Origin of the sequence: Alteromonas sp. KUL150 (genome assembly GCF_009811475.1) — a bacterium.
Lineage (GTDB): Bacteria > Pseudomonadota > Gammaproteobacteria > Enterobacterales > Alteromonadaceae > Alteromonas > Alteromonas gracilis.
The window spans coordinates 1-89,122 of sequence record NZ_BLIJ01000041.1 but is presented as its reverse complement, the minus strand read 5'-3'; the positions used below and the strand labels follow the sequence as shown (position 1 = coordinate 89,122).

At 43.5% G+C, this 89,122-nt stretch carries 72 protein-coding genes and 2 tRNA genes; 21 read left to right on the top strand and 53 right to left on the bottom strand.

The window, feature by feature from the left end; all coding sequences use genetic code 11:
- Positions 1–40 precede the first annotated feature (40 nt).
- The 10 genes from GVO62_RS10175 to GVO62_RS10130 all read left to right on the top strand — a co-directional run bounded on the left by GVO62_RS10175 (position 41) and on the right by GVO62_RS10130 (position 6,412).
- Positions 41–114: transfer RNA gene (locus GVO62_RS10175), tRNA-Cys, on the top strand.
- Positions 115–173: 59 nt separating this feature from the next.
- Positions 174–260 (top strand) — tRNA-Leu (locus GVO62_RS10170).
- A gap of 210 nt (positions 261–470) precedes the next feature.
- The gene (locus tag GVO62_RS10165) at positions 471–1,163 is read left to right on the top strand and encodes a tRNA-uridine aminocarboxypropyltransferase (protein WP_159119050.1); all 693 of its coding nucleotides are present in this window, start codon (positions 471–473) and stop codon (positions 1,161–1,163) included.
- A 74-nt stretch (positions 1,164–1,237) separates the two neighbouring features.
- Positions 1,238–1,735, top strand: a complete 498-nt coding sequence (tpx, locus tag GVO62_RS10160) for a thiol peroxidase (RefSeq protein WP_159119042.1) — start codon at positions 1,238–1,240, stop codon at positions 1,733–1,735.
- Between the two features lie 150 nt (positions 1,736–1,885).
- The gene (locus GVO62_RS10155; protein ID WP_159119033.1) at positions 1,886–2,722 is read left to right on the top strand and encodes a sulfurtransferase; all 837 of its coding nucleotides are present in this window, start codon (positions 1,886–1,888) and stop codon (positions 2,720–2,722) included.
- Between the two features lie 87 nt (positions 2,723–2,809).
- Positions 2,810–3,535: a Sir2 family NAD+-dependent deacetylase gene (gene cobB, locus GVO62_RS10150; protein ID WP_159119031.1), complete on the top strand. Its 726-nt coding sequence runs from the start codon at positions 2,810–2,812 to the stop codon at positions 3,533–3,535.
- A 10-nt stretch (positions 3,536–3,545) separates the two neighbouring features.
- Positions 3,546–4,172 (top strand): LysE family translocator, encoded by a 627-nt coding sequence (locus GVO62_RS10145; RefSeq protein WP_159119029.1) that lies wholly within the window; start codon positions 3,546–3,548, stop codon positions 4,170–4,172.
- Between the two features lie 80 nt (positions 4,173–4,252).
- Positions 4,253–4,984, top strand: a complete 732-nt coding sequence (locus GVO62_RS10140) for a stress protein (protein WP_159119027.1) — start codon at positions 4,253–4,255, stop codon at positions 4,982–4,984.
- The gene (locus GVO62_RS10135; RefSeq protein WP_159119048.1) at positions 4,977–5,768 is read left to right on the top strand and encodes a glucosaminidase domain-containing protein; all 792 of its coding nucleotides are present in this window, start codon (positions 4,977–4,979) and stop codon (positions 5,766–5,768) included. The genes GVO62_RS10140 and GVO62_RS10135 overlap by 8 nt, the downstream gene beginning before the upstream one ends.
- Positions 5,765–6,412: a DUF2987 domain-containing protein gene (locus GVO62_RS10130; RefSeq protein ID WP_105931359.1), complete on the top strand. Its 648-nt coding sequence runs from the start codon at positions 5,765–5,767 to the stop codon at positions 6,410–6,412. Before GVO62_RS10135 ends, GVO62_RS10130 begins: the two co-directional genes overlap by 4 nt.
- A 17-nt stretch (positions 6,413–6,429) precedes the next feature.
- On the opposite strand, the gene GVO62_RS10125 is transcribed toward GVO62_RS10130, so the two are convergent.
- The 12 genes from GVO62_RS10125 to ccoN all read right to left on the bottom strand — a co-directional run bounded on the left by GVO62_RS10125 (position 6,430) and on the right by ccoN (position 17,627).
- The gene (locus GVO62_RS10125; RefSeq protein ID WP_159119018.1) at positions 6,430–7,455 is read right to left on the bottom strand and encodes a patatin-like phospholipase family protein; all 1,026 of its coding nucleotides are present in this window, start codon (positions 7,453–7,455) and stop codon (positions 6,430–6,432) included.
- Positions 7,456–8,409 carry a tRNA 2-thiocytidine(32) synthetase TtcA gene (ttcA, locus tag GVO62_RS10120; protein ID WP_159119017.1) on the bottom strand — a complete coding sequence of 318 codons (954 nt, stop codon included), beginning with the start codon at positions 8,407–8,409 and terminating at the stop codon, positions 7,456–7,458.
- A gap of 73 nt (positions 8,410–8,482) precedes the next feature.
- A complete protein-coding gene (gene uspE, locus GVO62_RS10115) occupies positions 8,483–9,412 on the bottom strand; it encodes a universal stress protein UspE (protein WP_159119015.1) in 930 nt (309 codons plus the stop codon).
- A gap of 237 nt (positions 9,413–9,649) precedes the next feature.
- Entirely contained in the window at positions 9,650–10,390 is a 741-nt protein-coding gene (gene fnr, locus GVO62_RS10110; protein WP_159119013.1) for a fumarate/nitrate reduction transcriptional regulator Fnr, read from the bottom strand.
- A gap of 46 nt (positions 10,391–10,436) precedes the next feature.
- Positions 10,437–11,096, bottom strand: a complete 660-nt coding sequence (locus GVO62_RS10105; RefSeq protein ID WP_159119011.1) for a sulfite exporter TauE/SafE family protein — start codon at positions 11,094–11,096, stop codon at positions 10,437–10,439.
- Positions 11,083–11,313 carry a cbb3-type cytochrome oxidase assembly protein CcoS gene (gene ccoS / locus GVO62_RS10100; RefSeq protein ID WP_159119009.1) on the bottom strand — a complete coding sequence of 77 codons (231 nt, stop codon included), beginning with the start codon at positions 11,311–11,313 and terminating at the stop codon, positions 11,083–11,085. The genes GVO62_RS10105 and ccoS overlap by 14 nt, the downstream gene beginning before the upstream one ends.
- Position 11,314: 1 nt before the next feature.
- On the bottom strand, positions 11,315–13,744 hold the full coding sequence (locus GVO62_RS10095; protein ID WP_159119007.1) for a heavy metal translocating P-type ATPase: 2,430 nt from the start codon (positions 13,742–13,744) through the stop codon (positions 11,315–11,317).
- Positions 13,744–14,223 carry a FixH family protein gene (locus tag GVO62_RS10090; protein ID WP_159119005.1) on the bottom strand — a complete coding sequence of 160 codons (480 nt, stop codon included), beginning with the start codon at positions 14,221–14,223 and terminating at the stop codon, positions 13,744–13,746. Before GVO62_RS10090 ends, GVO62_RS10095 begins: the two co-directional genes overlap by 1 nt.
- A gap of 216 nt (positions 14,224–14,439) precedes the next feature.
- Positions 14,440–15,393, bottom strand: a complete 954-nt coding sequence (gene ccoP, locus GVO62_RS10085; protein ID WP_159119003.1) for a cytochrome-c oxidase, cbb3-type subunit III — start codon at positions 15,391–15,393, stop codon at positions 14,440–14,442.
- A 16-nt stretch (positions 15,394–15,409) separates the two neighbouring features.
- Positions 15,410–15,571 carry a cbb3-type cytochrome oxidase subunit 3 gene (locus tag GVO62_RS10080; protein ID WP_012518547.1) on the bottom strand — a complete coding sequence of 54 codons (162 nt, stop codon included), beginning with the start codon at positions 15,569–15,571 and terminating at the stop codon, positions 15,410–15,412.
- A 1-nt stretch (position 15,572) separates the two neighbouring features.
- A complete protein-coding gene (gene ccoO, locus GVO62_RS10075; protein ID WP_159119002.1) occupies positions 15,573–16,178 on the bottom strand; it encodes a cytochrome-c oxidase, cbb3-type subunit II in 606 nt (201 codons plus the stop codon).
- A gap of 15 nt (positions 16,179–16,193) precedes the next feature.
- Positions 16,194–17,627: a cytochrome-c oxidase, cbb3-type subunit I gene (gene ccoN, locus GVO62_RS10070; protein WP_159119000.1), complete on the bottom strand. Its 1,434-nt coding sequence runs from the start codon at positions 17,625–17,627 to the stop codon at positions 16,194–16,196.
- Between the two features lie 228 nt (positions 17,628–17,855).
- Between ccoN and GVO62_RS10065 the strand changes: the two genes are divergently transcribed.
- The gene (locus tag GVO62_RS10065) at positions 17,856–18,335 is read left to right on the top strand and encodes a hypothetical protein (protein WP_159118998.1); all 480 of its coding nucleotides are present in this window, start codon (positions 17,856–17,858) and stop codon (positions 18,333–18,335) included.
- 221 nt (positions 18,336–18,556) lie between these two features.
- Here the strand turns inward: GVO62_RS10065 and bfr (GVO62_RS10060) are convergent, their stop codons facing one another.
- The 3 genes from bfr (GVO62_RS10060) to GVO62_RS10050 form a co-directional block, all read right to left on the bottom strand.
- Positions 18,557–19,024, bottom strand: coding sequence for a bacterioferritin (gene bfr, locus GVO62_RS10060; protein ID WP_120959188.1), 468 nt, complete (start codon positions 19,022–19,024; stop codon positions 18,557–18,559).
- Positions 19,024–19,500, bottom strand: a complete 477-nt coding sequence (gene bfr / locus GVO62_RS10055; RefSeq protein WP_159118996.1) for a bacterioferritin — start codon at positions 19,498–19,500, stop codon at positions 19,024–19,026. Before bfr (GVO62_RS10055) ends, bfr (GVO62_RS10060) begins: the two co-directional genes overlap by 1 nt.
- A 134-nt stretch (positions 19,501–19,634) precedes the next feature.
- A complete protein-coding gene (locus tag GVO62_RS10050; protein WP_159118994.1) occupies positions 19,635–21,206 on the bottom strand; it encodes a cation:proton antiporter family protein in 1,572 nt (523 codons plus the stop codon).
- 355 nt (positions 21,207–21,561) lie between these two features.
- Here GVO62_RS10050 and GVO62_RS10045 point away from each other — a divergent pair, with 355 nt between their 5' ends.
- The gene (locus GVO62_RS10045; protein ID WP_159118992.1) at positions 21,562–23,193 is read left to right on the top strand and encodes an FMN-binding glutamate synthase family protein; all 1,632 of its coding nucleotides are present in this window, start codon (positions 21,562–21,564) and stop codon (positions 23,191–23,193) included.
- 73 nt (positions 23,194–23,266) lie between these two features.
- Here GVO62_RS10045 and GVO62_RS10040 read toward each other — a convergent pair whose 3' ends face one another.
- Entirely contained in the window at positions 23,267–23,740 is a 474-nt protein-coding gene (locus tag GVO62_RS10040; RefSeq protein WP_373996019.1) for a c-type cytochrome, read from the bottom strand.
- 192 nt (positions 23,741–23,932) lie between these two features.
- Between GVO62_RS10040 and GVO62_RS10035 the strand changes: the two genes are divergently transcribed.
- Both GVO62_RS10035 and GVO62_RS10030 read left to right on the top strand, forming a co-directional pair.
- Positions 23,933–24,355 carry a universal stress protein gene (locus GVO62_RS10035; RefSeq protein ID WP_159118990.1) on the top strand — a complete coding sequence of 141 codons (423 nt, stop codon included), beginning with the start codon at positions 23,933–23,935 and terminating at the stop codon, positions 24,353–24,355.
- Positions 24,356–24,450: 95 nt separating this feature from the next.
- Positions 24,451–24,807 carry a diacylglycerol kinase gene (locus GVO62_RS10030; protein WP_159118988.1) on the top strand — a complete coding sequence of 119 codons (357 nt, stop codon included), beginning with the start codon at positions 24,451–24,453 and terminating at the stop codon, positions 24,805–24,807.
- Positions 24,808–24,837: 30 nt separating this feature from the next.
- Here the strand turns inward: GVO62_RS10030 and GVO62_RS10025 are convergent, their stop codons facing one another.
- The 6 genes from GVO62_RS10025 to GVO62_RS10000 form a co-directional block, all read right to left on the bottom strand.
- Complete coding sequence (locus GVO62_RS10025) at positions 24,838–25,188, bottom strand: hypothetical protein (protein WP_159118986.1); 351 nt, start codon at positions 25,186–25,188, stop codon at positions 24,838–24,840.
- 232 nt (positions 25,189–25,420) lie between these two features.
- Positions 25,421–26,623, bottom strand: coding sequence for a tyrosine-type recombinase/integrase (locus GVO62_RS10020; RefSeq protein ID WP_236547121.1), 1,203 nt, complete (start codon positions 26,621–26,623; stop codon positions 25,421–25,423).
- 1,855 nt (positions 26,624–28,478) lie between these two features.
- Positions 28,479–29,798 (bottom strand): DUF2254 domain-containing protein, encoded by a 1,320-nt coding sequence (locus GVO62_RS10015; protein WP_159118984.1) that lies wholly within the window; start codon positions 29,796–29,798, stop codon positions 28,479–28,481.
- Between the two features lie 129 nt (positions 29,799–29,927).
- Entirely contained in the window at positions 29,928–30,083 is a 156-nt protein-coding gene (locus GVO62_RS10010) for a DUF2256 domain-containing protein (protein WP_159118982.1), read from the bottom strand.
- Positions 30,070–31,608: a cryptochrome/photolyase family protein gene (locus tag GVO62_RS10005; RefSeq protein WP_159118980.1), complete on the bottom strand. Its 1,539-nt coding sequence runs from the start codon at positions 31,606–31,608 to the stop codon at positions 30,070–30,072. The genes GVO62_RS10010 and GVO62_RS10005 overlap by 14 nt, the downstream gene beginning before the upstream one ends.
- 3 nt (positions 31,609–31,611) lie before the next feature.
- The gene (locus tag GVO62_RS10000) at positions 31,612–33,036 is read right to left on the bottom strand and encodes a cryptochrome/photolyase family protein (protein ID WP_159118978.1); all 1,425 of its coding nucleotides are present in this window, start codon (positions 33,034–33,036) and stop codon (positions 31,612–31,614) included.
- Between the two features lie 110 nt (positions 33,037–33,146).
- On the opposite strand from GVO62_RS10000, the gene GVO62_RS09995 reads away from it, so the two are divergent.
- Complete coding sequence (locus GVO62_RS09995; RefSeq protein ID WP_159118976.1) at positions 33,147–34,454, top strand: DASH family cryptochrome; 1,308 nt, start codon at positions 33,147–33,149, stop codon at positions 34,452–34,454.
- Positions 34,455–34,465: 11 nt separating this feature from the next.
- Positions 34,466–36,097, top strand: coding sequence for a cryptochrome/deoxyribodipyrimidine photo-lyase family protein (locus GVO62_RS09990; protein WP_159118974.1), 1,632 nt, complete (start codon positions 34,466–34,468; stop codon positions 36,095–36,097).
- On the opposite strand, the gene GVO62_RS09985 is transcribed toward GVO62_RS09990, so the two are convergent.
- Entirely contained in the window at positions 36,094–36,381 is a 288-nt protein-coding gene (locus GVO62_RS09985) for a hypothetical protein (protein ID WP_105931335.1), read from the bottom strand. The two genes, GVO62_RS09990 and GVO62_RS09985, sit on opposite strands and share 4 nt — an antisense overlap.
- A gap of 206 nt (positions 36,382–36,587) precedes the next feature.
- On the opposite strand from GVO62_RS09985, the gene fabA reads away from it, so the two are divergent.
- On the top strand, positions 36,588–37,106 hold the full coding sequence (gene fabA, locus GVO62_RS09980; protein WP_120959213.1) for a bifunctional 3-hydroxydecanoyl-ACP dehydratase/trans-2-decenoyl-ACP isomerase: 519 nt from the start codon (positions 36,588–36,590) through the stop codon (positions 37,104–37,106).
- Between the two features lie 103 nt (positions 37,107–37,209).
- Here the strand turns inward: fabA and rmf are convergent, their stop codons facing one another.
- The 28 genes from rmf to GVO62_RS09840 all read right to left on the bottom strand — a co-directional run bounded on the left by rmf (position 37,210) and on the right by GVO62_RS09840 (position 77,502).
- Positions 37,210–37,386 (bottom strand): ribosome modulation factor, encoded by a 177-nt coding sequence (gene rmf / locus GVO62_RS09975; protein ID WP_105931333.1) that lies wholly within the window; start codon positions 37,384–37,386, stop codon positions 37,210–37,212.
- Positions 37,387–37,688: 302 nt separating this feature from the next.
- Entirely contained in the window at positions 37,689–39,446 is a 1,758-nt protein-coding gene (locus tag GVO62_RS09970; protein WP_159118972.1) for a DUF3466 family protein, read from the bottom strand.
- Positions 39,447–39,458: 12 nt separating this feature from the next.
- The gene (gene uup, locus GVO62_RS09965; RefSeq protein WP_159118970.1) at positions 39,459–41,399 is read right to left on the bottom strand and encodes an ATP-binding cassette ATPase Uup; all 1,941 of its coding nucleotides are present in this window, start codon (positions 41,397–41,399) and stop codon (positions 39,459–39,461) included.
- Positions 41,396–41,629 (bottom strand): glutaredoxin family protein, encoded by a 234-nt coding sequence (locus GVO62_RS09960; RefSeq protein ID WP_159118968.1) that lies wholly within the window; start codon positions 41,627–41,629, stop codon positions 41,396–41,398. The genes uup and GVO62_RS09960 overlap by 4 nt, the downstream gene beginning before the upstream one ends.
- Entirely contained in the window at positions 41,626–43,725 is a 2,100-nt protein-coding gene (gene rlmKL / locus GVO62_RS09955) for a bifunctional 23S rRNA (guanine(2069)-N(7))-methyltransferase RlmK/23S rRNA (guanine(2445)-N(2))-methyltransferase RlmL (RefSeq protein WP_159118966.1), read from the bottom strand. Before rlmKL ends, GVO62_RS09960 begins: the two co-directional genes overlap by 4 nt.
- Positions 43,726–43,798: 73 nt before the next feature.
- Positions 43,799–44,806, bottom strand: coding sequence for a quinone-dependent dihydroorotate dehydrogenase (pyrD, locus tag GVO62_RS09950; RefSeq protein ID WP_159118964.1), 1,008 nt, complete (start codon positions 44,804–44,806; stop codon positions 43,799–43,801).
- A gap of 165 nt (positions 44,807–44,971) precedes the next feature.
- The gene (locus GVO62_RS09945) at positions 44,972–49,810 is read right to left on the bottom strand and encodes an NAD-glutamate dehydrogenase (RefSeq protein ID WP_159118962.1); all 4,839 of its coding nucleotides are present in this window, start codon (positions 49,808–49,810) and stop codon (positions 44,972–44,974) included.
- A gap of 196 nt (positions 49,811–50,006) precedes the next feature.
- Positions 50,007–52,325 carry an efflux RND transporter permease subunit gene (locus tag GVO62_RS09940; RefSeq protein WP_159118960.1) on the bottom strand — a complete coding sequence of 773 codons (2,319 nt, stop codon included), beginning with the start codon at positions 52,323–52,325 and terminating at the stop codon, positions 50,007–50,009.
- Between the two features lie 15 nt (positions 52,326–52,340).
- The gene (locus tag GVO62_RS09935) at positions 52,341–53,387 is read right to left on the bottom strand and encodes a WD40/YVTN/BNR-like repeat-containing protein (RefSeq protein WP_159118958.1); all 1,047 of its coding nucleotides are present in this window, start codon (positions 53,385–53,387) and stop codon (positions 52,341–52,343) included.
- 79 nt (positions 53,388–53,466) lie between these two features.
- Positions 53,467–54,834, bottom strand: a complete 1,368-nt coding sequence (locus GVO62_RS09930) for a DUF1329 domain-containing protein (protein WP_159118956.1) — start codon at positions 54,832–54,834, stop codon at positions 53,467–53,469.
- 11 nt (positions 54,835–54,845) lie between these two features.
- Positions 54,846–56,906, bottom strand: a complete 2,061-nt coding sequence (locus GVO62_RS09925; protein WP_159118954.1) for a DUF1302 domain-containing protein — start codon at positions 56,904–56,906, stop codon at positions 54,846–54,848.
- A 333-nt stretch (positions 56,907–57,239) separates the two neighbouring features.
- On the bottom strand, positions 57,240–57,482 hold the full coding sequence (locus tag GVO62_RS09920) for a DUF2835 family protein (protein WP_105931322.1): 243 nt from the start codon (positions 57,480–57,482) through the stop codon (positions 57,240–57,242).
- Complete coding sequence (gene pepN / locus GVO62_RS09915) at positions 57,469–60,078, bottom strand: aminopeptidase N (RefSeq protein ID WP_159118952.1); 2,610 nt, start codon at positions 60,076–60,078, stop codon at positions 57,469–57,471. Before pepN ends, GVO62_RS09920 begins: the two co-directional genes overlap by 14 nt.
- Before the next feature lie 47 nt (positions 60,079–60,125).
- Positions 60,126–61,601 carry a Na+/H+ antiporter NhaC gene (nhaC, locus tag GVO62_RS09910; protein ID WP_159118950.1) on the bottom strand — a complete coding sequence of 492 codons (1,476 nt, stop codon included), beginning with the start codon at positions 61,599–61,601 and terminating at the stop codon, positions 60,126–60,128.
- A 71-nt stretch (positions 61,602–61,672) separates the two neighbouring features.
- On the bottom strand, positions 61,673–63,007 hold the full coding sequence (locus GVO62_RS09905; protein WP_159118947.1) for a sodium-dependent transporter: 1,335 nt from the start codon (positions 63,005–63,007) through the stop codon (positions 61,673–61,675).
- An 82-nt stretch (positions 63,008–63,089) separates the two neighbouring features.
- Positions 63,090–65,132 (bottom strand): carboxy terminal-processing peptidase, encoded by a 2,043-nt coding sequence (prc, locus tag GVO62_RS09900; protein ID WP_159118946.1) that lies wholly within the window; start codon positions 65,130–65,132, stop codon positions 63,090–63,092.
- Between the two features lie 3 nt (positions 65,133–65,135).
- A complete protein-coding gene (gene proQ, locus GVO62_RS09895; protein WP_105931317.1) occupies positions 65,136–65,804 on the bottom strand; it encodes an RNA chaperone ProQ in 669 nt (222 codons plus the stop codon).
- Positions 65,805–65,820: 16 nt separating this feature from the next.
- Entirely contained in the window at positions 65,821–66,111 is a 291-nt protein-coding gene (locus tag GVO62_RS09890) for a hypothetical protein (RefSeq protein WP_025255289.1), read from the bottom strand.
- Between the two features lie 2 nt (positions 66,112–66,113).
- The gene (locus tag GVO62_RS09885) at positions 66,114–66,569 is read right to left on the bottom strand and encodes a GAF domain-containing protein (RefSeq protein WP_120959238.1); all 456 of its coding nucleotides are present in this window, start codon (positions 66,567–66,569) and stop codon (positions 66,114–66,116) included.
- 12 nt (positions 66,570–66,581) lie between these two features.
- Positions 66,582–67,283 carry an SIMPL domain-containing protein gene (locus tag GVO62_RS09880; RefSeq protein ID WP_159118944.1) on the bottom strand — a complete coding sequence of 234 codons (702 nt, stop codon included), beginning with the start codon at positions 67,281–67,283 and terminating at the stop codon, positions 66,582–66,584.
- 288 nt (positions 67,284–67,571) lie between these two features.
- Positions 67,572–68,693 (bottom strand): pyridoxal-phosphate-dependent aminotransferase family protein, encoded by a 1,122-nt coding sequence (locus GVO62_RS09875; protein ID WP_236547120.1) that lies wholly within the window; start codon positions 68,691–68,693, stop codon positions 67,572–67,574.
- A gap of 499 nt (positions 68,694–69,192) precedes the next feature.
- Positions 69,193–69,717 (bottom strand): gamma carbonic anhydrase family protein, encoded by a 525-nt coding sequence (locus GVO62_RS09870; protein WP_159118934.1) that lies wholly within the window; start codon positions 69,715–69,717, stop codon positions 69,193–69,195.
- A gap of 10 nt (positions 69,718–69,727) precedes the next feature.
- Positions 69,728–70,588, bottom strand: coding sequence for an acyl-CoA thioesterase II (tesB, locus tag GVO62_RS09865; RefSeq protein WP_120959242.1), 861 nt, complete (start codon positions 70,586–70,588; stop codon positions 69,728–69,730).
- The gene (locus tag GVO62_RS09860; RefSeq protein ID WP_159118932.1) at positions 70,581–72,455 is read right to left on the bottom strand and encodes a protein kinase domain-containing protein; all 1,875 of its coding nucleotides are present in this window, start codon (positions 72,453–72,455) and stop codon (positions 70,581–70,583) included. The genes tesB and GVO62_RS09860 overlap by 8 nt, the downstream gene beginning before the upstream one ends.
- Before the next feature lie 83 nt (positions 72,456–72,538).
- A complete protein-coding gene (locus tag GVO62_RS09855; RefSeq protein WP_159118930.1) occupies positions 72,539–73,429 on the bottom strand; it encodes a 23S rRNA (adenine(2030)-N(6))-methyltransferase RlmJ in 891 nt (296 codons plus the stop codon).
- Between the two features lie 214 nt (positions 73,430–73,643).
- Positions 73,644–75,320, bottom strand: a complete 1,677-nt coding sequence (locus GVO62_RS09850) for a dihydrolipoyllysine-residue acetyltransferase (RefSeq protein WP_159118928.1) — start codon at positions 75,318–75,320, stop codon at positions 73,644–73,646.
- 17 nt (positions 75,321–75,337) lie between these two features.
- Entirely contained in the window at positions 75,338–76,315 is a 978-nt protein-coding gene (locus tag GVO62_RS09845) for an alpha-ketoacid dehydrogenase subunit beta (RefSeq protein ID WP_159118926.1), read from the bottom strand.
- A complete protein-coding gene (locus GVO62_RS09840) occupies positions 76,315–77,502 on the bottom strand; it encodes a thiamine pyrophosphate-dependent dehydrogenase E1 component subunit alpha (protein WP_159118924.1) in 1,188 nt (395 codons plus the stop codon). Before GVO62_RS09840 ends, GVO62_RS09845 begins: the two co-directional genes overlap by 1 nt.
- A gap of 523 nt (positions 77,503–78,025) precedes the next feature.
- Here GVO62_RS09840 and GVO62_RS19640 point away from each other — a divergent pair.
- The gene (locus tag GVO62_RS19640) at positions 78,026–81,994 is read left to right on the top strand and encodes a S8 family serine peptidase (protein WP_159118922.1); all 3,969 of its coding nucleotides are present in this window, start codon (positions 78,026–78,028) and stop codon (positions 81,992–81,994) included.
- A gap of 43 nt (positions 81,995–82,037) precedes the next feature.
- Here GVO62_RS19640 and rmuC read toward each other — a convergent pair whose 3' ends face one another.
- On the bottom strand, positions 82,038–83,327 hold the full coding sequence (gene rmuC / locus GVO62_RS09830; RefSeq protein ID WP_159118920.1) for a DNA recombination protein RmuC: 1,290 nt from the start codon (positions 83,325–83,327) through the stop codon (positions 82,038–82,040).
- 247 nt (positions 83,328–83,574) lie between these two features.
- Complete coding sequence (locus GVO62_RS09825) at positions 83,575–85,104, bottom strand: fumarate hydratase (protein WP_159118918.1); 1,530 nt, start codon at positions 85,102–85,104, stop codon at positions 83,575–83,577.
- A gap of 315 nt (positions 85,105–85,419) precedes the next feature.
- On the opposite strand from GVO62_RS09825, the gene pabB reads away from it, so the two are divergent.
- From pabB to GVO62_RS09810, 3 genes are all read left to right on the top strand, one after another.
- Positions 85,420–86,859 (top strand): aminodeoxychorismate synthase component I, encoded by a 1,440-nt coding sequence (pabB, locus tag GVO62_RS09820; RefSeq protein ID WP_159118916.1) that lies wholly within the window; start codon positions 85,420–85,422, stop codon positions 86,857–86,859.
- 45 nt (positions 86,860–86,904) lie between these two features.
- On the top strand, positions 86,905–87,477 hold the full coding sequence (locus tag GVO62_RS09815; RefSeq protein ID WP_159118914.1) for a CoA pyrophosphatase: 573 nt from the start codon (positions 86,905–86,907) through the stop codon (positions 87,475–87,477).
- 184 nt (positions 87,478–87,661) lie between these two features.
- The gene (locus GVO62_RS09810; protein WP_159118912.1) at positions 87,662–89,035 is read left to right on the top strand and encodes an L-serine ammonia-lyase; all 1,374 of its coding nucleotides are present in this window, start codon (positions 87,662–87,664) and stop codon (positions 89,033–89,035) included.
- Positions 89,036–89,122 lie beyond the last annotated feature (87 nt).

Here is an 89,122-nt window from a genome sequence, read left to right as displayed (position 1 = left end):
TCTCTCAAAGAGATGTTTTAATCACGCGCCAGACGCATCTGGCGGAATGGCAGAATGGCTATGCAGCGGATTGCAAATCCGTCTATCTCGGTTCGACTCCGGGTTCCGCCTCCATAAGCTGCAACGCAGCATCAGGTTCTACGCCTGACACCTTTGCTGAAAAGCAACCCGATGCCCGGGTGGTGAAATTGGTAGACACAAGGGATTTAAAATCCCTCGCTGGTAACAGCGTGCCGGTTCAAGTCCGGCCCCGGGCACCAATATTTTCCATTCTAAATCAATAGTATACGCTAATTTTGTTTTTGATGGGATCTCAGTGGGATCTTTTTGGAACATTTGCGATACCGTTTTTGCCATACCAGGCATTTCAGAATCCATTCATTTCTCGCTTTTTACGCTCTTTCACCGCGTATTACTATGGTAAAATCCGTAAAAAATTTTGGCAAAGACGCATTAACTTGAATTCCATTATGTCACTTCGTTTAGACGAACTTTCTCGTTCTGAACGTCCATTTCTCGCCCGTGGTAGCAAAGTAGTTCGATGTGATGCGTGCCTGCTACCAACGCAAAATTGTATTTGCACTTACAAGCCTGAAGCTGGCACTGACGTGGCAGTTTTATTTCTGATGTACAAAGGTGAATACTACAAGCCTACCAATACAGGGCGCTTAATTGCAGATGTAGTGAGAGATAATCACGCATTTTTATGGAAGCGCACTGACCCTGATGACGAGTTGATGCGCATCCTTGGTGACGAAAAATACTTCCCCATTGTGGTATTTCCACACGAATATGCGGCAATTGATCGCTGTATTCACACGCCGCCATTGAATACGGGCAAAACGTTACTATTTATCTTTTTGGATGGAACATGGCGTGAAGCAAAAAAAATGTTTGCTAAGAGCCCTTATTTACATAATTTTCCTGTGTTAGGCGTAAGCATGGATGCGGCTTCAGACTATCTGCTGCGAGAATCTACACATGATTTTCAACATTGTACCGCTGAGGTTGGTATAAGCGTTTTAGCACTAGCCGATCAAAAGCAAGGAGCACAAACGTTAGCGCATTATTTCAGCGTGTTTAGACGGGAATATTTAAAAGGTAAGCCACATTTGCAGCACAAGCTTGCGTTTGCCGAATCGCAGGTTAAAGATAGCGTATAAAAACCGTCACTTTAATTTGCGAAACTGTTGTTTTACATCCACTATTTTAATTCAATAAATCACGGAGAAAGCCAATGGCATCTGTTACTTTTCAAGGTAATGAAGTTAAAACAAAGGGTCAACTACCAGAAGTGGGTTCAAGTGCACCAGCATTTACCCTTGTCAAAACAGATTTGGGCGAAGTGACACTGTCTGAACTAGCAGGTAAAAACGTAGTACTCAATATCTTTCCGTCGATTGACACGGGTACCTGTGCAACGTCAGTACGTAAATTCAACGAGGAAGCGTCGAAGCTAGACAACACTACAGTAATTTGTGTTTCTGCTGACTTACCGTTTGCTGCTGGCCGTTTTTGTGGTGCAGAAGGTATCGAAAACGTACTTACCGGTTCTACGTTCCGTTCAAGCTTTGGCGACGATTACGGCGTGACCTTCGAATCTGCGCCTCTAACAGGCCTTCTTTCTCGCTCAGTAGTGGTTATCGATACAGAAGGCAAGGTGATTTACACAGAGCAGGTTGCAGAGACAACTGAAGAACCTAACTACGAAGCAGCCATTGCTGCATTGGGTTAACGTTTTTTAGCGATAATAGTTAAGTCAGTGCTTTTTGATATTAGATAATATCGCTAATAGTAGTCCGGTTTTTAGCGCTAGCTTTATTGCTTACTAAGGCCGGTATAGAAAGAGACACCCGCTTCGGTGGGTGTCATTAAGGAGAATGCTATGACGTCGGCGTTAATTTCAGTAGGTGATTTAGCCAACATAATGCAGCAAAAGCCTGTTACGCTTGTGCGGGCACTGATGGATGACCCCGTTTCTAAAACGCCTGACGCGCGAAACGCGATGGTGTTGCCAGCATCTGTCGACATTGATTTAGATGGAGACGGTAGCGATCACACCACAGGATTTCCTCATAGCATGCCTTCTGCAGATGCTCTTGCAATTTATTTGGGCAACCAAGGTATTACGGCTAACACACCAATAGCAGTTTATGATACTCGTGGCATGTACAGCGCGCCACGCGTATGGTGGATGTTAAAAGCTATTGGTCATCAAGACGTTTACATATTAGATGGTGGGCAACCGGCTTGGGAAAACGCAGGCCTTCCTATTTCTGAACAGCAGCAATATGGAAAATTAACCTATCAGGCCACGCCTTGCCCAGGCTGGTTTGCAAATTCCAGCGCTGTTCTTCAAGCATTAAACACCGAAGCGCAGTTAGTTGATGCTCGTAATGCGCTCCGTTTCAAAGGCGAGGTGCCAGAGCCTCGTCAAGGCGTGAGGTCGGGACACATGCCGGGCGCGTATAATGTTCCATTCGATACACTTCTAAAAAACGGCCATTTCCTTGCCAAGGAAGAACTGAACAAGGTTTTTGAGCAAGCAAATATCAATTTAGACAAGCCTATTATCTGTACCTGTGGTTCGGGTGTTACCGCGTGTATTATTGGCGTAGCTGCCTTGATGTGTGGAGCTACTCAAGTGTCAATTTACGATGGTTCATGGTCGGAGTGGGGCGCTGATACACAATTTCCTGTCATTAATGACCATACAAAATAAAGATGTGTGCGATGGCTGTTATTTGTTTTAACCTGGGGTAAGGTTATGACCAAATCTGCTCGCATATCTCACGTTTGAATCACGTTTATGAACACTAAAAACACGCTACCAAAAATAGTTGTACTTACGGGCGCAGGTATTTCCGCAGAGTCAGGGCTCAAAACCTTTAGAGACAATGATGGCCTTTGGGAAAACCATCGTGTAGAAGACGTTGCCACGCCAGAAGCTTTTGAGCGAAACCCCAGTTTGGTCTATCGTTTCTACAATGCTCGGCGCGCTCAGCTTCAGGAAGACGATGTTAAGCCGAATGCCGCTCATATGGCGCTTGCAAAGCTTGAAACCATATTCGGTGATAATGTAATGCTGGTTACGCAGAACGTAGACGATCTTCATGAGCGTGGCGGAAGCAAAAATGTTTATCACATGCACGGTGAACTGCTGTCAGCCCGATGCGCAATTTCTCAGGAAACGTTTGAATGGCGCGATAGTTTTGACCATACCTCGAAATGCCCATGCTGTAATCGGGTCACATTAAGGCCGGATATTGTGTGGTTTGGTGAAATGCCCATGTATATGGATGAAATATACAGTGCATTAGCAAACGCAGATTTATTTGTTGCTATTGGCACATCGGGCAATGTTTACCCGGCTGCGGGTTTTGTTCAGATTGCAAAAGAAAGCGGTGCACACACCATTGAAGCAAATTTAGCACCGGGCGCAACAAATGCCTTATTCGATGAATCGTTAACCGGTCCAGCGTCACATATCGTTCCCCGATGGGTAGACAACTTAATTTCAAAATACGCGCTGTAGGAGGCGCAAGATGCAGTATATGAACGAATTCCTTACCATTGCACTTGTACACCTTGTTGCAGTGGCAAGCCCAGGGCCTGATTTTGCTGTGGTGGTGCGAAATAGCGTAGCGTACGGAAGACGCATCGCGCTATATACTAGCGTGGGGATCGGTTTAGCGATATTGCTGCATGTTGCTTATTCGCTTGTGGGGCTGAGCGTAGTTATCGCCACGACACCTTGGTTATTTACCACCTTTAGCTATGCAGCTGCCGCATATTTGCTTTATCTGGCTTTTGGCGCGCTTAAAAGTGGGCCGGTCAAGCAGGATGAGACCCCTTCATTTGAAAAGAAGAGCACGCAAATTTCAGCTAAACGTGCGGTGTGGATGGGTTTTTTAACCAATGGTCTCAACCCAAAAGCAACACTTTTCTTTCTTTCTCTTTTTACAGCAATCATCAGTATCGATACCCCTTTTGCCGTAAAGTTAGGTTATGGTATTTATTTGGCTATAGCGACAGGGCTTTGGTTCTGCTTCCTCTCTTATCTTTTAAGCACGAGTAGAGTCGCTGAACTAATTGGTAAAAAAGGGTATTGGCTAGACCGCGCTATGGGCGTATTACTTGTCGGTTTAGCAGCAAAGCTGGTACTGGGTTAACTTTTGTTTAGCATACAGGCAGGCATTTGTTTACGCGAATTGATATAATCCCGTAGATTTCCAGAAATTAAGAGAGTTGTGTGAAAGACGTAAACACTGACCGATTAAACAATACGTTAGCAAAACAGTATCACTTCGATATCAAGGGCTTACTGCGCCGTGCTGCTGGGTTAACAAAAGCAAATTTTTCTTCGCTATTACAAGGTAGCGTGGTGTTGTTTTTAACGTTCGTTGTGTTGGGTGTATTTGCACAGCAATACATCACTATAAACGATGATGGTACTTACGTTTTTGAGCATCAGTCTATTATAGAAATTGTGGCGATTTTCATTGTTGCTCCGCTGCTAAGCGGTTTGTATATGATGGGCGTGTTCGTCGCGCGGGGCATTAAAACATCTGTTTTTACTGTTTTTCAGTTTTTTCCCCTCGTTTTGTTGTTAGCGTTAACGCAGTTAGTGAATAGCATTCTTTTTCAGTTAGGGATGATGCTACTCATTTTACCGGGCGTGTATTTTTATTTAGCCTCGTCGTTTTCGCTTATGTTAGTGGCCGATAGGAAACTAACGCCTATAAGCGCTATCATTTTATCTTGTCGCGTGTTTAATGCTTACTGGTCGCAAATTGCGAGTGTCTTCGGTGTGTTCTTTCTACTGTTCGCGTCGGTGCCGCTCACCTTTGGTCTGTCTTTAATTTGGGTGTTACCTTTCTATTTTAGTATGATGGGATTGCTCTATCAGGAATTGATTGGCGAGCAAGGAGTGGGCACGGAAGCATCTGTAAATGATGTGAATGAGTCAAGCTTTGATGCATAAGCGAGAAACGTTTAAAATTGTCCTTATTACGTTAGGGGTTTTGGCGGTAATTGTTATTAACGCTATTATCTTTACAAAAGACGAGCCGGATATTCTTGATGTTCCGCAAACGGTAAAAGACAACAAGCCAGTGCCTGATTTCTCTGTCTATACGGATGTAAAAGAGAAAAAGGAGGCGTTCTTCAATTACTTAAGGCCTGAGGTAGAAAAGCAAAATGCTTATCTTCTGACGCTTAGACATTATGTGCAGACCCTTTACAGGAAAGCATTGGTAGACGAGCCACTTTCAAAAGATGATGTAGAAAGATTGGCGTGGCTTGAGGAAGAGTATCGCGTTAAGTCAACGCAGCCTCTCAAAGTAAAACTACCCGCCTTGCTGCAAAAAATAGACGTGTTACCCGTCGAATTGGTTTTAGTTCAAGCTGCGAATGAGTCGGCATGGGGAACAAGTCGCTTCGCAAGAAAAGGCTATAACTTCTTTGGTTTGTGGTGCTTTTCAAAAGGGTGTGGTTTTGTTCCAAATCGCAGGAATGACGGCGCTTCTCATGAAGTCGCTAAGTTCAATAACTTATCTAGAGCAACATATACCTATATGCGCAACCTAAATCGTCACGATGCTTATGCTGATTTAAGAGAAATACGCAGTAGATTGCGCGCAAACCAAATACCTATCACGGGAGTGGCGTTGGCCGAGGGGCTGATGAATTACTCTGAGCGCGGAGCTGCTTATGTTGAAGAGCTTCAAACCATGATCCGATTTAACGAGGAGTTTTTATCCGAATGATACGCGCGGCACTATTTTTAGCATCATCTTTTGTCATTGGTTTTAGCAGTACACAGGTTGTTGCTGAAACGATTGACGTTGAGTACAGCCGTTTCTATAGCCATGTAAAAAAATTAGATAATGAAGACACGCAAGCGCTCCAGTTTGCTTTCGGTTTTGTCCGAGTTGGCGAAGGACGTTTATGTGGAGTTAATGCGGCTTCTATCGTCACGGACAAAAAAACCATGGAGTTAGAGGTCAGCGACGAAGGACGTTTTACTGTTCCGACGGAGAGAGCACTCAAACTAGCTAACGCCTTAGTGAGAATTGACTTAGTCGAGCGAGCAAATGTGTGCGATATGTCGGTTCAACTTGAGACTAAGCCCGAATACCTGAAGCAGTATTACAAAAAAGAAGAGCTTACTTTTTTATATGAGCAGTATGAAGCCTTCTTTAATGAAATGGGAAGTTTCCTATCTTTTATGATGCCTTCAGTCAAAGGCCTTATGATTCAGTTTGATGATAAGAATCTAGACTTTATAACGCCTCAGGGTGTGCAAATAAATAATGGTGTTCTGCAGATTGAGCAAGATTGGATAGATGACGCAAAAGGTTTAACGTTGCCTCATGCGCCACTTCGTATTACCGCAATGGCATCAAGCTAATTGTTGACGAGTTCTATCTACGTCAATAATTGATACCTAATTTGCTCGGCTAAACGCGCGATAGTCTCTTCGCCTTTCGCGCATAGCTCTTCGGCCCTGTGAAATTCCATGATGCCAACGTCAGTGAGCTGAGGTTCAATGAGGATGTCAGGCGGATCGCCTGCCAATCGAGAGCGAGTGACGCGGGCCTGGAGTATTTCAAGAGAACTGCTCATCACGCTCATAATACCTGGAGGATTTCGTTTATTTACCTTTGCTGGTACCTCAGTGAATTCCTCCTCAACTTTTTCAATGACTTCAGAAGCGACACCGTCTTCGCTTTCCACGTTATCAGTTGCGTTTACATCTAGTTCATCATTGTTGGTTTCCGACGCTTTTTCATCTTTGTTGTCTGGAGAAAACCACTGACGCAAAACATTTTGACTCTTAGTAAAGAAGTCCTCGGTTTTACGCTCATTCTCTTCGTGATCTTGTCTCAACTTTTCAAGACGAATAGGGCGAAAATCAGCATTAAGATTAACCGCAATCACAAAGTCTGCGCCTAATTGCCGACATAAGTTGACGGGCACCGGATTAACAACCGCCCCATCAACTAACCACCTATCGCCGTGGGCCACGGGCGAAAAAAGGGCAGGGATTGCACATGAGGCTTGAATGGTATCGCCGATAGGGCCTGAATTAAATACCACTTCACGGCCGGTATAAAGATCGGTAGCGACGGTAGCAAACGGCTTTTGCATTGCCTCGTATGAAGATTCACAAAACTCATTTGCTAGCTTATCAAACACCTTTTGACCGCTTGCAATACCGCCGCGTCTTAGGCCAACACCCATCAAGGCAAGTACTTGCCAATCGCTAAGAGAGCATGCCCATTCTTTAAGCCCTTCCAGCTTGCCACTTGCGTAGGCGGCGCCAACATACGCACCTATAGAGCATCCTGCTACCACGTCAATTTTAACGCCTAACTTTTCTAAAGCTTGAATAATACCTATGTGCGTCCAACCCCTGGCAGCACCGGCACCTAACGCAAGTCCAATTTTCATTTATCTGGGTTCCATAATATTTACCACTTCAATAGTGTGCTCATCATCACTTAACGAGGATGTATTTTCAGTGGAAAAAGAAGGTTGATCAAAGCCTATGTCGCCATCTTCAACGGGGCCGTCTTGGGTTGTAATAGATTTAAAGTCGTGAAGATTGCTGTCTATTAAATGAGAGGGGGCCACATTTTGAAGTGCCCTAAACATCGATTCGATACGACCAGGAAACCTGCGATTCCAGTCTTGAAGCATAGCTTTAATGTTTTGACGCTGCAGGTTTTCTTGAGAGCCGCAAAGGTTACAAGGAATAATAGGAAACGCTGCTGCCTGAGAATATTTTTCAATATCTTTTTCAGTGCAGTATGCTAAAGGGCGAATAACGATGTGCTCGCCGTTATCGCTGACCAATTTAGGGGGCATAGATTTAAGTTTGCCACCATGAAACATGTTGAGGAAAAAGGTTTCTAGCATGTCATCACGGTGGTGACCTAGCGCAATTTTAGTTGCGCCAAGTTCTTTAGCCGTTCTATATAAAATGCCCCGACGTAATCGTGAGCACAGCGAACAGGTTGTTTTTCCCTCGGGAATTTTATCTTTTACAATTGAGTAAGTGTCTTCTTCAACGATTTTATACTCAACACCAATTTCGTCTAGATAAGCCGGCAGGATGTGCTCTGGAAAACCTGGCTGTTTTTGGTCAAGATTTACCGCAACGATATCGAAGTGAATAGGCGCAATCTTCTTTAAAAACATCAAAATATCGAGCATGGTGTAGCTGTCTTTCCCACCAGATAGACACACCATCACCTTGTCATTATTCTCAATCATGCCAAAGTCGGCAATGGCTTTACCCACGTTGCGACGAAGACGTTTTTGAAGTTTGTTGAAGTTGTACTTTTGCTTACTTTGTGCAGCGTTCAATGCAGATGGCTCAACGCTGCTTGTGCCTAAACTCATAATTCACTAGCTTGGTTTGTGATAAAGCAAGCATTATACAATAAAGCGCCTTTTTTAAACCATGGTTGTGTCGTTAATTTTGTACCTTAAGCGGTGGAACAAAGCCATCTGGCTTAATAGCCAAAACGTCACAGTTAAGTTCGTCGATCACATGCTCTGCTGTATTTCCGATAAGCGCGGCTGAAATGCCCACGCGGCCTACAGTTCCGATGATAACAAGTTCAGCGTCGATGGTTTTGGCTACGTGGGGAATAACTTTTTCGGGCAAACCTTCTTTTACAATGCATTTCTCTTCGGAAATGCCATATTGTTGAGCATGGCGACGCATTTCGGATTGATGGTGATTTTTAACCGCATCATGATAGGTATCGGGGTCGAACTCCGGAACTTCTATCGCAATGTTTAGTGGAGTAGAAGGATAGCTGTTGACTAAATTCACATTTCCTTTCAATAAGGCCGCATAATCGTTTGCAATAATTGTAAGCTTGTCATTAAGCGCAGCATGTTCGTCGTCTTCACTTCCTACGTTTACGGCTGCGATGATCTCACCACCTTCTGGCCAATCATGCTCTTTAACCAATAACACTGGGCGAGGGCACTTACGCATTAAATGCCAGTCTGTTGGTGTGAAAATGACAGAGGCTAAATCATCGTGGTTCTTTGTCGCTTTTACCACTAGATCAATTTGGTTGTTAAGCGTGTAGTAAATAATTGACTCAAAAGCACGGTTGTTCCACTCAACTACAATATCGGTATCAGCAAAGCCTTGTTTCCTAAGTTGCTCAGAAAGCCACTTGCCTTGCTCTTTAGTTACTGCATCGCGCATGGCTTCGCGCTCATCTGGGCTTAGCATGGTGGTCATATCATAAGATAGATCGTAGACCACCATCATTGCGGTCACTGTTGCACCTGTTTTCGACGCGAGTTCATAGGCTCGACTTAAAGCAGGTTGGTTGTCCCGTTCAGCATCTACCACGGCAAGAATTCGTTTATATTCAATCATAACACCCTCCAGTAAGCACACAGCTTGATGTGACGATAAATAAAGCTATTTTTCTAGTCCATCTTCACTAACTATAAACGACATTTGAAAAAACGTGTTGTTTTGGGTCAAGAATTTACAACTCTCTTAGGCATTTTTAGTGTGACGATTTATGGGGGCTTGGGCGGGTAAGAAAAATGAAGGAAATGAAAAACGCGCATAACGCGCGTTCCTGAATGATTTAAACAAAGAGACAACTTAGCCGCTACATACAACACTTGGTCCGTTAAGGGCAGACAGTTTATTTTCTAACAGTGCAAAATCTAGAATGGTAATGAGTTTGCCATCTACCTTTATAATGTTTTCTTTTTGGAAACGACTTAACAGGCGGCTTATGGTTTCTATCGTTAAACCGAGGTAATTGCCAATCTCATTTCGTGTCATCGTTAAATGAAACTCACGATGAGAAAAGCCTCGCTCCTCAAATCTTTGCGATAGGTGGGAGATAAAATAGAGTAAGCGTTCTTCTGCTGTTCGTTTATTGAGAAGCATGATCATGTCGTGATCCTGCTTTATCTCTGCACTCATGAAGCTCATTATCTGATGGCGCAGTTTCGGAAACTGAACCGACATTTCATCTAATATTTCATAGGGAAGTTCACAGACCATCGCTGTTTCTAATGCAGAAGTGTAGCTCTGGTGCTTATTTTCGCGCAGCGCATCGAAGCCGATAATGTCGCCGGGAAAATGAAAACCTGTAATTTGCTCCTCACCTTCAGAGTTGGTAACGAACGACTTGAAAGAACCGGTTCTTACGGCAAAGAGCGAACGAAATGTATCGCCAGTTTGAATAAGCGTATCGCCTTTATGCAGCGGTTTTTTACGCTCAATGATGTCGTCTAAAGACTCAATTTCTGTCTTGTTTAATGCAACAGGCAGACAGAGATGGCTGAAACTACAGTTCTGACAGTGGATTGAAAATTGGCTTCCTTTGCTCATAAAACCTGCTCTTTATAATTTATACACGACAATAATACCTATTTTTTTATAGGATTGCGCCCTGAATAAGATAAATAGCATAGATAGCCATTATACTTGCAATAAGTTGTCTTACGCCGCTTTGCTGAAAAGTACTCACTAGATATTGACTACCTGCGCTGGCGGCAAGCAGGGTGGGTAAGGTTCCCAACCCAAAGAAAAACATAATACCCGCGCCTTGTAACGCGTTGCCTGCGGCCAATGACCAGGTTAGGGTTGAATACACAAGCCCGCAGGGTAACCAACCCCAAATAAAGCCATAAGGTATTGCGCTAAATGGGGTTTTGAACGGTAAAAACCGCTTAGAGAGAGGCTGAAGTTTGGAAAATAGACCTTTACCTGCGCTTTCCAAAAGGGTTAGGCCTGTCCACCATTTCCCTAAATAACAAGCGAGTAAAAGCAACATAACACCGCTAAAAAGAGATAGGACATAGCTGGCAAGGGGAACGAAATCTGACGCAATTTTTCCTAATGCGCCAGTGATTGCACCGGCAATCGTATAGCTGGCAATCCGGCCCATGTTGTAAGCGAGTGTATAGGGTACAGCGGATGAGCCTTTTGGCGAGACCATTCTGAGCGCCGCAACGATCCCTCCACACATTCCCACACAATGAACACCGCCCGCCAAGCCGATAAGAAAAGCAGAGAAGTAGTTAATCCCGTCCATTATCTTCTTTGTTCTTGATTGCCTTGCTCTCTTGAAGCTGCTTGCGCTGTTCTGCTAATTTTTTTTCTTCAGGTGACAAATCATCATCGAAAAGAATGCTGTAGCCTTGTCGGTCTAAATCATCAAACTGATTGGTCTTTACCGCCCAAAAGAAAATTACAATAGCGACAGCAACAATAATGATGGCGATTGGAATTAATACGTAAATAATGCTCATGCTATTTGCTCAAAAGTCGCGTTGAGTTTGTAACGACAATAATACTGCTTAACGACATACCTACAACAGCCATCCACGGAGAAAGTAGCCCAGACACGGCGAAGGGCAGAATCAAAACATTGTATCCTACAGACCAGCCTATGTTCTGTCTTATTTTCTTCTTCACTTGGTGAGAAGTGCTTATAAGCGTTGGAACAGATAAAAGTTGATCGCCAAGCAAAATAACATCTGCTGCTGTCTTAGCAACATCGGTAGCATTGCCAACCGCTATTGCCACGTCTGCACTGGCAAGAACAGGTGCATCGTTGATACCGTCCCCCATCATCATTACTTTGGCTCCCGCTTGCTGCATAGCTTGAACAGCTTCGTATTTAAGTTCTGGTGTAAGCCCACCTTTGGCTGTTTCGATTGGCAATGACGCAGTTAGTGAGTCCACGTTTTTTTGTGTATCGCCGCTTAAGACTGTAAGCCTATGGCTTTTTGCCAAGATATCGAGGGTTTCTTGCGTATCAGCACGAAGCGTATCTCGCACTTCAAACGCTGCCATAATACGGCCTTTAACAGTGAGATAGACGTTAGCTGAAGGGTAGTCTTCAATGAATTCTTGCTGTGACTCGTGAACGCAAAACGCAGCAGAGCCCATTGAAAACATGGTGTCATTGATTTCGCCACATATTCCGCCTCCGGGCGCTACAGTAAAATTGACTACCTTATAAACGGTGTAATCGGATGCGCTATCATCGCCAAGGGTATTATTCTCTGTGAATGCTTTCGCTATGGGATGCTCAGAGCGCGACTCGAGCGCGCGTGCGATAGAGAGTGCCGTGTCACTATCTACGCCGTCAGCATACCAAGCATTTGAAATGGTGAATTTGCCTTGCGTAAGTGTGCCTGTTTTATCTAGTGCAATGGTATCAATGCCCGTAATTTGCTCTAAGGCATCGGCGCGTTTAATCAAAATACCTTGCTTGTTCAGTTTTGCCATAGCACAGGTGAGTGCTGATGGTGTGGCTAAACCTAGTGCGCAAGGGCAGGTTGCAACGAGCACTGATATGGTTATCCAAAAGGCATCGTCGCTACCTTGGAACGACCAAAATCCATAGGTTAACGCTGAGATCATCAGCACGGCGGTAACGAAGTATCGAGAAAAATTATCCGCTATTTGCGCAGCTTTTGGCTTGCTAGCCATTGCACTTGCTTGGAGCCTGACGATTTGGTTTACCAGTGCGTTTTTGAGGGTTTGGGTTACGATAATAGTTAGGCTGCCGTCTTGACACACCGTACCCCCGTAAACAACGCTATTGTTCTCTTTGCGTACGGGGTTAAACTCGCCGGTAAGCATAGATTCGTCAACCGATGCATGACCTTCGGTTACTACGCCATCGATAGGAATTGTCTCTCCGGGTTTAACCAGTACTACGTCGTTTATTCGTAGTTGTTTTGCTAGACATTCGGTAACGCTGCCATCTGACATTAACTTCGTGGCTGAAACCGGGACATATTGCATCATGTTAGCGGAGATCTGCGCAGCGCGATGCCTGCTACGATGTTCCAAAAACCGGCTGAGTAACAGCAGGAAAATGAACATACAGATAGACTCAAAATACACTTCGCCTTGTTCAAGAACCGTAGAGCGTATTCCGGCAATGTAAGTACCGAAAATGGCGAGCGTAACCGGAACGTCCATATTAACCGTTTTTGCGCTTAACGCTTTGGCAGCTCCAATATAAAAAGTGCTGCCAGAATACAGTACAACAGGGGTTGTTAGCGTCAGCGCAACCCAGTAAAAATATTGTCTGGTTTCTAACTCAATGGCACCAAACCAGTCAAAGTAGAGACCTGTCATTAACATCATGACCTGCATGGTCATGATGCCCGCTAGCCCTAGCTTTTTCAGAAAGGTTTTTTGCTCACGTTTATAGCTGGCCTCGTGTTCATCAGGATGAAACGGCGAGCCTACATAGCCTATTCTTTTCAGCGTAGAAAGAATTTGGCTAAGCTTTATTTGCAGTGGCGACCAAGTAACTAGCGCGCGACGCTCTTGAACGTTGACCGCAACTTGCTTTATGCCTTCTACTTTCGAAAGTTGTTTTTCAATTAACCAACCACAGGCCGCACAAGTAATACCTTCAAGGGTCAACTGTATCTGCTTATCTTGACCTTCATCGAAAACAAATTCCTCCTGCAGGGAGGGGTCGTCATACACCTTAAGTTTATCGATGGTTTCTAAAATGCCGTCGTCAGACTTTTTAGCAGGTTCAGTTCTGAACTGATAATAGTCTTCAAGGCCATTCGATACGATAGCTTCGGCCACTGCTAAACAGCCCGGGCAACACATGTCGCGCTGCTGACCTAAAATAACCGTTTTAAACTTATCCTCGTCGTGGTTCGCTATGGGCAAGCCACAATGGTAACAATCGTGCTCTGCCATTACGGATTAAATTTTATTTTTCCCTCATGGGGAAGGTAGATCGTGTTTTGAATTTTCCAACTTTCGTCAATTGGCGTTAGCGACACTCGCCATTTACCATCTAAACTTTCTTCTACAAAACCGCGATAAATTCCGTTGGCATCACGGCTTAGCAATACGCTTACGTCACGATCTTCCAGCGTCACGTGATAAAAACTGAGTTTAACGGCGTTTCCGTCTTGTGGAATACCTGAGTGAAATTCAAGGGCAATGCTGCCATCTGTAATAGTTAAGTCCGACGTTATGTTTAAACGCTTTGCAACGGCTTCTTTGTCTAGACTTGCGTTGATTGCTTTACCTTCTTTGTAATAGTCGTCGATTACCAGACTATCTTCTGTAGATATTGCAAGATTGAGCAACACACCGCCCATGATCAGGGTAATAACTGGAACGGCAATTAAGAACCAAGGCCAGAACTCTTTATACCAGGGTCTATTCATTAGAATTTTTACTCTTGATTAATTCGCTAACAACATATTTATAAATACTGCCTAAAACGCTTCACTGTTAGGTAGTACCCACAAATAGAGTGTCAGTAATATTAGATAAAAGTGTCTGAATTTCACTCGCTACAGCACTTTGTATATCGCTGTATTTTCTCATAAAAAAAGCCTCGTAGTAACGAGGCTTTCTAAGATATTTAATGATTTAAATCATTAATCATTTGAAAGGCTATAAACGTACGCTGCAACAACGTGAATTTTGTCTTCACCCAAGGTTTTCTTGAATGAAGGCATTACACCGTTACGACCATAAGTAAGCGTTTCTGTAACTGCTCTGTGGCTGCCGCCGTAAAGCCAGATATTATCGGTAAGGTTTGGTGCCCCAAGCATTTGGTTACCTTTACCATCCATACCATGACATGCCGCACATGCTGCGAAACGCGCTTTACCCGCTTCTGCAAGCTGAGGGTCCACATCGCGACCGCTTAGGCTAAGTACGTAGTTAACCACTTCTTCGATACCGTCTTCACCCATCGCATCAAGCCATGCTGGCATTGCTGCCTTACGACCAAGCGTAAGGGTTTCAACGATTTTCGCACCTGAACCGCCGTATAACCAATCGTTATCGGTTAGGTTAGGGAAGCCGCCATTTTGACCACGTGCATCAGAACCGTGACACTGAGAGCAATTTTGTAGGAACAAACGCTGACCTACTTTATTTGCTTCTGGGTCTTTAGCCAGTTCTTCAACAGGAACTTGTGCATACGCTTCGAAGATCGGGTCGAACTTCTCGGCAGCGAAATCTAGTTCACGGTCATATTCTACTAGGTAGCCTTGCTCTTTAGCGTCGATACGCGCTTGAACAGACTCTTCTAGTGATTGAATATTTTGGTTAGAGCTCTTCCAGCCCAAAATACCTTCATACGCACCTAGGCCAGGATAAAGCGCTAGATATAAAAAGCCCCAAACGATGGTCATGTAGAACATAATTGTCCACCAGCGAGGAAGTTGGTTGTTCAACTCCTCAATACCATCAAATTCGTGCCCCATTGACTCGCCTTCAGCTACGCCGGTCTTGTTAGACAGGCACCAGCGCAGAAGGAAGTAGCAACCAATGATCAACCCTAGGGTTATCACTGAAATCCAAATTGTCCAAAACATACTCATGAGTTCGAGACTCCTGCTAATCTTCTTTTGATTTTTCTTTTTCTTCGTCTGCAAACGGTAAATTTGCAGCTTCATCGAATTTCTTCTTGTTGCGGCCGCTAAACGCCCACCACACAACACCGATGAAGCTTACAAAGACGATGACAGTAAAAATGCTGCCTACAATTCCTTGATCCATATTATTTCAAATGTGTGCCAAGAGACTGAAGGTAAGCAATAAGGGCCTGCATTTCCGTTTTACCCTGTACTGCCGCTTTCGCACCCGCGATATCTTCGTCGGTATACGGAACGCCAAAGCCACGGAATACTTCCATTTTTTTAGCTGTTAACTCGCCATTTAGCGTGTTTTCCGCAAGCCAAGGAAACCCTGGCATATTCGACTCTGGTACAACGTTACGAGGATTAAGCAGGTGAACTCGGTGCCATTCATCACTGTAACGACCACCAACACGTGCTAAGTCAGGCCCAGTACGCTTAGAACCCCAAAGGAAAGGGTGTTCCCATACTGACTCACCAGCAACGCTGTAGTGACCATAACGTTCAGTTTCTGCGCGGAATGGACGAATCATCTGGCTGTGACAACCTACACAACCTTCACGGATGTAAATGTCACGGCCTTCAAGCTCAAGCGCGGTATATGGACGTAAGCCTGTTACCGGTTCCATGGTTTGCTGTTGAAACATCAACGGCGTAATTTGCACCATGGCACCAAAGCTGATAGCGATAAGAATTAATACCGTTAACAGACCGACGTTCTTTTCAATTAACTCATGTGCGTTTTTCATTATTCGTCTCCTTTACTACGCTGGCTGAGTCGCTGGATCTGCAGCGATACTGCCTTTAGGTGCACGAACGGTTTTCCATGTGTTGTATGCCATAACAAGCATACCCGTTACCACGAAACAACCACCAATGAAACGAACCACGTAGAACGGCTTAGACGCTTCTAATGACTCAACAAAGCTATAGGTTAACGTACCGTCAGCATTTACTGCACGCCACATTAGACCCTGAAGTACACCAGACATCCACATTGCTACGATGTAAAGAACAACACCGATAGTTGCTAACCAGAAATGCACGTTAACTAGCTTGGTGCTGTACATTGCACGCTGACCGAATAGCACTGGAATTAAGTGGTAAATTGAACCAATTGAAACCATTGCAACCCAACCTAGTGCACCAGAGTGTACGTGACCAATTGTCCAGTCAGTGTAGTGAGATAAAGCGTTAACGGTTTTAATTGCCATCATTGGACCTTCGAAGGTAGACATACCGTAGAAAGACAATGAAACAATTAGGAAACGCAGTACTGGGTCAGTGCGAAGCTTATGCCACGCGCCGGATAGCGTCATGATACCGTTAATCATACCACCCCAAGATGGAACGAATAAGATAATAGACATCACCATACCGAGTGACTGAGTCCAGTCTGGTAGGGCAGTGTAGTGAAGGTGGTGTGGACCAGCCCAGATATACAGAGAAATAAGTGCCCAAAAGTGAACAATTGAAAGTCTGTATGAATACACCGGGCGACCAGCTTGCTTAGGCACGAAGTAATACATCATACCAAGGAAACCCGCAGTCAGGAAGAAACCTACCGCGTTATGGCCGTACCACCACTGCATCATCGCATCTACGGCGCCTGCATACAGTGAATACGATTTAGTGAAAGACACCGGAATAGCCATGCTGTTACCAATATGAAGAACTGCAACAGTTAGCATGAACGCACCTAAGAACCAGTTCGCTACATAAATGTGCGACACTTTACGGATTACTAGGGTTCCGAAGAAGTTGATGATATAAGCGACCCAAACCAGTGCCAATAGGATATCTATTGGCCATTCTAGTTCAGCGTATTCTTTTGTGCTAGTTAAACCCATAGGCAGAGTAATAACAGCTAAAACGATTACGGCCTGCCAACCCCAAAAGGTAAACGCGGCAAGCTTGTCACTGAACAGTCTTACCTGGCAGGTACGCTGAACGATGTAGTACGACGTTGCAAATAGCGCACAGCCGCCGAAGGCAAATATAACGGCATTAGTGTGCAACGGGCGCAAACGTGAGAATGTTAGCCATGGTGTATCGAAGTTAAGCATAGGTGCAAATAGTTGCGCGGCAATAAATACCCCTAGGCCCATACCTACAATACCCCAGACTATGGTCATGATGGTAAATTGCCTAACTACTTTATAATTGTAGTCAGGTTGTGCTTGGCTTATTTCACTCATTTTAATGAATCTTCCACTTCAAATGAACTATGGTCTCCAACTGCCGGAATAGTGCGGTCGAGACGTGTATCAGCAAGGAATAACGCTTCACACCGAGCTCGGAAAGAGTAATAATTATTGTCTCCAAGCCAGTTGGTACGCGGATGATAAGGTTTTTAATTACAAAAAGATACCATAAACTACCTAAGCTTGATCTCCGTCAATGAAGAAATATACAAAATTTAAGAAATGCTAAATAATCATAACAATAAACGATCAAAACATTTACATTCTCAACTGCCGTTGGTCGCCATCATCGTAGTAGCAGTGTGTGTTTATCTCGCGCATGAATTTCAATCATCAGCGTTGAACGAGAACGTCGTTATTAATGGAATAGGAAACAGCTGCAACTTTGTCAACGAAACTTGCGAATTCTTAATTGATGGCGAGTTGGCCATTGCCACATTTTCAACCATGCCTGAACCTGAAGAGTCGGTAACGTTAAAAATTTTAATTCCTGAAAATCAGGAAATCGAGAGTGCCTGGATTGAAGGGGTAAACATGTATATGGGTAAGATACCCGTATTACTAGATAATAATACTGATGGCGTGTGGTCTGGTTGGTTTATGTTGGGAGGGTGCAGCGAACCGATAATGAAATGGCAATTGCGGCTCAACATTAAAGATAAGGAAAGTCCAAACTACCTATACTTTGTTACGCAATATTAACGGTTATCAGACACATTTTTGAGAACCCGATATTGAGCAAGAATTTGGCAGAGATAACAAATGGCGAGCAAACCAGTTCTAGTGTAAGTCAATTCACATTAAACGCGTCAGCAGTTAAAGAAACAAAACAATAATACGCAGTAATGATGAGTGAATAGAATGGTAATAAAAACGGCCACCGATATGGCAGCCGTTATATTTTATTAATGCTAGCGCACTACCTACATTTGTGATTGCAAGTAGTTTGGTAAGCCCAAGCGTTTAATAAGACCCAATTGCTGCTCTAGCCAATGGGCATGATCCATTTCTGTATCGTCTAATAGCACGATAAGCATGTCGCGGGTTACATAGTCTTTCTCGGTTTCGCAAAGTGCAATTACTTCGCGCAACTTCGCATCTACTTCATATTCAACCCGTAAATCGCTTTCAAGCATCTCAGGTACATCTTTACCCACTTTGAAACCAGTACGCTTCGTCATGTCAGGCGTACCTTCTAAAAACAGCATACGCTCAATTAGCTTGGTTGCGTGCCCACGTTCATCGTCAAATTCGTGGTCGATACGCTCATAAAGCTTGTTTAAGCCCCAATCAAGATACATCTGAGAGTGAATGAAGTACTGATCCATGGCGGCTAACTCATAAGAGAGTAGTTCATTTAAGCCATCGATGATTGCTTGGTTACCTTTCATTAGTCATCTCCCATTACTTGCGCTTGTAGATAATTTTCAATACCCATCGCATCAATTTGGTATTCTTGAGTCTCAATCCAGTCTAAATGCTCTTCTTCGTATTCAAGCAGACCTTCAAGAAGATCCCGAGACACATAATCTTGTTTTTCCTCGCACAGCGCGATAGCGTCACGAAGGAGAGGAAGCTGCTCTTTTTGAAAACGTGCGTCGCAAGATAGCATTTCAGCGGTGTCTTCACCGATGTAAAGCTTGCCCAGTGCTTGTAGGTTAGGCAGACCTTCTAGAAAGAGAATACGTTCGATAAGATCGTCGGCCTGCTTCATATCCTTAATGGATTTCTTATAGTTCTTTTCGTTGAGTTCTGAAAAACCCCAATTTTTGAACATACGTGCGTGCAGAAAGTATTGATTTATCGAAGTAAGTTCGCTTGTTAGTACTTCGTTCAATTTTGCAACGACTTGTTTATCACCTTGCATTGTGAAAACCCTTTTAACCTATTTGCGTGAAGTGTAGTCTCATTTTAGCGCTTTGTCAAAAAAACCTATTTAAAACATATATTTACAAACGATAACGTTTCTCAATTCATCCATTGTTCGCATTTAGAACCGCATTACTGTTGCGTTTGGGCATAAGCTAAACTTTCTTCAGCAAAACCAAGTCCTGCTTCGGTAAAGAAATTAAACACTTTATCAACGCCGTTCTCTAGCAGGTGTGACACTTCATCTTCATAGCGGGCAATGGCCGCAACTTTACCGGTATACCCAGCATTTTTGAGCTGACGAGTAATGTTGATGGAGTCTTGGATAGAAGGCAGTGCCAGCAACACTAACTGAACGTACTTTAAATCTAGGTTGTCCCATAAGTCTACGTCTTCGCCATCACCACAAATTACATTATATCCTTCAGACGACATTTCTTTTATTTTCTGTCTGTCAGCATCCATCCCCCATACATTAACGTCGCTTAGTTTTGACAACGCATTAAACGCTCCTCGCCCAACTCGTCCCATGCCCAAAACTAAAAACTCTGCGTTATTTAATGTTGGATAGACGTCTTCTTTTAAACGCTCTTCCTTCTCAAAACGTTTTATCACGTGTTTGTAACTGTGGTATTGAGAATGGGAATTTCGATAGAGCACACTGGTAATAACGAACGAGATAGAAACAGCAAGAGCAATTACGACCAACCATGTATTTGCGATTAGCCCTAATGACACTGCTAAAGCACCCACAATAAGCCCAAACTCGCTGTAGTTAGATAGTACTAAACTGCTTAAATAGGCTGTTCTTCCGCGCAACCGTAATGACGTAAATAGGCCAAAAAAGAGCGCTGCTTTCAAAGGAATGAATAAACAGAAAATAAACGCAAGGGTAATCATGCCGAGATCAGGTAGCGCGGTGAGTCCGATGGTTAAGAAGAAACCAATTAATAAAAGGTCTTTAAAGCTTAGCAGCGACTTTGCAAGTTCTGATGCTTTTTCGTGTTGAGCCAGCATAATGCCAAAAATTAGCGCACCCAAATCACCCTTTATATTGACGAGTTCAAATACGTGGTAGCCACCTAGCGCCAAAATAAATCCAGTGAGTGGAAGTAACTCTCCGTGTCCAGACTTATTTAACATCTTTTTAATTAGGGGCATCGCTGGGAACAAAGCTAGCAAGGCTAACGACCATATAGAAGGAAGTTTGCCGGTTGCTACCACAAGAAAGACAACTGCGAACACATCCTGCATTACTAAAATACCAATGGCCAAACGACCATGGCGAGTTTTGCTTTCACCGCTTTCCTCTAAAACTTTGACAACGCATACTGTACTACTAAAACTCAACGCAAAGGCAATAAGTGCCGCGCTCTTCCAGCTAAGCCCATCGACGAAATTTGCTGCAATGGCGCCTAAGAGATAAACACAACACGTAATAATGCCAACCCAAACAAGTGTGTGGGTTACACTGCCACCCCAAACCTCCCGTCGGCTTAAATCTCTGATATTGAGTTTTAACCCAATAGTGAAAAGCATAATTGTAATGCCCAAATTAGCGATTTGGGTTAAATCTTCGGTTAACGAATAACCTGCAAAATTAAGCAAAAAACCGGCAACGAGATAGCCGACAAGAGGAGGAATGCCGATGAGTTTAACTGTTAAACCGCACACAAATGCGAAGAGAAGAAATGCATACTCCATGAATTACCTTTCAAAATGTTGAACGTAAAATCCGTTATTCTCAGATAAGGTTATAATATCTAGCACCAAACCATGTCTTGAGGGTTTTTAAAACCAGCTAAATAGCTTAATGTTTCTGTTTTAAATGCTGACCTTAGACTAGCACGTAATAATCTGTTTTCGCAGCTAAAAAAACAGAAAAAGCGACACTTCAAGGTTATGCGTAACCATGTTGGATTCGTCCTATGATAATAGATTGTCGCTATATTTCAGTGAATTAACGCAAATATGAAACTGGTTCGCTTATTTGGGTGTATTGATGATTGCAGTGAGCATAATATGTGCTGTGACATGCCGAATTAAAGAAGGAATTTGAATGCGATTTACTATATTAACGGTACTCTTACTACTTGTGGCTTTTAATGTGATTATTGGAGTACTGTGGGCACCAGTTTGGTGGTTCCTTCTGCTCTCCATTACTTTATTAATGTTTGGGTTACATGATGCGTTTCAGAATAAGCATGCAATCCTCAAAAACTTTCCACTAATCGGCCGAGTGAGATGGACTGTTGAGGGGCTGAGACCTTATATACAGCAATACATTATCGAAACAGACACCGGTGGTGCACCGATTTCAAGAATGTACCGATCAATTGTTTACCAGCGTGCGAAAAATAGTCGAGAAACCATACCTTTCGGTACACAACTCGACACTTATAAAGATGGATATGAGTGGATAGGTCACTCTTTGTCTGCACGAGAAGTAGAGGACATGGACGAAGACCCTCGAATAACGGTAGGGGGCCCGCATTGCAAGAAACCGTATAGTGCGAGTGTATTAAATATCAGCGCGATGAGTTTCGGGAGTTTATCAAAAAACGCCATTCTCGCGCTCAATAAAGGCGCGGCTAAAGGTGGGTTTTATCACAATACGGGTGAGGGAGGTTTAACGCCTTATCACTTAGAGAATGGCGGCGATATTGTCTGGCAAATAGGGACAGGTTATTTCGGTTGTAGAACTGAGGATGGCGGCTTTGATGCGGATTTATTTCAAGAAAAAGCCAATCTTGAAAGCGTTAAAATGATTGAAATTAAGCTTAGTCAAGGAGCAAAGCCTGGGCATGGTGGCATCTTGCCAGCCTATAAAAACACCCCGGAAATTGCAGAAATAAGGGGGGTTGAACCCGGCACGCAGGTTGATTCACCGCCCAGACACAAAGCTTTTTCAACGCCATTGGAAATGATTGATTTTATCACGCAGTTAAGAGAACTCAGTAACTTTAAACCCATAGGTATTAAGCTTGCCTTAGGAAGAAAAAGTGAATTTATAGCTATGTGTAAAGCCATGGTAGAGAAGGGGGTTACACCCGATTTCATTACCGTCGATGGTGGTGAAGGAGGCACTGGAGCGGCCCCTCTAGAGTATTCAAATTCTATCGGATTTCCCCTTCGTGAGGCGCTGGCATTTATTGATGACTGTCTAACGGGCTTTGGACTGCGAGATAAAATAAAGATCATTGCCTCGGGCAAGATTATTACCGCATTTCAGTTGGCTAAAAACCTTAGTCTAGGGGCTGACATATGCAATAGCGCCAGAGGCATGATGCTGGCACTGGGCTGTGTACAATCCCTGTCGTGCAATACAAACAGGTGCCCAACCGGTGTTGCGACTCAAGACCCCAAACTCGCCAAGGGGCTAAATGTCGAAGATAAATACGAAAGGGTTTATCGGTTTCACAACAAAACCGTTCTTGCGTTGATGGATATTCTTTCTTCTACTGGGCACATAAGCACAACTGAGTTAAACAGAACCCACATCTTTAGAAGGGTCGATCAATGCCACGTAGCGCGCTACGATGAAATTTTTCCGCTCGTCAAAGCGGGTAGTTTTTTAACTGAAGAGGTGCCTGACCGATTTAAACTCCATCTACAGGAAGCCAATGCTAAGAGTTTCATGCCCTGCAGTTTGTTGGCCGAGATTGAAAAAGAAACAAAGGCTGTTTCCTAGTTACATTAGCGATACCTAATGAATGTTATGAATTAAAGCCCCAACGGAAGTGGTGGGGCTTTTTTACTACAAATTATTCTGTCTTGTCAGGAATGCGTAATTGATAGAGACGGTAATCACTCGTTCTGTAGGGCGTAACTTTATATTTGGGTTGTAAATATGCAACTAAATCTATTAATTCTGATACCGTAAGTTCATCGTTCACTACTCGCATCAACGATACGCCGTCTTCGCTCGTAAAGCTTGCTGGTTGACGAGGTGTGAGCTTATGAGACGGATTAATAATACTGGTTACAAGTTCTCCATATGTCTTAATTCGACCACTGCTACCGCCCAACGGTATTGGTTTTGCCAATAGATACTGAGCGTTTTCCGGCTCTTCTTCTCCAGCTATTCGATGGCAATCTTGACACTGATACTTTTTGAAAACTTGATAGCCTTGTTCCATATTCCCTTCGGGAAGGCTAAATCCTCTTGGTGAATTTGCTCCTTGTTCGCAGGCAAAAAGCAAGAGCGTAGCTAGTAGTAATGCTGTAATTCTCATCATCAACTTCTCCGGTAAATGTTTGAATATTTCAATATGCCTAAATTGCTTTCTAATTAGTATGGCTTATGTAACAGAACAAACATTGACCTAGCGCAATGTTAAACTAGATTCATAGGATTATTATCGGGGTAATTATTGTGAAGGTATAACTTAATTTTCATGCTTTCTCATTAGAAACTAAGGAGAAACTCCATGCAAAGCTACGACACTATTCTAGTACCGATCGACGTTTACTCTGACTACGAGTTGGTCGTTGAAAAAGCTATTGCTGTAGCCGGTAATAGTCATAAGATTCATCTTCTTTATGTTGCTTACCCCCAAACAAATATGGAACCCTATGGATTGTTTTTAGAGCGAGATTTTTCAGAAGAAGTAAGGGAACAAGCATTAAGGCAGTTAAAAGATGTAGCGTCAAAGCACGATATTCCGTATAGCCACGTGAATGTGGAAATCGGTTCGCCCGCCGATGAAATTCACCATGTGGCAGAAAAAATAAATGCTGACCTTATCGTTGTGGGCACTCATGGGCAAAGTGGACTTCGCTTGTTATTAGGCTCCACGGCAAATGCAGTACTACACGGAGTGAAAACTGATGTGCTTGCAGTTAAGGTCTAAATAGAAAGGGAAGGTTGTTCGAACCCAAAAGATGCTTTCCGTCATGTAGTTGTAATGAACGTTCGATAGCTTAACTATTTTTGTGAGTTTGAACGATGATTGTAAAACGGAAGGGTCTATCACGGGTTCTTTACGCCACGTATTATTCGATAAAAGGTTTAAGATCAGCGTTTGCAAGTGAAGCCGCGGTAAGACAAGAAATTTTCGCGATGCTATTTCTTGTCCCGTTTGCAGTTTATGCTGATGTTACCAACGTAGAACGTATCCTCATGATAATGTCGCTATGTATCGTATTAATAACAGAGCTTCTCAATACCGCTGTTGAAAAGCTCTGTGATCATGTATCAACAGATATTCATCTACTCATAGGCCGAGCAAAGGACATTGGCTCTGCAGCAGTATTTGTCAGCCTGTTACTGGCCGCATTTGTTTGGCTAACTATTTTATTGTGAATGGTTAAACGAAAATTCATCAACGTAAACCTAAAGTGCCTTTATCTTTTTATCACAACACTCATCAACTAAAGTACGAATTGTACTGTCTAGATTTTTGATATGAGAATAGTGAAGTGAGGTCTCGCCGCCATTGCTAATGTCTTTTATAGTGAACACTACATCATCGTCACGAGACGTGACACATATTCGAACGAAATCTTCAGACTGTGCCAGTGGAACATGAAGATAAAAAGGTTCGTTATGTGAATTTAAATAGTCCACCGCAGCCTCTTTCGTTTTGAAAGGGTCTTGTTTTTCTGGTTGGACATGCCAAGAAGAAGATGGGACGACCAATTCTGCGAGTAATTTTCCGTGCTTGGTATCAATTCCACTGCTCATGTAAAACTCCTTTATTTAAAAGCATCAACGCATCACATTAGCGTGTAATCTCCCACACGCTGATGCGCATTAATATTATTATTTAGGTACGGTACTTATGCGTCTTTGGGTTCAATAACAGGATAATGAGTAAGAATAGGCCGGGGCGAGCCAGATATGTTCTAGCAGGGCGAGGTTACGCGTAACAAAATAACTTTAAGAGAGAAACGTAAGTCTTTGAATAAATGCGCTATCATCGTTTTCTTTTAGCTGACAGCTTCGCCATACCCCCGCGTTTTACGTTCGCTTGTCTAGTATAGTGCCCCGGCATTTCTGGCGATTGCCATCCGCCAGCAAGCTGAAGTTCCGGAAGAGATGCACCATCTTCCGCAAGTGAGACTGCACCGCCAACGCGCCCACTGTGAGGTGTAATATTTTCTGTTATTCCTGCACGAAGTGCTATTCGCTGCCAGATTCTATAAACACTGGAGTAATTTAATACGTTCGCCATGTGGCTAGGAACATTCTCATCAAACGGTAAAAGCGCCGTTTTGTGATTTGTAAGGCGTCGAAAAAGAATACCTTTATGTAAACCACGTAGGTCTGATAGCTCTCTAGGCATTTTTGTTTTAGGGTCAAGATTGGCTTCGTTAATATATTCTTGAATCATAGAAATGGTACTTGAAGAAACGAACCTATATTGGCCTTGACCTGATTGATCACTTTTAGAAGAGACAACAAGCAACGTATTATTACGAGCAGATATGTGATCGACACAAACCCGAACTAATTCATCAGCGCGCAACAATGCATCGAACATTAGATTAATGATAGCGATGTCTCTCAACTCTAAAAGAGAATAAGGAATGATGGCGTTATTAATCTGTTCTAGCATTTCAATGGTAAGCGGAACTGCTTGCTTGTGAGACAAACGATATTTTCGATTCTCTATAAGGGACAAGCGAATAAAGTCTCTTAGATACGCTGAGCGTATAATTGGATTTGGTAGTTTTGCCACCCCAAGAAACTTACTCAGAGCAGAAAGGCGACGCTTGATAGTTCTGTAGGCGAGGGGAGAGCGGCACAACTCACCGACGTACTGCTTAATACATGTTTCATTGTGAGCGAAGTCATTGGTAAAACCTTGCATACCAGATTGTTTGCAAAAAATAGCAAACTCATTGTAATCACTAATATATGCTCGTTGCGTGTTGTACGGCAGTTTAGTAAAAATATCATGGTAATAATGTCCAAAGTTATGCGCTGAGGACGCGTCACTAGGTGTGATTAATTGAGCATTTAAATTGAGGGTGCTATTGTTGCTCGAATAGCTAGATTCAAAAGTTTTTTCGTGCGGTGTATTGGTGCTATCTTTGTCATGTGGGTAAACATTACTACGGGGCGCACCCGTCGACTTTTGCGGTAAAAATCGTGACGTATTTTGTTTAGAGGACATTAATAAGCCTTTACTGACAATAATGATGGCAAAAAATAAGCTACAATAATTATTTAAAAAATTGTATAGTACTGATTTATATAGATATTCACGCATGATAACTGTAATTATCATGCGTGAAAAACTGTAAATATCTCTTAGATGCGACCTAGTGCTATCAACCTTCCTTGTGATGTTTCGCTACATGTCTTTGTTTATTGCCTGCACTTTACCACACCACTGTATAATTAAACAGTATTGGTGTTTTCGTTGTCGATAGTCGTTAAATAAACGCACCCTCTAGCTAGGTTTTCTCAGTTTTTGGCTATTTCACATCGTGCGCTATGTGAAATGTGCAAGGCAATACCTCTATTGTTTGTTCAGATTTCACGTAGCGTCGCCTGAAAAATGAGCGCTTATTATGACTTTCAAAACAATGCCTATTTTAAACGGCTAAGCACTAAGGCGTTTGTACGACTGTTTTCTGCATGTTAGTAGGCAATGTTCTTAATCGCCCTTTGTGCATAACTATAATAGCAAAGCCGTTAACGGAGAATCTGTGGGATAGGTGACAGATGCGGCATAAACAGTTCTTCATAGAAGTAAACACCAAGGCCGCTCTCGATATGGTAGTTTTTAATTATGCTAACAGTAACGTTTATCATCGACCGTGGACAAAAGTGAATTCTAATTAAGAAGCTATTTTAAATAACCCACGATTTTGAAATTTTACTTTTATAAATACAATGCCAGCTGAGTGCTGAGGAACATATTTTTTTCCTTAACTAGCTGACTGAACAAGTGCGGCCGCCTGTGACCAAGATTATTTATCTAGTTTTATGAATTCCGAACTTAAAAGTAAGTAGCTAATAAAGAACATGAAAGTTTGATAATGCTCGTATTTACAATAAACGAAGCTACATATTCTTCAGAGATTTTTGTTTTTCAGGAATGCTATAAGTATTTTATCAACGTCATATTAAGGTCCATAGAGTTGAAAAAATAAATAATTCAAATCGCTAAACAATCAATTACTAGTTACATCAATATAAAGCACAATTTAAAAAGAGAGTGCTGAAATTATCTAAACAACGATTGAAAAGAAGCTTATCTATTTGAGGCTTTAGGTTAAGAATAAAAAGAGCGTCACATATTTCTTTCTACTGAACTCGCTATATTTATCAATAAACAATCTCTAACCACTGGTTTCGTATAACACCTCAGTTCTATTGCTTAATCACATATTCTATTTAACATAATATACATTATGCGTAATTAGGTATATGGACGATTAGGGAGTTGATGTCGCTCTATTTGGTTGGTTTGATGGCTGTGATTACTCACAGACTTTTATGCGTGGCTGCTGTGTTGGCTCTGCGTTTTGTTTTGGGCTTGTGCGTGAACGTCTAACTTACGTCGGTGTTTTTAATTTAAAACTGCTCAGATGATTTGATTTAGGTGTAATAAACTTAATCGTACGCTACGTGAAATCAGCAGTATGATTACCCTGATTTTTTGATTTCATTCACGTAGCGTTACGTCGTTAAATTAGGACTGTTTGAGGGTTATTTTGGAAAGTAAGTTATTAGTAGTTGCCAGCAGACTATTTTGATAACGCCACTTAAAATGCCATGAAGTATTTCATTGAGTTGGTACTTTGAATAGCTTTAATGTTTGCAACGGTTTGTTTGCATGTTTTGCTTTATCGAGTTCGCGTATAATTGTGTTGAGCAAAACATATTGTTGTTCATTACTATATTGACTTACGGTGTCTTACTGATGAAAATTAAGTTACATATCTATTGAAAACTTATACTTATTTCAGTGTTACCGCGGCCACTAGTTCAGTATATAGCTTTTCTAGTAGTCATTTTATTTAAGAGTTATTTCCTTTATATATGCTGGTCAATCGTTTTTTATCTTGTTCATAATCAAGTGCCATCATGCTTCGTTCGTAGCTTTGTTTAGCCAATACGGATGCAGCCTCTACAAAGGTCTTATCAACATCGTTAAAACAAGCCTTAATAGTCTTGAGCGATTTTTGGATACGTAAAGCCACTTCGATGTTAGCAGCTCCGTCTCGCGCTATACTTGTATATGCATCATCAAACAGATCGTTAACATTAAGTGCCGGTATAGATACGCGGTCGTATTTGTATATGCTTTTTGTATCACCCTTTGTAGATGTTTTTTGTAAGCCTGTATTGTTATCTTCTTCATCTATTGTCTCGCTTTTGGCTCTCCACAATAAAATCAAGCGTGTAATACTTCCGACAGCGTTAATAGCGGTTCCGTGATCGTTAACTGACGGAGATAGCGCTCTCGACGCGATTTCTGCCAATACAATGAGTCCGAAGCGAGGGTCAGCTTCAAAAGAGCGCGCTTCATTAATTGAAAATGCGCTAGCAATCTCATTGGCGTCAGACTTTGATTCTATATAGGCTAGTGGACGCTCAGGTGTAGCAAATTCACCTGGCAATATAACAACATTAACGAAACTTTTGTTTGTCTCGGCCCAGCGCTGTAGCTTGGCAATGTCGATCATCTGAACATAGCCTACCTGCTGTGAAAAAATAGCGTGTGTCCCCTGCTCTTTCACAAGGTTTTCGGGCACAGCACCAAGGCAAGGAGTATCTATTCTGTTTTTAATAGCGCGTTCCGTTGCCTTTTCGACTTTAAGCAACGTTGACTCCACTCGACCTAGGCGTGCCACGCTGTCTACCCAACGGATAAAGGTTAAGATCACCATGCCAAAGGTTAGACACGTCAAGCCGAAAAGGATAAATATTCCGGCTTTTTCGAAAAATGTATGGCTTATTGCTGTAAGGGCAACTGCACTATAAATAAAGGCACCAATAAAAACAGAGAGCGCATTTTGTGACACGTCATCAGAAATAATTAAACTAAGTGAGCGAGGTGTGGAAGATTGACTCGCCGAGGCGTAAGCATTCACCATGGTTCCTGCAGAAAAGGTCGCGATAACCATCATGCTAGATGCCATTATAGACAGTAACGTTTCGACAGATTCTGCTTTAATTTCGGGTATATGCTCGGCAAGTGATGTGCCATCGGCAATCTTTGCCACAAATACAACCATTAGCGATAACATACAGAAGCCCAGTGGTTTAACCCAAAGCTTTTCTTTAAAGCTGTATATTAGGAAACGCAATCGATCAACGGTAATAGGTGCTTCCACAACACACTCCTTGTTATTTGTTTTATCCATGTTTATACGGATGTGTGCAGGTAAATGATTAACCTGCGTTAATTGGCGACCTAAATCGTTTTCACTGGTCTTAATTTTATTCCCTATGGATATAATAAGTTATGCTTTCTGGGGTGATTGCGCGCTGCGCTTGTTGCCAGCGCAGCGCTTAGAACAGTAACGCACATTTTCCCAGTTCTTTTCCCATTTTTTTCGCCAAGTGAACGGCCTTTGACAAACGGGACACATTTTCGTCGGTAGGTCAGACTTCTTCATTTTTTGTTAACTTTGACAAAAAAGTTGCGGCATCCTGTTTCATTGTTTCTATGTTCTCTTCTTTCATCCGCCCATAGGTTTTATAAATCATGGCCATACGATGATTATTGCTAAGCTTTTCTTTTTGCTTATCAATAAAGTGCCAGTATAGGTAATTAAAGGGGCACGCTTTTGGCCCTGTTTTTTTCGAAACTTGATATCCGCAGTTTTTGCAGTAGTTACTCATTTTATTGATGTAGCTACCGCTAGCTACGTAGGGCTTACTTGCTAAATTACCGCCATCGCTATACAAAATCATGCCCGCTACATTAGGTAGTTCAACCCATTCATAAGCATCGGCGTAGACCAATAAATACCATGCTTGAACTTCTTCAGGACTCAACTCAGTAAGCAGACTAAAGTTCCCTATAACCATTAGCCGTTGAATGTGATGGGCATACGCGTTTTTCTGGGTCTCTTTTATGCACTGACGCATACAGTTCATATTGGTTTGTCCGTCCCAGAAAAACGAAGGAAGAGCCCGGCTGTTATTAAAATAGTTATCTGTTTTTAAGCCCGGCATGAAGTGCCAGTAGAATCCGCGTACGTATTCCCGCCAACCCAGAATTTGACGAATAAAGCCTTCGGCCGAATTTAAAGGGGCCTGCCCTGCGTGATACGCTTGTTCAGCAGCCTGAATAGCTTCACTGGGCGTTAGCAAACCACAGTTTAAGTAGAAACCAATGTGCGAATGATATAGCCAGGGCTTACCTTCCACCATAGCATCTTGGTACTGGCCAAAGTTAGGTAAGCGTTCATCTATAAAAGTATTGAGTACGGCTAGCGCATCCTCACGGGTAACCGCAAAATGAAAATCTTCAATTTCACCGAAATGCGCTTCGAAATTGTTATTGACGAGCTCAATGACTTCGGAGGAAATGTCATCTGGTTTGAAGACTGTGTGCTTAGGTACTTGATGCGTCTCAGGCATAGATTCACGGTTTTGCGCGTCATAGTTCCATTTTCCGCCTATTGGATTTTTTCCATCCATTAACACATTATGTTTGCGCCGCATTTCACGATAAAAGAACTCCATTCTAAGCTGCTTTTTACCCTCAGCCCATGAACTAAACTCTTCAGGCGTTGCTAAAAAGCGGTTGTCCTCACAAATGGTCACCGGGATGCCAAGTACACTTTGCCACTGCTCCATACTTTTAAGTAGCCGGTATTCACCTGGCGACGTAACTTTAACGTCAGTGAAACTTTGCGATGCAAGCGAATGCTTTACTTGCTCCAGTAAACTGCCCTTGTTCTCTTCATCGTCATAATGAACATAGTTAACGTTATAGTTGCTATCCCGCAAATGCTTCGCAAAGTGACGCATAGCACTAAATAAAAAAGCAATTTTCTTCTTGTGGTGCTTAACGTAAGTGGCCTCTTCGCGCACTTCTGCCATTAAAATCGTGTCTTTCGTTTTACGCGCATTAGCGATGGCGGGTAAGGTGTCAGTAAGCTGGTCGCCTAAAACTAAAATAAGTGATGCCATACCCTACTCTTTTATTTCCTGAAACGCATCTAAGGCACGCTGGCGGGATGCTTTTAAATCGACAATGGGTTTCGGATAGTGCTTGCCTAATTCAATTCCCGCGTCTTTCAAAATGGCTGAAGGTGCTTCCCAGGGTTTATGAATGTATTTATCTGATAAACCATTAAGCTCAGGGCAATATTTACGAACGTATGTGCCCTTTTTATCGAATTTTTCACCTTGTAACACAGGATTAAATACTCTGAAGTAAGGTGCAGCGTCTGCTCCAGACCCTGCTACCCATTGCCATCCCGCACTGTTGCTCGCTAAATCAGCATCTAACAAGGTATCCCAAAACCAGCGTTCACCTTCGTGCCAGTCAAGCAGTAAGTTTTTCACCAAAAATGACCCAACAACCATGCGTATGCGATTATGCATATAGCCCGTTTGCCATAATTCTCTCATGCCTGCATCGACAATGGGTATCCCCGTTCTTCCTTTTTGCCATGCTTTTAGTGCTTTAGCATCAGTGCGCCAAGGAAACTTATCGAACTTATCGTTGAAGTTTTTATTTGGAAGCGTAGGAAAGTGAAACAGTAAATAGTAGCTGAACTCACGCCAACCCAATTCGCTTAAATAGGTTTCGATACTTTTATCTTCACTATTACCAAACTTATCTTTAATGGCATACCAAACTTGATTGGGCGATACTTCACCAAAATGTAGATGCGGAGATAGGCGTGACGTGCCACGTGCAGACGGAATGTCGCGACCATCTTTATATTTTCTCGCAGAGTTCTCGATAAAATCAGATAAGTTATCAGCGGCGCCATCTTCGCCTGGTGACCATTCTTTAGCGATAGTCTCATCCCACTTGATGCTTGGCAATAATGCCAATGATGCTAATTGGTCACCTTCACTTTTCACGTCAGCGTAAGTAATTCGTGCTGGAGGTGCTTTGGGGTAGCGCGGTTCTTCAACTTGTAAACAACCATTTTTGTAATACGGAGTGAAAACGCGGTATGGAGTACCGTCTTTTTTCAGTACCTTCATAGGTTCCCACAATAAACTACCATTACAGCTATGTGCCTCAAAACCCTCGTCTATAAGATGCTTTTTGAGTGCTTTATCCCGGTTTATCTGCCATGGCTCATAACAGCGGTTCCAAAATATAGAGCTCGCGTCGAACGTCTTCATTAACCCTGGAATAATAGTTTGCGGGTCGCCTTTGAAGATCTGTAAGTGACCGTTTAATCGCTTGTTTAACGACTCAAGTGAATGATGAAGCCACCACTGGCTCGCACCGCCAGGAAGCCTGCCGTCAGGCGCATTGTCATCATAAATATAAATAGGAACGATTTTGCCCATATCACAGGCTGCATTTAACGCGGGGTTATCTTTTACGCGAAGGTCTTGTCGGAACCACATAATGCTTGTAGGAACGGTCACTTTTTTTCCTTTTTCACTGCACTTAATTTGAATTATTTTCGTAGTGTTAGATGTACGTATAATTTTAGATTCTGGATCCGACAAAAAACTAAAAAGCGTGACAAATTAGTATGATAAATAACCAGCGAGAAAGTGAACTTACAAACGATGTTCGCAGAGGTTTGTTTTGGTTTCGACACGACCTAAGACTTCACGACCAACCGGCGATACTAAAGCTTTGTGAAGAAGTATCAGAGATAACATTTACCTATATATTGGATGAACAACATTTTCTTCCCAACGAGTTTGGCTTTTCGCCAATGGGTGAACACAGGTATACATTTCTACTTCAGACGCTAAGCGATTTAGAGCAATCACTTAATAAATATGGTCATAAACTGGTAGTGTTGAGAGGTAAAACAGCTGACTGTTTAGTTAACCTTCTACGAGTCGGTGACTATACGCACTTAGGTGTAAGTCAGCATTGCGGCTATAACGAAACGGCTCAACTTAATACCGTAAAACGCTTCTTTGACACATTAACGGTTATAGAAACCGCTACTTACGGCCTTTTCGACGTTAATAGTTTTCCTTTTGCGATTGAAGATATGCCTGATGTATTTAGTCCATTTCGCAGAAAAGTAGAAAAGCACTGTGAACCAATACCAGTGGTTAAAACGATATCACAGTTGCCGAGCCCTTATGCCCCTGAAGTTGAGCAGCAATATCGCTTTGAGATAAACGTAGAACTGCCCGCTTCGCCAAGCCATACTTTTGTTGGTGGTGAGAAAGCTGCGCTTACTCACTTGAATCGCTATCTTTTTGATTGGCATGCGGCCGCAACCTATAAAGAAACACGAAATACGCTCGATACGTGGGAGCATAGCACTAAACTCTCTGCGTGGTTAGCGAATGGCTCCCTATCTGCTCGCGAAGTAGTTAGGCAAGTTAAAGAATTTGAACAAACTATTGAAAAAAATGATTCCACCTACTGGATTTATTTTGAGCTTTTATGGCGTGAATTTTTTCATTGGTTGCAGTGTAAGTATGGGTCTAAGTGGTTTCGCTTCAGTGGAATCCAAGGTAAAACGCCTTCAACCAAACACGATCCAGAAACCTTTACTCGTTGGTGTGAAGGTAAAACAGGTTATCCTATTGTAGACGCTTGTATGCGTCAGCTTGCTGAGACCGGCTACATGTCAAATCGAGGACGTCAACTAGTTGCGAGCTGCTTTGTACACGAACTTCGTCAAGATTGGCGCTATGGTGCAGCATGGTTTGAGCATCAACTCGTCGATTTTGATGTAGGTAGCAACTGGGGAAACTGGCTATATCTTGCGGGTGTTGGGAGCGACCCCCGTGGTCATAGGCAGTTTAACTTGCAGAAGCAAACTGATACTTACGATCCAGACGGCACTTTTCGTAACAAGTGGCTGTAGTTGCTTTTTCTATGCCGACATCAAGTAGTAAACAAGCGGTAACGGTAGTTTGGCTTAAAAGAGATTTGCGCTTACGAGACCACGAACCGCTCTTTCGAGCAGCGATGGCCAATGAGCGTGTACTTCTGCTTTACTGCTGGGAGCCTTCACTTTTAAGAGACCCCCACATGAGCGAGCGCCACTGGCGCTTCGTTCAACAAAGTCTTGATGATATAAACCGACAGCTACCAGAGAATATCACAGTCCTCTCACTGCACGCAGAAGTCGTGGAAGCTCTTGAGTATATTTCTCATTTTTTTTGTATTTCTTTGGTTAGAAGTTACCAAGAAATCGGTCTAAAGGTTACGCATAACCGTGACAGGAAAGTATTTAAGTATCTGAATTTAAGAAGAATACCTTTTATTGAGTCATCTTATGGTGCTGTCATACGCGGATTGCCACACCGGTCAGAGTGGCAGATAAACTGGGAACGTCATTTTGCTGAACCAACCTTTGATTTCGACATTAATCATGTGAATTGGATAGACTGGCGAGCCAATCAGAAAATACACATCGCTGAGCAAACACTTAGTGCGTTATTGGCATCATATAGTTCTTATGGGGGCAACTTTGATCAAGGCGAGCAAGAACCACATTATGTCGCGCAAGATGAAACGCAAATATATGGCGAGGGTATGCAGCCAGGCGGAGAACGTCGTGCTTGGCAAGTGCTGAAAGATTTTTTCAATCATCGGGGTCAGTTTTACCATCAGCATATTTCAAAGCCCGAACATGCAAGACGCGCATGTACACGCCTGAGCCCTTATTTAGCATGGGGCAACGTTTCAATTAAGCAGGCCTATCAAAGCGTACAGTTACAAAGGCAATTAAAAAAATCCCTTTCCCAAGAAGAAAAAAAGAGATGGAGTCGCGCACTTTCTGCCCTCACCTCTAGGCTCCATTGGCATTGCCATTTCATTCAAAAGTTTGAGAGTGAATGCAGTATTGAATGGCGACCAATGAATAGCGCATACGAAACCTTTCCTTATATCGACGGTCCGGAAGCGGAACGGCGTTTCTATTATTGGAGCATCGGGCAAACCGGTTATCCTCTTGTAGATGCGTGTATGCGTGCGTTAAAGCATACGGGATATCTCAATTTTCGAATGCGTGCTATGGTTACCAGCTTTCTATGTCACCATTTAAACGTACATTGGCTAAAGGCTGCTCACTACTTGGCGACTCAGTTTTTAGATTTTGAACCGGGTATTCACTATCCACAAATTCAGATGCAGGCGAGTGTGACCGGCATCCATACTGTTCGGCTATATAATCCTGTTACACAATCAAAAAAACTGGACCCTGACGGCGTGTTCATCAAAAAGTGGATACCAGAGCTTTCAGCGCTGCCAGATGATGCTGTGCACGCGCCTTATCTGCTTCCACCACTTGAGGCGGTCATGCTAGACTTTGAGCTTGGCAAGGATTACGTTGCTCCTATTATTGATATCTCAGAAAACAATCGAGCCACGGCAAAGCGTTTATGGGACTACCGAGAACGGGATGATGTGCTTAAAGAAGCGAAGCGTATAGTTCAGCGACATACTATGCAAAATAGCCCTAGTCGAACATGGCTGAAAGCCAAGGCAAATAAAAATGCCTAACGATTATTTTTTCTAAGCCACTCATTGAGCAACTTTATTTGACCGCATTTGTAAGCGGCATACATTAATCGCATAGCATTTGACATGGCTTCGCTATCTGTCCATCCGGTTTTATCGCGAATTTCGTCGTAACACGCTTTAGCTTCCGGACTAACATAGCCCCTAACCAGTTTTTTACCGGCTTCTTTCTGTCTTTCTCTAAAACGACGCTGTTTATCGGCGTTTGCTTTTGCCTTATCTGTCGAACTACTTTTATTGGGCGTTTTTGTTGTTTGTTCTGTCATAGTTTTCACACGAAATTACGTTATTGTAGATCTAAAGACAATTGCTGTATAAATATCACGCTATTAGTGCGATATTTGTTCTAGCCTGATAACTAAAGCTATAGTAGCATGCGTTTTTCTTCAGAAAAATCACTGTTCAGAGTTGTTTGGCTTACAAGTGTTCGCTAGATTAGCAACATCATTTTAATAACAACATCGAGTTGGGAATGTCAGAGAAGAAAAATAGTTTTAATAAAGAAGATTTACTAGCATGCAGCCGTGGGGAAATGTTCGGTCCTGGTAACAGTCAACTTCCCGCGCCAAATATGCTTATGATGGATCGCGTCGTGTCGATTACCGAAGACGGTGGCGAACACGGTAAAGGCGAAATTGTCGCTGAATTGGATATAACCCCTGATCTATGGTTTTTTGACTGTCACTTCCCTGGAGACCCAGTAATGCCAGGCTGTCTTGGTTTAGATGCGATGTGGCAGCTTGTTGGTTTTTTCTTAGGTTGGAGCGGAGGTCCTGGTAAAGGGCGCGCACTGGGTGTAGGTGAAGTCAAATTTACAGGTCAGATATTACCGACGGCTAAAAAAGTTACCTACAAGATTACTATGAAACGCGTTATTAAGCGTAAGCTGTTCATGGGAATGGCTGACGGTTCAGTAGAAGTCGATGGCCGAGAAATCTATGTGGCAAAGGATTTAAAAGTTGGGCTATTCCAAGATACGTCAAACTTCTAGCATTTAAGGCTGCTAACTGCTTTGAAGGAAATACTTCAAAAACAAAAAAAGCCCCTTTTCAGGGGCTTTCCTTTTTGCATAATCAGTTCATAAAAGAGAAGTGTTATTTAACACTCAGACCTAAGTGTCTATCTTCTACTGCCTCGCGCCATCCACCTAACCATTGTGAACGAGCATCGTTTTGCTGAAATGGACATAATTCCTTCGAGCGACCGCTAATACCAGCTTGATAGCCTTTTGCATGTGCGCGTGTCAGTTTATCTCTTTTTTGTCTTTTCATTGATTAGCCTCTTTTGTTTGTTGAATGTACAACAAATCATTTTCTCGAGCGCTCTACATCATTTCGGTTGATAGTGCCGGAAAAGTTTTTGCGTACACTACTTTGATAGTGCAATTATCAAAATGGTTCAAGAAAAATAAAAAATTAAAGGGCTTGACTTTATTTAAACAAATGAAGTTTCGATGAAATTTATGTTACATTTTTTATGCATAAATATGTCACTTGTTACAATTTTTAGGTATAAAAAAAGCCACAAGATTGTGGCTTCTTAATGTCAGAATAAATATTAAACAGTTATTCTTTTATTTTTTAAAACGTCTGCGTATAAATGCTGCGGTAAGCAAGCCGAACAATGCAAACCAGCCCGTGGAAGCGCCACTGCGTTCAAAGGGTTGCTCGTCTTCTGGTACTTCACACTCGTCTATAGAGCCATTAGCAATAGGCGATAGCTTTACTGCGACAATGGTGTCAACGTCCACAGTTTCTCCGTCTGAGTTAATTATGTCGTTGCCGGTAACATATTTACTCGTCGCCTTGATACGCGCGTTCGCAATTATCTCGTTGTTATCGTTTATATCAACCGCTTCAAGCAGTTCATAGTTGTTGTCACAAGATACGAGATCATTGAGGTCAGTGAATTCTTCAGTATTAATGTTATACATAAATGCAGCGGTTTCTCTAAGGGTATCGCTTGTCGCATCAACGTCGGCTTTACCAACAACGATATTGTTATTGTTGATTGCGTTCGCCGTTACGCCGGCACTTGAGAAGAATCCAGCCGGATAATGCTGCTCTTGCGTGTCTAGATTGTAAACAAATAACCGAGAACGTGCGATATCACTCTGAGAGCGAAGCACCGCGCCTGTAACCCAATTCTCATCGTTTATTGCGATGGCTTGGCTAAGCAGGTTTTCTTCTCTTGGAAGAAGCTCAATGGTCTCCCCGTCTCTGAATACTGTCGCGACCCGCTCACTCTCAGATAACCCAGACTGATTTGGGCGAGTGATAGTAATTCTGTCACCTGTAAGTCCCTCACCTACGGCAATGCCCTGATTATTAATATCGTAGGCATAAGTGAAGTAGTGACGCTCGTCGGCTTCATCTGGCTCAAAAAGCAGTGGATAGGTTTCTGTGCTAATCACATCACCATTAACGTCGATTTGCCAAATGGTAGCGTTCACTTCAGAAAGTAAAACGAAGCCAGGTAAATAATTCGATGAAGTATTAAGGAAATAGCTCGAAATTCTTGGTACTGCAAAATCGCCATTATATACGGTAAATAAGCAACGTCCCTCGGACTGATCGCCTCGTTGCTCTTCATCTGTACACGTCTCGAGTGCCTCGTCAACGTCTTCGCGAAAGCTTACCGTACTAAACCCCGCTACCTGGAGGTTTTCATTTACCGCGCGGGCTGAAGAAAATCCGCCTGCTTTGGTGTCAACTGCCGGAAGGACTTTCGTTACACCTGATGCTTGAACAAACCCCTGTTGTGCCGATTCGGGATATGTGTAGTTAATCGTATCGCCATTTTCGTTTTCGTAGGAGTCTAAAACAACTAACCCAGAGGAATCGCCAACAATGAAGTTACCGTTCAAACTGTCTCGGCCAGTGACTTCAACTGACTGCGTGTAGTCATCAAACTTATCCGTTACTTCATCGAGACCAGGTACAAGCGAAATATCTTGCGTGTCGGTAACATAGGTACGAAAAGACGCAAGTTTTTGCCCTTGGACTGTATTCGTGTTTTGAAGAAGGAAGTTTACAATTGTTGTGTAATCAACATCAGTAAAGACACCTTGTCGAAAATCTTCTTCGTTCTCTAAACTTTCACCAAACTGGTCGAAAAAGGTGGTGTCGTTCTCAAGCTGCTCCACATCGACAGGTGGATTGTACTCAAGCTGTACAACAGACAGCATTTTCCCCGAGTTATCGATAGAGCGAGCGAAATTATTTCTAGCGGTATCCTGTAAAGGAAGAGGCGTCACGGAATAGGTCGCGGCGAATGCCGAAACACTTCCTGTTGCCAACAGAACGGCGGCGGCAAGCTGAGTTCGTTTCATTTAAAATCCTATTTACTGCTGATTATCTTCCAGCATACTTTCTAGTTCATCCCAGCGCGCATATTTCTGGGAAAGTAATTCTTCTTTATCCGCTAATTCGGCTAGAGCCTTGGCGGTAGTGTCGCTATCTTGTTTGAAGAAATCCGGGTCATTAACCTTTTCCTGCATGGCTTCAAGTTCTTCCTCTAACGTTTCTAATTCTTTGGGAAGAGACTCAAGCTCTCGCTGGTCTTTGTATGATAGCTTTTTCGTCTTACGGGGGGCAGACTTAGCACTAGGACTCCCCGAAGTTGAATTAGTTTCATTCTTTACTTTGGCTTTTTCTTCTTTTTCGATTTGCTGACGCTTTTCCTGTTGGTCTTTATACCAGTTTTCTACGTCAGTGAAACCCCCAATGAACTCTCTAAGCACGCCATGGCCTTCAAAAACCACGCTACTATTTGCTACGTTATCAACAAATTCCCTATCGTGACTCACCAACAGAACAGTGCCGGTATATTCATTGAGCAAGGTTTCCAGCATTTCCAGCGTTTCAACATCAAGATCGTTAGTTGGCTCATCGAGTACCAAAACATTACTCGGCTTTAGCATAAGCTTAGCCAACATCAAACGGTTCTTTTCACCGCCAGATAGGGATTTTACCGGCGCATTTACACGCTCAGGTGTAAAAAGATAGTCTTGCAGATAGCTGATAACGTGGCGCGGGTGGCCGTTAACCATCAGATCTCTTTTCCCATCGCCCACGGCATCGATCACGGTCTGTTCTAAATCCAAGCCATGTCGGTGCTGGTCGAAATACGCAACCTCTAAATTGGTGCCTTGCTTGCAGTTTCCAGCATCAGGCTGTAGCTCACCTAATAGTAACTTGATTAGTGTACTTTTACCGCTACCGTTCGGGCCGATAAGTGCAAGCTTATCACCACGTAGCACATTAAGGTTTAGGCCTTTGACAATAGGCTTACCTTCAATGCTGTAGCTGAGGTCTTTTACCTCAAATACCATCTTGCCTGAACGTGCGCCTTGATGTTGGTTAACCACAGCATTACCCTGCACTGCACGTCTTGCTTTACGCTCCTCACGAAGTTTCTTAAGGGCTCGCACTCGCCCCTCATTGCGTGTACGGCGAGCTTTGATACCCTGACGAATCCAAACTTCTTCTTGCGCTAACTTCTTATCAAACTCAGCGTTTTGAGATGCTTCAATCTCTAAATCTTGTTGTTTTTTCTCTAGGTAAGTTTCGTAATTTCCGGGATAGCTGGTAACAGAGCCTCGGTCAAGGTCAATAATTCGTGTGGCCATTGCGCGTATAAAAGCACGGTCATGGCTGACAAATACAATGGCACCTTGATAATTGCTCAAACTTGATTCAAGCCATCGTATCATTTCAATATCAAGGTGGTTAGTAGGCTCGTCTAAAAGCAGTAGGTCTGGTTGACGAACAAGAGCTCGCGCTAGTGCCGCTTTTCTGCGCCATCCTCCAGATAACGTTGATAGCGAAATCTCTGGTTCTAGCTTGAGCATCGTTAGTGTTTGTTCTATTTGCTGTTCAAACTGCCATGCATCGCGCGCTTCAAGTTGTTCTTGTAAACGTTGAAGCTTATTTAAGTTAGCTTCACTAGGGTCTTCACCGACGATACGGGTTTGATGAAAATAGGCTTTCAGCGTTTCCCCAACGTCAGATAGACCTTCTGCAACGTAATCGAAAAGCGTAACATCTGTGGTCTGCGGAGGATCCTGCTCTAAACGGGCAATAACCGTATTACTCTCAATTATCCGCTGGCCGTCATCAGCAATAATATCGCCAGCGATGACCTTCATTAAGGTAGACTTTCCACTGCCGTTACGGCCAACGAGACACACCCGCTCTTTCGGTTGAACAACAAGTTCGACGCCGTCTAAAAGCGGCGGATTTCCATAAATAACAGTGATGTTTTTTAACTGCAAAATGCTCACTGAAGAAACTCCTCTAAATCGGCTGTGGTGAAAGGCCAACCGATTTCCTTATTATTGTCATGTCGCTTCAGCACCGGAATACGAGCGCCATATAGGTGGTAAAGCTCTGTGCTTTGGCGGATATTAACCTTTTCTATCGTTAAAGATGAAGACATAGACGTGCGCGCTATCTCCAAATCGGCTAAATCACATAAACTGCAATGAGGACCGGTGTAAAAATAAATCTTCACGATGCTAGTATCCAGCACTGATGAATTTTACCTTTACGGGCAAAATCTTCAGGAATAGTTTCATTTGTGATATTTTTCACAGAGAGACCAAGTGCGCTTATTGTCGGTTCATCTAACTTAAAGCCACGCTTATTATTGGAAAAAATAATCGTCCCTTGCGCTTTCAAACACGCCTTGGCATCGCTAAGCATTTTTACGTGATCGCGCTGCACATCCCACGTATTCTGCATGCGCTTTGAATTTGAAAATGATGGTGGGTCGATAAAAATTAAGTCGTATTTGCCTTTATGGCTACTGAGCCACGTTGTGCAGTCTGCCTGAATAAACGCGTGCGGCCCCGTAAGCTTGTTAAGCGCCACGTTTTTCTTTGCCCACTCCAGATAAGTATTTGACATATCAACCGTAGTGACTGATTTAGCGCCACCCATGGCTGCAAATACAGACACGCTTCCTGTGTAAGAAAAAAGGTTTAGTACGTCCTTACCCGCTGACATCGCTTTTACTTTTTGACGAGTATTGCGATGGTCTAAGAAAAGGCCGGTATCTAAATAATCTGTTAGGTTTACTAAGAAACGCGCGCCATTTTCATACACTTCCATCATGTCGCCAGACTGATTAATTTTTTCGTACTGCTTAGTGCCTTTTTGTTGGGCACGGACTTTTAATGCAATCTTTTTGGGCGACACGCCTGTCACTGCGGGTAAATGAAGAAGCACTTCCTGAAGGCGTTTTCGGGCTTTGTCTTCCGATACGGTTTTTGGTGGCGCGTACTCTTGTACTACAAGCCAATCATCATATCGATCTACCGCTACATTATAATCCGGCAGATCGGCATCGTAGATGCGATAACAGTTTGTGTTTGCGCTTTTTATCCAGCCTTTCATACGCTTGAGGTTTTTCTTCAAGCGATTAGCAAATTCGTGATTGCCGGCATCTTCGCTGAACTGCACCGTGTTATCTTCATCTAGCACGTAGTTAGCAAGGCGACATTCTAACTTACCATTATTCATGGCGTAGTCTTTAGTTGCACGAAGTTTTAATACGCGAAGTAAGTCACGATTACTGCTTAGCAGCGAAACGTGCCATCCCTTCCATGCTTCTTTAAAACGCTTGCCCCAATCACTGAAAAGAGGAATAAGCGAGGTAAGTTCACCAAGACGTTCGCCATACGGAGGGTTTGATACTACGTAGCCGGGTGTTGCTACTGGTGGTGATGACTTAGTTGCATCTTGCTGAGAAAATGATATATCACTAAACACGCCGGCAAAATCTGCGTTGGCTTTGGCAATAGCAACCATCTTACGGCTAAAGTCACCGGCGTAAATGCCACCTCCACAGCTTGGTTTTTGAACCGTAATTGCGTTTTCGAGCAAAGCTTCCCAGAGCTTTTCTTCATGGCCTAACCACTTAGTAAAACCCCAATAAGAGCGCCTAATACCTGGTGCGATATTTCGGGCAATATATGCGGCCTCAATGGCGATGGTGCCTGAGCCACACATTAAGTCAACCAATGGCGCACTTGTATTTTCTGTCCAACCACTGCGTATTAGCATTGCACTTGCGATGTGTTCCTTTAGTGGTGCATCACCGGTTTCTTGCCTGTAAGCACGCTGGTGGAGACTGGCTCCAGCCAAGTCAATTCCTAAGATCACGTTATCGCGATGAAGTCTTGCATAAACAGAAATATCAGGCGTTTTGCGTTCAACTGAAGGGCGAGGTAAACCTTGCTCAACAAACGAGTCAACAATCGCATCCTTAACGCGCACTGCGCCAAACTGTGTGTTTTTAATCGCAAAATTGGTGCCGATAAATTGTACAGATAAAGTATGACGTGAATCCATCTGCATTTGCCAATCGATGCCCATCGCAGTGTTGTACAGGGCTTCAGCATCCCCTGCTTTACCAGACGCAAGCACCCAGATTACGCGGTTTGCTAGTCGCGACCACAAGCAAAGTTTATAAGCATCTTCTTTTGACCCTTCAAACTGTATAGTGCCAGGCCCTTGTTTAATTTGTGCATCAGGGCATAGGTTCAGCACTTCTTGCTTTAATAGTTCGTCAAGACCGCGACTGGTCGTAACCAGAATAGTATTCATTCAATTACCTGTTTGGGGTGTGCATGCTTTTTTACAATTGAGCATGCACACAAGAGATTATTTTTCAGATGTATTATAACGCGTTTACGATGCGTTTAACGAGGTTCGGACCTTGATAAATAAAAGCCGAATAGATTTGAACGAGAGATGCGCCAGCATTGAGCCTTTCTTTGGCCGTCGTAGGTGAATCTATTCCGCCTACACCAATTATTGGAATCGCGCGGTCAAGTGCTTTGCTCAACTTGCGCGTAACTTCAAGACTCATGTCAGTCATGACCGAACCACTCAAACCACCCATTTCGTCCGCATATTTCAGCCCAGCAACAGCATCCCGAGAAAGTGTTGTATTTGTCGCAATTACGCCGTCCATTTTACTGTTTAAAAGAGATGCCGCAATGCTGTCGATTTCAACATCACTTAAATCAGGCGCGATTTTAATAAATAGCGGTACGTATTTTCCGTGAGTTTGCGTCAGCGTTTCTTGTGCTGCTTTGAGACCTACCAATAATTTATCAAGAGCTTCACCGTATTGAAGGTTTCTAAGACCTGGCGTGTTTGGCGAAGAAATATTTATAGTCACATAGCTGGCGTAAGGGTATACCTTATTGAAGCATGTTAGATAGTCGTCGAGGGCGTTAGCTTCTTCAGTATCTTTGTTTTTACCAATATTAATCCCAATAGGCCCTTTAAACTGCGCCTTTTTCACCTGTTCAACGAGATGATCAACGCCTTTGTTATTAAAGCCCATGCGATTGATAATGGCGTGCTTTTCAGGAATTCGAAACAAGCGAGGTTTAGGATTTCCAGGTTGAGGGCGCGGCGTAACCGTACCAATTTCAACAAAACCAAATCCCATACTGGCAAAAGCATCGATGCAGTCGCCGTTTTTATCAAGTCCTGCTGCAAGTCCCACTGGATTATCGAAGGTCATTCCAGCGACGGTCACTGGTTTTTTGATTGTGGGAGTGCTGTACATCCATTTCAGCGGTGTGTGTTGTGTCTTGTTTAACCAGTTAATGGTGAAATCGTGACTTTTTTCAGGTTCGCACTGAAGTAAGAATTTTTGCACTAAAGATTGCATGGCTAATTTTAACGCTCGCTTATTAAGGGTCTGTTGATCGCTAACATTGATAGGTTTGCGTTAAGAATGTTGATCCTAACACTGGAACTAAATTATACAGCAACGATCACTCGGCCAATAAAAAGCCCTGATAAACAGGGCTTAAATTATTAAGGTGCGTGTATTCTAATGGTTAGACTTCACGCTTAAAAGCATCAATTCACGTAAAGCGACAGAAAATTTAGCAAATTCGTGAGTTGTACTCGTCTTAAACTCTGACATCATGTGATACCAACGCTTGAGCAGTACCTGATTACTTTCAATCCATTCATCTAAAATTTGGTCAGCATTACTGATATCTTCACGTGATGCCAGCAGATTCGCGGCAATTGAACGCTGCTGCCAATCTAACTCCTCACGGTAAGATGCACGTGCAAGTGCTTGCCAGTGGTTGCTTACCGCTTGATTGTTAATTTGATCTAAGAACCAATGCAGCTCTAAACGAGAACCTAATTGATAATAAAGCTTAGCAACAACATCGGTATCGTGTTTGTCCGCTTCTACAATCTGCGCCAAATCGAAGCTTGAGAACATGTTTGAGAAGCTTGCCACTTGATACGCGATGTCTTGCGGGACACCTTTATCAATGTATTTTTGAGTCGCTGCTTCAAGCTGCACATATTCACTTTCAACAAGGTAGTGTTGTAGGTTTTTCGACAGAGTATCAAACGTTCCGCGGTAGCTAGCGATGGCTTCCTCTATGCTCTGCGCTTTGTTACCGTGGCGTATATACCAGCGTGCAGCGCGGCGCATGATTCTACGGGCTTCATCTAGCATCTTAAGCTGCAACTTCGCAGGGATAATATTATCGAGCTCTTCAATGCGAGCCCACAGCGTTTTCATATTGAAAATACCGTGCACAATCGCGTAGGCATCTGCGATTTCGCTAACACTTGCGCCTGTCTCTTCCTGCATTCTGAAAACAAAATTAAGGCCCATATCATTAACCATGTTATTGGTTAACTTAGTGGCAATAATTTCGCTTCGAAGTGGATGCTGCTGCATGTGCGTAGCAAACTTTTCGCGAAGGATTGATGGGAACGCTTCTACAAGTAACTTTCCGTGATAAGGGTTATCAGTAATTTCAGGAATATTAAGCGCGTCTTTCAACACCATCTTACCGTAGGCGATGAGTACGCTTAGCTCTGGACGAGTCAACCCTTGATCTGAAGCCACGCGATCTGAAATTTCATCATCGCTTGGGATAAATTCCAGTTCACGATTTAGTTGCCCTTCTCGCTCAAGACCGTGAATAAAGCGCAGCTGCTCTTTGAGTTGTTTAACACCAGCAAGCTCCGTGATAGAGATTGATTGAGTTTGACGATAGCAGTCCTCGAGTACAATGCGACTTACATCGTCGGTCATATCGTAAAGTAATTTATTACGTTGCTTGAGTGTTAATTCACCGTCGTTCACTAGGCTGTTAAGTAAGATTTTGATATTTACTTCATTATCCGAACAGTCCACACCACCCACGTTATCAATAAAGTCAGTGTTAACCCGGCCGCCATTGGATGCATATTCAATTCGTCCCAGTTGCGTTAAGCCTAAGTTACCGCCCTCGCCCACAATTTTGGCTTGAACGTCACGACCATTAACTCGTAAGTCATCGTTAGCACGGTCCCCAACATCTGAGTGAGATTCTTTTTTGCTCTTAATATACGTACCGATACCGCCATTCCAAAGAAGATCGACAGGCATTTTCAATATATTATGAATAAGCTCGTTTGGTGTCATCGTTAGCTGACGGGTACCCAACCACTTCTTCATTTCAGGCGTAAGCTTAATTGACTTAGACGCGCGGCTAAATACACCACCGCCTTTTGAGATGAGCTTACTGTCGTAGTCTTCCCAGCTAAGGCTTGGATTTTCAAACAGGCGCTGACGCTCTTTATAGCTCGCTGCTGCATCAGGGCTAGGGTCAAAGAAAATATGCAAATGGTTAAATGCCGCGATTAACCGCGTGTGCTCTGAAAGCAACATACCGTTACCGAATACGTCACCTGCCATGTCACCTACACCTACACATGTAAAATCTGTGGATTGACAGTCGATGCCAATTTCTCTGAAGTGACGCTTGACAGATTCCCAACCGCCGCGAGCGGTTATGCCCATTTTTTTATGGTCGTAACCTATACTTCCGCCAGATGCAAATGCATCGCCTAGCCAAAAACCAAATTCTTCTGCAATACCGTTGGCAATGTCAGAGAAGGTTGCAGTGCCTTTATCTGCAGCTACAACCAAGTACGGGTCGTCATCATCAAGGCGAACCACATCTTTAGGCGGTACTATCTCGCCATTGACAATGTTATCGGTAATATCAAGTAAACTAGTAATGAAAATTCGGTAACAGGCTTGACCTTCTGCCTGAATAGCTGCACGTCCTTCGCCTACCGGTAAGTTTTTACAAACAAATCCACCTTTTGCGCCAACCGGAACGATAACCGTATTTTTAACCTGCTGCGCCTTAACTAGCCCTAGTACTTCCGTTCTAAAGTCTTCCTGGCGGTCCGACCAACGCAAACCACCGCGTGCAACTTTACCGCCTCGTAAATGCACACCTTCTACTCGTGGGCTGTAGACGAATATTTCGAACTTCGGCAGCGGAAGCGGCATCTCAGGAATAAGCTCCGGCAGCATTTTAAACGAAACATAAGACTTTTCGTTGCCAGCGTCATCGGGTTGATAGAAGTTAGTGCGCAAGGTCGCTGACATCATGTCAAGATAACGGCGGATAATACGGTCATCATCCAAGTTGCTTACATTATCCAACTGCGCCTTGATATCTTCTAGCAGCGCTTCTTCCTTCTTCACGTTACGCTTTTTCTTAGGGTTGAAGCGAAGGTCAAAGAAATCAACCAGTAGACGGGCGATATTTGGATAGTTTGATAGCGTGTTTGCGATGTAATCTCGGCTGAACGAACTGCCTGTCTGACGCATGTATTTTGCATAGGCACGCAATATTGTAACTTTTCGGCCTGTCATGTTTGCGCCAAGAATTAGGCGGTTGAAAGCGTCATCCTCTAGTGTCTTGGTCCACACTTTAGCGAAGGCGTCTTGGAACAACAGTTGAGCCTTCTCCATGTCGAAATGCTGGCCGCTTTTGTGAAGCATGGTGAAGTCCATCACCCAGTTACGCTCACCCTCTGAACACGTTATTTTATAGGGGCTTTCATCGATTACGCGTAACCCAAAATTCTCCAGCATGGGCAGTACGTCAGACAAATGGATAGGTTCAGCTCGATGGAAAAGTTTAAGCTTAACCACTTGGCTGTCAGCGTCTTCTTCTTGAGGGCGGTAGAACAGCATGTCGAGGGTGTGATTGTCGTCAAGCATCTCTAACTTGCCGATATCGACAAGCGCTGCCGACGGGAGGTTGTGCTCCATATAGCTTCGAGAAAACGCGTTATTGTATTTACGCTCAAGCGCTTTGCCCGATGCCTCACCGTGCGCAGCAGAAATTGAAGACGCTAGTCTGTCGTTCCACGTTTTGGTCAACTCAATTATATTTTGCTCTATTTCCTTCACATCGAATTCCGCGTTGTTATCGTTGACTCTTGCAATGTAGTGCGTGCGTGCATACACAGACTCTGAGAAAAATGTCGTGAACTCTACTTCTTCCGCCGCACCGAGTGATGCCTTTAAAAGCGCTTGCGTCTCTTTTCTTAACTGGGTGTTATAGCGCTCTCTTGGCACAAACACCATGCATGAGAAAAAGCGCCCAAAGATATCTTTACGGATGAACAAGCGAGAGATACCTCTTTCTTGCATTTGAAAGATACCCATGACGATTTGCGCTAGCTCTTCAGCAGGGGTCTGAAGCAGCTCGTCACGAGGATAGGTTTCTATGATGTTTGCGAACGCTTTGTAAGCATGCGTGCCAGGCTCAAAACCTGATAGTTCACAAATACGTTTAATCTTCTCTCGTAAAATCGGAAGTTGAGTTACGCTGTTATTGTAAAACGATGCTGAATATAAGCCTAAGAAGCGATGTTCACCTACAACCTGCCCGTCTTTATTAAATACCTTCACGCCGACATAATCCATATAGGCTGGACGATGCACACGAGCACGAGAATTAGTCTTCGTTAATATTAGGGGATTTTTGCTTAATGCTTCGGCTCTTGCAGAAGCAGGTAAACGAGACAACAAGCGCTCGCGGTCGTTAATCGAGTTTTTCAACAAACCCAGGCTCGTGTCGTTTTGAGGTATCCATCTATGGTCACCTTCAATCGCTTTGACGTCATAGTAACGGTAACCCATCATGGTGAAGTTATGATCGCCCAGCCACTCAAGATAAGCTTTTGTTTGGTTTTTCGCTTCTGCCGATACCGGCCAATTAAATTTAGCGTTATTTTTAATAACATCCTGCAAGGTGTTGGTCATCCCCTGCCAGTCTTGTACCGCTAACGACACCTCATCGACAACTGAATGAAGCTCTTTGGTTAACGCATCAATATCCTTTTTTGATGTCTGTGTATCAATTTCTATGAAAATAACCGTTTCTTTTTTAGCGCCTTCTATAGTTTTTCCAGGCTCAACAAATGCCTGCACTTTATTCGTGCTGTCTCTCTTGATACCAATAGGGCTGTGGAGAAACAAGTGCGCAGTAATGTTTAATCTGTTAAGCAACATGCGCACTGAGTCAACCAAAAACGGCATGTCAGAGACGATAATCTCGACGATAGTGTGGCTTGAATGCCAACCGTGTTTCGCTATTTCTGGATTGAAAACGCGTATATAGGGCGCATTATTGTCAAATTTTGCTAGACCATTCCATAAGCTGAGTGTTGCACCATAAAGGTCGCTGTCGTTTCGGTTTTCTAAGTCATCGCTAGAAATATTTTTATACAACAGACGTCCGAATTGCTGCACAAGAGACTTCTGCTTGGTATCTACTTTCTTGTCGATAAGTGCAAATACGTTGTCTAGCAGTACTGAGTGTCGCTGTGAGGTGACTGTCATTTGTTAACCTTTTTTGAATGTCGTAATACCAATCCAACTTGGTATAAGTGTCGAGTACCAAACTATTTTCTCTAATAAATGACGCTAATGAAAGCCCATTTTTAACCTTATATTAACAGCATAGATAACTATGCAGAAAACACCCAAAAAAAAGGGCCAAAAGGCCCTTTTTTATGCGTAGCTATGCAAAAATATTTTATGCACCAGGGTCGTTTTTATTCCACCACAAGAATCGTGCAAGCGCAGGCAGTACAATTATTGCACCAAGCATGTTCACAACGAACATGAATGTCAGCAATATTCCCATGTCCATTTGGAACTTCAGAGAAGAGAACACCCACGTGCTCACGCCAATTGCTAGCGTTATGCCAGTAAACAACACTGCGCTGCCACGCTCTTTCAGGGCTGCAAAATAGGCCTCTTGAACGGTCGCGCCTTTTTTCAGCATTAGGCTCTTGGTAGAGAGAATATAAATACCATAGTCAACGCCAATACCCACGCCAAGTGCGATTACCGGTAACGTAGATACGGTGAGACCTATTTGCAGGTATGTCATTAGCGCTTGGGCCAAGACCGAAACCACGTAAAGTGGAATAACGACAACCAGCGTAGCGCGAATAGAGCGGAAGCTGATAAGACACAGCGCGATAACCGCGCCGAATACGTATAGCATCATTGGGTCTTGAGCTGCGCTTACTGCTTCATTCGTCGCTGCCATTACGCCTACTGGGCCAGACGCCAGACTAAATTTCATGTCATCAGTCTGATACTCGTCGCGATAGGCTTTCACCGCATCAACCACGCGAGAAATGGTTTCTGCCTTGTGATCTTCCATAAACAAAATGATGGGCATCACCGAACAGTCACCGTTCAACAAACCCGATGAGGTAGGTACGCGAGAAATAGCTTGCACTAACGTTTGTTGGTTGCGCGGAAGTACTTGCCACTTCACATTCCCTTCGTTGTATCCAGCGTTTACAATTTTTGCAACAGAGGCAAGAGACACGGCTGACTGTACGCCCTGCACGTTCTCCATTTTCCACTGAAAATCATCCATAGCTTTCATTACGCTGTGTGATGTACACGCTTCCGGAGTGGTCTCTACCAGTATGGAAATATAATCGACCGTTACTTCGTACTTGTCTGTAATAAGGAACGTGTCTTGGTTGTAGCGCGATGTCTCATGTAGCGCAGGTGCACCAGCATGAAGATCGCCTATTTTCATATTTTGGGCCTGGAAGTGACCGAAAACAAATAGAATAGCTGTTACGGCAAGAATAATCGCTGCTGGCTTCTTGCGTGAACAGGCTGCAATAACTTCCCAAAATCGAGAATTTGCATTTTCCTTGCCTGCAAATTTTTCTACATACTTCTCGTCAAGCTTCAAGAAGCTCATTAGCACAGGGAGAAGTAACAAGTTAGTCAGGATTATTACAGCTACACCCATACTTGCTGTAATAGCAAGTTCTCTGATGATACCGATATCGATAACAAGCAGCGTCATGAAGCCTACCGTGTCAGAAAGCAATGCAATACCACCAGGTACTAACAAATTCCTGAAGGCCGCCATAGATGCGCGCTTAGCGCCGATGCCGGTGACAGCCTGCTTTTCAACTGCATTGATCATTTGCACGCCGTGGCTCACACCAATGGCAAATACAAGAAATGGCACAAGAATCGACATGGGATCCATACCAAAACCAATAGAAGTTAGAAGGCCTAACTGCCAGACAACCGCAATTATTGAGCAAACTAAAGGAAGCAATGTCAGCATAATGCTGCGCGAGAAGAAATACACCATTACTGCCGTAATAGCGATAGCAATGGCGAAGAACAGTAGAACGTCTTTTGCACCATTTGCCACGTCCCCTATCATTTTCGCGAAGCCGATGATATGGATAGACGTATTTTCATTTTCGTATTGGCCACGAAGCTGCTCTTCGAGCTCTGCAGCTAATGCAAGCGTATCTAGGGGCTCGCCAGTCTGAGGGTCAATATCCAATAGTTGAGCCGTTACCATTGCACAGCTGTAATCGCTAGATACTTGTCTACCAACAATGTTGGCTTTTTCTACGTTGGCAGCAACAAGTTCCAATGCTTCAGGATTTGATGAATTGAAGTCAGCCGGAATCACCGGGCCGCCGGCAAATCCGCCCTCAACGATTTCTGTAAAGCGAGTAGAAGGTGAAAACAACGAAATGACCAGCGAACGATTTACACCATTTATAAAGAAAAGCTGATCGTGAACATTCTTGAGCGTATCAAAAAAGTTCTGATTGTAAATATTATCGTTTTTATCACACACAGAAACTAAAATATTGTTTGCACCACCAAAGTCCTGACGGTGCTCAATATAGGTTTTCATGTACTCATGATTTAACGGGATGTTTTTTTCGAATCCTGCGTCTAAACGCATGTGAGAAGCTTGGTAGCCAAGAAAAACCGTAGCAATGGCAAATAAGGCCACCACTATTTTGCGGTTACCAAACACTAATTTTTCTAGAAAATGGGTCATTGTTATTATACTGCCCTATTTTAAATTCAACGTTTTAACGCCATTCGCGGTAACAGCAATTGTTTCGCCGTTAAATTGCGTTGCGTTTAGAAGCGCTGCTTTATCTTTAATTTGAGAAGCAACAATTCCTTCATCCGCTACACAATCGGAAGGGTTAGCATAAGGGTCACGCATACTGGTTGGTAGCGGGCGCTGTGCAGTTATCATCATGCCATTATTTCCTAGGGCATATACTGTCGAACCAGAACCTACTAAGATAGAATTGAGCGTACTGTTAGAGCATGTTTGCACATACTCCCACTCGCCAGCATTTCGATTAACGAAAATGTTTCCGCGCAAACCTACCGCTAACACCGTATTCTCATCTAACGGTTTGATATCAAAAAATGACCCCGTGTAATCAACATAATAGCGCTCCCATGATTCTCCCATGTTAGTGCTTTTTGCTAATAAGCCTGCCTCGCCCGCCATGTATAACGTGTTTCCATCAAGCGTGACGCGATTTAAATGTGGAAGAATTGACTCTAATTCCTGCTGATAAAAGGCCTCGTCTTCCTTTCGAATATCTTCTAGGTACTCTTGGTCCATAGGATCCAACAGACTAGCATGCCTCTCAGCATTCCAAGACTTTCCGCCATCTTGCGTACGATAAAATAAGCCATAAGCACCGGTTGCAATGCCATGCTGTTCATCAAAAAACAAAACATCTAAAAATGGACGCTGTAGTTCTGGCTGATAATTTTGAATCTCCCACGTTTCGCCCTTATCTGCAGAATGCAGAATAACGGCGTCGTGACCAACTGCCCAAACGTGATTTCCCACAACGGTAGTGGCCGTGAGCGTTGAATGTGTAGGTACGTTTTTCTGACTAAACGTGTTGCCATCTTCTGACACTAATATATGACCGCGTTCACCGACAATAACGACAAATGAATCAGCGTCTATGTCCAAAAGAACAGATTGCTCTACCAATGGTGCCATGAATGCTTCTTCGGCGAATGCAGTGGTTGAATAATTTACTGCGAATGTGGCGGCAATGCACGCTGCAATGGTTTTTTTCATAATTAACCATTCCCCCTATTTATAATTGTCTGCATACAAAAACGGTTGGCAATTGCCAACCGTTTGTTGTGTAAGGCGATTAGCGCATACCTTCTCGTCGTAACGCTTGAGGCGTGAATTCCACGTCTCGAGGGCGTACGGTGAAGTCGTACATTTCCTCTTCGTTATCAAGGCCTATTGCCAAGTAACGACGAGAGTTCAAATCGTAATACGCATCAAGCGTTGACCACTGTGTTGGAACTTCGTAGTAGTTCACACCATAAGCTACACCAACACGGTAAAGTTCGCCACGATTATCATACATATCAGCAACTTGAATTTGCCAGCTGTCTTCATCTATGAAGAAAACACGTTTTTGATAAATATGACGGAAACCTTCTTTAAGCGTTGCTTCGACTACCCAAACACGGTGCTTCTCCCAGCGTGTGAGATCTGGATTAACGTGGTTAGGCGTCAGAATGCTCTCGTAAGAGGCATTGTCTGAATGAAGTGCGTAATTGTTGTAAGCAACGAACATTTCTTGCTTGCCAACCAATTTCCAGTCATAGCGGTTTGGAGAACCGTTGAACATATCGAAGTCATCGGTAGTTCTTAAGCCGTCAGCCGCAGTTCCTGGCGTATCGTATGCAATGTTAGGAGCTAAACGAACACGACGTTGTCCCGTGTTGTATGTCCATGCTTTACGAGGCTCTTTAACTTGGTCAACGGTTTCATGTACAAGCAGCGCAGTACCAGCAAGACGCGCAGGCTTAGTTACCTTTTGCTTAAACATAAACAAAATGTTGTCTTCTGTTAGCTTCTCAGGCGTCGCGCTTTCTTCGGCATACTTGATTAGCAACTGCTCATCAAAACCAATGACGTTGTAATCACCGCCGGTAGTAACTGCAGCCTGACCACCATTACGTTGTACCGCTTCGCCACGATAACGAAGAATATGGTTCCAGATTGCCTCTAATCCGTTCTGTGGAACAGGAAACGGAACACCTAACACAGCACCTTTGATACCATTACCGTCGTCAAGTAACTCTGCTCTGGTAGCATTTACTTTAGTCGCATCGTAAATGGATTGAGGGTTAGACGCAGAGCGTCGAGTTTGGTACACCGGCATACGGAATGTGTCTGGATAAGTTTCAAATAGCTTCTTCTGACCCTCAGACAAGTACTCAGCATACTCTTTATAATTTTGTGCCGTTATTTCAAAAAGCACTTTGTCATCTGGATACGGATCTTGGTGATGATCTCCAACTGTGTATCCGGCTGGTGCAGACGTTATACCACCAGTCCAAGCTGGGATACTGCCATCAGCATTACCTGCTTTTACAGCACCCAGTGGTGTTAGTTCATTACCCAGTTTATTTGCTTCTGCTTCAGACACTTTTGCTAATGCGCTTGTACCTGATAATGCAAGTGACAATGCAGCAGCGACAATTCCTATTTTTCTAATCATAAATACCACTCTTAGATTGCATATTTGATGTTAAATGAAACGAAGTCTCTGTCTGAAAGTGCGTTGGTTGTACCAATACCCCCCCAGAAAGCGCTGTATGACGCAGTTGCAGACCATTTACTTAGATAATCAAATGTAAAAGATACAGCAGCAGACTTAACATCTTCAGTGAAAAGGAAAAGTGGATCTGGTGTTGTACCATCCACATCGTGAGAGAACGTTGCACGAACTCGTAAGTTCATACCAGCATAGATTGAGTTGTAATCGGCAACGGCCAGTAAACGATAACCCCATGCATCATCAGTGGCGAACGGGTTAGTTTCAGGACCGTCTGAAAGAGCATTCAACAAGCCTTCACGAGAATTACCATTAAGCGGCTCAACCGAAGGAGTTCGTGCGGTACCTGGCGCGTTCAAGCGGATTACGTCCGGATCAGGCATATCAACGATATTTACGTAGCCCACTTCGCCTAAGAAGACAAAGTTATCCGCACCAAATTTGGGGCCGAACACATGAGAAGCAGTAAACTGCATTTGCCATGTGTCAGAGAATAGGAAGCCTTCAGCAGTCTCGCCTGGACCAACTGCTCTGCCAATGTTGTTTAGCTGTGAAATACCTTCCAAATCTGGGCGTAAACCTGCATTAGCAAGCTGCTCCGGCATACCCATATATAGCAACTCAACGTCATCGATTTGAAGTGGTTCATCGACTCGGTAAGCGAATTCACCTGCAAGGGCTGTAGTGCCGATGTTAGTGTTAAAGCTCATACCATATAGTTTTATATCTTCAGGAAAGAAAAACTCAGATTTGGTGAATGCTCTTAAGTCAGTGATATTGTCTCGCGTGACCTCGTTTGCCGCAATAAATGCCAAGTCTGCACCTATGCCCGCCTGAGTAAAGTCAGATGTTACGCCTGATATAAGTGGACGTTGGCTGTGGTAATTGATGTGATAAAAACTAAATTCAGTTTCATTAAAATCTTCGGCAAACCATGTCAAACGAAGACCGTATTGCCCTTGGTCGTCAGCATCATTGCGAACTTCATCACTAAAACCACGTATAGCTACCTTGGTTGGGTAAGCTAGGTATGCTTGTGAAAGCGCTGCCGCATCAGCGCCTGAACGAAGTGCATCGCCGAAGCCATTAAGCGCAGACAAGAGGTGATCAAGGTCGATGTCTGGATTACCACTAAAGCCAAGCTGAATATTGTTGCGTTGTCCGCCTTCGCCTGCGAAGTCGTTAGTTGCAAAGTAACTACCAGCAACAGGTAACCAGCTTTCTTGCCACTCGTATTGGTAGTAACCAGATACACTTAACGTGTCAGAAAGGCCGAGAGACGCGTAAACCATACCAACAGGTAGAAATACTTCGCGTAATTCAGCACCTGGTGCACGTGCGCGGGTAACGTCAACTGGATTAGTGGTGTTGATACCGTGTTGGATAAACGTACTTTCACCCCAACTGATAACCTGACGACCAACGCGAAGTGTAAGTGGCTTGTCGCCAATCCACCAGTCACCGTAGAAGAATGCATCGTATAAACGGACGTCGGTACACAGAAGGTCTTCAGCCTCAGGGTCTTGACATAGGTCGTATTGATTGCCCGTTATTGGATTTGAATAAGGACGGTCGCCATCCATTTGCTCGAAGTCATAGAACCAAAAACCTCGGGCGAAGAAACCATAATCACCGAAGTTTACATCTAACTCGTGCGTGCCAGAAACTTGAGTTGCGAAGGCATCTCCTGGATCGTGAGCAAGGTTGCCAAGGTCACCATTTGTTGAATACGCGCCATCTGCTAATCCCCAGACATCGCCGCTTGGATATAGAGGATTAAAAGCCGCATGGTAACCGCTCCAGTCAAATTGAGGATGGTTACTGTTACCAATAAGGTCGTAATCTCTTGCCTCTGTTCGAATGCTTGTAGCTAACGTAAATGTTGAATCTAAAGATATACTTACATCACCTACTTGCCAATTGGCAGCGTGAGCTGGTACTGCAGCAGCACCTAGCAGTGAGAGAACTCCCGCTGCTACCGGTGATATCTTAAAAGCGCTAGGCCCGTTTTTCATATTTTTATACTCCCAAGTCGATGTGACTTAATACGTGACATCATGACCAACCATAACGATTAACAAAATCATTACATCATTTTGCCATAACCGCAAGAACTAATCCTACCAGTTAACAAAATTTACAACATTAATCGTATCAAATAGTTATTGCTTTATTGTGAGTATAAAAGGCATTTATAAACTTGCAGAAAAATTGTACGAATTTTTGGGGGGAAATCGTTTTTTAGGATTTTTTAAGGGCTTTGGACATACTAAAGTCCCCTTTCGTGCTGTTGAGATGTGTAAAAGGTAATGAGTTAAGGTAATAGATTTTATTCAAATATAAAGGCTCTATGAGAGCCTTTCAAAAGACTTAATTTTTTTGTTAGCGTCGACGACCATCCTAAAACGACCTTTGATGCCATCAGAGGTAACAAACTGTCTGAGACGATTAGTAGGCACTTGAACGCTCAGACCAGATTCACTCACCATAACAACATCTGGCATAGTAGGAATGTAAAGCACCTCACATTGTTTGTAAGGTGCGTTTATAGAAAAATAAAAAACCGAGTCAGTCGGGCTAGTGCTTGTCATAAGCAAGGCTTTTACTTACTTTTTCGAAGACATCTTTGCTCAGCCCTTTATGATTTAATAAACGACCGAGTTGTTGTTTCATTTGTTGTTGATGCTCAATAGCAAAACCTTGCCATTGAGTTAAAGGCGTTACTATGCGAGCTGCAACTTGAGGGTTGACCGCATCAAGTTTGAGCAAGTAATCGGTCACAAATTTATATCCGCTACCATCTAATGAGTGAAACTTTTCACTATTGTAGAAAGCAAAACTTCCAATAACGGAGCGAACGCGATTCGGATTACTCATTGCAAACTGTGGGTGCTCACACAACATAGTAATAGTGGCGAATATATCGTCACGGTTTTGCGTAGCGTGGAGCGCGAACCATTTATCCAATACAAGCGGATCGTGATTCCAGGTTTCTTCAAATTGAGCCATCAGGCTATCGAAAGTTACTGAACTGCAGTGCTGCGCACTTCTAAGTGCCCCTAGCGTGTCGGTCATGTTATCTGCGCTATCAAACTGCGCTATTACCATGCCTTCGTGTTGAGGTAACCTTGCTAGGTGTGCAAGTACGACATTTTTACAGCGGCGTCTGTTTATCGCGTCCTGCGTGTAACTATAAGCACTCAGTTCAATATTATTGAACACGTTCAATAATTCTTGCTCTAACGAACGAGCATATTGGTCACAGAACGCTTTTCTTGCCTTTGAAAGTGCAGCCACATTGATATTGCTTCTGCTTTGGCACAATGTCTCAAATGAGGGAATAACTAAACATTCACCTAGCAGTTCAAGATTATCTTGTTCTTGGGCAATAGCTTGCTTAATACCGTTCCAGATATCGTTGCTGATTTCAGCACCCGGCGACGCTTCTAATTGCTTAATACAACGATCGTAAAGCGTTTGCATTGCGTCCCAACGATTAAACGGGTCTTTTGAATGTTTAAAAATGGTAAGCAGAGCGTCTGTCTCCAGTGGGTTCTCTACTCTCGCTGGCGCTGAAAAGTTTCCTAATACTACAGGTGTCAGATCAGCACTTTGAGCATCTACTGTAAAACGCACGGAGGCATCTTTTAAAACAATCATGCCGTTTTGAATGAGCGATTCGTTGTCGGTGTAAGTATTACCCTGTTTATCTATAATCTCGATATTAACCGGAATATACAGCGGTTGCTTCTCGCTTTGGTCAGACGTTGCTGGCGTATGCTGAGAGAGCGTGAAAGTATGCTTAAACGTGCCGTTTTCAGCAGACTCAGTGCTATGCTCAACGGTAATTATCGGCGTGCCAGATTGGCTATACCAGCGTGAAAACTGGGTTAAATCCAAGTCCGTTGCTGATTGCATTGCCGATATAAAATCGTCACACGTGACTGCCTGACCGTCATGCCGTCTAAAATATTCATCCATACCTCGCCTGAAGCCTTCTGGCCCTAGCAACGTATGGAACATACGAATAACTTCTGCCCCTTTGTCATAAACCGTTACTGTGTAGAAGTTATTCATTTCAATCACTTCTTCAGGGCGAATTGGATGGCTCATCGCGCTGGCATCTTCAGCAAACTGGTGCTCTCGCATAACGCGAACATGTTTTATGCGATTGCTTAACGCCGAAGTCATATCTGCGCTAAACTGCTGGTCCCTAAATACCGTCAGCCCTTCTTTAAGGCTTAGCTGGAACCAATCGCGACACGTGACTCGGTTACCCGTCCAGTTGTGAAAATACTCGTGCGCGATAACCGATTCAACATTAAAAAAGTCATCGTCAGTTGCGCTTTTTTGGTCGGCTAGGACAAACTTGCTATTAAAGACATTCAAGCCCTTGTTTTCCATCGCTCCCATATTGAAGAAGTCGACAGCGACTATCATATAAATATCTAAGTCGTACTCTAGACCGAAAATATCTTCGTCCCATTTCATTGCTCGCTTAAGCGATTCTAACGCGAATACGCCCTGAGACTTTTTGCCTTTATCGACATACAACTCTAGCGCAACCTCTTTACCGCTTGTCGTTGTGTAGCTGTCGGTAAGTAAATCGAAATCACCGGCAACCAATGCAAAAAGGTAACAAGGTTTGGGATGCGGGTCATGCCATTTCACGAAATGGGTGTTCTCGCCTACGTCGCCCTTGTCCACTGGATTGCCATTGGCTAAAAGCATCGGCACTGATTTGTCTGCAACTACCGTAACTGTGTAGACCGATAAAACATCGGGGCGGTCCATAAAATAGGTAATTCGACGGAATCCTTCAGCTTCACACTGTGTGCAATAGGCGCCGCCCGATAAATACAAGCCTTCAAGGGCTTTATTTTGCTCAGGGGCAATGGTGTTGGTAATTTCTAAGACAAATTCATCGAGATGAGTGGAAATGCTTAACAACGTATCAGACACTGTGTACTTGTCATCAGATAGAGCATTACCGTTAATGGCAATAGTGTTAAGTGATAAGTTATCGCCATCAAGGATTAAAGGGCTATCGTGATTGCCATTACGTGTGACAGATAATGTACTGATAACCTGAGTTTGCGTTGGATGTAGCGTAATATGTAGGTCAACTGTCGCTATTGAAAAAGCGGGCGGCTGATAATCCGCCCGGCGTTTAGCTTGAACTGACATAGATCCTCCTAAAAGAAAGCCTACGTGGATTTATTTGGAACGTTTGGTTAAACCGTTTCTTTACTGTTAACTTCAACGTGTGGTGGTGTAATACGTAGAATCTTAATACCTAAATACGCGTACACAACAGCAAGGATCGGGTTGATTACGTTAAAGAATGCATAGAATACATAATCAAATGGGTTTACCAATAATACACTGTGCATGTAGGCACCACAGGTGTTCCAAGGAATAAGTGGAGATGTAAGTGTACCGCCGTCTTCAAGACTACGAGAAAGGTTAAGCTGGTCTAACCCTCGCTTTTTAAATTCCTCTTTATACATGCGGCCAGGCATGACGATAGAAATATACTGATCGGCCGTGACTAAGTTCGTACCAAAACAGGTAAGAATGGTTCGGCTTACCATATCACCTGCTGATTTTGCGCCTATTAATATGGCAGAAACGGCGCGCTTTAGTAGCCCAACACGCTCAAGTACTGCACCGAAAGACATCGCACAGATGATAAGCCAAATGGTATTGAGCATAGAAGACATGCCGCCGCGGGATAATAAGCTGTTCAAATTCTCATCAGGCGTAGAGAAACTTACGCCGTCAAATAGCGCCGTCCATACGACTTTTAGGGCACCGATATTTGCAGAGTCATCGCTACTTGCCATAGACGTTACAACGTCCCATTGAAAAACCACAGCCCAGATGCCACCTAACAATGCACCTATGAAAACCGCGGGGAACGCAGGCATTTTTTTGATTGCTAAAGTAAGTAATACAACAAGAGGGATAAGCAGGTGCCAACCTAAATCAAAAGACTCATTGAGTAAAAGCTGCATCTGTTCAATGCGCTCAGCTTTTGCCTCGCCTACTTCACTAAACCCAAGAACGGTAAATAGAATAAGTGCAATTACAAAGCTTGGGATTGTGGTCCATAGCATGTAACGTATATGTTCGAATAAATCGGTTCCTGCAACTGCTGGGGCCAAGTTAGTTGTTTCTGATAATGGTGAAATTTTATCGCCAAAGTAAGCACCAGAGACCACAGCACCTGCAGTAATAGCCGCCGACATCTCCATGCCTGCGGAAACGCCCATTAGTGCTACACCTACCGTCGCTGCCGTGGTCCATGAACTACCAATACTCATTGCCACTACAGCACAGATAAGACATGCAGCTGCATAGAAAAAAGAAGGATTGAGGAGTTCTAAACCAAAGTAGATTAAAGTAGGTACTGTTCCAGCTAACATCCATGTACCAATAAGTGAGCCTACCGCTAATAATATGAGGCACGCACCTAAAGACATAGAGATGCCGTCTACAATCCCTTTTTCAATGGTCTTCCAACTATAGCCGTTTTTCATGCCGATAATGGCGGCTAAACCCATAGCCAGAAGTAACGCAATCTGGTTTGGCCCATATGAAGAATTATCTGCAAACAGATATACCGCGCTTCCCATCATTACCACTAAGGCAACGATAGGAAGTATTGCATCGAGGAGTGACGGCGTTTTTATTTCTTTATTCGTCATTGTCGTTTTTAAAAACCTTATTATTGTCGTTTTTACGCGTAAAGCGTGCTGTTCGCTGTTTTTTGCTCGCTTTAGAATACTGAGCGATAGAACATTAAGGCGATGATTACCGGGCACACGAAGCGCACATACCACGGCCAAATTTTCCAGAAAACGCTGTGTTCCGCAAACTCGTCACCTTCTTTTAGTTCATCGAGTATCGCGTCTCTACGCCAGACCCATCCAGCAAAGATACAAAGCACAAGACCTAAAAGCGGCTGGCTATACTCAGTGGTTAATGCGATAACAAAACCGAACAGAGTTTCAAAGTTCAATATGATAATGCAGCTTAGCGCAAAGATTATTGAAGACATGAGTACAACCGCTTTTTTGCGTTGTAGCCCCTTGCTTTCAACCATGTAAGCGACAGGTACTTCCAGCATTGATATAGAAGAGGTTACTGCAGCTATTGCCATAAGAGCGAAAAACGTGAAAGCAACAAATAACCCTACAGTGCCAATGGTATCGAATAACGCCGGTAGCACCTTGAATATAAGCGTGTCGCCCTGGATTAATGCACCCTCTGGTGTAAAAATCTCAACACCATTGTTTAGTGCAACGTACATGGCCGGAATGATTAGCATACCAGCGATTACCGCAACACCGATATCGACTAGCGCTACAGATGCCCCGATACTTGGTAGGTTTTCATTTTTACTTAAGTATGAGCCGTAAACCAGCATAGTACCTACACCTAACGACATGGAGAAGAATGCTTGTCCCATTGCATTGATCAAAAGGTCTGGGTCCAATACACGGGAAAAATCAGGCACTAGGTAAGCTGACCAACCCTCTACAGCACCTGGCTGCATACTCACATAAACGATTAAGGCAAGGATAAGGATAACTAAGGTGGGCATGAGACGTACTGACCACTTTTCGATACCCGACTTTACGCCGCCAACCACAATAAATGCAGTTAAGCCCATGAATAAAAAGCAGAAAATAACGTTACGCGTAACTGATGATGTAAGCAGCCAGTCACTTACATTGGTCAATCCCACCATACTTACTGCAGCATCGGCAAAATAAACAAGCATCCAACCGCCCACAATCGCATAGAACGCGAGGATGAGCGATACGGTGATGCAGCCCCAAATTCCCGTAAGCCTGCCGGCGAAATTACCCGAGATTTTTCCTAGCGCATCGACCATATTTGAGCGTGTACTGCGGCCTATAATAAGCTCTGCCATAAGTACAGGATAGGCAAGAACAAAAGCAAGTAATAAGTAAACAAGTACAAATGCTGCCCCGCCGTTGCTTGCTACCTTTGTTGGAAAGCCCCAAATATTGCCTAGCCCAACTGCTGAGCCTGCCGCTGCTAGCACGAACCCAATTCGAGAGGAAAATTCGCCTCTGATAGCCATGTTATTTCCCTTTATTATTGTTTTAATAATTTATAGACACAAAAAAAGGGCTGGCCCTAGACCAGCCCTTTTTTCTAATCACTTAATTTCTTGTGATAGCGTAACGGCCTGTTTCAATCATATCGAATGTGATATTCGCCGCTTCATCCAAGAATGGATCCAATTCTTCCATATCTTCAGGTAAGTCGTCCAATGTTGTCACAGTTTCCATGCCCATACGCTGTAAACGTTCGTTAGCACGAGCAAGGGATTTCTCTTCCGCTTCCTTTTTCTCGGCTTCACGTACAGATTTCACAAGAGAAATGAAATTTTTATCTTTGTTCTTTTTATACTCTTCAATATCGTCATTAATGTACGAAAATTCTGGGTCTTGAAGAATGCGCTTATTGTGTTTAGCCGTTAACACGTCCAAGGCTGCGGTGCCATCAGCGAATGTCGTGTAGTTCGCACGATTGATGCTATCCCACGGTAACGCATTCTCAGCTTGGGATTCGCCCCACTCTGCTGGCTCTACCGCAGACGGATAAAGAATGTCAGGGATCACCCCTTTATGCTGGGTGCTTCCTCCATCAATACGATAGAACTTAGCTATAGTGAATTGAACACTGCCTAATGGGTTATCGTAAAGATCGTAAATTTTACCTAAACCGCGATGCTGCTGAACTGTACCTTTACCAAAGGTTTGTTCACCTACAATTAAAGCTCGGTTATAGTCTTGCATAGCCGCTGCAAAGATTTCCGAGGCAGACGCGCTATATCTATCAACCAATACGGTAAGCGGTCCATCGTAAGCTACTTCCCCGTCAGTATCGCGGTTTACGCTTACTTTACTTTGACCGTAGCGGATTTGCACAACTGGGCCTTTTTCGATGAATAAGCCAGTGAGCAGTGTAGCTTCTGTGAGAGAACCACCGCCGTTACCACGCAAATCTACGATTACCCCTTTTACGTTTTGTGCTTTTAGGCTTTCGATTTCCTTTGCCACATCCATGCTTAAATTATTATAAAAGCTTGGAATAGTGATTACGCCAAGAGGCTCACCGGCATGAGGACCTGTTTCGGGCACATATACTTCAGATTTGGCGGCGCGATCCTCGAGCTTGATTTTATCGCGAGTAAGGCTGACAACTGAAGTTGATTTGGATTCTGATGCGCCTTTCTCAACTTGAAGGCGAACGGTACTACCCTTTGGGCCTTTTATTAATTCAACGACCTCGTCAAGACGCCAACCGATTACGTCAACAAACTCTTCATCGTCTTGGGCAACGCCCACAATCTTATCTTCTGGCTTGATAGCTCCTGATTCATCAGCAGGGCCACCAGGCACAACACTTTTGATGACGGTATAATCGTCTTCGCTCTGCAGTACAGCGCCTATGCCTTCAAATGATAGATTCATGTCCATTTGAAAACGCTCTGCATTACGGGGGGATAAATAACTTGTATGAGCTTCGATTGTTCGAGCAAACGCATTCATTGCGGTTTGAAAAACATCTTCGCTTTTTGCTTGCTTAGTGCGTTTAATCGCTCGCGTGTAACGTTTGGTAAGAAGCTCTTTTGCTTCGTCCCACGTTTTATCGGCAAGAATTAGGTTCAACGCATCGTACTTAACACGCTGACGCCAAATTTCATCAAGCTCAGCTTTGCTAGCAGGCCATTCCGCATCTTCTCTGTCGTAGTAGAATTTATCGCCTTCCTTTTCGAAGTCGAATGGGCCCTTTTCTAGTAGCGATAGTGCAAACTCGTAACGTTCAATACGACGTTTCGCACTTACGTTATACATATCATAGGCTACAGAAAGGTTGCCTTTACTCAGCGCGTCATCGAATAACGTTCGGTACTTCTCAAAACCTACTACATCAGACAACAACAGTACTTGTTTATTGTGATCTAATGAATCAATAAAGCGCTGGTAAACCCTGGCAGAGAGTACATCATCCAACGATATTTCCTTGTAGTGCGCCCTTGTGAAAAGTGCACTTACTCGCTTTGCAGCAACACTGTGCTGAGATTCCTGTTGCAATATAGGAAGCTCGTCTACTTCAGGTGTTGATGTAACGGCGCCTGCACCTACCCCAACGGTAAGAAATGCACTGGCGATGGAAATTCGAAGGATGTCTCTCATATTTTACGACCTCTTGGAGCGTGCCAAACGTAAAGCGTCTGCGTTTACTTTAACCACCATACCCGAGTCTAATTGAACGTGAACGCCATCTTTAGCAACCTCAGTTATCACTGCCGGCATAGGTGCCTTGCCTAGCTTAACAGTAACTTGTGTACCTTGCTGTAGATCGCTGTCCGTCAATTTCGCAGGTGGTGTAGTGTTTGGTCTATTATTTTTCGGTTTAGTTCCGCGTTTAGCGTCAGCATGGTCCGAATTCGCCGATTTTTCACCCTTTGGACGATTAAATTGGCGTTTATCTTTGCGCTTGGGCTGTTGAGCTAGCTTAGCTTTACGCTTTTCAGCGGCTTTAGCTTTGCTTTCTTCAAGCTGCTGCTGCGCATGGTCAGCGTGTTCTTTTTCAATAGCATCGCCTTCTACGCCGTCTAAATCTACGCGATTAGCACCTTCTTTGATGCTATGAAGATAGCGCCAGCTGTTGGTGTAATGACGTAGCGTAGAACGAAGAAGTGTTTTGCTTACGCGTTCCTCTTCTTCTAAACGAGTGGCAAGATCTTGAAAAATACCGATCTTAAGTGGGCGGGCCTCGCCTTCAATGCTAAAGCATTTCGGAAAGGTCTCTGCAAGGAAAGCTATTACTTCCTTACTATTGGTAAACTTCTCTGGTGATTCCATTAACTTTCTAAATTATTCAGGAGATTTCATCGTTACTTGCATCATCCCAAGTTGCCAGCGTGTGGTCAACCCAATCAAGCAATTCGTCGTCATCTATTTCTAATAAATGCTTATCTTGTTGCCAAGATTCCCATGCGTAGTGCAAAATTTGCTCTAAACGCTGTGTTTCAATATCTTCTTCAGCGTTGTCATAAATAGCATGTAAGATAAAATTTAAACGTTCAGATGCCTCATCTGGGTCATCATGAAAATCTTCCATATCTTCAAACGTAGATAAAACAACATGAATATCAACACTGGATTTCATAATTATTTCTGCGAATCCATAAGAATTTGAGCAATTTCCACAAGCCCTTTTTCGTCTTCTGCAGTGAAACGTTCAAATGCAGGGCTATCGATATCTAGTACACCAATAAGCGTGTCGTCTTTTACCAGAGGTATAACAATTTCTGAGTTCGACGCAGCATCACACGCAATGTGGCCATCAAATTGATGAACATCAGCAATACGCTGAACTGTTCTGGTGCTTGCGCTCGTGCCACATACACCCTTCCCAAGAGGAATTCTGATACAAGCGGGTTGACCTTGAAACGGCCCTAACACCAACTGTTCTTCTTTATGAAGGTAGAAACCAGCCCAATTAACTTCTTCAAGATTATTGAACAGAAGCGCACTGATATTGGCCATGTTGGCAATCAGGTCATGTTCACCAGACACCAAACTCTTCGCTTGGCTAACTAGCTGGTTGTACTGTTGTTCTTTCAAACGATTTTCCTGCTATTGAACGATTTTAAATGAAACATTAATGCGAGCCTCAACCCGTTCTTGCCCCGGTAAAGACATAGACATGTCTTTGGCAAACGCTTCAGCGCGCATTACTGGAATCGGCATATTGCCACCAGATTCTGAGATTGCAACAACTTCGCCAACTTCAACCTCTAATTCTTTTGCTAATAAGTGTGCACGTTGCTTTGCGTCTTTGACCGCAGCGATCAATGCTTTTTGATACGCTTCTGCTTCGCCGATAGCAATAAAATTAAATTGTTGGATACGATCAACGCCTCTTTTAAGAACGCCATCTAATACTTTATCGTAAGTTTCAAGGTTAGTAGATGTCACGTTGATATCACGTGAGAGCGTAAATCCCGATTGCTGACGACCTTGTGGTGTATTGATATATCGCGGTTGCAGACGAACTTGCATGCTCTGAATATGCTTTTCTTCGATGCCTTGATTGAGCAGGAACTTAACAATAGACCGTAAATCTGCATCAAGCTGACTATTTAGCTTGCCAACCGTATCACCTTCTTCTTCAACAACGAGTGTTACCGAATAGGCGTTTGGTGTGACGTCTATCGCACCTGCGCCTTGAACATTTATAACGGCATTCTGTGCTGCTTGCGTTGTTAGTAAAGGGGTAGACAGAGCAACAATTACTGAAGCCAACACCAAGTTTTTGGTAAGCGTGAGTATTTTCATGGCATTTCCTTTCTTAATAGCGTTTTCGAGTACGTTGCACAAAAGGTACGTGTTTATAACTGAATGGATTATGAATCGATACGATGTAGAGATACTAGCACTGAACCACTAAGAGAATAGATATAACTTCGCCGAGATGCGGTTTTTATAAGGCAAGACTGAAGTGAGGCAAGAACGTTACGTCAGCTTATTTTGTTTGTGGTTTTTGGAACGCCCAGGCGAGATGACAACTGAGCGTTCAGTACGGTTGCTTTAAAACTATATTCGTCGGTTTTATTTAAGCCTACTTTACTTAAGTACAGTGCGCAATGCAGCGAGACAATGGTCGATATTACGCGGCTTACACGCATAGCCCATAAGCCCAATTCTCCACACTTTGCCAGCGTGCTCACCTAATCCAGCACCTATTTCCAAATTGAAATCTTCGAGTAGTTGTTTGCGGATGACTGCATCATCTACTCCATCTGGGATCTTCACCACGTTAAGTTGAGGCAAACGATAAGCGCTATCAACAGTAAGATCCAAACCGAGTTCACTCAAACCCGTTGCAAGTTTTTCATGACCTGAAGAATGACGTTTCCAAGCGTTTTCTAAACCTTCTTCCTTTAATATAAGAAGTGCTTCGTACATGGCATACATGCTGTTGACCGGGGCGGTATGATGATAGGCACGTTTCGCGCCCTGCCCCCAATAGCCAACAATTAAGTTCATATCTAAAAACCAGCTTTGCACTTTTGTTTTCCGATTTTGAATGACATGTACCGCTTTGTCACTGAAGGAAACAGGTGATATACCTGGTACACAGCTCAAGCATTTTTGCGAGCCGGAATAAATAGCGTCAATGCCCCACCCGTCTACGTCTAACTCAATACCTCCGAGGGAGGTAACTGCATCAACGATGCTCAAACAATCGTATTTCTGCGCCAATTCACAGAGCGCTTTTGCTTCGTTTCGAACACCTGTTGAAGTCTCTGCATGCACAAAAGCAAGAACTTTGATATCAGGATTAGCTTTAAGTGCGTCCTCGACTTGGTTCAAGTCAGTTTGTTCTCCCCAAGTATTGTTTACGGTGATGGCCTCACCCCCGCAACGTTCTACATTTTCGACCATGCGATTACCGAATACCCCATTTATACAGACGAGTACTTTATCGCCCGGCTCCACTAAATTAACGAAGCAAGCTTCCATTCCTGCAGAGCCCGGCGCTGAAATTGGCATAGTTAAGGCATTTTCAGTTTTAAACGCATACTGAAGTAACTGCTTAGTCTGATCCATTAACTCTATGAAAAGCGGATCTAAATGCCCAAGCGTTGGTCGAGACATAGCATTTAGAATGCGGGGATTTACATCGGATGGTCCTGGTCCCATCAAAGTTCGTTCAGGGGGAATAAAAGTAGAAAACGAATGCATAATCCATCCTTATTTAAATGAGAGGGCCTTGTTAGAATATTTGTTATCGTCTTATGAAGTGACGCACTCGACATACTACAAGGTTATAAAAATGGGACAAGCATCTGTTGTGAAGATAAATGCTGTGAATGACTAAGTCTAGTCAGAGTTAAATTGGGAAATAAAGGACGCTTTGTAACGATGAAAAGATTGATGGTATAGCTTTTGAAAACCACAACTTTATCAATAATCACTCATCAGACCAGACGCTAAACTTTTGAAATAATAGTGAATACTAAACTAGCAGCGGATTTTTTAACGCTGAAAGATAAAATTCACAATGAATTTGTTTATAAAATAAACAAAGTTATCCTATAATAATTGTTCGTTTAGTAGATTTTACTTAAACTCTCCCTGTAAAAGTTAGCGCACGGCTCAGCAATGAGCCATTCCCCTAGGCCCGGAACGTTTGTTCTGGGCATTTTTTATGGGGTATGAACAGCGATTTACCGCACATCAGTTATGCTTCAATCACCTCGAGGGACGTTTTATACATTTTAGCGTTTTCCACATAATGTTTTGCAGAAGCTTCTAATTTGGGCTTCACAGTTTCATCCATTGTTCGAATGACTTTGCCAGGCGCGCCAACAACAAGGCTGTAATCTGGAATTTCCATATTTTCTGTAATGAGTGCATTAGCGCCTATGATGCAGTATTTACCTATTTTCGCACCATTAAGTACTACGGCATTTATGCCCACTAGCGAATAATCGCCAATTTCACAGCCATGCAGCATTACTTTGTGACCCACCGTTACACCATTTCCTAAAGTTAGTGGAATACCTGAATCTGTGTGCAGCACACTGCCGTCTTGTATATTTGTGTGCATTCCAATGGTTATTTTGTCCATATCGCCGCGAATTACTGCGTTAAACCACACGCTGGCGCCTGCTTTGAGTTCTGTGTTCCCGATAACATGAGCGCCTGGCGCAATAAAAACGCTCTCGTCTATTTGTGGTGATGCTGAACCTAATTTATAGCGCATAAAAGTCTCCCTATTCGTCTACCTTTCTCATTAATCCTTCTTGCATGGTTGATGCAACAAGTTCACCAGTTTGGTTGAATATTTGCCCGCGGACCAAGCCTCTAGAGCCGCCGCTAAAAGGACTTTCCATTGCATATAACAACCACTCATTCATGTTAATTGGGCGATGGAACCACATAGCATGGTCAATAGTTGCGATACGCAAAGACTTATCGGTTACCGCCACGCCATGAGGCTGCAAAGACGTACTTAGAAAATGATAATCTGACGCATAGGCAAGTGCAGCTTGATGGACAGATAGCTGGGCATTCATGTCATCTCTTGCTTTTAACCAGATGTAACGCGTAGGCTCACGTTTGGTTGACTGATAAGAATTAGCCGCATCTACTGTTCGAATATCTACCGGTTTATGGTAGCTCAACGCTTCTTGCATAGGTCGAGCAATCTTATTGAAATTCGCTTCGTAAAACTCAATGTCTGACTGCACTTCCTCTGGTGGTGGTACCTCTGGCATGGTTGGGTTTTGATGCTCCATCCCTTCCTGAGGAACTTGAAAAGAAGCCGTCATGTAGAAAATATTTCTACCGTCTTGAATGGCTTTAACTCGTCGGGCCGAAAAGCTTCGACCGTCCCGCACAATTTCAACATCGTAAACGACAGGTTTTTTTGCATCACCAGGCAATAAAAAATACGTGTGAAATGAATGCGCGACTCTGTCATCAGCTACGGTTTCGTAGGCAGCGGCCAATGCCTGGCCCAACACTTGTCCGCCGAATAAAGCTCGGAAGCCTAAATCCCAGCTTTGTCCGCGATAGATGCCAGCTTCCACTGTTTCTAATTCAAAAAGTGATGATAATTTAATCTCAGACATGTTGTGCGTTCTCTTCAATAACTGCTTTTGGGTTTCGCGGGTAATACTTTTCAGGCAACTTGGCTTTGTGCTCGAAAAACCGAGTATCTTTATAGGGTAACTTCATAAACCCAGAAATGCCTAGCCCTTTTATACTTGGGATCTGCTCCACTAGCTTGGCCAGCAAACTTTTAAAGCGTTCCTCTTGTGTGTGATCGAGTAGCGTGTAGTAATTGTGAATTTTTAGGTGCTTAGGTAGTGCTTCAAAGATAATACACCCCGTGTGATGAATTGAATTTAGCTCAATTATTGTATCAATAATGATTTGCGGTAGTTTTAGTAACTCATCAGGGTCATCACCATCTTCGAAATAAGAATGTGTTCTACTCTGGTCTTTTTGAGCCGACACTCTAGATAGTTCGTAGGGTATAAACATCCCTTGTTCCGGGAAAAATTCTACTACTTCGGACTGTCGTTCAATATGAAGCGTGTTCTTGGCATTAAACATACAGCACTTAAACACGGCAGGTTTGTGGATGGCTCTTGCTAGGTTGATTACATTATTCACGGCCATTTCGAATGCCATTTTTAACGATTCATCATATAAGTTTAAACTGGAGTCCACATATACTCCTTCGGGCTCCCAGCGCAAAGCCATGCCTCCGACAACTGGATATCGACCGAGTCTACTGATAGCGGATACAAACGCCTTTTCTGTATCGCCCATACCTTGAAGGTAGTTTTTGTAATAGCGATCAAATTGAGCGTCGTCGATATACCGCAATTCTTCAACGTCCCTTTCATCTATGGAATCGGAAAGTCGTGCTTGTTGTCGTAAATAAGATTTTCTAGAACTGTATACAACCGTCTCAATATCGACATGATTACGGGTTATCCATGTTGGGATCAGTGGCGTGTATTGGTGTGGCGTGTCATGGGTAAATACCATATTTTTAAATACGTGAAGATGATTAAACAAGTAATCTCCTCCCTGCCTTCTTTTTACTGGATCTTCACTGAGCATGTACTCCAATATATTTGCCAACATTTTTGGAAGCCCTAGCGATGACGGCGTAATTACTTTGCTTCCATAGCGACAAGACTGTCCAGATGCTAACGCATACAGGGTGCTCGCTAATCCTTGTTCATCGAAACGAGGGCTTGAGAGTGCGCCGTTGAGCTGTTCCTCACCAATAAAATAAACATCGCCGAGCCTAGCGTTGGTTTGATGCAGTTCACCTGACATCAAATCCATCACATTGTTGCCCACATACTGCCCTGTTATATCCGTCTGCGCGAAGACCGATGAGCCCCAGTCAATTAAACCTACAGTCTCCGTCGATTCGTCCCATACTAAGTTAGATGGCTTGATGTCTCCGTGAACAATAGGTTTGACTTCACCATTTTCGCTGTATTGCCGAAAGCTTGATAGCAGCTCTCCTACTTGGACCGCTAGCTTGACGATGATCCGTGGCGATAACGGACCAGTTTTTAGACTAACTTTTTCTAAGTCTTCACCAGGCGCACGGCCCATAACTAAAATTGATTGTTTTCGAATTTGCTGGTATTCGATGAATCGCGGCACGAATTCATGATTAACGTGAGAAAGCATAAATGCTTCCTCCTCTAGCCTGTCTTGAACATGCTGAGGTAATGTTATCCGGGAGAATTTAAATACCCTAGCGTCTCCGTTGGGCGCAGTGCCCGCGAATGCGAAGCCAAATGCGCCTTTCCCCAAAAGTTCTATATCATCGTACCCTAAACTTTCAAGCTGAGAGATACAGAGGTTTACCCAGTCTTTTAGCTTTTTTGCATCCGCGTGAGACAGAAGATAGATTGACTGTTCGTCAGGTATGTAAAAGTGCTTAAGACCTTTGAGTTGAGACATTATTCTTTGTTCGCTTTAATTATCAATAGGGTTTAGTTATTGAAGGTAGCAAGGATAACTCTACCTTGAGCTCTTAAAGCTGTTTAATTATCTTCAATAACCCATGTAACTCGCGCTCTGGCGTTGATACCCTCGTCGACTGAGCCGAGCCTTGAAACAACGCAGTCAAGCGCCTTTTCAAGCTGGGTATCAAGTTGCCAAGGTGGATTTAGCACAAAAACCCCTGACCCATACATGCCTGCATCAGGTGTATTCTCAGCGACACAAATTTCCGCTTTGAAACATGATTTTCCCAGTTGAGCCAGCTTTTCGCACATGATTTCGCTTGCGCCGTGCTTTGCTCCGGCCCGCTCTGACAGTAAAGGGTACCAAACAATAATTTGTGCCTGCTGCCAACGTTTGAAGACTTGCTCTACGCCTTTGATCACATCACTGTATTCATTAGCACGTTCGTAGGGGGGGTCGATTAAGATTGCACCGCGATTGGGCTTTGGTGGTGTCAATGCGCGCAATCCCTCATAACCATCGCGCTTGTGCACGTGATTGTTCCTTGCCCCTATTTTCGCAATGTTGCGCTCAAGTTTTTCGAACTCGCCGGGGTGAAGTTCCATGAGATGCAAAAAGTCAGATTCACGTTTTGCTTTCACACTAATAATTGGAGAGCCAGGATAAGCATTGTCTGCTAAGAATGGTTCACATAGCGCTAAGTAATCTTCTAAAAGAACGGGCAATGCTTCTTTTGCGTTCTGAACCTTGAAGTCTTCGCTGGTTAAGCGCGAAATCCCAGTTTCATATTCTTTATTTTTTGCCGACATTGCATCAGTTAAGTCATAAACACCTGCTCCTGCGTGGGTGTCAAAAAGCGTAAAGGGCTTTTCTTTTTTCTTTAATGAATTAATTACGCCTATCCAGCATAAATGCTTGATAACGTCAGCGTGATTGCCCGCGTGGAAAGCGTGTTGATAACTAAGCACAAAACCTCTGTGAAATTCTTTTTAACATTAACTTTGGGTATGATAACGCCTACACGCTATTAGGTACATAAAACAAAAAAGGTCGACACTAAAAAGTATCGACCTTTTGTTTTAACCTCGCCTCGAGCGAAGGGAATTAACTTGAACGATTTTGTGGGCAAAGACGAACACATGGATGTTTATCTTCACCAACTATTCATCATTCTTCACTCAGTTATTTTAAGTGCATCAACATTTTTTCTGGCTGTATTAAATAGCTCATCCATAAATTATTGAAGCGAACCATGGTTGCGCCATCAATAATTCGATGATCACCCGACCAATTAACCGCCATAATATGTTGAGCACTCACGTTGCCGCTGTCATCAAACCGAGGTAATTTCTGCGTTTTACCCAGTGCAACAATTGCCGCTTCGGGTTTGTTAATGACAGGGGTGGCGGTAATCCCACCAATGGCGCCGATATTAGAAATGCTAATAGTCCCGCCTTTCAAGTGTTCACCCGATACGCGCCCTGCTCTTGCCTGCTCAATAATGTCCTGCATTTTAACCGCGATATCTAAAAGTGATAAGTCTTGAACACGTTTTATATTCGGCACAAGCAATCCAATCTTAGAGTCAACAGCAAAACCAATATTATGGTCAGAATAATAACTTAGCTCGCTAGCATCGTCGTTTAATTGGCTATTTACAACAGGGAATTCATTTAATGCAAGAGACATCGCTTTCACAAAAAACGGCATGAAACTTAGCTTGGCACCTTTTGCTTCAAATTCAGGTTTAAGCAAATTCCGAAGCGACATAAGGTTGTCCATTACAAGTTCATCACTTACCGTAAAGTGAGGAATGGTGTAGACCGACGCAGACATTTGCTTAGCCATCGCGGCCTGAATGCCACGAACCTTTTCTGTTCTGACCTCACCTTTCTTACTCGCACTGGGGTTTTCGTTTGTGCTTGCGTTTGTAAGAGGCTTGTTTGAATCTTCAGAAGGTGACTCTGTTTTAACCGATTGCTGAATATTCAATACATCGGCTTTCAAGATGCGCCCTTTTTTCCCCGAACCGTTCACCGCCGAGAGATCGATATTATGCTCTCTGGCAATACGTCTTACCGCAGGGCTTGCAAGCACTTTTCCTTCAATAGCAATGGGTGGCTCGAACTCACCGTCACTGAACTTAGACGACGTTAGTTGATCTGAGTGCTTATTTGAAGCGTTTGATGGCTCTTTTATTATTGTTGCGCTCGTTGATTGCGACGCTTCATTTGTACTGCCTTCAGTATCGTCTGCAGGGTTGCTATCACCCTCAACTTCAAGTGCAAACAACGCGCTATGTACTTTGGCAATATCACCCTGAGCATAATAAAGACGGTGAACCGTTCCTGCGTTTTTAGCGGGGATCTCGACCACCGCTTTGTCAGTCATAACTTCTACAACAGCTTGGTCTTCTTCAATTACATCGCCCTCTGCCACATTCCATTTAACAATCTCACATTCAACAATACCTTCACCAATGTCAGGTAAAATAAAGTCTTCTATGTGTTTGCCGCTAGCAGCCGCCACCGGAAGCTCATCATTTTTCACATTCTCAGATGCAGTCTCCTTTGTAGGCTTCTCGGGATCTTTTGCCTGTGGTTCTTCGTTTACATCAGCATCGTCTGGCGTCATTGAAAATAATGGCGCATGCACTTTTGCGATATCACCAACAGCATAGTGTAATTTATTTACTACGCCCGCGTGCATTGCAGGTATTTGCACTGTCGCTTTGTCAGTCATTACCTCTGCAACAGGCTGATCTTCTTCAATGTGCTCACCTTCAGAGACTAACCATTCTAGTAGTTCACATTCCACAATACCCTCACCGATGTCCGGTAAGATAAATTCAATCGTCATATCATTGTCTCCCGGAATTAGTAATGTAACGTACGCTTAATGGCTTCATACGTCTTTGTTTCATCTGGCATGTATTCTTTTTCATGAGCCAACGGATAGGGTGTATCTAGGCCACATACTCTTGCGATTGGCGCTTCTAGATACAAAAAGCAACGCTCCTGAATTGTGGCAGCAATCTCACTCGCGAAACCGCCGGTTAAAGGTGCTTCATGGTTTATCAGTAGGCGACCTGTCTTCATAACAGACTGCATTACCGACTCTACGTCCCATGGCAGAATGCTACGTAAGTCAATGATTTCACAAGAGACACTATCTTCTAGCGCCATTTCTGCCGCTTTTTGTAGAATCTCTATCTGTGCTCCCCAGCCTAGCAAAGTAATGTCGCTTCCCTCTTGAACAATATCTGCTTTACCAAGCGGCAGCTCGTAGTCCTCTTCTGGTACTTCAGAGACAGAGGCACGATATAAACGTTTTGGCTCCATAAATAGCACTGGGTTTTTATCGCGAATTGACGCGAGTAACAAACCTTTGGCCTGATATGGATCCCTTGGAATTACGATCTTTAATCCAGGGCAGTGAGCAAAAAATGCTTCAGGCGATTGGCTGTGATAGTGGCCGCCAGCAATACCGCCGCCATATGGCGTACGTATAGTCAGCGTACCTACGTCGAACTGCCCACCTGAACGATAGCGCCATTTAGCGGTTTCATTCACGATTTGGTCGAACGCTGGGAAGATGTAATCTCCAAATTGTATTTCAGCTACAGGCACTGAACCTTGTGAGGCCAAGCCATTTGCAAAACCGATAATTCCTTGCTCAGTCAGTGGTGTATTAAAGCAACGAGCTTTGCCAAACTTTTCTTGAAGATGACTGGTTGCACGGAAAACGCCGCCAAAGTGGCCAACATCTTCTCCAAACACCATTACCTTTTCATCTTCGGTCATGGCTGTGATGAGCGCATTATTTATTGCTTGTAGTAGGTTCATCTTAGCCATTACTTTATTCTCCCTGCGGTTTTAGGGTACATCTTAGGATATTTCTTGATATGCGCTTTCAGTTCGTTTAGTTGCTCTTTCAAATGCCACGGTGGTGTGTCGTAAACATCTTCCACAATATCGTCTATTGCACACACATCCGTTTTCTCACAACTTTTCATGGCGGCGAGCACGTCTTGTCTTGCCTTGTCTACTCGTTTTTGGTTTTCAGCTTCGTCGTACCAGCCTTTGCTGTCTAACCAATGCGCCATTCGAGCGATAGGATCTTTTGCTCGCCACTTATCTTCTTCTTCTCTAGAGCGGTAGCCTGTCGGATCATCTGATGTGGAATGCGCTGCTAAGCGGTACGTCATCGCTTCAATAAGTACAGGGCATTTTTCTTCTATGGCTATGCGACGAGCTTCTTTCGTTGCAGCATAAATGGCAAGCACGTCGTTACCGTCTACGCGAATGGTTTTAATACCATATCCAAGACCGCGGGATGCAATACCGTCTCCGGCAAATTGTTCCTCAGCAGGTGTTGAAATAGCGTAGCCGTTGTTTCGGCAGAAAAAGATTACGGGGCAATGTAGTACAGCGGCCATATTCAGACCTGCATGAAAATCACCTTCAGACGCAGCGCCTTCACCGAAATAACAAATCGTTACGACATCTTTCCCTGACATTTTTTGCCCATAGGCATAGCCAGAAGCCTGCGGTATTTGAGTGCCAAGGGGGGATGAGATAGTCATAAAATTAAGAGGTTTATCACCATAATGAATCGGCATTTGACGTCCTTTATTAGGATCATCCTTATTGCTGAACATTTGGTTCATGAATTGCTCTGTCGAGTAACCACGGTATGCCAACGCACCTTGCTCACGATACTGAGACATAATCATGTCATCGTCAGATAGCGCTGCAGCGCTTGCTACCGACGCCGCTTCTTCACCAGTACTGGCAAGATAGAAACTGATACGTCCTTGACGCTGCGCACCCACCATACGTTCGTCCAACACTCGTATGTAATGCATAGTGTTAAAAATCTTTAACGCTTCTTCTTTACTTAGCTCTGGCTCAACAGCCTTTTCAAGAAGTTGGCCTTCTTCAGAGAGAATTTGAAGCATAGGGATATCAACTACCCCTTTTGCAATGATTTCGACCTTATTTGTTGTTTTTACTTCGGCCAAATGATTTCTGTCTTTCACGTTTTGTTCCCCTCAGAGATTAGGGTTGATAGCGACTTATTTGCGTATGTATATGCTAGTAGAAGATTCGCGGGAGCGTCTTTCTTATTAAAATGGATTTTTACAAAGCGGTGAAATAGTCATACTCAATAAATTGAACTTAGAAGGATAAGCGTCCTAAAAAAGTAAACCTTATGTAAATTTAATGATAATTGCCTAGGATGAGTATTTCGCGCGGCCGTTTTATCCTATCGTTACAGCCGGAGGGAACACTGGTTTAATTACGTAATTTTATTACCTTTTAGGGCTGAAAAACGGGCTAGTTTTTATGAATTTGTCTAGTTAATTTTCATAACCAACTCGTGTCACAAATGTAACAAAATGTGTAATTTATGTATTACAGAAACATACGTTACAAAACGATGAAAAGTGTGCTAGTAATAAATAGTCACAGCGCAATGGACGTTTATAAAAAGGCGATTGACCTTTAATTCGTATCCAAAAAGTCGCTGGACTCCAGGGAACTATTCACACGAGAATAATTATGAAAAAAACAATTATTAGCACGGTAGTCGCTACCGCCTTAGCAGGTTCTGCTTTTGGCGCGTTCGCACTATCAAATCAAATTTCCGGTCATAGCGTTGAACAACAAAACGCAATCGAAGCATCTTTCGACAAAAAAAATATCCTTGCGAATGCCATCCAAGTAAACAATGATAGCGTTCGCGTAATTATCCAATTGAACGACGCCCCAATGGCGCAGTTCAGTGCAGTAAACCCGAGTGTTAGCAGTATGGCTGCGCACAAAGGTCAGAAGGTAAACTTCGCGTCAAACGCTGCCAAAGAATATAAATCATTCCTTGAAGCTCAACAGCAATCTGTCATCCAGTCGATTAAAGCTTTTGATAAGTCATTCAAAGCTGACCTATCTTATACAGCAGCATTTAACGGTTTTGCGGGTATTGTTTCTAAAAGCGCGCTCGATAAGCTCTCAAGCCTATCTACAGTTAAAGCGGTATATCCAGACGTTATTCATCACGCACAAATGGATGCAAGTTTAGACCTTATCGGGGCTATCGAAACTTGGGAACAGTTTGGCGGTAAAGAAAACGCTGGTGCTGGCGTAAAAGTGGCTATCATCGATAGTGGTATTCGCCCAGAAAACCCACTGTTCAGTGGTGAGAATTTCGAAGCGCCAGCTGCAGATACGCTACCTACAGATGATTACTGTTCAGAAGTTCCTGATTTTTGTAACAACAAGCTTATCGTTGCACGTGCAGCTGACATCGTAGAAGGTTTCGCAGTTGTTGAGGAAGAATATGAAAGCCCGCTAGGTTTTAACGGCCACGGTACTCACGTTGCTGGTACTGCCGTTGGTAACTTCGGCGTTATGGCTGAGCGCGACGGTGCTGAGGCAGAAATTTCTGGTGTTGCACCAGCTGCTTACCTAATGGCTTATAAAGGCCTTTATGCTACACCGGCAAATCCTGCTTCTTCTAGCGGTGCATCTTCAATGTTGCTTTCAATGCTAGAAGCTGCGCTAACAGACGGCGCTGATGTTGTTAACAACTCATGGGGCGGCGGAGCTGGCGGTAACCCTAACGGCTCTGTATACGAAGACGTACTTGAAGCTATGCACGATGCTGGCGTAGTGACAGTATTTGCAGCAGGTAACGATGGCCCTGGTGATACGACTATCGGCTGCCCTGGTTGCTCTGATGACGTAATTACTGTAGCAAACACGACAACGGGTCGTTTGTTTGCAAATGAAGTGACTATCGAGGGTGATACCACAATCGGTTCAATCCCAGCACTTTATTCAGTGGGTAACCCTGCCATCGTGTTCGACAGCCCAATTACTGCACCGGTTGTTTATGCTGGTGAAGTTGATGCGGAAAATGTGGAAGGTTGTGATGCATTCGACGCTGGCGCGTTTGAGGGTGCGATTGCACTTATCAGCCGTGGCACTTGCGGCTTCGTAACAAAAATTGAAAATGCAGAAGCGGCTGGCGCTGAAGCTGTTCTCATCCACAACGTAGATGGTCGCGGAGAAGCGCCAATCTTAATGAGCGGCCTAAGCGACGCGCAAACTATCCCTTCACTAATGCTCCCTGCTACGCCAGGACAAGCGCTTGCTGCACTAGCGGAAAGTACTGAAGAAACATTGAACGTTACTATTGGCAGCGAAATCGTTCGTGTGGTTTCAGATAGCCTTGCTGACATCATGAATGAATTCAGTTCTCGTGGGCCAAATGGCGACCCAACGTTCCTGAAGCCAAATATTGCTGCACCTGGTACTCGTATTTTCTCGGGCGAATCACCAGATGCTCCTAATCACGAAGGCGAGAACTTCTCGTTTAAAGATGGTACGTCAATGGCGTCTCCACACGTAGCTGGTGCAGCGGCTTTACTTAAACAAATGCACCCGGATTGGACTGCACAGCAAATTAAGAGTGCCCTTGTAACTTCTTCTATCCGTGATGTACTAAAAGAAGACGCCGCTACACAAGCTGACAACTTTGATATGGGTGCTGGTCGTCTTGACCTTCCTCGTGCTACTACCGTTGAACTTACTTACAGTGATTTAAGCTTAGTTGACGGTAACTGCTACCTAAACTGTGAAATGTCTATTACTGTGACCAACACCAGTGACGAAGACGTTACTGTTGATGCGACTGTAATGTTCAATGACCCAGCTATTGTAGCAACCGTTACACCACAAATGGCTACCCTGCCAGCAGGTGCGTCTGCAGAAATCATGGTTGCGGTAGACGTTACTACAGCCTCTACTGGTTCATGGTCTTTCGGTGGGATTAACTGGGCTGACACTGACGATACAACAACTGATTACTTTATCCCCGTTGCGGTTTATCCGATAAGCAGCGATGAGCCGTCTTTATTTGATAGCGACGTAAGCAATCAGTTCGCAGCTGAAGGCGAGCTAGTTGTTACCGAAGCATTTGCAACTAACACTGACGTTACAGGTATGATTAGTATTTCTGGTGAAATTGACCACAAGTACGACATCAACCCGTCAACTATCTCAGCAGTTAAAAACGGTAACCAAGAACCAGTAAGCTACGACGCCGATTCAGGCACCGTGTATTGGGAAGGTGCACTAAACACCGCATCATTATCAATGAATGCAGATACGTCAATCGGTGATTTACTTGAAAGTCTAGGCGCACCACGTTACCTACCTATGTCGGCTATCGATATAGCTCCACTAGAGTGTTCTGGTTCATGCGATGATGCATCGATTGAAATTAGCTTACCGCGCACTATCACTTATCTTGGTAGTGAATACACAACCATGCAGATTTCTTCGAACGGTTTTGTGTCACTAGGTACAAGCTCTGGCAACATCACTACTCCGTTTGCTGAAGTGCTGCCAAGCTTAAATGAGCCAAATAACGTTATTGCTCCGTATTGGACTGACTTCGATTTAGCTGGTGGTGGAGCTGGAACTGGTAGCATTTATGCGGTAAGCCTAACAACAGGTCACTTTGTTGTTGAGTGGGAAAATGCTCAGATTTGGAATGAAGATGGTACAAGCTTTAACTTCCAGCTATGGTTTGAATACGAAACAGGTAACGTGAACTTTGTTTACGGTCCGATGGACACGCCAGTTTACGCAACCGTTGTTGGTGCAGAGAATTCATCTGGTAGTGTTGGTACTACTTTTGCCTCACTGACGTCAGCAGGCCTTCAAGGCACACTTCCAGTTGAAGGTGATGAGTTCGTACTAACGGCTAATGCAGGCGATGAAGTAACAATCAGTTATGCAGGTACTGTTGTTCCTTCAAGTGAATATATGGACGATATGCTATCTGTTAACGAAGATGCTTCGGTAACGGCTAACATTCTCGCTAATGAAATGGATAGCACAATCATCAATACATTCACGATGGAGTCACTTTCTGGTGATTTCCGAACCTTTACACCAATTACTATCGATAAAGAGCCACTTGACCCGTCAACGGTTACAGTAACAACTGAAGCAGCTAACGGTTCAGTGACGGTTAACGACGATGGTACAGTAACTTACACGCCAAACGCAGATTTCTTCGGTGAAGATTCATTTACCTACACTGTTCAAGTTGAGGGCACCACCGATGATGCAGGCGAAGTTGTAGAAGGCGACATCATTGGCGAAGGTACAGTAATGGTAGCAGTTGCAGGCGTGCAAGATGCACCTGTACTTTCAATCTCTGCACCATCCAGCGTAGATGAAGGTGAATCATTCACTGTAACTGCATCAGCGACTGACGCAGACGGCGACGACGTTACCATCACTATCAACGGTGTTGAAACCACGTCGTTTACTGGTACTGCACCAAGCCACGAGCAAGCTAATCGTGTAACGGTTCAAGTAACAGCAACTGATGGTATTGATACAACTACAGACAGCGTGACTATAACGGTTAACGATAAGTCTGGTGGTTCTATGGGTTGGATTGCATTGCTACTAGCACCTGCAGTTTACCTACGTAGACGCATGAAACGTTCATAACGTTTTATATGATATTGAAAGGCCGCTTTGAAAGCGGCCTTTTTTATTCGTCCTGAGAAAGCTGTTTTACATGTTGAGACATTTGCTTACTCGGCTGAACGCCAAGCTCTCTAAATTTCTCAATTTGCCTCACCATATTCCCTCTTCCACTCGTTAATTTGTTCATTGCTTGCTCGTAACTTGCATGCGCTGAATCCATCGATTTCCCAACTTTTTCCATGTCAGAAACAAAGCCAACAAATTTGTCATAGAGTTTGGCCGCTTGCTCAGCAATAAGCTGCGCATTTTGATTCTGATACTCATACTGCCAAATATTGTTAATTGTTCGAAGTGCAACCAATAGATTCGTGGGGCTCACTAGCATGATATTGTGATTAAGCGCCATGGTGACTAACTCAGGCTCTTCTTCTACTGCGATAAGAAATGCAGGCTCTATTGGAATAAAAAGCAGCACATAATCCAACGTTTTTAAGCCTCTTAAGGTTTGGTAGTCTTTCGCTCCAAGACCTTTTATGTGCCCTTTGATGGAAGCCACATGTTGACTTAAAAATTGCGCCTTTTCAGACTCGTCATCACAGTTATAGTAGCGTTCATAGGCAGCTAGACTTACCTTCGAATCAATTATTACGTCCTTATCATTAGGTAAATGCACTACTACATCGGGCTGGTAACGTTTCCCTTGCTCTGATGTCGCAGACATCTGGGTTTCAAACTCGTGCCCTTCGCGTAAACCTGATTCCTTAAGAATACGCTCTAGAACCACTTCGCCCCAGTTTCCTTGCTTCTTGTTATCACCTTTTAATGCGCTGGTAAGTGCTGCGGCTTCTTCGGTTATTTTTTGGTTTAGGGCCTTAAGACCTAGTATTTCTGTTTTAAGTGATGCCCTCTCTTGACCCTCACGAATATGTTGTTCTGAGATTTGTCGTTTAAACCCATCTAGTTCATTTTTGAACGGCGCCAGCACAGCCTCTATGTTGTGTTTCGTTTGTTGCGTATATCGTTGCTGTTTTTCTTCAAAAATTCGGTTTGCCAAGTTTTCAAACTGGATTTGCAAACGCTGCTCAGAAGCGTTCATCGCAGCTAATTTGTCTTCATGTGCCGCATGAAGTGCCTGAATTCTAGCTTGGTGTGCATCGCTTTGCGCTTGGAGCTTCGCATTCGTAACCCGCTCATTATTAAGTTCATCTAGCAACTGCTCGTAATCTAGCGCTTTCTGCGTAAGTTGTGATGAATTAGCGCGACTGCGAACAAATAAGTAAAGGGCGAAAGCACAAATACTGATAAAAGCGATCAAAAAGGCAAGAGGTTCGTTAGAGATAAGATTGATTAGCATAGTGCACGTTCATACTGTTGTTTTGTACAGCACTATAAACAAAAACAGGAAAATATACCAATGCACATACAGTATGGGCGAGATGGAAAAGTTAAAACATGGACTAAAACGCAGATTAAAATGACAACCAGAACGAAAAACGGGCGCTCGCGCCCCCGTTTTTTAGTTTCTAACAGAAGCTATAGTCACTGATGGTGATGATTCTTTCAATACACCATTTCGAGACTAAAGTTCCGGACACAGTTCTCTATTTAGAAAGAGACGCATCCAGTTCTTCAATTTTCGCTTTCCAAATGGCAGGACCATTTTTATGCGCATTAGCACCCGTGCTATCTACCGCTACGGTTACTGGCATATCAACAACATCAAATTCATAAATAGCTTCCATACCTAAATCTTCAAAGGCCACTACACGTGACTTCTTAATAGCTTTAGAAACCAGGTATGCTGCGCCGCCCACCGCCATTAAATAAACAGCTTTATGCTTTGCAATTGAATCAACCGTCGCTGGCCCACGCTCAGCTTTACCGATCATCCCGATAAGGCCTGTTTTCTCTAGCATCATGTCGGTAAACTTATCCATACGCGTAGCCGTTGTAGGTCCGGCTGGGCCTACTACTTCGTCACCGACAGCGTCAACTGGCCCTACGTAGTAGATAAAACGATTAGTAAGGTCTACGCCTTCTGGCAAGCCTTCACCATTTTCCATCATAGTTTGAATACGCTTATGCGCTGCATCACGACCAGTAAGCATCTTACCAGATAGCAATACTGTCTCGCCTACTTTCCAATCTTGGATGTCTTCCTTGGTAACTTCATCAAGGTTTACGCGGCGAGTGTTTTCGCTCACTTCCCAGGTTACCTCTGGCCAATCTTCTAGCTTAGGTGGTGTTAGCTCTGCTGGGCCTGAACCATCTAAATAGAAATGAGCGTGACGTGTAGCTGCACAGTTAGGGATCATCGCAACTGGTTTAGACGCTGCGTGAGTTGGCAATGATTTGATTTTGACGTCTACAACCGTCGTGAGGCCGCCAAGGCCCTGAGCGCCAATACCTAATTTGTTTACGCGCTCAAAAATTTCTAAGCGAAGCTTTTCATCTGTGGTTTCTGGGCCACGCTCAATGAGCTCTTGAATATCTACAGGGTCCATAAGACTTTCTTTAGCAAGCACTGCTGCTTTTTCTGCAGTACCGCCAATACCTATGCCCAACATACCAGGTGGACACCAGCCTGCCCCCATTGATGGCAAAGTTTTCACAACCCAGTCAGCGATATCGTCACTTGGGTTAAGCATTACCATTTTTGACTTGTTTTCTGAACCGCCGCCTTTTGCCGCAATCATTACTTCGATTTTCTCACCGGCTACCATATCGATGTGCACAACTGCAGGTGTGTTGTCTTTTGTATTTTTGCGAGCACCAGCTGGGTCGGCAACGATTGACGCACGTAATGGATTATCTGGATTTAAATAAGCACGACGGGTACCCTCATCAACCATTTCTTGAACGGTCATATCAGTTTTATCCCACGAGACACCCATTCCTACTTTAACGAAACACGTTACAATACCTGTATCTTGGCACAATGGACGTTTGCCCTCTGCCGACATACGAGAATTGATAAGAATTTGTGCCATAGCATCTTTCGCAGCTTGGCTTTGCTCTTTGTTATAGGCCTCTTCGACTGCTTTCACGTAGTCTAGGGGATGGTAATAAGAAATGAACTGAAGGGCATCTTCAATGCTGTCAATGAAGTCTTGTTGACGGATAACGGTCATGACATCCTCTTTTTATTTGGCTTTCGTGGTCTTAGCTAGCTAAAAAAGCGTATACTAGCGCATCTAAAGACAACGCACCACGTAAAACCATGCGCTTGGCGCGAATTCTAGTTATTTTTTAAAACAATGTTTAAAGCATCGTTACCCTAGCCTCTGTTGACGAGTTTAATAGATTTAAATTAAGGGCAAAAATAGCTAGTAGTGCAGGAATGCGTGGTCGGCAATTCAGTAATAGATTTCAACTCAGTAATAAATTTCAACCAGCGATTTGTGCAGCGAGCGCTGCATTTATAGTTAGAAGTATTAAAATAATTTATGTCACACGCAGATTCAATCCACGTAAATGTAAGTCGCTTTACTAAAGATCAAATAATAGACTTAATGTCGTTAGACAGTAATGCAGGCGGAGCCATCCTAAACGCATTATTTACGCACATTGCAACACAACCCTACTCCATTTTATTTGATACATCTGGCTCATCGAAAAGTGAAGGCCGCTTTAACATCATGGCGTTCTCCCCCTCAGCCATTATCGAAGCTAAAGATAGCACTGTTTGTTTGATTGATACGGTATCGTCTAAGCGTACTCCCCTTTCTCTAAGCCCTTTTGAAGCGGTCGAACAACACTTACACGCTCGCGTTAAGTTAGTTGAGGTACATGCGAATTTTGAGACTGAACATCTTCCCTTTATCGTGGGTGTCGCCGGGATGGCAGGCTATGATACAGGCCGTTTTTACGAGACGTTACCCACTATTGCCAAGAATGACTACAGCACGCCGGATTTTACCGTAGGTCTCTATACGTCTTCGCTAATTGAAGACACGCAAACTGGATATGTATATTTCTGTACCGCTGATAACCTAACGCTGCACGAGGTGTTTTCGAACAACAAGACCAATAATAAATCCCTTGGTTTCAAACTTTCCTCTCCTTTTGAATCAAACCTATCTAAGGATGATTACGAGCAATGTTTAGAGAAAATTAATGCGTATTTGAGAGCGGGTGATTGTTATCAAGTAAACATGGCGCAAAGATTTACTGCGACTTATGAGGGGAGTATGTGGCACGCGTACTGTCATTTACGCGACCATAATCAAGCGCCGTTTTCAGCGTTTTACAACTTACCGCAAGGTTGTATTGCCTCTATTTCTCCAGAGCGTTTCCTTCGAGTAAAGGACGGTATCGTTGAAACAAAACCGATTAAAGGAACCCGTCCGCGCTTCCAGGATGCAGACAAAGACGAAGCAAGTGCACAAAGCCTTCTGTCTGCAGAAAAAGATCGCTCAGAAAACTTGATGATCGTTGATCTTCTTCGAAACGATATCTCTAAACACTGTAAAGCTAATTCAGTAAAAGTTCCCGCGCTTTTCGCACTAGAAAGTTATGAGGCCGTTCATCATTTAGTTAGCACAGTGACAGGTGAACTCAATGAAAATGCATCCCCTCTTGAACTTCTTGCTTCAGCGTTTCCTGGCGGTTCTATTACTGGCGCCCCAAAGATACGAGCGATGGAAGTTATTGATGAGCTGGAGCCTCATCGGCGGAACATCTACTGTGGAAGTATTTTTTACATGGGATACCGAGAGGATATGGACTCAAGTATCTGTATTAGAACTGTGTTAGCAGAGAAGAATCAATTACATTGCTGGGCCGGCGGTGGTATTGTTTTAGATTCGGTTCCAAGTGAAGAATATCAAGAAACCTTGGATAAAGTGTCGAAAATATTGCCTGTACTTGCTTCAATAAATTGGTAAAAGGGTTCTAATTAAAGTCGATAAGTTATTGAGTTAAAAACATATATGACGAGAAATGAATTTCTATCGCAATTTCATCATTTAAGACAAACCTACAGTGAACCAGACTTTCCTTTGAGAAAGACCGGGCGTCCTGCGGCTGTCTTAATTCCGTTAATTGATTATGGAGATTCTCTTCAACTTTTACTTACCGAGCGAGCGCACCACCTAAGACACCATCCAGGCCAAATCAGTTTCCCTGGTGGGGCTGTTGATGAAACTGACAATTCTTTTTTTGATGCTGCCCTTCGAGAAGCACAAGAAGAAGTGGGGCTGCCCGCAAATAACGTTGACGTGGTTGGCATGCTTCCAAAATACCGTACCATCAGTGGCTATGAAATAGCCCCCGTTGTCGGATTTGTTAACCCCGATTTCACCCCAATTATTGACAAAAACGAGGTAGAAAGCGCGTTTGAAGTTCCTCTTTCACACGTGTTAGATAGAAAGAATCATTTAATTCACACCACACACCGTGATAAAAAAACGTTTCCAATTTATTTTATCCCATGGAAAAACAGAATGATTTGGGGAGCGACAGCAGCGATGTTGAGGAACCTGTCTCATCATATTCATCCTTAAGCGTCCTTCCGTATGTTCATTAGGAGCGCTTATGCCTACTGTTGATCGACTTTAGTTACCTCGCTATAAATTTATCTTTACAGTGTATTAGCAAAACTAATCATCCTATTAGCTTTTCTGTATTGTGGTTTTCACTTCGTGGATGCATGATCCCATTATTACTTTGTTTTAATTTTAGAAGTTTATGATAAGCGTATTTGATATGTTCAGTGTGGGCATTGGCCCTTCAAGCTCACACACGGTAGGTCCAATGAAAGCAGGTGCTGAGTTTGTCGCTGAACTCGCTCAAGTTACTGAGAAGTTTGACGCTGTCGATAGCGTAAAAGTTGAACTATTTGGCTCACTCGGTCAGACGGGTATCGGCCATGGTACGGGAAAAGCGGTCATTTTGGGGTTGCTTGGTGAGCTTCCTGATGAAATCGATGTGGATACTATTGAATCTAAGCTAGAAGAAATAAGAAATAGTGAGAAACTGTGCTTAAACGGCAAAAAACTGGTTCGTTTCCCAAGCAAAAATGCGATTGTATTTCATCGTCGAAAAACGCTGCCGAAGCATGCTAATGCACTGACGTTTTACGCTTACGCTCAGGATGAGCTGGTAAAACAACAAACCTATTACAGTATCGGCGGCGGCTTTATCATTAAAGACGAAGACTTCGATGCAACCAAGGCACACGCAGCGAGCCTGCAAGCTTCTGTTCCGTTTCCTTTCAAAACCGCTGAAGAACTTCTTTCTTTGTGTAAAACAAACGGGCTAAGCATAAGCTCACTTATGTTGCGCAATGAATCAACCTTTAGGCCTAAACACGAGGTTAAGCAACAACTGCATAATATCTGGCTTGTGATGAAAGCCTGCATACAGCGTGGTATCGAAAGCGAAGGTATTCTTCCTGGTGGCCTAAAAGTAGTTCGCCGCGCTCCGGGTCTTTACCGCCGACTCCAAACTGAGCACACAAACGATCCTATGCAAACAATGGATTGGGTAAACCTTTTCGCACTAGCAGTTAACGAAGAAAATGCTGCAGGTGGTCGTGTCGTCACTGCACCTACAAATGGCGCAGCTGGCATAATTCCAGCTGTTCTCCAATATGTTGATAAGTTTATTCGCCCAGTCGATGAAGAAGTCGCCAGCCGTTTTCTCTTAACGGCAGGTGCCATTGGCATATTGTACAAAGAAAATGCGTCAATATCCGGGGCTGAAGTTGGCTGTCAGGGTGAAGTAGGTGTAGCCTGTTCCATGGCAGCGGGTGCGCTTGCTGAAATTATGGGCGGCACGGCTGCTTCTGTCGAAAACGCAGCAGAAATTGGTATGGAGCATAACCTAGGGCTGACCTGTGACCCTGTCGGTGGCCTGGTTCAGGTACCCTGTATAGAAAGAAATGCAATGGGTGCCATCAAAGCAATAAATGCATCTCGCCTTGCGTTGCGAGGAACAGGCGAACACAAAGTATCGCTGGATAAGGTAATTAAAACCATGCGCGATACAGGAAACGATATGAAAACAAAGTATAAAGAAACAGCCAGAGGTGGCCTGGCAGTCAATATCATTGAATGCTAAGGCAAATTTTAAACTCAAAATGGGGCTTAACTACGCCCCATTTTTGTCTGCATTCCCACGCTTCGCTAAGAAACTTGCCAGCGCCTT

Coding starts and splice junctions, on each gene's coding strand:
- GVO62_RS10065 (WP_159118998.1), top strand. CDS start 17,856: ATGCTAAATAATCATAACAATAAACGATCAAAACATTTACATTCTCAA.
- GVO62_RS09845 (WP_159118926.1), bottom strand. CDS start 76,315: ATGGCTAAGATGAACCTACTACAAGCAATAAATAATGCGCTCATCACA.
- fabA (WP_120959213.1), top strand. CDS start 36,588: ATGTCAGAGAAGAAAAATAGTTTTAATAAAGAAGATTTACTAGCATGC.
- GVO62_RS09995 (WP_159118976.1), top strand. CDS start 33,147: ATGATAAATAACCAGCGAGAAAGTGAACTTACAAACGATGTTCGCAGA.
- prc (WP_159118946.1), bottom strand. CDS start 65,132: ATGAGAGACATCCTTCGAATTTCCATCGCCAGTGCATTTCTTACCGTT.
- GVO62_RS09850 (WP_159118928.1), bottom strand. CDS start 75,320: ATGACGATTGAATTTATCTTACCGGACATCGGTGAGGGTATTGTGGAA.
- GVO62_RS10005 (WP_159118980.1), bottom strand. CDS start 31,608: ATGGCATCACTTATTTTAGTTTTAGGCGACCAGCTTACTGACACCTTA.
- GVO62_RS09825 (WP_159118918.1), bottom strand. CDS start 85,104: ATGACCGTTATCCGTCAACAAGACTTCATTGACAGCATTGAAGATGCC.
- pabB (WP_159118916.1), top strand. CDS start 85,420: ATGTCACACGCAGATTCAATCCACGTAAATGTAAGTCGCTTTACTAAA.
- GVO62_RS09905 (WP_159118947.1), bottom strand. CDS start 63,007: ATGGCTATCAGAGGCGAATTTTCCTCTCGAATTGGGTTCGTGCTAGCA.
- GVO62_RS10020 (WP_236547121.1), bottom strand. CDS start 26,623: ATGTCCTCTAAACAAAATACGTCACGATTTTTACCGCAAAAGTCGACG.
- GVO62_RS10035 (WP_159118990.1), top strand. CDS start 23,933: ATGCAAAGCTACGACACTATTCTAGTACCGATCGACGTTTACTCTGAC.
- GVO62_RS10165 (WP_159119050.1), top strand. CDS start 471: ATGTCACTTCGTTTAGACGAACTTTCTCGTTCTGAACGTCCATTTCTC.
- GVO62_RS09940 (WP_159118960.1), bottom strand. CDS start 52,325: ATGACCCATTTTCTAGAAAAATTAGTGTTTGGTAACCGCAAAATAGTG.
- GVO62_RS09815 (WP_159118914.1), top strand. CDS start 86,905: ATGACGAGAAATGAATTTCTATCGCAATTTCATCATTTAAGACAAACC.
- GVO62_RS10010 (WP_159118982.1), bottom strand. CDS start 30,083: ATGAAGAAGTCTGACCTACCGACGAAAATGTGTCCCGTTTGTCAAAGG.
- GVO62_RS10095 (WP_159119007.1), bottom strand. CDS start 13,744: ATGGCAGAGCACGATTGTTACCATTGTGGCTTGCCCATAGCGAACCAC.
- bfr (WP_120959188.1), bottom strand. CDS start 19,024: ATGAAAGGTAACCAAGCAATCATCGATGGCTTAAATGAACTACTCTCT.
- GVO62_RS10045 (WP_159118992.1), top strand. CDS start 21,562: ATGCGATTTACTATATTAACGGTACTCTTACTACTTGTGGCTTTTAAT.
- ccoO (WP_159119002.1), bottom strand. CDS start 16,178: ATGAAAAACGCACATGAGTTAATTGAAAAGAACGTCGGTCTGTTAACG.
- GVO62_RS10090 (WP_159119005.1), bottom strand. CDS start 14,223: ATGAATAGACCCTGGTATAAAGAGTTCTGGCCTTGGTTCTTAATTGCC.
- GVO62_RS10135 (WP_159119048.1), top strand. CDS start 4,977: ATGCATAAGCGAGAAACGTTTAAAATTGTCCTTATTACGTTAGGGGTT.
- ccoP (WP_159119003.1), bottom strand. CDS start 15,393: ATGAGTATGTTTTGGACAATTTGGATTTCAGTGATAACCCTAGGGTTG.
- rlmKL (WP_159118966.1), bottom strand. CDS start 43,725: ATGAATACTATTCTGGTTACGACCAGTCGCGGTCTTGACGAACTATTA.
- GVO62_RS10125 (WP_159119018.1), bottom strand. CDS start 7,455: ATGAAAATTGGACTTGCGTTAGGTGCCGGTGCTGCCAGGGGTTGGACG.
- GVO62_RS09890 (WP_025255289.1), bottom strand. CDS start 66,111: ATGAAATCCAGTGTTGATATTCATGTTGTTTTATCTACGTTTGAAGAT.
- GVO62_RS09985 (WP_105931335.1), bottom strand. CDS start 36,381: ATGACAGAACAAACAACAAAAACGCCCAATAAAAGTAGTTCGACAGAT.
- GVO62_RS19640 (WP_159118922.1), top strand. CDS start 78,026: ATGAAAAAAACAATTATTAGCACGGTAGTCGCTACCGCCTTAGCAGGT.
- rmuC (WP_159118920.1), bottom strand. CDS start 83,327: ATGCTAATCAATCTTATCTCTAACGAACCTCTTGCCTTTTTGATCGCT.
- GVO62_RS09935 (WP_159118958.1), bottom strand. CDS start 53,387: ATGAAAAAAACCATTGCAGCGTGCATTGCCGCCACATTCGCAGTAAAT.
- GVO62_RS09875 (WP_236547120.1), bottom strand. CDS start 68,693: ATGCATTCGTTTTCTACTTTTATTCCCCCTGAACGAACTTTGATGGGA.
- proQ (WP_105931317.1), bottom strand. CDS start 65,804: ATGGAATCACCAGAGAAGTTTACCAATAGTAAGGAAGTAATAGCTTTC.
- tpx (WP_159119042.1), top strand. CDS start 1,238: ATGGCATCTGTTACTTTTCAAGGTAATGAAGTTAAAACAAAGGGTCAA.
- GVO62_RS10040 (WP_373996019.1), bottom strand. CDS start 23,740: ATGATGAGAATTACAGCATTACTACTAGCTACGCTCTTGCTTTTTGCC.
- uspE (WP_159119015.1), bottom strand. CDS start 9,412: ATGATTGAATATAAACGAATTCTTGCCGTGGTAGATGCTGAACGGGAC.
- ttcA (WP_159119017.1), bottom strand. CDS start 8,409: ATGAGTTTAGGCACAAGCAGCGTTGAGCCATCTGCATTGAACGCTGCA.
- pyrD (WP_159118964.1), bottom strand. CDS start 44,806: ATGCAATCTTTAGTGCAAAAATTCTTACTTCAGTGCGAACCTGAAAAA.
- GVO62_RS10105 (WP_159119011.1), bottom strand. CDS start 11,096: ATGGACGGGATTAACTACTTCTCTGCTTTTCTTATCGGCTTGGCGGGC.
- pepN (WP_159118952.1), bottom strand. CDS start 60,078: ATGTCAGTTCAAGCTAAACGCCGGGCGGATTATCAGCCGCCCGCTTTT.
- GVO62_RS10025 (WP_159118986.1), bottom strand. CDS start 25,188: ATGAGCAGTGGAATTGATACCAAGCACGGAAAATTACTCGCAGAATTG.
- cobB (WP_159119031.1), top strand. CDS start 2,810: ATGAACACTAAAAACACGCTACCAAAAATAGTTGTACTTACGGGCGCA.
- GVO62_RS09930 (WP_159118956.1), bottom strand. CDS start 54,834: ATGATTAGAAAAATAGGAATTGTCGCTGCTGCATTGTCACTTGCATTA.
- bfr (WP_159118996.1), bottom strand. CDS start 19,500: ATGCAAGGTGATAAACAAGTCGTTGCAAAATTGAACGAAGTACTAACA.
- rmf (WP_105931333.1), bottom strand. CDS start 37,386: ATGAAAAGACAAAAAAGAGATAAACTGACACGCGCACATGCAAAAGGC.
- GVO62_RS09925 (WP_159118954.1), bottom strand. CDS start 56,906: ATGAAAAACGGGCCTAGCGCTTTTAAGATATCACCGGTAGCAGCGGGA.
- GVO62_RS10130 (WP_105931359.1), top strand. CDS start 5,765: ATGATACGCGCGGCACTATTTTTAGCATCATCTTTTGTCATTGGTTTT.
- GVO62_RS10050 (WP_159118994.1), bottom strand. CDS start 21,206: ATGGAGTATGCATTTCTTCTCTTCGCATTTGTGTGCGGTTTAACAGTT.
- GVO62_RS10155 (WP_159119033.1), top strand. CDS start 1,886: ATGACGTCGGCGTTAATTTCAGTAGGTGATTTAGCCAACATAATGCAG.
- GVO62_RS10145 (WP_159119029.1), top strand. CDS start 3,546: ATGCAGTATATGAACGAATTCCTTACCATTGCACTTGTACACCTTGTT.
- GVO62_RS09880 (WP_159118944.1), bottom strand. CDS start 67,283: ATGAAAATACTCACGCTTACCAAAAACTTGGTGTTGGCTTCAGTAATT.
- GVO62_RS09860 (WP_159118932.1), bottom strand. CDS start 72,455: ATGTCTCAACTCAAAGGTCTTAAGCACTTTTACATACCTGACGAACAG.
- nhaC (WP_159118950.1), bottom strand. CDS start 61,601: ATGACGAATAAAGAAATAAAAACGCCGTCACTCCTCGATGCAATACTT.
- fnr (WP_159119013.1), bottom strand. CDS start 10,390: ATGAGCAAAGGAAGCCAATTTTCAATCCACTGTCAGAACTGTAGTTTC.
- ccoS (WP_159119009.1), bottom strand. CDS start 11,313: ATGAGCATTATTTACGTATTAATTCCAATCGCCATCATTATTGTTGCT.
- GVO62_RS09920 (WP_105931322.1), bottom strand. CDS start 57,482: ATGACAAGCACTAGCCCGACTGACTCGGTTTTTTATTTTTCTATAAAC.
- GVO62_RS09990 (WP_159118974.1), top strand. CDS start 34,466: ATGCCGACATCAAGTAGTAAACAAGCGGTAACGGTAGTTTGGCTTAAA.
- GVO62_RS09945 (WP_159118962.1), bottom strand. CDS start 49,810: ATGACAGTCACCTCACAGCGACACTCAGTACTGCTAGACAACGTATTT.
- ccoN (WP_159119000.1), bottom strand. CDS start 17,627: ATGAGTGAAATAAGCCAAGCACAACCTGACTACAATTATAAAGTAGTT.
- GVO62_RS09870 (WP_159118934.1), bottom strand. CDS start 69,717: ATGCGCTATAAATTAGGTTCAGCATCACCACAAATAGACGAGAGCGTT.
- GVO62_RS09970 (WP_159118972.1), bottom strand. CDS start 39,446: ATGAAACGAACTCAGCTTGCCGCCGCCGTTCTGTTGGCAACAGGAAGT.
- GVO62_RS09810 (WP_159118912.1), top strand. CDS start 87,662: ATGATAAGCGTATTTGATATGTTCAGTGTGGGCATTGGCCCTTCAAGC.
- GVO62_RS10080 (WP_012518547.1), bottom strand. CDS start 15,571: ATGGATCAAGGAATTGTAGGCAGCATTTTTACTGTCATCGTCTTTGTA.
- tesB (WP_120959242.1), bottom strand. CDS start 70,588: ATGTCTGAGATTAAATTATCATCACTTTTTGAATTAGAAACAGTGGAA.
- GVO62_RS10030 (WP_159118988.1), top strand. CDS start 24,451: ATGATTGTAAAACGGAAGGGTCTATCACGGGTTCTTTACGCCACGTAT.